This is a genomic window from Paludisphaera sp. (assembly GCF_037189885.1).
Taxonomy (GTDB): Bacteria; Planctomycetota; Planctomycetia; order Isosphaerales; family Isosphaeraceae; genus Paludisphaera.
On record NZ_JBBCIR010000058.1, the window covers coordinates 1 to 100,199 of the forward strand.

The window sequence follows — 100,199 nt, forward strand, 5'->3', positions numbered from 1 at the left end:
CGGTGCATCCTCTGGCTGAAGGAGAACCGCCGGCTCGCCACCCGGTTCGAGAAGCTCGCCGTGAACTTCCTGGCCATGGTCAAGCTCGCCATGATCCGCCGTTGCTTCCGACTCATCGAGCCGCCAGACAGAACCTAGTCGCCGAAGAGCATCGGGCCGGCGTGATATCAACGCCGTCCGCGCGGATGGTCCCCGGAGGGGAGCATGTCCCCCGGACCCCAGGCAGGTGGACGGCACGTCAAGCCTGCTTGGGGCCGTCCCTCATAGCCGGACCGAGCTGGGGCCTGCCCACGTCGATTCCACGGGCCGGTCCGGTCGATTCTGTCGAGCCTGCGGGATTTCTGGCCGACCATAGAGTCGTGGGAACCGGTATTTTTCGTCGGCAGAGACATGGGCATGCCCGGCTGGCGATGGCTCGTGGTGGGTCATCTGGCGCTCCTGGCCCTGCCGGGCGCGCCGGCCTTCGCCCAGGAAGCGGCGGGAGCCCCGCGTTCGTTGTCCGCGTCGGCGCCCGCCGGGGGACCGAGATCCGCGCCGAGCCCGGGGCCCGGCGGGCTGGATGAACCGACGGCGGCGACGGTCGCCCCCACCGCCGGGCAGGCGGCCCAGGCCGAGGGAGCCGACACCAAGGCCCTGGCGAAGCTCCTGGGCCTGGACGAGGCCCCGGTCACCGTCTACGGATGGCTCCAGAACAGCTACACCGGCACCCCAGGCATCGACCCGAGGAACCGGAGTACGGTCACCGTCTTCCCCAACCGCCTGGCCAACGAGTGGCAGGGGAACCAGTATTACCTCGTGGTCGAGGACCCGGTGGAGACGGGGGACCGGGCCAACCTGGGCTTCCGGGTCGACACCCTCCTCGGCAACGACTGGCTCTTCACGAAGTCGTTCGGGCTCTTCGACGGCGCCTTCACGCCCCGGGGCTTCGCCGGGGTGGACTTCCCCCAGCTCTACGGCGAGGCCCGCCTGCCCCTCGGCGAGAATGTGGCCCTCGGCGTCAAGGGGGGCCGCTTCTACTCGCCCGCGGGGTTCGAGTCGGTCATGGCGGTGAAGCGGCCCCTCCTGTCGGTGCCGTATATCCTCAACTTCACGCCGTTCACCTTCTTCGGGGCCCTCACCAGCCTGCAACTGGGCGAACGGCTCACGCTCGTCAACGGCGCCGTGAACGGGGCCGACCGCTGGATTAACAGCAATTACCGCTACAGTTATCTGGGCGGGGTCAACTGGAACTCGGCGGACGGGCGCACGACGCTCTCGTCGATGACGCTGGTGGGCCCCAACCAACTGCCGTTCTTCCCCTCGACGGACCCCCAGCAGGTGCCGACGTTGCCGGTGGGGGCCTACACGAGCCCGGAGCTGGCGGGCCGGAGGAACCCCTTCTACGGCCGGAGCACGCTCGTCTACCACTCGACGGTGGCGACCCGGAAGTGGGGGGAGAAGAAACGGTGGACGCAGGCGATGGAGGCGGCCTTCGTCACGCAGGGGAACGTGGTGGGCTTCGGTCCCGGGGGGAAGCCCGGGCGAATCAGCTACTACGGCGGGGCCCACTGGCTGCTCTTCGAGGCCACGCCGAAGGTCACCGCGGTCTCGCGGATCGAGGTCTTCCGCGACGACAACGGCTTCGTCCTGCCGGCGGCCGACACGTACTACGAGATGACCCACGGGCTGATATGCAAGCCGAGGCCGGCCCTCTGGATTCGCCCGGAGATCCGCTACGACTGGGCCCAATTCACGACGCCGTACGACGACGGCACCCGAGGCGGCCAGCTCACGCTCGCCTTCGACGTCATCGTGCAGTTCTAGGACGCGGGCCGACCCGAATCCAGGCGAACCGTCCTCCTCTTGATTCGTCGGCGCGCGTCGAAACATCATTGGACACATTGATAAACCGCTTGAATGGGAGATCTCGCGCCGCCATCCATGCCGACCATTTCGGGATTGTGACATCACGACCCTCTCGTGATAGGATGCATGGCAACCAAGCCGAGCGCTCTTGAAACATCGATCGGTATAGTGGCTTGGGCAGTCCTCTCCGAGTACCTTCCGATGCCGCGTCCACGCCAAGATCGGTTAGTCCAGGCCACCCGACCCCGCCGCGCGCGCCCGACCTTTGAATCCCTGGAAGATCGACGCCTCCTGGCGATCGCCTTCTCCGGGCCGACGCGGATTCCGACCGATGGGAGGGCGCAGGGGATTGCCCTGGCCGACTTCGACAACGACGGGATTCTCGACCTTGCGGTGGCGGAGATCGACTCCAACCGGCTCGGCATTTCGCTCGGCCGCGGCGACGGGACCTTCGTCGCGCTCGGGACGGTGGCCGCGGGTTCGGGCCCCGTGGATCTGGCCGCCGCGGACCTCGACGGCGACGGGCGGACCGACCTGATCGTCACGAACTACAAGTCCAATAACGTCAGCGTGATGCTGGGGCGGGGCGACGGGACGTTCGGCCCCCGGACCCATTACGCCGTCGGCGGCGGGCCGCGCTCGGTGGCGGTCGCCGACCTCGATGGGGACGGTGCCCTCGACCTCGTCGTCGGCAACCAGGGCAATGACGTCAGCCTGCTCTACGGCCGCGGCGACGGCGCGTTCGCCTCGGCCGTCGGCCTCGGCCTCAACGATCAGGCCAACGGCGTCGCCATCGCCGACATGAACGGCGACGGCAGGCCCGACATCCTCGTGTCCGGCTATTTCCAGGTATACATCTATCTCAACCAGGGCCCGGCCGGGTTCCCGTCTCGCTCATCCCACACCGCCTCGGGAGGGGGGGGCGCCTTCGTGGCCGCGGGGGACGTGAACGGCGACGGCCGCCCGGACGTGGTCCATTCGAACACGGCCAACAACTTCGTCAGCGTCTTCCTGAACGACGGCCGGGACGGCCTCGAAGGCCCGTTCATTTACACCGTCGGCCCCGACCCGCATCATCCGCCGACGGCCGACTACCCCTTCGAGACGGCGCTCGTCGACCTCGACCTCGACGGCCACCTCGACCTGCTGATGGCGACCTCCCGGGGGCTGGTGGCGCGTCCGGGGGCCGGGGACGGGACCTTCAACAACGTCCTCGATTTCAGCCCGCGGGACGACGCCAGCCACCTCGCCGTCGGCGACATCGATGGGGACGGGAAGCCCGACGTCGTCGCGACGGACTACGCCGCCGGCCGGGTCCTGGTCTTCCGCGCCCTCCCGGACGCGCCGCCGTCGGTGACCCTCGCCATCGAGGACGCGAGCGTCCACGAGGGTGATCTCGGCGCGACCGGGGCCGTGATCACCGTGCGCATCTCGCGGCCGACGACCGTCCCCGTGTCCGTGAGCTACGCCACCGCGGGCGGCACGGCGACCCCGGGCGTCGATTACACGGCGGTCTCCGGCGTGCTGACCATCCCGCCCGGGTCCACGACGGCGACGTTCGTCGTGCCGGTCGCGGGCAACTTCCGCGTGGACGGGACTCGGACCGTCGGCCTCTCCCTGTCGGCGCCGGCCGGCCCGGCGACCCTCGGCGACCCCGCGTCCGTGCTGACGATCCTCGACGACGAGTCGCCCTCGACGTTCCGGTTCCGAGACGCCCAGGTGGTGGTCGACCCGGCGTCGGGCCTGGCGACCGTCACGGTGGAGCGAGACGAGGCCCGATCCGACGGCGTGACGGTGGAATACGCGACCATCGGCGGCGACGCCGTCCCGGGGGTCGACTACGCGCCAGTTCGCGGGGTCCTCCGCTTCGCCCTCGGCCAGACGACCGCTTCATTCACGGTGCCGATCCTGGGCGACGCCGCCGGCCGATCCGGCCGCCTGATCGGGGTCGTGTTGACGGATCCCGTCGGCGCGCTCGGCGCGCCCTCGGCCGCCACGATCGTGCTCGCCGCGGCCACCAGCCCGCCCGCCCCGCCGCCGCCGCCCCCGCCGCCCGAGCCGTACACGACTGTACAATCGGTCGCCGTCGACCTGAGGCAAGGCGGGGCGTTGGCGGCGATCCGCGTCGCCTGGAGCGCCAACCTCGACCCCGACACGGCGCGGTCGCTCGCCAATTATCGGCTCGTCCGGGCCGGCCGCGACGGTCGGTTCGGGACCCGCGACGATCGCGCGGTGCCGATTCGGTCGGCGAGCTACGACGCGGCCGGCCGCGCGGTCGTCCTCGTCCCGCGGCACGCCCGGCTCGGGGCGGAGCCCCTGCGACTGACGGTCACCGCGTCCGTCACCGACGCGCGCGGGTACGCCGTCGACGGCGACGGAGATGGCCTGCCCGGCGGCGATTCGAACACGATCCTCCGCCGAGCCGGGATCCCCCGGGACACGCCAGGCGCGCCCGCCGTCCCCGGCTCCGGCCGGCCATGGAAGCCAGGTCGGATGCGCCGCCCTTGATCGGAGGCCGAAGGCTGATCGCCCCGAAGCCCGGAACCGTCACCGGGTTTCGTCCGCCCGAAGCGCGCCGTGGGCGCGATCCCGCGGCCTCCCGACTCGATCGCTCGCGATTCCATCACTCTCGACGACCCATCGGTCAGCCGACGACGAGCGTCGTCGGCTCGACCGCGTCTAGGATGACCTGAAGTACCCGAGCATGGCGAGTTCGGTACTGGGGATAATGTTCTTGGGCATGAACAGGATTTTATTGTTCCGACGGGCCGCGGCCCTCGGCTTACCCGGCCGGCGAGGCGCGGCGACGGCCGAGGGGACCGTCTCGGGGTGCCCCTGATGTCCGAGTCCGCACGGTCAAAGTCGGCCTAGGCCGCTGCCCGAGAAGCCCCGAGCCACGCCGCGACCGAGACGAGGAAAATTAGTCCAAACCAGGCCGCGACCGCGACCGACAACCAGGCCTTCGCGGGCTCCAGGACGGCATTCTCCGGGCGATCAGGATGGAAATAGACGGTCACGACCGAACCGACGGGATACCGGGCGACGGTCGACTCGGCTCGCCCCCGCGAGCCGGCCCAGACATGGAATGCGAACTGACGACTTTCCCACGCCTTGCCGGCCGCGTCATACACGAAGCGAATCCTGGGCGTGAAGGACCCCCTGAGCCCCGACTCGCCCCGCCTCTCTTCGACGGTCGACTCGACGACTTTGCCGGTGGTGCGCGGCCAACGCCTCGCCCAGAGGTGGTCGAGGGCCTCCTCCAGCAGGTAGGCGAAGAGGAAGAAGGACAGAGCGACCGCGAGGAGCCAGGCGTTGAGATAAGGGCTGAGCATGGACCCTCCGAATCTGGGACGCGAATCAAGTCATCCTACCCCGTTCGCCGACAGGCGGCATCGACATGTCCGGGGCGTTGCCCTTCGCCCGGCGAGGGGTTTAGCCCTATTTCAGCGACCTCGCCTTCGTGCGGGATAACCCCCCCTTAACATGTACGATTATCGGTCGGTCGAACTGGATACCAAACCACCAAGACAGGTTCACCAGACGATTCGCCAGTCCGATCCGGTTTCTGCCCAGGACAGGGCCGCGGACACTGAGAATCTCGGGTCCAGCCTAGCGTCCGATAATGGGCGTTATGTTCGAGGACGTGGGTTCGTAGCGATTGTATCGCGTGAGCCGGGGGCGCGGGGCCGATCCGTCACCCGCCGGGCGTGCGTGCCCGGGCCCAGCCGTCGGTTGGTCGTCCGCCCTTCAAATCGGACAGCAGCTTCCGCACGCGGTCGCCCGGCGCGATCATCCCGCCGTGCGCGCCGGTCCGGGCGATCGTCACCCCGACGGCTCGCCCCTCAAGGTCCACGACGGGGCCTCCGCACTCGTACGAATAGAACGGTATGGCGCATTCGATCACGGTGGGGAATCCATCGGCTCGGTGGTTGTTCTGGTCGCCGTACGAATCCGGCCCCAGTGGGAGGGCAAGGTCCATCGTCCTCCCGGCCCTCTCGAGGCGGACCGGCACGACGTCCCCGCTCCGCAGGCCGTCGACCGCATTCAGCATGTCCTCCACCGCCGCGATCGATCGGCCGTTGAGGCCGACGAGGAGATCGTCCGGCCGGACGCCGGCCGAATAGGCCAGCCCTTCGACGTTCGCCACGTGAAAACGGCCCTCCCGCGACAGGCCGATCGCGGCGCGAAGCGACCAACCGCCCGTCGTCCTCCAGGCCCCGCCGATGTACGGAGGGCCGGCCGGGAGCCGCAACGGCGGCGGCTCGGCGGGACGAGCGGACACTTCCAGGTGGCGGCGCGGCACGCTGACCACGCCGACCGCCAGGGGCCCTTCGGCACCGACCGCCGCCAGGATCGTCCCCGCCTGGGGGTCGAGGTCGTCGGCCCACCGCACCGGCCTCAAGCCCGTCGCCGGCACGGCGAGCAAGGCCAGGTCGAAGGCCGGATCGACGCCGACCACCCTTGCGGTCGCGACCCGGCCCCCCGGCAGACGGCAGGTCGGCCGGGGGGGCAGGACGCTGGCCTTGGCGACGACCCACCCCTCGGCACCGACGATCGTACCCAGGCCGACCGCGACCCCCTCGTTCAGCATCGCGACGACGCTCTCGCGAGCCGGCTCGACGGCCGATCGATACCGGGCCAACGATGCCGGCCCCTGGGTGAAGTCCGCGGGCCGCAGGCGTGGGCTCGCGGCGAATACGCGCTCGAACCGCTCGCTCCGCCGGCCGTCGTCCGGCGCGACCTCGCCGCCGAGCATCGCGTCGAGCAGGGAGTCGATCCTCCGGACGCCCGTCACCCGACACAGGGCAAACTGCCCCGCGCGCTGGAAGGCGTCCATGTCGTCGCGATACCTTCGCGCCGGGTATCCGTTGGTGCCGCACAATATCCCGAGCAATCTCCCATCGAGGTCGAAGTACGGGCCGCCGGAATCGCCGCCGACGACCATGCTCTCGGCGCCGAAGAGTTCCGCCGTCCCCCAGGTCACGCGGCCGAGCCGCACGGGCGCGGGCCGGCCCTTCTGGTATCCGAGCGGATGGCCGATCTTGAGCACCCAATCACCCGCCGCGACCGGGACCTCGGGCCGGATGGGTACGTGCGGATGCGGGCCGGGGTCGAGCAACCGAAGCAGCGAGACGTCGTGAGACCGGTCGGCGCCCAGCAACTCGGCGGGACGCTCGCGGCCGTCGTGGAGGATGATCGTCGTCCGGTCGCCCGGAGTTCTCGACGTCTCGACGCCTTGGGATTCATTCTTGTGGCTGACGTGCCACTGCGACAGCACGAGCCCGTCGGCGGTGACGATTACCCCCGACGCGTAATCCTTCGCCGATGGTCCGTCCGACGAGCTCGCGACCGCCACCACCGCCGGCAGCACCGCCCGGGCCGTCTCGCGAACTCGCTCCTCAAGCCGATGCGGATCGATCGGCTCCGGCCGGACGAACGCCACGGCCGGATCGGTAGCCTGGCCCCCCGGCGCGTAGAAGGGACGCTCGGGCGACGGAGGCAGGTACGTCTCCCACAGGCGGACGACCATGCCAGCCAGCAGGATGCCGCAGAGCGCCAGGCCCGAGATCCGTCTCCGCCAGACGCGAGCGGGGCCGGTTGCGCGATCCGGTGGCATCGGACCTCCCTCGAGGCGACAGTCGGCCGGCCAAGGTCGCCGAAGAATACGACCCGCCAACGACGCTCGATCGTACCTACCTATGACAAGTGTCGCAATAGGCCGCTTTCATGCCGGCCGGAGGGTCGTGAAGGATCCAGGCTGGCTTTGACTTCATGCCTCGCGGCTTCATGTACTGCCCCCCCCATTATCGGACGCTGTGCCGAGGGTGCGATCGAGTGCCCTTGTTCGAGGCTGATTGACCAGCATCGCGAAGGTCCAATCTTGGGGGTCATGTTCGCGGGTCCGTGGCGTTCGCGGTCGGGGGGAGTTTGACGGCCGAGTGACCTCGGCCGATGGGCGTAGGCGCTCCCGAGGCGCGGGAGGGATTCTAGGGCGGCGGTTCGCTCTCGGCGGGATCGGCGGAACCATCGGAATTTTCGGGGATTTCGGCGACGCCGGGAGGGTTGGAGAGGGAGGAGGCGGGAAATCTTCCGCAGAACCCTCTACAGTTCCGTCGGAACGGATCGTATACTCGGGTCGCACCACGTGACCGCCGACGGTCGGCCCGGGCGTCCGGGCCGGGGCCAGTCCGCGCGAGCCCGACGTTTGAAGGTAACTTGTCGACCTGCTTCCCCGAGGGCCGTCGCCCCCGGCGAGCCGACGGCGCGGACGCGCCTCGGCGTCGCGAGGGCGGCGCCGATCCATCCGGCCCGCGCCGCGCACGCCACGCGACGGCCGCGCCCGGGATCGGCCGTCTCCTCGACCCCCCCGCGCCCCGGGCCACCGCCGGGGGGGCGGGCATGCGCCGCCGCGCGGCCGGTTCGGTTGCGACGCGAGGGCCGATGGGATAGCCTGTCGGGTCCGATTCGATTTCCCTAGCCACATACAGGACAGACGAGCGATGCCCCAGGTCTTCCACCCGAGTGCCAACACGCTCTCGCGCGTGGTCTTGTTCGGCCTCGCGGCCGGGCCGGCGGCGCTGCTGGGCACCATGATGCTGCTGGTCCGCTCCCCCTACCAGACTCAGGTGGGGGTGGTCCGGGAGCAGCCCGTGCAGTTTTCCCACGAGCACCACGTCAAGGGCCTGGGGATCGACTGCCGCTTCTGCCACACGTCGGTCGAGACCTCGGCGTCGGCCGGCCTGCCGCCGACGCACACCTGCATGACCTGCCACTCCCAGATCTGGGCGGGCAGCCCCATGCTGGAGCCGGTCCGGGCCAGCTACACCGAGCGGAAGCCCCTGGCGTGGAACCGTGTCCACGACCTGCCCGATTTCGTCTACTTCCACCACGGCGTCCACGTCCAGAAGGGCGTCGGGTGCGCCGAGTGCCACGGCCGGGTCGACAACATGCCCCTGGCCTGGCGCGAGGAGCCGCTGACGATGGAGTGGTGCCTCGAATGCCACCGCGACCCGGAGCCCCGGCTCCGCCCCAAGGACCAGGTGTTCGTGATGGATTGGACGCCCCCCAAGGGGAGCGAGCTGGAGGCGGCTCGCGAGGCGGAACCGAAGTCCCACGTGGAGGTCGGCCAGTTGACGAACTGCTCGATTTGTCACCGATGATGAAACCACAGACCGACGACCTCGCCCGCCCCCTCACCCTCGACGAGCTGGTCCAGGGGGCCGCCCAGCCCGAGCCCCCCCGCGTCTGGCGGAGCCTGGAGGAGCTGGCCGACCCCGACGCCGCCGCCGGCCGGGCCGCCAACGCCGCCGCCCGCGCCCAGGCCGCCATTTACGGCCTCGGGGAGGTCGGCCGCCGCGACTTCATGACCGTCATGGGCGCCTCGCTGGCCCTCGCCGGCGTGACCGGCTGCGGCGTCCAGCCCGCCGAGAAGATCGTCCCCTACGTCGACCAGCCCGAGCAGATCGTGCCGGGCAAGCCCCTGTTCTTCGCCACCGCCTCCCCCTCGGGCGGCGACGGCCTGGGCCTGCTGGTCGAGAGCCAGATGGGCCGGCCGATCAAGGTGGAGGGGAACCCTAGCCACCCCGCCAGCCGGGGCGCGACCGATCCGTTCGCCCAGGCCGAGGCGCTGGCCCTCTACGACCCCGACCGCTCGCAGGTCGTCGTCAATCGGGGCCGCGTCGGGACGTGGGAGAACTTCCTGCGGTTCGCCGTCGACCTCCGCGCCCGCGAGATCGCCGCCAAGGGCGCCGGCCTGCGGATCCTCACCCGCTCCGTCTCCTCCCCGACCGTCCTGGACCAGCTCCGGCGGCTCAAGGAGGCGATGCCCGAGCTGGTCTGGCACAGCTACGAGCCCGTCACCCGCGACGGGGCCCGCAAGGGCGCCGAACTGGCCTTCGGCCGGGCCTTCGAGCCCTCCTACAGGCTGGAAGGGGTCGATGTCGTCGTGGCGCTCGACGCCGACTTCCTCCGCTGGGGCCCCTCCTCGGTCCGGCTCGCCCGCGAGTACGCCGACCGCCGCGACCCCGACGCGGGGACCATGCTGCGGCTCCACGCCTTCGAGCCCACCCCCACCGTCACCGGCGCGGCGGCCGACCACCGCACTCCCGTCGCCTCGGCCGACGTGCTCGCCGTGGCCGCGGCCCTGGCCAGGGGCCTCGGGATCGCCGGCGCCCCCGACGTCCCGCTCGGCCGCGCCCAGGCGCACGAGGCCAGGATTTCGGCCCTCGCCGAGGAGCTGAAGGCCGCCAACGGCAAGGCCGTGGTGGTCGTCGGCGACACCCAGCCGGCCGAGGTCCACGCCCTGGGCTACGCCATCAACGCGGCGCTGGGGGCGATCGGCTCGTCCGTCGTCCTCCACGCCCCCGCCGAGGGCGCGCCGGCCGACCAGAACGCCTCGCTCGTCCAGCTCGCGCGGGACATCGAGGCCGGCCAGGTCGACACGCTGCTGATCCTCGACGCCAACCCGGCGTACGAGGCCCCGGCCGACCTCCGGTTCGAGGAGGTCCTGCGGAACGAGAAGCTCACGACCCTGGTCCACCTGGGCCTGTACAACGACGAGACCGGCGCGCTGGCCCACTGGCACGTGCCCGAGGCCCACTTCCTGGAGTCGTGGGGCGACGTCCGCTCCTCCGACGGCTCGGTGGCCCTCGTCCAGCCGCTCATCGACCCGCTCTACCAGGGCCGGACCGTCGTCGAGGTCCTGGCCGTCCTGCTCGGCGAGGTCGGCGTCCCCGGCCGCGAGCTGGTCCGCAACTACTGGAAGACCAGGCTGCCGGCCGAGACCTTCGAGAAAAGCTGGCGCGCCGCCCTCCGCGACGGCGTCGTCACGCTCCCCGGCGAGGCCCCCGGGCCCGAGGCCCCCGGCGCGCCGGACCTGGGCAAGGTCGACTGGACTGCCCCGGAGATCGGCGGCTCGCTGGAGCTGATCTTCCGCCCCGACCCGACCATCTGGGACGGCCGATACGCCAACAACGCCTGGCTCCAGGAGCTCCCCAAGCCGATCACCACGCTGACCTGGGAGAACGCCGCCCTGTTCAGCCCGGCGCTGGCCGAGCGACTGAAGCTGAAGGACGGGCAGGTCGTCCTCCTGAAGTACCAGGGCGCCCAGGTCGAGGCCCCCGTCCTGATCACGCCGGGGCAGGCGGCCGACACCGTCACCGTCCACCTCGGCTACGGCCGGGCGGAGCGGGCCGGGCGCGTCGGCGGCAAGATCGGCTTCAACGCCAACCTGCTGAGGCGCTCCGACGCCCCCTGGGCCGCCACCGGCCTGGCGATCGAGATGACCAATCGGTCGGTCCGGCTGGCGGTGACGCAGCATCACCACGACATGGCGCGGCGGGACGTCCTCAAGGTCCTGACCGTCGACGAGTATCGCCATCCGTACGACGAGCACCACGCCCATCCCGACGGCAGCCTCTACCCCGAATGGCCCGGGACCCAGAGCGAGGACTACGCCTGGGGGATGGCCATCGACCTGAATCGCTGCATCGGCTGCGCCGCGTGCACGATCGCCTGCCAGGCGGAGAACAACATCCCCGTCGTCGGCAAGGACCAGGTGCTCAACTCGCGCGAGATGCACTGGATGCGGGTCGACCGCTATTACGCGGGCGACGACCTGGAGAACCCCCAGACCCACTTCCAGCCGCTGACCTGCATGCACTGCGAGAAGGCCCCCTGCGAGCTGGTCTGCCCCGTCGAGGCGACCACGCACAGCGACGAGGGGCTCAACGAGATGACCTACAACCGCTGCGTCGGCACGCGGTATTGCGGCAACAACTGCCCGTACAAGGTCCGGCGGTTCAACTACCTGCAATACGCCGACAACAGCACCCCCAGCCTCCAGCTCCTGAACAACCCGGACGTCACCGTCCGGATGCGCGGGGTGATGGAGAAGTGCACGTACTGCGTGCAGCGGATCAACGAGGCCCGGATCAACGCCAAGATGGCCGGGGGCAAGATCGGCGGCGACGAGGTCGTCACCGCCTGCCAGGGCGCCTGCCCCACGCGGGCGATCGTCTTCGGCAACCTGAAGGATCCGGAGAGCGCCGTGTCGAAGGCGCGGGAGTCGTCCCGGCACTACGCCCTGCTGGGCGAGCTGGGGACGCTGCCGCGGACGACGTACCTCTCCAAGCTGACCAACCCCGCCGGCGGGGCCGAGGCCCGCGGGACCGAGGCGCACGAGGAGCCGAAGAATGGCTGAGACCCACCATCATGCCGGCGGCGGCGACCCCCTGCCGCCGGTCATCGCCCCGGGGCACACCTACGGCACGGTGACCTCGACGATCGCCGACGTCGTCCTGAGGCGACCGCCCGACTGGCGGTGGTTCCTCGGGATGGGGGCCGCGTCGTCGCTGCTGCTGCTGTTCGGCATGACCGTCGGCCTGCTGCTGTTCAAGGGCGTCGGGATCTGGGGCGTGAACGTCCCGGTCATGTGGGGCTGGGCGATCATCAACTTCGTCTGGTGGGTCGGCATCGGCCACGCCGGGACGCTGATCTCGGCCATCCTGCTGCTGCTGAAGCAGCAGTGGCGGACCTCGATCAACCGGTTCGCCGAGGCGATGACGCTCTTCGCCGTGGCCTGCGCCGGGCTCTTCCCGCTGCTGCACATGGGCCGGCCCTGGAAGTTCTTCTGGATGATGCCCTACCCCAGCACCATGGGCCTGCTGCCGCAGTGGCGCAGCCCGCTGGTGTGGGACGTCTTCGCGGTGTCGACGTACGCGTCGGTCTCGCTGATGTTCTGGTACGTGGGCCTGATCCCCGACCTGGCGACCCTACGCGACCGGGCCAAGAACCGGGCCCTGGCGATGTTCTACGGGGCGCTGTCGCTGGGCTGGCGGGGCTCGGGGCGGCACTGGGCGCGCTACAAGACGGCGTACATGCTGCTGGCGGCGATGTCGACCCCGCTGGTCGTCTCGGTGCACACGGTGGTGTCGCTGGACTTCGCGGCCAGCGTGATCCCCGGCTGGCACGCGACCATCTTCCCCCCCTACTTCGTGGCCGGCGCCATCTTCTCGGGCTTCGCCATGGTGGTGACGCTGTGCGTGCCGCTGCGGGCGTGGTACGGGCTGAAGGACTTCATCACCGACCGCCACCTGGACAACATGGCGAAGATCATGCTGGCGACCGGCATGATCGTGGGCTACGGCTACGCGATGGAGTTCTTCGTCGCCTGGTACAGCGGCAACCCGTTCGAGGAATACCTGCTGCTGCGGGCCCGGCCGTTCGGGACGTACAGCAACGCCTACCGGACGATGATCCTCTGCAACGTGATCATCCCGCAGCTGCTCTGGATCCCGGCGATCCGCCGGCACGCGATCGCGCTCTGGGTGATCTCGATCTTCGTGAACATCGGGATGTGGCTGGAGCGCTACGTCATCGTGATCACGAGCCTCAGCGAGGACTTCCTGCCGTCGTCGTGGGCGCCCTACAGCCCGACGATCTGGGACATCACGACGTACCTGGGGACGATCGGCCTGTTCACGTTCCTGATCTTCGTGTTCGTCCGCTCGCTGCCGGCGATCGCCATCTTCGAGATGCGCGAGCTGCTCCACGAGACCCACCACGGCCACGACCACGCCAACGACCACGGCGCCCAGGCGCCCGGGAGGGAGTCATGACCGCCGCCGCCCACGCCGGGGAGAACCCGGCGATCTACGGCCTGATGGCCGAGTTCGACGACCCCGACCGGCTCGTCGAGGCGGCGCGGGCCGCCAAGGCCGCGGGGTACGTCTCGTTCGACACCTACGCGCCGTTCCCCGTCGAGGGGATGGACGAGGAGCTGCCGGGCCTGCGCAACTACGTCGCCCCGACGGTCTTCGTCGGGGGCCTGCTCGGGGGCCTCGGCGGCTTCCTGCTGCAATGCTGGTCCTCGATGTACTACTACCCCCACAACATCGCGGGCAAGCCGCTGTACTCCTGGCCGGCGTTCATCCCGATCACGTTCGAGACGACCGTGCTCGGGGGGGCCGTCGCCGCGGTGTTCGGGATGCTGGCCTACAACGGCTTCCCCAGGCTGTACCACCCGGTCTTCAACGCGCCGGGGTTCGACATGGCGTCCGACGACCGGTTCTTCCTCTGCGTGCAGTCGGACGACCCGAGCTTCGACCCGGCCGCGACCCTGGCGTTCCTGGAGGGACTCGGGCCCCGCTCGGTCTCCGTCGTCCCGTACTGACCCCGACCCGGCCCGACCCCACATCCAACGGACCCGACCCGCCACGATGAACCCGAACACCCCACGAGCCCAGGCCCGCCCCCGCGGCGCGACGGCCCCGCGGCCCCGGCCGCTGGCCGCCGCCGTCGCCGCCGCGCTGATGGCCGCCGCGACGGGCTGCACGGACATGTACGATCAGCCGCGGTACGAGGCCTACGAGGCCAGCCCCCTCTTCGCCGACGGGGCGTCGGCCCGGCCCCTGGTCGCCGGGACCGTCCCCCGCGAGGACGCCCGCAACCTGCCGGCCGTCGAGGACCGCGAGGTCCTGCTCACCGGCATGAAGGACGGCCGGCTCGCCACCCAGAGCCCGCTGGCCGTCGACGCGGCGCTGCTCGCCCGCGGCCGCCAGCGCTACGACATCTACTGCACGCCGTGCCACGGCCAGCTCGGCGACGGCCGGGGGGTGATCGTCCAGCGCGGGTTCTCCCCGCCCCCCTCCTACACCGAGCGGCGCCTCGTGGAGGCCCCGCTGGGGCACTTCTTCGACGTCATCACCAACGGCCACGGCACGATGTACTCCTTCGCCGCGCGCGTCGCCCCCCAGGACCGCTGGGCGATCGCCGCCTACATCCGGGCCCTCCAGCTCAGCCAGGGCGCCAAGCCCGCCGACCTGCCGCCCGAAGACCAGCGCACGCTGGAGGGAGCCGGGAAATGAGCCACTTCCCCAACGACGCCCTGGCCGACGCCGGGCTGTCCGCCCGGTTCGACGCCCTCCGCGCCAAGGCCCTGCTGGCCGGCGCCGCGGGCCTGGCCGCGGGCGTGGTCGGCGCCATCGTCGCCCCCGAGGCCTTCTTCCCCGGCTACCTCGCCGCCTTCCTGTTCTGGACCAGCGTCAGCCTCGCCTCCCTGGGCTTCTGCCTGCTGTTCCAGCTCGCCGGCGGGTCGTGGATGGTCCCGCTGCGTCGCCCCTTCGAGGCGGCCGGCTGGCAGATCCTCCTCATGGCCGTCTTCTTCCTGCCGGTCTACTTCGGCCTGAACTGGACCTACGCCTGGACCCAGGGCGAGATCGTCAAGGGCAACGAGCTGATCCACCACAAGGTGGACGTCATCAAGTACCTGACCCCCTCCGGGTTCGCCACCCGGGCGGCGATCTACTTCGCGATCTGGGCCGCCGTGGCCTACATGGTCAACGCCTGGTCGCGCCAGCAGGACGGGGAGGCGACCGACGCCCCCACCCGCCGCCTGATCGCCGCCGCCGGCCCGGCCACCCTGGTCATGTTCCTCACGACGTCGTTCGCGGCGTTCGACTGGGGCATGTCCCGCGACCCCGAGTGGTACTCCACCATCTACGGCGCCATGTTCGCCGTCGGCTCGCTGCTGACGGGCCTGGCCCTCGCGACCGCCTTCGCCGCGCGGCACCTGGACGGCGAGCCCATCCGCACGGCCCTGACCGTCGGCCGCCTGAACGACGCCGGCAACCTGCTGCTGGCCTTCACGATGCTCTGGGCCTACTTCTCGTTCTCCCAGTTCCTGATCATCTGGCTCGGCAACCTGCCCGAGGAGGTGATCTGGTACCAGCGGCGGATCGGGGGGATCTGGGGCGTCGTGGCCCTGGGGCTGATCTTCTTCGGGTTCTTCGCCCCGTTCCTGGCGCTCCTCCAGCGCAAGCACAAGCGGGACGTGGCGTGGGTCCTGCCGATCGCCACCTGGATCGTCGTCATGCGGGCCGTCGACGTCGCCTGGCTGGTCATCCCCGGCCACCCGCTGACCGCGGGGAGCACGGGCGTCGAGGCCGCGTTCCCCTGGGGCGCCGTCGCGTTCTACGCGACGTCGCTGGTGGGGATCGGCGGCGTCTGGACCGCGCTGTTCCTCCGGCGGCTGGCCTCGGCCCCGCTGGTCCCGCCGCGAGACCCCACGGTGGTCGCGGCCCAGGAATACGGCCTCGCCCACGGCGACGGCCCCGCCCACGAGCCCACGGGAGGAGCGACCCGATGAGCGAGATCGACCCCAGCAAGCTCCAGGGGGACATGATCCCCCAGGGCGAATACCGGCCCGCCGACCAGCTCGAGGAGCTGCACGAGAACACCGACCTGGACGTCCGGGGCGTGATGTTCTGGATGGGCCTCCTCGTGGTCCTGTTCGTCGCCACGTTCTACGTCGTCGCCGGCGGCATGCGGCTCTTCAAGGCCGAGGAGGCCGAGAAGGAGCGCGTCGCGCTGACGAACCGCTTCGCCGCCGACCCGCCCCCCCCCGGCCCGACCCTCCAGGACGATCCCGCCAGGGAGACCCGCGAGATCATCGGCGCCGCGAAGGCCCGCCTGAACTCCTACGGATGGAACGACGCCGAGAAGACCTCGGCGCACATCCCGATCGAGCGCGCCATGGCCATCCTGGCCGAGCGCGGGCTGCCGGACGTCGGCACGGTCGACCAGTACCATCCCCGGCCCGGCTCGTCCGGGCTCCCCATGATCGGCGTCCCCGGCCAGCCGGCCCCCGCCCCCGAGGCGGATGCCGAGCCGGAGGCCAAGCCCGAGACCAAGGCGGAGGCCGAGGACCAGGGCGAGGCCGAGGCGAAGGCCGACGCGCCGCAACCGGAGGTGAAGCCGTGAAGGCCGCCCGCCTGGGGCTGCTCTCGTTCCTGTTGACGATCCCGCCGGCCGCCGCGGCCGACGGCGACGCCGCGGGCCCCGCGCCGACCAGCCCCTCGCGGGCCCGGTTCGAGGCCATCGACCCGACCGCGCCGCGGCCGACCCTCTCGAACCCCGAGGCCCACGGCTCGACCGCGGCGAGGGTGAAGTTCGAGCAGAAGCTCGGCTCGCAGATCCCGACGGGCGCGACGTTCCGCGACGAGGAGGGCCGGGAGGTCCAGCTCTCCTCGCGGCTCGGCCGCCGCCCGATCGTCCTGGCCCTGGTCTTCCACCGCTGCCCGCTGCTCTGCAACAAGGTCCTCGACGGCCTGGTCCGGGCCCTCAAGCCGCTGCCGCTGGACGCCGGGATCGACTTCGACGTCCTGGCCGTCAGCATCGACCCCAAGGACACCCCCGAGTCGGCCCTCGCCAAGAAGGCCGGCTACCTGGAGCGGTACGACCGCCCCGGGACCGAGGGGGGCTGGTCCTTCCTGACCGGCGAGAAGGACGCGATCGACGCCCTGTGCGACTCGGTCGGCTTCGAGTACGTCCCGAACCCGGCGACCGGCCAGTACGCCCACGCCGCCGGGATCGTCGTGCTGACCCCCGGGGGGAAGGCGTCGCAGTACCTCTTCGGCCTGGAATACTCCCCGAAGGAGCTCGACGCCGCCATCCGCGCCGCCGGCGAGGGCCGCGCCGGGTCGAGGATCGCGGCCATGCTCCTGCTCTGCTACGACTACGACTCGGCGACCGGAACCTACACCCTCTCGGTCGTCCGCGTGCTCCGCGCGTTCGCGACCCTCACGGCGCTCTCGCTGGGGCTGTACCTCCTCCTGATGTTTCGGCGCGAGGCCCGGACGCGCGCGGGGGGCGGCCCCCCCGACGTCGACCCGACCGCGACCGACGGCGCCCCTCGCACCTGAAACGAAGGTAGACCACCCCCATGTTCGGCTTCCCCCTGCTCCCGGAACAGGCGTCGGCCATCGCCTCCAAGGTCGACGCGCTGATGCTCTTCGAAGTGGGCGTCTCGGCGTTCTTCCTGACGATGATCCCCCTGGCCATCCTGGGGTTCTGCATCCGCTACCGTCGCGGCAACCGCGTCGACCGCTCGAACCCGCCGACGCACAGCCAGTCGATGGAGATCATCTGGATCGTCGGCCCGATGGCCCTGTCGCTGGTGATGTACGTCTGGGCGACCCGGCTGTTCTTCGAGCAGTACGAGAGGGTCCCCGGCGCGTCGCGGATCGACGTGGTGGGCAAGCAGTGGATGTGGTACGTCCAGCACCCCGAGGGCCGCTCGGAGACCAACGAGCTGCACGTGCCGGTCGGCCGCCCCGTCCGCCTGAACATGACCTCGCAGGACGTCATCCACAGCTTCTACCTGCCGGAGTTCCGCATCAAGCAGGACGTCCTGCCGGGCCGCTACACCGAGCTGCCGTTCACCCCCAACAAGGTCGGCGAGTTCAACCTGTTCTGCGCCGAGTACTGCGGCACGAACCACTCCATCATGATCGGCAAGATCGTCGTCATGGAGCCGGAGGACTACGAGGCCTGGCTGGCCGAGAAGGGCGCCGGGCCGTCGCAGGCCGACGAGGGGGAGAAGCTGTTCGTCCAGCACCACTGCGCCGGCTGCCACCGCGGCAGCCAGACCGTCCACGCCCCCCGGCTGGAAGGGGTCTACAACAAGCCGGTGCCGATCCAGGCGGGCGACGAGATCCGCTTCGAGGTCGCCGACGAGGCCTACATCCGAGACTCCATCCTGCTGCCCAAGGAGAAGGTCGTCGCCGGGTATGAGCCCATCATGCCGTCGTACAAGGACCAGATCAGCGAGCAGGACCTGCTGAAGATCATCGCCTACATCAAGTCCCTGGCCAATCGGGAGATCAGCCAATGAACGCCTCGGCATCCGCCCGCCTCGACGGGCCGCCGGAGGACTACCTGACGGCGGGGTCCACGGTCAAGTCGTGGCTCCTGACGTCCGACCACAAGCGAATCGGCGTCCTCTACCTGATCTCGGTCACGGCCTTCTTCATCGTCGGCGGGATCCTCGCCGGCCTGATGCGGCTGGAGCTGATGACCCCCAAGGGGGACCTGTTCGCCTCGGCCGACACCTACAACCGCATGTTCACGATGCACGGCGTCGTGATGATCTTCTTCTTCCTCGTGCCGGCGATCCCGGCGGCGCTCGGGAACTTCCTGCTGCCGCTGATGATCGGGGCGCGCGACCTGGCGTTCCCGAAGATCAACCTGCTGAGCTGGTACATCTACATCATCGGCGCCGCCATGGGGCTGTACCTGCTCGCCCAGGGGGGCGTCGACACCGGCTGGACGTTCTACACGCCGTTCAGCTCGATGTACTCCAACACGCGGGTCGTCACCGCCGCGCTGGCGGTCTTCATCACCGGCTTCTCGTCGATCCTCACCGGGCTGAACTTCCTGGTGACCGTCCACACCATGCGGGCGCCGGGGATGACCTGGTTCCGCATGCCGCTGTTCGTCTGGTCGAACTACGCCACGGCGCTGGTCATGGTCCTGGGGACGCCGGTCCTGGCGATCTCGGTCGTGCTGGTGGGCCTGGAGCGGTTCTTCGGCTTCGGGATCTTCGACCCCAAGCTCGGCGGCGACCCGATCCTGTTCCAGCACCTGTTCTGGTTCTACTCGCACCCCGCCGTCTACATCATGGTCCTGCCGGGCTTCGCGGTGATCTCGGAGATCATCCCCTGCTTCGCGCGGCGGCCGATCTTCGGCTATAGCTTCATCGCCTTCTCGTCGGTGGCCATCGCCGTCTTCGGCTTCCTGGTGTGGGGCCACCACATGTTCGTCTCCGGCCAGTCGATGTACGCCGGGGCCGTCTTCTCGATCCTCAGCTTCCTGGTCGCCATCCCGTCGGCCATCAAGGTCTTCAACTGGACCGCCACCCTGTACAAGGGCTCGATCCGGTTCGACACCCCGATGCTCTACGCCCTGGGCTTCATCGGCCTGTTCCTGGTCGGCGGGCTCACCGGGCTGATGGTCGCCTCGCTGGCGCTGGACGTCCACGTCCACGACACGTACTTCATCGTCGCCCACTTCCACTACATCATGGTCGGCGGCACGGTGACGGCCTACATGGGCGGCCTCCACTTCTGGTGGCCCAAGATCTCCGGCCGGATGTACCCGGAGCTGTGGGGCAAGCTCTCCGCGCTGCTGGTCTTCGTCGGCTTCAACCTGACGTTCTTCCCGCAGTTCATCCTCGGCTACCTGGGGATGCCCCGGCGCTACTTCGAGTACCGCCCGGAGTACCAGGTGCTGAACGTCATGTCCACGGCCGGCGCCACCATCCTGGCCGTCGGCATGCTGATGCCGATGGTCTACTTCCTGCTGTCGCTCCGCGGCCCCAAGAACGCCGGCCCCAACCCCTGGGGCGCGACCGGCCTGGAGTGGCAGATCGAATCTCCCCCGACCACCCACAACTTCCACGCGCCGGTCGTCGTCACGTGCGACCCCTACTTGTACTCGCCCGAGGAGGCGGAACGGGAATATGTCCATGCCCAGCACGATCACGCCTCCTGACTCCGGCCGCCAGGACCTGCTGCACCACTTCGACGACCTGGAGCAGCAGCACCTCTCCTCCAGCCTGGGGATGTGGTTCTTCCTGGCCAGCGAGGTCATGTTCTTCAGCGGCCTGATCGCCTCGTACATGCTGTACCGCTTCTGGTCGCCCGAGGCGTTCCACCTGGCCAGCGCGCACATGGACAAGTGGGTCGGCCTGGCCAACACCGGCGTCCTGCTGACCAGCTCGCTGACGATGGCCCTGGCGGTCCGCTGCACCCAGGTCGGCGACCGCAAGGGGATCGTCCGCAACCTGCTCCTCACGGCGCTCTTCGCCGTCGCGTTCCTCGGCGTCAAGGCGTACGAGTATCGCGTCGAGATCAACCACAACCTGTTCCCGGGCCCGAACTTCATCGTCCCGGGATCGCCCCGGGATCCCCACGCCTCGCCCGGCCACGCCGAGGCCGGCGCGTCGGACCACGGCGAGGGGGGGCACGGCGGCGGGGCCAGCGACTACGAGCGCCTCCGCCAGGCCAGCATGGTCGACGGACAGGTCGACGAGCAGGAGTTCAGCCGCAACCAGGGCCACTTCCAGCTCATGTTCGTCTTCTACTTCTTCATCACGGGCATCCACGCGTTCCACATGATCATCGGCGTGGTGCTCATCCTGCTCTTCGCCGTGCTCGCCCAGATGCGATGGTTCTCGGGCTACGGCCAGACGCAGATCGAGATGCTCGGCCTTTACTGGCACTTCGTCGACCTCGTGTGGGTCTTCGTCTACCCGCTGCTCTACCTCGTCGAGTGACGCGGCCCGGACCCAGGACCCCAACCCACCCGACCGAACGCCCGATGGATCCCGAAACATGAGCGAACTGCGCCAATCGCCCGAGGCCCACGAGCAGATTCACCACGTCATCTCGCTGAAGACGTACATGGCGATCTACGCGGCGCTCCTGGTCCTGCTGGTGGCCACGGTGCTCGCCTCCGAGCTGCCGATCAGCCGGAGCGCCCACTTGTTCGTCGCCATGACCATCGCCGTGATCAAGGCGGTGTTGATCATGCTGTTCTTCATGCACGTGTACTACAGCGCCCCCCTGATCTGGATCACGGCGGTCGGCTCGATCGTCTGGGTCGCGCTCCTGATCGGCTTCCTGCTGGCCGACAACTGGAGCCGGGACTGGCTCAACATCCTCGGCAAGTAACCCCTCCGGGGGGCGACTCGACGACGACGAGACGACGAAACGCCGACGGCCCCGCCCATCTTCGGATGAGGCGGGGCCGTCGGCGTTCTTGCTTCGTCCTCGGCCCGACGTTCTTGCGGCCCGCGGTCAGGGCTTGCTGGAAGCCAGCTCGGCGTGGGAGCCCGAGAGGCTGGGCATCTCCAGATCCGGGGCCACCTGGTCGCGCAGGTCGCCGAAGGCCGAGCGGGCCGCGTCCCCGATGTCCTCCATCGAGAGCCCGACGGCCTCGCCGCCGTACTTCAGCGCCAGGTATTCCTCGGCCATCCCCAGCACGGCCCCGTTGATGCCCAGGCCCCGATTCAGGGCGATCCGGGCGATGGGCGCGACGCCCGCCACGCCGGCCGCGACCACCGCCCCCATGATCGGGACCGAGGGGTCGTCCACGCCGTCGCGCTTCATGCTCTCGCGGGCGGCGTAGGCCCCCGCGAGGGCGTGCGGGATCATCAACGCCGGCCTGTAGCTCCGGCGGAAGAGGCCGAGCTTGTCCAGCGCCATCTCGCCGATCGCCCCGAGCAGCCAGCCGCTCGCGCGGGGCGACCTCCGCGAGGCCTCCAGCAGAGCGGGGCCCATGGTCGCCCGGAGGCCGCTCACGGCCGCGAGCGTCAACGCCTTCTCCATCGATCGCTTCGATTCCGCCATCTCGCCTACTCCTCGACTTGGGTCCGGGATGCGGGCGGCCCCGAGGTCACGGGGCCCGCGCCTTGGAGCGGCCATGGAGCAACGGCCGTGCCGCGGCCGGGATCGTCAGGACGCGCCGGCGTGCGCATGAGCCCCGGCCTTCGTCTCCTGGCGGGCGCAGGCGTCGCAACAGTAGATGTCGCCCCCCTCGCCGACGCCGTGGCCGATCACCCGGCAGCCGCAGTGCGCGCACGACGGGGCCAGCGCGTGGATGGCGCATTCGAAGCAGTCGAAGACATGCTTGCCGCCGTCGGCCGTGGTGACGGTGAACGCCCTGTCGTATTCGTTGTTGCAGACTTCGCAGGTCGCCATGTCGGCCTCCTCGTCCGTCGGTTCAGGTGATGCTGCCGGTGTAGCTGGGGGGGTCGCTGGCGGGGAACGAGTCCTCGGACGCCACGTCGGCCGCCTCCTGCGTGGTGATCGGCCGGTCGTCCTCGACGAGCGGGCAGGGCCGGTCGGATCGCCAGAATACCCGGCAGAGGAACCCCTTGAACGCGTCGAGCCACGACGCCGAGCCGTTTACGCTCATGGACTTGGACATATCGGGTGTCTCCGGATGTGATGGGGCGTGGCCTCATTGCGGGTCATTTTATGCAAACCCCGCGCCGTCGGCGGGGGCGAGCGGCAGCCAGGCGGTGAACTCGCTCCCCCGGCCCTCGGGCCCGGGGCGTAGCGAGACCTTGCCGCCGTGCAGCTCGACGAGCCGACGGACCAGCCAGAGGCCGACCCCCAGGCCGCTGGCCACCTCCTCGTCGCCGTCGCGCTTGACCTGCGTGAAGATGTCGAAGATCGCCTCGCGCATCCCCTCCGGGACCCCCGGGCCGTCGTCGACGATCCGGAACGCCACCCCGTCCCCGTCGAGCCCGACGTGCAGCCCGATCCGGCCGCCGGGCTCGGTGTACTTGGCGGCGTTGTGCAGCAGGTTGTAGAGCACCTGCTCCATCCGCTGCTCGTCGCAGCGGAAGGTCGGGGGATCCTCCGGGAGCGTCGCCTCGAATTCGTGCCGCCGCTTGGCCATGTACGGCCGGATGTTCTCCACGGCCGTCGCCGCCAGGCGGTCGACCGCCACCGGCCCCGGCTTGAGCTGGATCAGCCCCCGGGAGATCCGCGCCACCACCATCAGGTCGTCGAGCAGCCGGACGATGTGCGCCACCTGGCGCTCGATCATCGCGCGGCAGTCCTCCAGCACCGCGGGATCGGCCGGCGGGCGCGCGGCGGCCAGCCGCATGACCGCCACGGCGTTGCGGATCGGGTTCAGGGGGTTGCGCAGCTCGTGCGCCAGCGTGGAGAGGTACTCGTTCTTGCGGCGGTCGGCCTCGCGGAGCGCGGCGTTGGCGCGGGCCAGCTCGGCGGTGCGCTGCTGCACCCGCCGCTCCAGGTCCTCGGCGTGGCGTCGCTCCTGGAGGCTGTAGCGGATCGAGCGCTCCAGGAGCGTCGGGTTGAGCCGCCACTTCTCCAGGAAGTCGGCCGCGCCGGCGCTCATGGCGTCGAGGTCGATGGTCCGCTCGTCGCGGCCGGTCAGGAGGATCATCGGCCCCCCCGCGCCGCGGGAGACGGCCTCGCGGATGATCGACAGCCCGTCGCGCCGGCCCAGGCTGTAGTCGACCAGATAGAGGTCGTGCCGGCCCTCAACGATCGCGTCGACGGCGCGATCGACGTCGGGGAGCCATTCGAGGTCGAAGCGGACGTCGGCGATCTCGTCCAGCAGGTCGCGCGTCAGGACGTAATCCTCTTCGTCGTCGTCGATCAGCAGCAGCCGGATGGCCTCGGAGAGCATCGCCCCCCCTTTCAACGGGTCGAGGTCGGGTCGTCGGGGATGGAGACGCGGAACACGGCGCCCGCGCCGGGCGCTCCCTCGGCCGTGATGGAGCCGCCGTGCCGCTCCGCGATCCGGCGGCAGATCGCCAGGCCCATCCCGGAGCCCTCGCGCTCGCCGCGGCCGTGGAGCCGGCGGAAGGGTTCGAAGATCCGCTCGGCGTCCCCCGGCTCGAAGCCGAGGCCGTCGTCGGCGACCTCGATCGCGCACGCCCCCCCCGGGTCGACGCGCCCGGAGACGCGCACCCGTGGGGGCTCGCCGGGGCGGGCGAACTTCAGGGAGTTGGCGATCAGGTTCTGGAGGAGCTGCCGCATCTGGGCGGGGTCGGCGCGGGCCGTGGGGAGGGGGCCCACCTCGACCACGCCGCCGCTCCGCTCGATCGCCTCGGCCAGGTCGTCCACCACCTCCGCGGCGACGGCCGACAGGTCGACCCGCGGCGTCGGGCGACAGGGGGCCTCGGCCCGGGAGTACGCCAGCACGTCCCGGATCAGCCCGCGAAGGCGGGCGACCGCCGCGAACATCCGGGCCAGGTAGTCGCGCCCGCGCTCGTCCAGCAGCGGCCCGCACCGCGCGGCCAGCCGCTCGCCGAACGCCTGGACCTTGCGCAGCGGCTCCTGGAGGTCGTGGGCCGCGATGCTCGCGAACTGCTCCAGGTCGGCGCAGGCCCGCCGCAGGTCGTCTCGCGCCCGGACCAGGTCGTCGACGTCGGAGCAGGCCGCCACCCACGAGGAGACCTCGCCGGCGGCGTCGCGGCGCGGGGCGACCCGGATCCGGAACCAGCGGTGCCGGCCGTCGCCGCCGCGGAGCCGGCAATCGGCCTCGAAGGGGGCCCCGTCGGCCAGGGACCGGAGCCAGGCGGGGGCGTCCTCGGGGTGGAGCCGCTCGGCCAGGCCCTCCGGCGGCCCCCCGGGGCCTAGCCCGGCGAAGTCCCGCCAACGGTCGTTGCAGGCCGTCGCCCGCCCCCCGGCCGTCGCCTCGATCAGCGCGACCGGGGCGGCCTCGGCCCACCCCAAGGCCGGCTCTCCGTCCCCCCGGTCGTCGCTCCTTGCCACGGTCGTCATGCGCCGTCTCTTCGATTCATGGCCACACTCATCCGCGAGGTAGACGGGGCAGCAAACCCCGTTCCACGCCCCCTCCCCGCCGAAGCGACTCGCCGCGCGAGAATTTGGTAGTATAGGATCTCGCCGCGCGCCCCGCGCCGGCGGCCCCATCGGACACCCCCGGAGCGGAGCCAACCGCGTGACTTCAGCCGACGACGACCAGCCGAAGGACGCCCCCCGAGACGACGCCCACGCGCCCGTCGAGCCCGTCCGCCGCGTCCTCCTCGTGGAGGACGACGAGGACACGCGAAATTCATTCCGGCAGCTCCTGGGCATGGCGCTGGACATCGAGGTCGACCTCGCCCCCGACGGCGCCGCCGCGCTCAAGCTGCTCGACGAGCGCCCCTACAGCATCGTCGTCACCGACCTGCGCATGCCGAAGATCGACGGCATGAAGCTGATGGCCGAGATCCAGGCCCGCCGGCTCCCCGTCACCGTCATCGTCACCACCGGCCACGGCAGCATCGACGACGCCGTCCACGCCATGCGCATGGGCGCGTACGACTTCCTCACCAAGCCCCCGGACCCCCAGCACCTCTGCCTCCTCATCGAGCGCGCCCTCCGCGAGCGCATCCTCCAGGACGAGCTGGCCGCGCTGCGCTCCCAGATCGGCGAGCGCCACCGCTTCTGGAACGTCCTCTCCAAGTGCCCGAGGATGTACGACATCTTCGCGCTGATCGGCGACATCGCCGACACCACCACCACCGTCCTCATCGAGGGGGAGACCGGCACCGGCAAGGAGCAGATCGCCCGCGCCATCCACCAGGCCTCGGCCGAGCACCGCAAGGGCCCCTTCGTCCCCATCAACTGCGCGGCCCTGTCGGAGACCCTGCTGGAGTCCGAGCTGTTCGGCCACGAGAAGGGCTCGTTCACCGGGGCCGCCGGCCAGCGCAAGGGGCGGTTCGAGAACGCCCACGGCGGGACCCTGTTCCTGGACGAGGTGGCCGACATCCCGGCCTCGATGCAGGTCAAGCTCCTGCGCGTCCTCCAGGAGCGCCGGTTCGAGCGCGTCGGCGGCAACCAGCCGGTCGACGTCGACGTCCGGGTCATCGGGGCGACGAACCGCAGCCTGGAGAAGGCGGTCAAGGAGAACAAGTTCCGCGAGGACCTGTACTACCGCCTCAACGTCGTGCGGATCGAGCTCCCCCCCCTGCGGCAGCGGCCCGAGGACATCCCCATCCTCGCCGCCTACTTCGCCCAGAAGTACGCCCGCCCCGGGCAGAACGCCGCGACCATCTCCCAGGCGGCGATGGAGCGGCTGCTGGCCTTCTCCTGGCCGGGGAACATCCGCCAGCTGGAGAACGCCATGGAGCGGGCCTGCGTCACCGCCCGCGACGGCGAGATCAGGCCCGAGAACCTCCCCGGCGAGGTCCTCGCCGGCAAGGGCCGCCGCGGCTCGCTCCGCGTCGACATCTCCCGCCCCCTGGCCGAGCAGCTCGGCGAGCTGACCTCGGCGTTCGAGGAGCGCTACCTCCGCCGGGCCCTGCGCCGGTGCCGCGGCCACGTCGGCCGCTGCGCCAAGCTCAGCGGGCTCTCCCGCCGCAGCATCTCGGCCAAGATCGCCCAGTACAAGATCGACACCGCCGCCTACAAGCCGAAGTAGGCTCGCGGCCGTCGCGGCGCCGGTATTGCTTATGCCCGGGATCCGAGGGCGAGGGGTACTCGTCCCGGCCCCCGGGATCCGCGCCATGAATATCGACCTCGCCACCGCTCGCCTGCTCCGCGTGCTCCTGATCGGCGGGACGGTCATCCTCGCGATGTCCGTCGCCGCCGAGGTCCTCAAGCCGCTGGCCCTGGCGATCCTCCTGGCCTTCCTCCTGTCGCCGATCGTCGGCCGCCTGGAGCGCCGGGGGCTCCCGCGCGTCCTGGCCGTCGTCTCCGTGCTCCTGGTCGCGACGGGGATCGCCGCCGCCACCGGCTACGTCGTCGGCCGCCAGGTCACCAGCCTCGCCCGCGACGCCCCCACCTACGCCCGGGCGATCCGCGAGAAGATGGCCAACCTCCAGCCCTCCGACGACTCCACCGTCGACAGGGTGCTCGACGCCGCGCAGACCCTCGGCGCCCCCACGGAGCCCGAGGAGCCCGCGCGCGAGATCCCGATGCCCGTGCGGATCGTCCGCGAGAACAACCTCTGGGAGCGGGTCGACGCCTTCTTCGGCCCGTTCGAGTCGGTCATGGCCCTCTCGGGCGTCGTGCTGCTCCTCCTGGTGTTCATCCTCCTGGAGCGCGACGCCATCCTCGACAAGCTCATCCAGCTGGTCGGCCGCGGCCAGGTCGGCGTGACCACCAAGACGCTCTCGCAGATCGGCTCCAGCCTGGGGAATTACCTGCTGGCGCTGGCCATGGTGAACACCGGCTTCGGCGCCGTGATCGGCCTGGGATGCTGGGCCATCGGCCTCCCTTCCCCCGCCCTGTGGGGGGTGCTGGCCGCCCTGCTCCGCTTCATCCCGTACCTGGGGACCGTCCTGTCGTTCTCGCTGCCGATGATGATCTCGATCGCCGCCTTCCCCGGCTGGACCCAGCCCGCGCTGGTGCTGGCCCTCTTCGCCGGGGCCGAGGTGGTGGTCAACGCGGTCGAGCCGCTGATCTACGGCAAGTCGACCGGGATCTCGCCGGCCGGCCTGCTCGTCTCCGCCCTGTTCTGGGCCTGGCTCTGGGGTCCGCTGGGGTTGCTCCTGGCCAACGTGATGACGGTCTGCCTGGCGGTCGCCGGCCGCCACATCCCCGGCCTGCGCTCCCTGGGGACGCTCCTGAGCCATGACGTCGCCGTGGCCGACGAACTCCGCTGGTACCAGCGCGTCATCAGCCACGACCTCGACGGCGCGCTCGCGCTGCTGGACGAGGCCCTGGCCGAGCGCTCCTTCGAGGAGGTCTGCGACCAGATCATCATCCCGACCCTCTCCCGCGCCGAGTACGATCGCGCCCGACGCAACGTCGACGGCCGCGACGTCGCCTTCATCTGGCGCGCCATCCGCGACTGGCTCGACGACATCGCCGAGCGCGACGACGTCGTGATGACCCCGCCGGCCCCCGCCCCCGACCGCCTGGCGCCAGCCCCCTCCGACGGCGAGGGCCGCTCCCTGGTCGGCGTCGCGACCGGCGGCGGCGCCGACGCGCTGATCCTCCGCATGCTCAACATGCTGCTGCAACCCTCGGGGGTCCGGATCACCGTCGTCTCCGCCAGCGGGTCGTCGCTGCGGATCGCCGATAAGATCGACTCGATGGATCCCTCGATGATCCTGATCTCGCACCTCCCCCCCGTCGGCCTGACCCGCTCCCGCTACCTCGCCAAGCGGCTGGGCGCCCGGTTCCCCCGCGCCGTGCTGACCTTCGCCTACTGGGACCACGACGCCGAGATCCCCCAGGTCGTCGATCGCATCAAGCCCGTGGCCGCGAACCACGTCGTCGTCTCCCTCGCCACCGCCCGCGCCGCCATCCTCAACAAGGGGGAATCCGCCGCCCCCGCGGCCACCGCCTCCGAGCCCGCCCGGGCCTGACCCCGCCTCGCCACGCCCCCCGCCGATTGACCCATACCCCCCGGGGGTATACAATGCGATCGGAAGGGGGGCCGATGGCGGACGAGGACGGCAAGAAGAAGATGCTGGCGAGGGCGAGCCGGATCGCCGGCCAGGTCGCCGGCGTGCGGCGGATGCTGGAGGAGGACCGCTACTGCGTGGAGGTCCTCAACCAGATCGCCGCGGCGCGCTCGGCGCTGGACGCCCTGGGCGTGGAACTGCTGACGCGCCACCTGGAGTCGTGCGTCATGGGCCACGGCTCGGGCGGCGAGCACGAGCACGCGAAGCCCATGACCCAGGACGATTTGCTGGCCGAGGTCCGGTCGGTCCTGTCACGGTTCCTGAAGTGATCGAGGAGGACGCCATGTCTCGCGCCGAGACCACGTTGAAGATCCAGAACGTCGAGTGCGAGGGCTGCGCCGGCTCGGTCCGCGCCGCCCTGTCGAAGCTCCCCGGCTTCGGCGAGGCCCGCTTCGACATCCCCGGCAAGACCGTGACCATCGCCCACGACCCCGCCCTCGACCGCGCCGAGGTCGCCCGCGCCCTGACCGCCGCCGGATTCCCGGCGGAGTGAGTGAGGGATGGAAACCTCCCCCCTACCCGACGCCACCGAGCGGAGATCCTAACGGCCTTCCCCCCTGGAGGGGGAAGGTGGCCCGGAGGGCCGGATGAGGGGGGGACGAGCGACGCAACCGTCGCGATTCGAAGGGGTCTTCCGGGACCGTCAGCCTGGGCCGTGTCCCGAAGTCCGGCACCCCGTGGGCGAGCCCCCCCTCATCTGACCGCTTCGCGGTCTGTCTTCCCCCACCAGGGGGGAAGAGCGTCTCCGACCATGCTCTCCAACGTCGATCAGGAGGTCCCTCCGTGTCCCAGACGACGCTCGACATGCCGGTGGTCGGCATGCACTGCGCCGCGTGCGCCGGCCGGATCGAGCGGGCGCTCGGGGCGGCGCCCGGCGTGGCGAACGCCGGGGTGAACTTCGCTTCCGCGCGGGCCACGGTGACGTTCGACCCCGCCGTCGTCACGCCGAAGGATCTCAAGGCCGTGGTCCAGGACCAGGGCTTCGACGCCCTGCTGCCGGACTCGGGCGAGGACGCCGCGAGCGAGGCGCGCGAGGCCGAATACCGCGCGTTGCGGGTCCGCTTCATCGTCGCGGCGGCCCTCACGGCGCCGCTGGTGTTCGTCGCGATGGCCGGGCACCTGATCCCGGGGCTGGAGCACGCCTTCGACTTCCCCGGCCGGGCCTGGGCGGAACTCGCCCTGGCGACCCCCGTCGTCTTCTGGTGCGGGCGCGACTTCCTCGTCGCCGCCTACCAAGCGGCGAGATGGCGCGCGGCCGACATGAACACGCTCGTGGCCATCGGCTCGCTGTCGGCCTACCTGTACAGCCTCGCCGCCACGCTCTCCCCCGGCTGGTTCGCCTCCGTCGGGGGCGGGGCGCACGACGGGGTCTATTACGAGGTCGCCGCGTCGATCGTCACGCTGATCCTGCTGGGGAACCTCCTCCAGGCCCGAGCCACGGCGCGGACCCACGGCGCCGTCGAGGCGCTGATGGGGCTGAGCCCGAAGACCGCCCGCGTCGTCCGCGAGGGCCGCGAGACGGAGACGCCGATCGACGACGTGCGCGTCGGCGACCTGGTCGTCGTGCGCCCCGGCGAGAAGATCCCCGTCGACGGCGAGGTCGAGGACGGCTCGTCCAACGTGGACGAGAGCATGCTCACCGGCGAGCCGATGCCGCGCGAGAAGGCCCCCGGAGACCCGGTCGTGGGGGGCACGCTCAACACCACCGGCTCGTTCCGCCTCCGCGCCACGAAGGTGGGCGCCGACACCGTCCTGCGCCAGATCGTCCGCATGGTGGAGCAGGCGCAGGGATCGAAGGCGCCCATCCAGCGCCTGGTGGACTCCGTCGCCGGGGTGTTCGTCCCGGTCGTGCTCGTGCTGGCGGTCCTCACGTTCGTCGCCTGGTTCAACCTCGCCCCGGCCGAGACCAGGCTGGCGCGGGCGACGCTCGCGTCGGTGGCGGTGCTCATCATCGCCTGCCCCTGCGCCCTGGGGCTCGCCACGCCCACGGCCATCATGGTCGGCACCGGCCGGGGGGCCCAGGCCGGCATCCTCATCAAGGGGGGCGAGGCCCTGGAGCGGGCGCGCCGCGTCGAGGTCGTGGTCCTGGACAAGACCGGCACCGTCACCGAGGGCAAGCCCACCGTCGCCGCCGTCGCCCCTTCCGCGGGGTTCTCGGAGGACGAAGTGTTGCGGCTGGCCGCGTCGGCCGAGCGCGGGTCGGAGCACCCGCTCGGCGCCGCGATGGTCCGCGAGGCGACGGCGCGCGGGCTGACGCTCGCCGACGCGACCGACTTCCGCGCGATCGCCGGCCACGGGATCGAGGCCGTCGTCGAGGGCCGCCGCGTCCTGGTCGGCAACGCCAGGCTCCTCCGCGGCTGCGGCGTCGAGCCGGACGAATCGACGCTCCCCGAGGTCGTCGCCACCGTCGCCCACGTCGCCGTCGACGGGGCCCACGCCGGCGCGATCGCCGTGGGCGACCGGGTCAAGCCGACGGCGCGCGACGCGATCCGACGGCTCCACGACCTGGGCATGGAAGTCGTCATGCTCACCGGCGACTCCGGGCGCGTGGCCCGCGCCGTGGCCGACGAGGTGGGCATCGACCGCGTCATCGCCGAGGTCCTCCCGGCCGACAAGGCCGACGCCGTCCGCTCGATCCAGGAGGGGGGCCGCGTGGTGGCGATGGTGGGCGACGGCATCAACGACGCCCCCGCGCTGGCCCGGGCCGACGTGGGCATTGCGATGGGCGCCGGGACCGACGTGGCCATCGAGGCGGCCGACGTGACCCTCGTCCGCGGCGACCTGCACGGCGTCCCCGACGCCATCGAGCTGTCCCGCGCCACGATGCGGACGGTCCGGCAGAACCTCTTCTTCGCGTTCGCCTACAACGTGATCGGCATCCCGATCGCCGCCGGGGCGCTCTACCCCTTCGCGGGCCGGATGCTCAGCCCGATCCTCGCCTCGGCGGCCATGGCCCTCTCCAGCGTCAGCGTCGTCGGCAACGCCCTGCGCCTGCGGGGCTCGACCATCCATCAAACTCGGGAGTGATCGCCCATGGATACGGCGCGGGTCCTGGTGACGGCTGGCGGGATCGCGCTCGCGGCCTTCATCGCCTGGTTCTTCTTCGGGCCGGCGAAGGAACGGCGTTTGCGTTAACCCTCCCGCGAGAGCGACGACCCCGGGGGCGTCCCCGAGGCCCGGTCGCCCGCGATCCACGAGGATGAATCACGATGAAGACCCGAACCGCTAAGCTCGCCGCCCTGGGCATGCTGCTGGCCCCGCTGGTCGCCCTGAACGTCGGCTGCGAGCGCGAGGGCCCGGCCGAGCGCGCCGGCGAGCGGATCGACCGCGCCGCGGACAACGCCGTGAACGCCCTCGACCCCCGCGGCCCCGCCGAGAAGGCCGGCGCCGCCGTCGACAACGCCGCCGATCGCGCCTCCGACGCCGTGAACCCGTGATCGATCCGCTTTGTGATGGCATTCGGGCCTACCGCTTGCCATCGCCGAGCGTACCTTCTCCCCTCGTGGGAGGTGGCCGAAGGCCGGATGAGGGGAACCCCGCCGGCCTTCGGTCGCGCGCCGACCCCCTCATCCACCCCTCCGGGGCACCTTCTCCCACGAGAGGAGGGCCGGGGCGCCAGATGCCATGTCGGCCGATCCGAGGCGACGGAACAGGAGTCACCGTTGTCATGACCGCGGACACGAAGCCGCTCGCCGAGATCACGGCGCGGGCCATCGAGATCCTCTCCCGCGAGTTGGGCCCGGCCGACACGCTCCGGTTCATCAACCAGTTCACGACCGGTTCCGGGAACTACACCGCCGAGCGTGACGCCTTGCCCGGGACGATGACGCTCGATGACATCATCGTCGAGATCAAGGAGTCGACCCCCCGGGACTTCGCCTAACACCGCGAGCGAGCGCCCTCCTACCCCGGCCCCAGCGCGCGGTCCAGGTTCACGGCGGCCCCGATGAGCGCGATGTGGGTGAAGGCCTGGGGGAAGTTCCCGAGGCCCTCGCCGCGCGAGCCGGTCTCCTCGGCGTAGAGGCCCAGGTGGCTGGCGTTGGCGAGCATGTGTTCGAACTTCACCCGGGCCTGGCGCAGGAGCTTCGGGTCGGACTTGCCGGCCAGGGCGAGCGCCTCCACCATCCAGAACGAGCACATGTTGAACGCGCCTTCCTCCCCCTCCAGGCCGTCGGGGCTCCGCGAGGGGTCGTAGCGGAAGATCAGGCTGTCGTAGGACAGCCCCCCCTCCTCCACCGGGCGTAGCATCGCCTTGATCGTGGCCAGCATCCGGGGGTCGTTCGGCGAGACGAAGCCGACCAGCGGCATGATCAGCGCCGAGGCGTCGAGCGCGTCGTCGCCATACGACTGCGCGAACGCCTCGCGCCCCGCGTCCCAGCCGTTGGCCATCAGGTCCTCATAGATGTCGTCGCGGGCCTTGATCCAGCGCGCGCGGTCGGCCGGCAGCGACCGCTTGTCGGCGATGCGCAGGGCGCGGTCGATGGCGACCCAGCACATGAGCTTCGAGGAGACGAAGTGCCTACGGCCGCTGCGCACCTCCCAGATCCCCTCGTCCTTCCGGTGCCAGTTGTCGCAGACGTACTCGGTGATGCGGGCCAGGTCGATCCACAGGTCGTAGGAGATGGGGACGCCGTGCTTGTCGTAGATGTAGACGGCGTCCATCAGCTCGCCGTACAGGTCGAGCTGGAGCTGCCCGGCGGCGCCGTTGCCGATCCGCACCGGCCGCGAGCCCCGGTAGCCGTCCAGGTGGCCCAGCTCGATTTCCGTCAGGTCGTGGCGGCCGTCGATGCCGTAGACCACCTGGAGCGGCGTCTCGCCGTGGGTCTCGTGGCAGCGTTGTTCGATCCAGTTGACGAACCGGCCCGCCTCGTCGGTGAAGCCGATCCGCATCAGGGCGTAGACGGTGAACGCGGCGTCGCGGATCCAGGTGTAGCGATAGTCCCAGTTCCGCCCGCCGCCGAGCTGCTCCGGCAGGCCGCACGTCGGCGCCGCGACGATCGCGCCGGTCGGCTCGTAGGTCAGCAGCTTCAGCGCCAGGGCCGACCGCCGGACGATCTCGCGCCAGCGGCCGGAGTAGGCGCAGGCGGACACCCAGCGCCGCCAGTATTCGAGCGTGGCCTCGAACATCCTGGTCGCCTCGGCCGTCCCGAACGCGTCGCCCCTGGGCTCGCGCAGGATGAAGACGGCCGTCTCGCCCGGCTTGAGCGTGAAGTCGGCCGCGACGCCGTCGTCGTGGGCCGTCAGCAGCGCCGACCCGGCCAGCTCGATCGAGAACTCGGGCCCCTCGAAGACCGCCGACGCCCCCTCGACCCGCGTCTCGTGGCGGGCGCGGGCGTAGTCGAAGGCCGGCATGCATTCGAGCCGGAACGGCATCTCCCCCCGGATCGCGTGGACCATGCGCACCAGCGAGGGGGTGCCGGGATCATGCCCGTTGCCGTCGTCGCCGTGGCCCTCGCCGTGGCCGACCGGCATGAAGTCCGTGACCTCGGCGACCGCGTCGTCGGACATGAACCGCGTCAGCAGGATGTTCGTGTCGGGCCAGTAGAGCTGCTTGCGCGCCGCGTGCGGGCAGCTGGGCGCGACGCGGAACGAGCCCCCCTTCGCGTCGTCCAGGATCGAGCCGAAGACGCTCGGCGAGTCGAACCGCGGATAGCATAGCCAGTCGATCGACCCGTCCATCCCCACGAGGGCCGCCGTGCGCATGTCCCCGATGAGCCCGTAATCTTCGATCGGTCGATACCCCATCGCGTCCCTCCTCGGTGCGTGGGTGACGCTCAGCAAACCACGCGCCGGCCCGCCCGACGGGGAATGTCGAAGATAAGCATCCATTGGATGAATGACCGTTGGTCGGGCGGCGCGACCCGGACACGCGGGCGACTTCGCCGGTTAAACCGCTTATTCTCGAATTGCCCCTTGCATTCCCCTCGTGGCATCACGAAACTCACAAACCGCGCCGCAACCGACACGTTTATGATGCTCTTAACCGACTTTGTTCAGCATGCGATTTCTTGTCGGGCAGGATCGGCTCTCGACCGCGCGGCCCTACCTCGGACGGGAAATCTCCGGCGCTGACAGTCGGCGGCGATGCTCGGCGGCGGCCGCGGGTCGGGCCATGGTCGCGGGGGCACCCCGTCGATCGCCCCGCGTTCGCGTCGGCCCAGGTCGGATCTGACCCGGAGGGGGCTCGGCCGGATCGGCGAGTGTACCGGCCCGGAGGAGTCCATCGAGCGGAGGAGCGAACGATGCGACGATCCTGGCGGATTCTGTCGGGGCTGGCCCTGCTCGCGATGGCGGTCGCCGGCCCGGGCGAGGCCAAGGCCGAGATCTTGATCTTCGAGGGCACGGAGATCCTGGGGGCGAATTCGACCATCGGGGGCGTCGCGCTGGGGGCCGAGGCGCTCGTCACCTATCGGGCCCGATTCGACTCGACGGCGGACCTGGATCCCGACGAGGGCTCCGGGGGCTATCTCGCGGACGTCTCCTTCGAGATCGAGGGGCACGGCGCCTACCAGAGCGCCCCCGGGGCGTCGCTCTACGTCGTCCTGGGCGTCCAGGGGGGGTCTACCAGGCCGGGCTGTCCGCGACGCCCTTCAACTCGGACGGCGGGTTCTCCAAATTCTTCGTCTCGACGAGCGCCCCGTTCTCTCCCGACGCCCCCACGCCGGCGACCTTGAGCGGCGTGGTCTCATGGGGGGGCGGGACGCCCTTCATCATCCCCCTGGCCGGGGGGGCGGGCGAACTCTCCTACAGCTTCGCCGACGGCGTCGAGGAGGGGCCGGCGACGTTCCAGGCGGCACCGGTCCCCGAGCCGTCGACGCTCACGCTGGCCCTCCTCGGCGCGGCGATGGGGCTGGGGTCCCGGACGTGGCGCGGGGCGGTCGGGCGGGGCAAGGCCCCCGCTCCCCGGTCTTCCGTCCGCGCGTCCGACGGCTGACGCCGCCTCCACGGCCGATGCTCGCTCGCCCGCCGTTCGCCTGGACTCCCGGCCGGGCGGCGGGGACAATGGGCCCATGCGGCCCATGCCGCGGGATCCCCAAGCGAGGAGCAATGATGCCGAAGATCGTCCTTTTGCGCCACGGCGAGAGCATCTGGAACAAGGAGAACCTGTTCACCGGCTGGTACGACGTCGACCTGTCGGAGCAGGGCAGGGTCGAGGCCAAGCGGGCCGGCGAGGCGCTCAAGGCCGAGGGCTTCACCTTCGACGTCGCCTTCACCTCGGTCCTCAAGCGGGCCATCCGCACCCTCTGGATGACGCTCGACGAGCTGGACCTCATGTGGATCCCGGTCGTCAAGTCGTGGAAGCTCAACGAGCGCCACTACGGGGCGCTCCAGGGGCTGAACAAGGCCCAGACCGCCGCCAAGTACGGCGACGAGCAGGTCCTCGTCTGGCGCCGCAGCTACGACACCCCGCCCCCGGCCCTGGAGGAGACCGACGACCGCTACCCCGGCGCCGACCCCCGCTACAAGGGCCTGACCGCCGCCGAGCTGCCGAAGACGGAGTGCCTCAAGGACACCGTCGAGCGCGTCGTCCCCTACTGGAACGACACCATCGCCCCGGCGATCAAGTCCGGCAAGAACGTCATCATCGCCGCCCACGGCAACAGCCTGCGCGCCCTGGTGAAGTACCTGGACAACATCTCCGACGAGGAGATCGTCGGCCTGAACATCCCCACCGGCGTCCCCCTCGTCTACGAGCTGGACGACGACCTCAGGCCGATCAAGCACTACTACCTCGGCGACCAGGACGAGATCGCCAAAAAGGCCGCCGCCGTCGCCGCCCAGGGCAAGGCGAAGTAAGGGGCCGTCGACGCAAATCACAACGCCCTTCCCCCCTGGTGGGGGAAGGTGGCCCGAAGGGCCGGATGAGGGGGGGACGAGCGAGACGACTTGCGAATTCGGAAGGGCCCTCCGCCGGCCGACAGCCCGGGCCTTGTCCCGAACACCGGCGCTCCCCGGGCAAGCTCCCCCTCATCTGACTCCTTCGGAGTCTGTCTTCCCCCACCAGGGGGGAAGACCGTCGCCGTCCCGAGTCCCTCGGGATGGGCGCGGCGCTCACTCTCCCCACCGGGCCACCCGCTCCCAGGGGGGCCTGATCCACGGATGCCTCCAGGACCTCCGGCCGCCGTCCCGGGGGGAATTGCCCCCCACCTCGTACACCCGCGTCTTGCCGAACGTCGCCACCTGGCGCGCGTCCTCGGGGCGCTCGGCGACGTAGCGCTCCAGAGGCGATGGCGCCGCGTTCAGGTATGGGTCGGCGTCGATCAATATGTAACCGACGCCATGCCGGCGGATCGTCGCGGCCACGTCGTCGGGGTCGGCGTCGAGGTCGCCGGGGCGCTCCGCGGTCGCGACCTCGAGCGCCTTGCGGCCGGACCGCAGGAAGACCTCGCCGGGATGACGGGTGAGGACGGGTCCACGCCGCGGCGCCGAGCGCAGCCAGGCGCACGCGGCGTCCAGGTCGGGCTGGCGCTCGGCGCGGGCGCGACGCCCCGACGTGGCGATCGACGTGGCCGCGTAGGGGACCGTCGCGACGAGGACCAGGAGCGTCGCCATCCGTCGCGCCCCCCGCCGGCGCAATCCGAGCCGACGCCCGATCGCCGCCATCCCCTCGACCGCGCCGACGATCAGCGCGGGGAGCAGCGGGACCAGGAACCGGCCGGCCTCGGTATACGGCCAGGAGAGCAGCATCCCCAGCGTCGACAGGGCGACCAGCCCCGCGAGCCGTCGCCTACGGTCGCGCAGCGTCGACACCAGGCCGAGCAGCACGACCGTCGAGACGACCGCCGCCCACGCCGTCGCCCCCCACCGCAGCGCCGGCGACCGCGCGAAGACCGTCGCCACCTCCACCACCGGGGCCGTCAACTGATCCGGGATCCGCTCCATGTAGAAGAGCGACTGACGCGGCAAGGTCGCGGGGAGGTCGTCGACCGCCCGCCACAACAGGCCCGCCTGGGTGCGCGAGGGCTCCTCCCGGGCCACCTGGGCCGACCAGGCGAGCCAGGGCGCGAGCGTCGTCGCGAACGCCACGGCCGCCCCCGCCAGCGCCCGGCGATTCCCCCGCGAGCCCAGCTCGACCGCCATCGCCGCCGCCAGCGCCAGCCCCGCCTGCCGCGTCAGGCACGCCGCCCCCAGCGTGAGCCCCACGAGGGCGCCACGTCGCCAGGCCCCGCGCGGCCGTCGCGAGGCCGCCGCCAGCACGGCCAGCCATCCCAGCAGGTGGAACAGCGGCTCCGACCGGATGCCCACCCCCGCCCTGTCCCACGACCAGTTGACCGCCAGGGCCAGCCCGAGCATCAGCGACGACCGCCGCGAGTACATCGCGCGGAACCACAACCACGCGGCGACCGTCGCGCCGACGTTGCAGACGATCGACGCCACGCGGGCCGAGCGCGGGGAGACCCCCGTCGCGCCCCAGACCGCCGCCAGCAGCGCCGGATATCCGGGGGGGAAGTGCGCGTGCCGGGGCTCGTCGGGGTGGTCGATCGCCCGATACCCCTCCCCCTCCAGCAGCGATCGGGCCAGGACCGCGTACCCCGCGCCGTCCCCCCTCGGCGGCGCGTCCATGTCGGCCTGCGAGAGCATCGCCGCCGCCGCGACCAGCGCCACGATCGCCCCGTCGAACCGCCGCCACGACCTCATCGTCGAGCCTCCGCGCCTCATCGCGGCGAAGCCCCCTTCGTTGTGGCGCGGGCGGGACGCCCGCGCCACAATAGGGCCTCGATATTCGCCCTCCCGATTGGACCCACACCCGCCGGCCGGGGCAAGGGGTCGGACGGCTGGCATGGAATCTGCATCAATTCGGGGGCATCGACCGGCGCCCGACCGTCGCCGGGGTCTTCCCGAGGAGCCCGTGATCCATGAGTACCGGCCCGATCGACCCGACCACGCCCGTCGAGACGCCCGAGGCCCTGACGGCCGCCGACGTCATGATGCCCGCCTCGCGCACCTGTTCGCCGTTCAGCACGGTGACCGAGGCCGTCATGTTCTTCAAGGACCAGGACACCGACGTCATCCCGGTCGTCGACGAGGGGAAGCCGATCGGCGTCGTGGTCGACCGCGACGTCGCCCTCGCCGTGGGCGACGCGGACGCCGGCGCCCTGCCGGAACGCCCCGTCACCGAGATCATGGTGACCGACTTCCCGACCGTCTCCATCGACGCGCCCGTCGACCAGGTCCTCCAGGCGATGTCGGCCGCCGGCTCGCGACTGGCGCTGGTGGTCGACGGCGAGGAGCTGCTCTCCGGCCTCATCTTCTGGGCCGAGCTGGCCCGCCGCCTCTGCCTCGACGAGACGAGCCTACCCGGGACGATCGCCCCGGCCCCCGCCGACGGAGCGAGCCAACCGTGAACAAGATCGACGTCGACGAGATCCGCCGCCAGATGGCCCTGATCCGCCGCGAGATGCACGCCGACGTCTCCAACGTCGTCGAGGACGTCGGCGAGGCCCTAGACTGGCGCGCGCCCATCCGCAACCACCCGTACATCGCCATCGGCGTCGGCCTCGTGGCGGGATTCTTCCTCGTCCCGCGCAAGAAGAAGTCGAAGGCCCGTCGCTTGCAAGAGACCCTGGAGGAGCTGCCGCCGGAGGCGCTCGCCAGGACCGCGCCGCGGCTGGCGGCGGCCTTCTCCCGGCCGGAGCCCGTCCGGGTCGTGAAGGCGGATCCCCCCAAGCCGCTGGGGCGTCGGCTCCTGGGCTGGGGGATCGGGATGGCCTGGCCCCTGGTCAGCCAGGCGGCCCAGTCCTACGCGGCCATGTGGCTGGAAGACCAGCTCAAGCAGCAGATGAACCCGAACCGCAAGCCCCCCGCCGACCTCTTCCCGCCCGCGACGGCGGGACGCCCCGGCGGGGCCTACGACGCCGCGACCGCGCGGGCCTCCCGCCGGGGGGCCTGACCGTCGGCCGTCGGCGACACCTCAAGAGCAAAGGAGCATCGCCATGGGTTCCCAGATGTTCGGCGGATGGACCGGCAGCGCCCGGGGATCGATGCACGACGCCCGCGAGGCCGTCGGCGAGATGGGCGAGAACGTCGCCCACCGCGCCCGCGAGGCCTACGGCGACGTGGCCGGGCGCGCCCGCGACGCCTACGAGAACGCCAGCGATTACATCGACCCCTATCGCCAGACGTTCGAGGACGCCATCGTCTCACACCCGGTGAAGGCCGTCGCCGCGTCGCTAGCCGTGGGGGTCCTCCTCGGATGGCTCATCAAGCGTTCCTGAACCCGGGCTTCCGCGCCGCGAACGCGGGCCGCCACTTCGCCCGCCCGGGCGACGGGCTGATCGACAACATCAGCTCCGTCGGCGGCGACATCGCGGCGCTGGCCTCCCTGCAATCCCAGCTCGCCGCGGCCGACGCCCGCCAGAGCCTGACCAAGGCCATCCCCGCCGTCGCGGGCCTGGTCGTGGCCGTGCTCCTGGCCGTCGCCGGCACCGTCGCGATCATCGGCGGCCTGGCCCTCTGGATCGCCGAGAAGTTCCACCTGGAAACCTCGGTCGCGCTGATGCTCACCGGCCTCGGCGCCCTGGTCCTCGTCGCGCTGCTGGGCGTGATCTCCGTCCGGCTCCTCCTATCCAGCGCCACCACCTTCCGGCGCTCCATCGAGGAACTCCAGCGCAACATCGCCTGGATCAAGACGACCCTCGCCCACAGCGGACGCTGAGACGAGCCGCGTCGATCCGACGGTTATCCCCGAGACGCCGCGGCCCGCGAGGGTCGGCGGCGTCTCGGCGTTTGGACAAGGCGCGCCCGCTCGCGAGCCGCCGCGAGAATCCAGCTTGAATCCCCCTTCTCCCCTCGTGGGCGAAGGTGCCCCGGAGGGGCGGATGAGGGGGGCGCGACCGAGAGGCGTCCGCTGAGAGTCCCTCGCGGGCCGGGGGACGCGAGGCCGGTCGCCCCCGCATCCGGCCTACGGCCACCTTCTCCCACGAGGGGAGAAGGGAGGATGGACGGCTCCTCGGCGTTACTTTCGACGGACCACCACGAGCGGAGAAGGTGGCACATCAACTTCGTGTCGTCCATCCGGCATCCATCTGGCGGACGAACGCCACGATCCCCCTCGTCACCGCGTCGACATCGATCATCACGTCTTCATTCGTGTAACGCAACACGGTCAGCCCTCGGCGCTCCAGTTCGCGCTGTCGGGCCATGTCGGATTCGGCGACGTGCTCGTGATAGTCCCCGTCGATCTCCAGGACGAGTTTGTGCGAGGCGTCGAAGAAGTCCAGGACGAACGGCCCCATCGGGACCTGGCGGCGGAACTTCAGGCCGTCGCATCGCCTGGACCGCAGCGCCGCCCAGAGGAGGCGCTCCGCGGGCGTCATGTCGCGGCGTAGCCGACGTGCCCGGTCTACGATCCGAAGGGGCCTTTCCTCGGGAGTCGGCGGCTGGCTGTTGGTCACGGTCGATGGCCCCCGGTCGCGCGCCCCCTCATCCGGCCTTTCAGGCCACCTTCTCCCACGAGGGGAGAAGGGAGACGCTTGAAGGAAGAATACGCGCGGAGCCTTACGCCCCCCGTCACCCCCGGATCGCCCGCAGGTAGCGGTCGGCCGAGCGCCGGACGACCTCCTTGCCGCCGGTGGGGATGACGCCCTTGCCGCGGACGACGAACGCGCCGTAGACGCGGTCGTACTCCAGCGGCTCCAGGCATGCCATGACGTGCTTGATCGTCGACGCGTTGAGCGGGATGAAGTTGGGATAGCTCCACATGAAGCTGACCTGCTTCGGGTCCATGCAGATCTGCGGCTGGTCGCCGGCCATGAGCGCGCCCTTGCCTTCCGCTCCGGCGGGCCAGAGGAGGACCTGGTAGCCCTCGAAGTGGCCCCCGGTGCGGATCAGGGGCAGCCCGCCGAGGATCTCCTGGCGCTCGCCGCTCCAGAACTTGACGCAGGGATCCGGCCGCATCACCCAGGGGCGCTCGGCCTCGTGGATGTGGATGGGGACGCCGCCGAAGGCCCGGCTCCACTCGACCATCGTCGTGTAGTAGTGCGGGTGCGAGATCGCGATCTCGGCGATCCCCCCCAGCTCCTTGACCCGCGCGACCGTCGCGTCGTCGATCAGCCCGACGCAGTCCCACAGCACGTTGCCCGCCGGCGTGCGGATCAGGAACGCGCGCTGGCCGATGCCCAGCCTGGGCTCGGTGTTGATCGAGTGGAGGTTCTCCTCCTCTTGCTTGATGACGTTCTTGTGCGTCCGGTGGAGCTGGACGAGCGTCGTCCACTCCTGCCCGTCCGGCCCGACGTACTGCCGCTCATCCTCGCAGATCGGGCAATGCTCCGGCGGCTTCTCGGACTCCGGGTACTGCGTGCCGCAGGTGACGCACAGATAAGCGACCATTCCCCCATCCTCCCCCTTCGCGTCCACCGCCGACAGGCCCGCCAGCGCCGCCGCCGCGATCGACCCGTCGCGCATGAACTCCCGCCGGGATCGTGCCCCTCGCATGTCGCCCCCTCCCTCGGCCAGTAATCGTCAGCCCCGGAAGGCGATCGTACACCGACGGCGGGCGCCGGTCACGCGGCGAGCGCGAGACGCGCGTCCCCTCTCCCCCCGGGAGAGGGTGGCCCGGAGGGCCGGGTGAGGGCCGTTGGATTGTCGAGATAGCGGCGATTCAAAGTTCGCGCGGCCGGCGCTATCTCCGCAGCGCGTCGACCCTCACCGCGCCGCTGGCGCGGCCGCCCTCTCCCGGGGGGGGAGGGGACAGACTCGGGCCAGTCGCCCTCTTCTTTGTGGGGCGGGCTTCCCACGCCTGCTCCGCGGCTTATACACCGCGACGCGGCCCGAGCCTCCTCATTTTCCGTCCCAATCCGTTCATCTTTCGTTGAATTTTCGTCGCAAACCCGGATTCGTAGACATCGGTCCTCGTGAAGGGCATCACGAACGCATCTCAGGGGAGAGGCAGGCACCGCATGACGACCGAGGCCAGGGCGCGGACGAACCGGGAGAACGCGCGGAAGTCGACCGGACCGAAGACGGAGGCCGGCAAGGCGCGCTGCCGGCTCAACGCGCTGAAGCACGGCCGGCGGTCGAAGGCGGTCGCCGCGCCGGTGCTGCCGCAGGAGGACGCCGCCGAGTTGGGCCGGCGGATCCAGGACTGGATCGAGTCGTACCAGGCCGTCGGCGCGGTGGAGATCGACCTCGTCACCCGCGCGGCCAAGGCGTCGTGGGCGCTCGACCGGGCCGAACGCCACGAGACGGCGCTGCTCGCCCGCCGCGTCCGTCGCGCCGTGGTCAGCGCCCGCGCGCGGCGCGCGGCGAAGGTCTGCGACCTGGGCCGCAAGCTCCTGTACATGGCCGGCAGGCGGATCGTCCCCGGATCCGGCCCCGACTGGGCCGACGACCCGGCGGCGTTCGTCGCCGAGCTGAAGACCATCCCCGAGGGCGCCGGCTGGCTCCGCGACCGCTGGGGCGAGATCCGCTGCCTCATCCTGGCCGACGAACCCTGGACATATCTCGACCAGTTCAAGTTCATCCGCCTGATGGGCAAGCAGCCCTTCGACGGGATCGACGACCCGGCGCTCAACGCGGTCTTCCTCGCCTGGGAAGCCATCGAAGAAGGCTGGGGCGTCCGCTTCTGGAAGATGATGCAGGAGCACACCCCCTACGACGACCCGGCCTTCAGCGCCTGGCGGCTCTGGCGGGCCATCGCCCCCAGGCCGGCCGACAAGGAATCGGGCGTCGCCCACCTGCTGGCCGTCGTGGCCGCCGAGATCGAGCGCCTCGACGCCCGGATCGCCGAGTTGGAGGCCGCCGACGGTGACGACGCCGTCGAGACCGCCGAACGCGCCTCGTTCTCCCCCGGCGACGACGCCGAACGCCTCCGCCGCTTCCAGGCCTGCCGCTCGCGCGAACTCATGCGCACCCTCGACACCCTCAACCGCCTCCGCAAGGAGGCCGCCGCCCGCGAGAAGGATAAGGAGAAGGACAGGGACAAGAAGCCCGCCAAGCCCCCCGCCGGCAAGCCCGGCCCCGCGTCCCCCCCCTGCCCCCCTCCCTCGGCCATCGACCCGGACGACCGGCCCGAGGCGTCGACGACCCACGAGCCCGAGCCCCGGCCGGCCCCCACGCCGGCCCCCGAGCCAGTGCCCGTCGAGACCCCGGAGACGCCGGCGCCCGGCGCGGCCGAACACGTCGCGGCCGAGCCCGCCCCCGCGCCGGCCGTCAGGCGCAAGCCCGCCGCGCGGAAGTCGACGGCCCCGGCGACCAGGCCGGCCCCCGTGGCCGTCGCGATCGACCCGGACGAGGCGCTGCCGGCGTTCCGGGTCGACCCGGCGTTCGGCGACTCCCTCGCCCCCTACGGGCCCGACTCGGCCGCCATCCGCCTCCTGAGCGGATCCCGCCGCGCGGTTTCGCGGGCGAATCGCGCGAACGAAGCCAAGGCGACCGCCGCGAAAGTCGTTTCCAGGGAGGAACTTGCGTGGTCCCGATGCAATCCCTTCCCGCGCGAACGGACCCAGCCGGCCGACCCCGGCCTGAGGCGCAAGGTGGAGGCGGCGTGCTCCGGCCTGGGAAAGAAAAAGGCCGACGGCCCGAGAGGGTTGCTCTCGTGCCGCCGGCCGGGCGATGGCTCGTGCTCCGGGGAGTCGGTCAGCTCGGCTTCCGCCGCATCCGAGCGAACGGCGACCCGTCAAGCGAGTCGATCGCGGTGCTGATCGGGTCGGCCGCCGAGGGCGGGGCGACCGGGGCCGGCGCCGAGGCGACGATCGCCCGGGCCAGGGCCGGCGCCGGCGCCGAGGCGCGGGCCGCCTGGGCCACGGGCCGGGCGAACCGGCCGAGGGCCGGCGTCCGGAGCCGCGGCGCGGGCTTGATCTCGAACCGGGTCGAGGCGATCGGCGTCGTCGACCCGTCGGCCCCCTCCGAGGAGGCGACCAGCGTGTACTTGCCGAGCCGGAACCCGGCCGGGAGCTGGAAGGTGTACGAGCCGGCGGCGTCCGCCGTCGCCACGCCCACCCGCCTCGCGCCCCTCGGCCCCGCGGCGTTCACCGCCAGGGCCACCGTCGTCCCCGGCGTGGCCGTCCCGACGAACACCGGCCGGCGGGCGCCGGACGGGCCCGACTCCGCCACCCCCAGCGTCGGCAAGAAGGAGGCCGCCCCATGGGAGGCGCCGCCCACGTCGCCGGTCGAGGGGGCCGCGGTCGCGGCCGCGGCCAGGGCCGCCGGGTCGATCGCCAGGGCGGCGATCTCGGTCGTCGTGAAGCCCGAGCCGGAGCCCCGCATCGGCAGCGGCGAGACGCCGCCCCGCAGCTCGGCGGCCGAGAGCGTCCGGTACGCCAGCGGCGCTCCCACCGGGACGACCGCCCCGGTGACGGCGCCCGGGAACCGGGCGATGATCGCGTCCACGCCGTTGGACTGGCGCTGGTCGTTCTTCACCAGGAAGTTGCCGACGCTCGGCCGGTACACGACCGGCAGGTCCCAGCCCACGCCGGCGTAGTCGCCCGAGGCGGGGATGTCGCCGGGGCGGAAGACGGCCGTCCGCGGGTAGGGCGAGTTCGGCAGGCGCTCGATCGTGAAGACGCCCGTCGCCGGGTTGAAGACGGCCGGGGTCATCCGGTACTTCTGCCCCAGCCAGCGGTACGCCAGGTTCTCGAAGTAGCCCGGCACCGGGATCTGGTTGGGCGCCATCGTGGCGATCACGTCGGAGGTGCCCGTGTCGCGGTCGTACACCAGGAACTGCCCGGTGCCCGGCCGGTAGACGGCCGCCTGGTCGTAGCCCTTGCCGAGGAAGTCGCCCGTCAGCGGGTAGTCGCCGGTTTGCCCGAAGCTGAACGTCCGGAACCCGCCCCCCGCGCTGGTCATCCGCCACTCGCCGACGCCGTCGCGGACCTCGAAGATGCCGTACTGCGTCGCGCCCGCCCCGTCGAAGTTCCCGACCAGCGGGAGCGAGTTGGGGCCGGCGCCGAAGGCGAACGACAGGTTGCCGCCGCCGGACATGGCGACCGACCACGTCTGCGACGAGCGGTTGAACGACGCCAGGTCCTCGCGGCCGTCGGCGTCGAAGTCGCCGACCATCGGGACCTCCGCGGCGCCGCCGACCGAGGCGCCGTTCTGGTACCAGGTGGAGACGTAGGTCGGCGGGGTGAGCCAGCCGTACCACAGGCCCCGGTCGGCCGTGGTGTTGCGGACCAGCAGCGTCCCCTGCGCCAGCGACATCGACGAGGAGCCGCCGTGGTCGCGGGCGTTGCCGCTGAAGTCCAGCGCGGTCGTGACGATCGTGACCGTCAGCGGGGCGGCAGCGCCGGGGGCGAGGTTCCCCGCGGGGTCGACGGCCGTGGCCGTCAGGGTGATGACGCCGTTGTCCAGCGACAGCGGGAGCTGGACCGAGAAGTTGCCCTGCGCGTCGGCCCTCGCCTGGGCGATGATCGGCCCGCTGGGGTTCGTCCCGTCGGCGCGATAGATCCGGACCGTCGAGCCGCCGTTGGCCGCCCCCACCGAGCCGGTGAAGACCGGCTTGCGGATGTTGGTGATGCCGTCGCCGACGATCCCCGAGTCGTAGCCCGGGTTGAGGGCGAGGGTCGGCGCGGCCGTCGGCGCCTGGGTCTTGATCCGCACCACGGTGATCGGGCTGAACGGGGAGTTGCCGTGCGAGTTGGTCGCCGCGGCGGCCACCCGGTACGTCCCGTCGGGCAGCCGGTTGCCGTTGATGTCGGCCAGCGGCAGCGAGAACGCGCCGTTGGCGTCGCTGGTCGTCGCCGGGCTGGGGTGCCAGGTGGCGCCGCCGTCGCCCGAGTAGAACAGCCGGACCGCCACGTTGCGGGACGTGATCCCGAGCATGTCGGGGATCGCGTGGCTGGTGTAGTTCTCCGACGGGACCAGGCCGGTGTTGTCCGCGGGGTCGAGCCGCAGCGTCGGCGTGATCGGGACGGTCGGCGGCTGGAGGTTCGCGTCCAGCGTGAGGGTGATCGTCACCTCGTTGCCGACCGAGCCGGTGTCGTCGGTGGCCTGGATCCTCAGCACCTTCGTCCCGTTGGTCGTGAAGGCGTCGTCGGGGATCTGGATGTTGAAGTCGCCGTTGATGTCCGTCCAGTTGGCCCGGACGTTCGTCCCGGCGACGTTGGCCGGGTTGAAGCCGGCGACGACCCGGCCGTCGGTCACGCTGTAGATCGTGATCCGGGTGGCGTTGTTGAACCCGCTCGCCATGCTCAGGCCGGAGATCCCGAAGGACGCCGTTCTGACGATGGGCGTGCCGTCCGGGGCGATGCCGGAGACGTTCGCCGGGTTGACCCGCGCCGTGCCGGGGAGGATCAGCGGCGCCATGCGGATGGCGTAGGCGCCGCGGCCCCAGGTGGTGGCGTACAGGACGTTCGGGTCGTTGGGCAGCAGGTGCGGGTTGGGGGCGTAGGGGTCCAGCTTGCCCATCAGGTCCGGGACGCCGGTGGCCGGGTTGATGTCGCCCAGCGACAGGTCGAGGTCGGTGATCGTGGCCCGCGGGAGCAGGCCCCCTCGGACCTGGGCGCCGTCGACGTCCTGGTTCGGGAAGGGCGCCCAGGTCAGGCCGTTGTCGAGCGAGCGGAAGACCCCCGCGTTGCCGGCGACGTACAGGACCGGGTGCCGGCCGGCGCCGGTCGGGTCGCCCTGCGCGTTGGGGATCGAGTACCGCCAGTCGACCGCCATGGCCGAGAGGGCCAGGGTCTGCCGGAGCGGGTCGGCGTCGCTCAGCGAGTAGGTCTCGCCGAAGATCGAGAACGACAGCCCGCGGAGGTTGCCCGTGATCGGGACCCACGTCGCGTCCGCCGCGGCGGAGTCGGCGATGCGGTAGACCCCCTCCGCCGTGACGGCGTAGGCCGAGCGGTCGCCGCGGGTCGGGCTGGGGACGATCCGCTGGATCGCCGAGCCGTCGAGCCCGGCGGAGACCTCGCGCCACTCGTTGCCCAGGCCGCCGCCGCCGGTCTGGGTCATGAAGATCCGGCCGCCGACCGTCCCGACGTACATGAAGTTGCCGAGGTCGCCCACCGTGGCGCCGGGCTGGGGCGCCCCGTAGGCCAGCGCCTCGCTGTAGTTGCCGGGGCTGCCGAAGGTCCCCGGGGCGCCGATCTCGAACCAGTTCGCCCCCCGGTCGGTGCTGGAGTAGATCCGGCCGGTCGCCGAGCTGATGACGATCTGGTCGCCGCTCACCGGGTTGACGGCGAAGGTCGCCCCCGACGTGGCGTTCCACTGGGCCAGGTCGCCGGCGCCGAGGAACAGGCCGAAGGTGCTGCCGACGTGGTTGACGCGGAAGAACGTCGTCTCCAGGTTGGTCGGCATCGTGCCCGACTGGAACGCCTGGTAGAGCGTCCCCGAGCCCTGGGGGTCGACCGCCACGCCGCCGGCGTTGACGCCCTCCATCGTCGGCGGGAAGACCGGGAACCGGGTGGGCGCCCAGCTCAGGTCGCCGTTGTCGAGGATGCCGCCGCCGGAGAACTGCGACTGGTCGTTGCTGCTGGCGTAGAACAGCGCCCGGTCGTAGTTCAGGTGGGAGGCCAGCGCCCGGGCGCTGGGCTGGACGGCCCCGTAGTAGAACTGGCCGATCGCCAGGTTGCCGTTGCGGTTCGCCCCCGGCGCGGGGGCCGTGCCGACGTTCTCGCCGGCGAGCATCCGGCCGTCGTCGTCCAGGACGCTCCAGACGCCGCGGTTGGTGCCGTAGATCAGCCGGGTCATCCCCGTCATCGGGTCGATCATGGCGACCAGCCGCTGATACGTCGGCGACTGGCCCTGGCCGATCGGCGGGTCGAACGGGGTCCAGCGGACGCCGGCGCCGTTGTTGGTGAGCTGGTTGAGGTTGTTGACGAAGCGGGTGCCCGGGGCGGCGAACGGGTCGTTCGGGTCGCGGATGTAGTTCAGGAACCCCGGCGGGTCGTTCGCCACCGGGAGGACCGTGCTGGGCCGGGAGTCGACGCGGTTGCCCGGCGTGACGGGGCCCGTGGACTGCCAGTCGCTCAGGCCGTCGCCCGAGATGGCCGAGTAGAGCGTCAGGTTGTACGCGTCCCAGATCCGGGTGGCGTCCAGCCGCATGATCGCCGAGGTGGACTGGTCGTGCGCCCCGCCGAGGTAGACGACGTTGGGGTCGGCCGGGTCGACCTCCAGGCTGAGGGCCTGGCCCGCGGTCGTCAGGTCGTAGTCGAAGACGTAGAGGCCGACGTTGTTGTCCGGGTTGGCGAACGCCGTCCCGTCGGCCCTCGGCGCGTTCGGGAAGCGGACCTGCACCCAGTTCTGGCCGAAGTCCTTCGTCATGTACAGGCCGCGGAGCCCGCCGCCGCCGTCGCCGACGGCCGCGTAGAGCCAGCCGGCGTAGAGCAGGTCCTGGTTCGCGTTGCCGGTCAGGGCCGGCTTGCCCAGGATGACCCTACCGCCGGCGCCCATCGGCCCGGGGCCGATCGTCGCCACGCCGACGGGCCTGTCGTCGAACACGTCGATCAGCAGCGGGTTGCCGACGTTGCCGCTCAGCGGGTTCCAGTTCTGGCCCCGGTTCGGGCTGAGGTAGACCCCCTCGTTGGCGAAGCCCGCGTAGAGCCTCAGCAGGTTGGGGTCGGTGCCGCCGCCGGTGTTGCTGGTCGGGTCGAGGACCACGTCGGTGGCCTGCCCCGCCCGCATCAGCGTCCAGTGGTCGCCCGTGTCGGTGCTCCGCCACAGGCCGCCGTTGGGCCCGGTCAGCGCCGCGTAGATGATGACCTGGCCCTGGAGGGTCAGCCTGGGGTCGACCACCACCTTGTAGACGCTCGCGCCGACGAAGGCGCGGTCGCGGGACGCGGAGTTCAGCGGCAGCGGCATGCCGGAGGCGTCGACGTTGGTCGTGCTGTCCAGCAGCTTCCAGGTGGCGCCGCCGTCCATCGACATCAGGAACCCGACCCCGTTGCCCCCCAGCGCCACGTTGCCGGTCGCGGCGATCACGATCGACTGCCGCGGGTCGTTGTTGCGCGGGAAGACGGTGATCGCGCCGATGTTCAGGCCGGCGGCCGGGCCGAAGTCGGTCAGCGGGATGTAGGTCGGGCCGCCGGGGTCGTCGGTCAGGAAGTTGGTCGTCTTCCAGACGCCGCCGCTGGCCCCGCCGATGTAGAAGGTGTTGCCCGTCGGGTCGGACGGGTCCTGCGCGATCGCCGTCACCTGGCCGGCCGAGCCGGTCGTGGCGCCGGGCAGGACCGAGGCCGCGCCGACGGAGGTCCAGGTGTTGTGCGACAGGGCGTTCGCCACGTCGGTCTGGAAGACGCGGAAGCTCAGGCTCGTCTGGTCGGCGACCGCCTCGCCCAGCCCGGAGGTCGGCAGCGGCTTCTGGAACAGGAGCGTCCAGCTCGACAGCAAGGCCGAGGCGCCGGGCTCGGTCCCCTCGATCGTCAGCTCCCAGTCGCCCCCCGAGGTCGCGCCCTCGAACCCGCCGCTGAGTAGCGGCAGCAGCGGGTTGAACGAGGCGCCGGTGTACGGCGGCGACGCCTGGCTGATCGGCGTGGCGGCCCGGTCGTCGAAGATGACGTTCGTGAACCCGCCGGAGTTCGTCCCCTGCACCAGGCTCGCGAACAGGACGACCGACACGCCGTTGTGCGTCAGCGTCGCCCGCAGCTTGCTCACGTCCGGCGAGGAGAGGCTCAGCAGCAGCCGGAGGCCCGAGACCCCCGCCGTGGTCGTCGTCCCCTGCACGATGAAGTTGTCGGGGACCTGGACCGTCGACGTCAGCGCCCCGCCGGCCAGCGGCTGGTTGACGACGCCCGAGCCGTAGCTCACCGCCGCGACCGGCACCCGGTCCGCGTCGCCGCGACGGACGTCGAGCCCGGCGTTGAGGCTCCGGTCGAGCCGCTGGCCGTTGACGTCGGTGATGTCCGATCCGAGCTGGACCGTGTACGTCCCGCTCAGCACCTGCGTCGGGAAGTGGATCCGGAACGTCGAGGCGACCTGCTGGCCACCGGCCGTCGTCGGCGAGACGGGCTCGACGCGGATCGTCGGCGTGGCGCCCAGCGACCAGCCGGTCAGCGTGCCGACCGTGCGCGCCGCCGTGTTGATCACCCGCAGCGTCCACGTCCCCTGGATCGAGGCGCCGGCGAGCGCCGACAGCGAGCCCGTCGCCGGCCGGAACGATCCGGTGTAGGGGGCCGTCCCGTTGGTGATCGACCGCGCGGCCGCGTCGTCGAACACCGTGTTCGTCAGGTCCGCCCCCCGCAGCCCGCCGGCCGCGACCAGCGGCACCGTGGCGCCGGTCGGGGAGACCAGCTCCAGGCTCAGCCCGGCCAGGGTCGGGAACGTCGCGCTGACGGTCACCGTCAGGTCGGAGGCGACGAACGTCGACCCGAAGTACGACGGCACCGTGAGCGTCGACTCCAGGATCCCGGGCACGGTCGCCGACGCCGGCGCGGGGATCGCCCGGCCGCCCCGGTCCGCCTGGAAGTACTGCCTCCCGGTCAGCGACCCGGTCGGCCCCATGAGCCGGAGCACGTCGGCCGGCGTGAAGGTGGCCGCGCGGATCGGCCGGTCGAAGGTGACCGACAGGTAGCTGGTCGACTTGTTGAGGACCAGGTTCTCGGGCGACCCCCCGTCGTTCTCGGCCCCGGAGGCGATCGCGTGCGCGCCCGGCAGGATGATGGGGAGGCTCGTCGCCGCGATCCTGGAGCCGAGGATCTGCGCCACCAGCGAGCCCGGCGTCGCGGGGCCGCCGGCCGCGTTGGACCAGGTCTGGAAGACGCGGGCCAGCTCGGGCGTCGAGAAGTAGTCGCCCGGCGTGTAGCCCTGCATCAGGTCGCCCGACGGCCTCGTCAGCGGGTCCTGCCCCGCCACGCCGTCGGCGTCCTGGTCCATCAGGTTGCCGGACCTCGTCCCGCCGACGAGGCCGCCGGGCACGGTGCGCACCCGGTCGCCGACCTCGGGCCGGATCACGTAGCTATAGGTGCCGACCGCCGTCCCGGTCGGGAACGTCACCAGGAACCGCGTGTAGCCGAACCCGGGGACCAGGCTGGCGGCCACCGGCGTCACCGACGTCGCCGCGATCTCGATGTACGGGTCGGAGTTGGAGGTCCCGCGGTAGTAGACCTTCACGTCCTCCGCCGTGAATGTCGGGGCGAACCCCGGCGCGTCGATCGGCCGGTCGAACTCCACGATGAACGAGTTCACCGACACGCCGGCGCTGGTGTCGACCGGCCCCTTCGTGCCGTCGATCGCCCGCGGGCCGGCGGCGATCGTCATCCGCGCGACGTACGTCCGCAGCGGGTCGCCCCAGATGGCGTTGGCGCTGTTGAGGTGCGACCGGTTCAGGTTGCCCGCCCAGGCCATGTAGACCTGGCCGCCCCCGACCGCCAGGCCCATCTGCGTCCCGTACCCGAAGGCCGCGGGGCTGGGCTCCTGGAGTCGCAGGTTGTCCCCCGCCGGGTTGAGGTTCACCGTCTGGCGGGTGATGGGGTCGAAGGAGGACTGCGACGGGTTGGCGTGCGACTGCTCGCTGAACGTGGCGCCGCCGTCGATGCTCGCCGCGACGTACACCGCCGTCCGCGCCCGCGCCGGGTCGTGCCGGGCGTCGCGCCACGACATCACCACCGAGCCGGTCGTCTGGTCGACGGCCACCTGGGGGAGGAACTGGGGACGGCCGGTGACCGGGCCCCGCTGGGGGTCGGCGTTGGCGCCGCTGAAGCCGTCGGTCGCGCCGTCGTCGTCGTTGACGATCCCGCGGGGGGTCCAGGTCCGGCCGCCGTCGTCCGACGTGACGAGGTAGATGTCGGTGTTGTCGCCCGGGTTCCGCACCCCGGCGACCTCGATCGCCCGGAAGCCGGTGTAGGTGACGTAGATCCGCCCCTGGTGCTGGCTGAACGAGCCCAGCGTGTTGTCCTGCGCCGCGTCGATCCCGGGGCCGATCCCCTGGATCCCGGCCGCGAACGCGATGCGGGAGTACATCCCGTTCTGGCTGCCGCGCACCTGGGTCGTGGCGACCGTCTCCGCCGAGCCGTCGGCGACCACGCCGTCGGTGAACGTCAGCGAGAGGTTCCGGAGCTGGGACAGCAGCGCCGTGTCCGACGTCCCGATGTTGCCGTAGGCCGTGAACCGCAGCGTCCAGGTCCCGGTCAGCTGGGCGGCCGTCGACCCGTTGAACTTCGCCAGGCCGTTGGCGTTGCCGTTGCGCTGGGCCTCGGTGCGATAGTGGCCCGTGTAGCCCGTCCCGGCGCCGGCGCGGTCGTTGATGCTCCGCGGGGCCGCGTCGTCGAACGTCGACCCGACGATCCCGTAGGCCGTCTCGTTCCGGTTGAAGGCGCCGACGATCCCGAGGTTCTTCCCCGTCACGCCGAACGTGTAGTCGTTCGGCGGGGCCTGGCCGTTGACCCCCTGGGCGTTGGAGAACAGCAGGACCGACCGGCCGTCGGGAGCGATCAGCTCGGCGCGGAGCCAGGCCATGTTCTCCTGCTGGAGGGTCATGTTGACCGTCAGCTTGGCCAGCGCCCCGAACGCCCCCCCGAACGAGACCGGGATGGCGAAGTCGGTCGTCTGCTCGCCGAACGGCGCCGCGGACCCGGTGGCGTTGGCGATCGCCCCGGTCGCCCCCGGCATCGTGTACGTGTGCGCCCCGGAGACCGCGTTGGACTGGATCAGGTCCGGGATGACGTCGGTGTTGCCGGCGTTGGCGCCGTCGCGCCCGAAGTTGTCCCAGATCACCGTGGCGCCGCCGCCGGCGTTGGCCGCCGCCTGCGCCGCGGGGCCCGCCTTCCCCTGCCCCACCACGATCTTGGGCGTGGCGAGCGCGAAGACGCCCCCCTGCCCGGTCCAGCGCGACTGGTTGTTCGCCTGGGTCGCGCCGCTGAAGGTCAGGCCGCCGTCGGACGACGTGACCACCTGGATCGAGTTGGGGTTCCAGATCGACCCTTCCTGGTTGAAGACGCCCGTCGGCCGCGCCTCGCTCGTGCTCCAGCCGACCCAGACGTTCCCGGCGTAGGGGTTGGTCTGGACGTGCCCGGTCTCCGGATCCTGGAAGAACGGCAGGTTGTCGTCGACCGTCAGCGTCGGGTTGAACACCTGGTCGACGACGTACTGGCGGACCACCCGGTCGCCCCCGTCCTGGACCGGCGCCCCCACCCCCTCGCCGCTCCCCTGGAAGCTGAACTTCCTCAGCACCAGCGCGCCGGAGGTGTTCAGGTCGTTGTTGGCCTGCCGCACCAGCACGTAGATGTTGTGCTGGTTGTCGAAGGCGACCTGCGGGTCGAGCGTCTGCCTGTAGTCCGTGTTGATGCCGGGGCCCGGCTTGATGGTCGGGTCGGTCCGCACGCTGGGGGCGATCGAGGTCCCCAGGGAGTTCCAGGTCTTGCCGCCGTCGTTGGAGTACGCCCCCTCGACGCGGGTCGTGTTGCCCGGCGCCAGGTCCGGGTCGTTCCGGGTCCAGACCGAGACCAGGTGCCACGGGTTGTAGCGGTCCACCGCCACCGTCGGGCTGCTCACGTTCCCGCCCGCCCGGTTGATCGCGTTCTCGACGAACTGGCCGGCCTGGGGCGCGGGCAGGACCGCCAGCAGCGTCCTCGCCTCCAGCCACTCCAGGGCGCAACGGCGGAGATGCTTCCGGCGGACCTTCTTCAGCCGGGCGTCGAGGCGAAGGCCTTTGCGAAGGCCACGAGAGGCGACGTCCGTTGCACCCGTGCGCATGACCAAGTCTCCAGATCTCAGTTGTTCATCCCGACCCCCCGGTGGTTCCCCGGCGGGGAGGATTCGCCTTCGCTTCGGCGACGCTATGTGACGGTTTTTGGGCCTGCCCGGCTCTTCCCAGTCGACTCAAGGGGCGAATCTGAGATGAATCGGGAAAACATGCCGGCTCGACTGACCAGAGTCAAACTTCCTAAAGATCCCTACCCCCCGCCCCGCCCGCCCAACTCAACACGTCTCGCCCGACCGCTACCATCCCACCCAATAATCAACGCACCCGCCATCATCGATATCATGCATCATTGCCGTCAAGTGTTCGGCCATGTTTTTCAACCCTCCCCTGCCCCGCCCCTCCTCGGGCCCGCCTCCTTCGGTCGCCCCCTCAAGCCCCCGTCTCGCGTCGCCAGCCCGTCGATTCGCCGGGCAACCCCCCGGCATGTTGGGACCTTGCGGCCCGCGCAACCTTGAGAGCAATTCACCACGGCATCAAGGCGGCGCCATCAGCATGACGCGTTGGTGCATCAACAGGCAAGGACGCACAGCCTCCTGGATACCTATTTGCCCTGAAACCAACTCGCCGAGGCACCTTGGCAACTTGATGCCTTGGAGCCAAGCCACCGACATCTCCATTTCACCAGGCGGCAATAAATCCATTGGCCCAGGCAGCTTGGCGGCATGGCCACCTTGATCGCCGGGTTTCATGGACCATTGTTGCCTGGGTCGCCGTGTGTCCTGGGAGCTTGACGCCTTGACGACTTGCCACCTTGACGCCATTTCACTAAGGGAGTAGGCGTCGTCGGGCGGGCCACATGGCCCCGATTCCAGGCGGGCCATCCATCAAGGCCCGCGAGCGGCCCGGCCGCGTCGGCATCTTGGGACCAAGGTTCCAAGCCACCCTGTAACCAAGGCAACAAGTCGCCGCTATCGCCTTGACGACTCCATGGGCTTGTCCTCAAGTCTCAAGCACTGCATGCCATGCCAGGCGACTTGCCACCAAGGTTTATTGGCGACTTGTCGACCGAGTTGACTTGCGTTCAAGTCACATCGTCGACCATGCTCCCCAGGTCGCGACGTGATCTTGACGGCTTGGCGGCAAGTCTTACGATGCCGCCACGGCCCGCGAGCAACCGGGGAGCTAGGTTCCCTCAGGACAATGGTCCCTTGGCCGCGATTCCGCCGAGGCCCCTTGAAAGCTGGGAGCATCAATCACCAGGAAACCAAGTTGCCAAGGCGTCCTGGCAGCCGCGGCGCATTGGCGATCGATGTTCCTTGGCCCCAACATGCCATGGCCAACTGGCGCCTTGGCCGTTAATAAGCCATGGAACATTGGCAACTCGGCGTCTTGCCGGCTTGGTTTCCTTGATTCCGAGGTCTTGAAGGCCACGATGTTCCAAGGCTCCTTGTTGACTTGGTTTCCAGGCGACTTATTCGCCATGGCGTCAAGCGACCTGTCGTCCCAGTTCCCGGTGGCTCAAGCCACCTTGTTGGAAGATGCCTCAAGGCATCAATAGCCCTTGTTGATCGAGGCAGCCAGGTTCCAACCTGCCAATATTCCAAGGCACCGGATCGAGCTTGGCACCTGTTGCCCTGGGCACATGGACAACATGGCAACTTGGCGAGTGGGCACCAAGGCATCGAGTTTCCGAGGAATCGAGGAGACGAGGCACCTGTTGACCGATAGAACAAGATGTCGATGGATCGAGGAACCAAGTTCCCCATGGAACGATTCTCCTGGGCGGCTTGAAACGTCGATGCCATGCGATCGACCGGCCGACATGCCAAGGTCATGACGCAAGTAGTGTCCTCCGTCCGCTTTCCGGACGAGGCGCGGACAGCCCGCGAGGCAAGGCAGGGGGGGGATGATGAGGAGCGTGGCCGTCACCAACGCGAAGGGGGGGGTCGGCAAGAGCACGACGGCCATCAACCTGGCCGCGGCGCTTGTCGAGCTGGACCGCCGCGTGCTGCTGGTGGACGCGGACCCATCGGGCAACGCGGCCCTCGGGTACTTCCCCAGGGGCGCGCCGGGCGTCGGCCTGGCGGACGCCCTCCTGGAAGGATCGGGGCTCGCCGACGTCGCGGTCGCCACCGAGTATCCCGGCCTCGACGTGGTCGCCCCGGGCGACCGGCTGGGGAACTGCTCGGATCAGATGGGAGGCGTCCAGGGCCTGGGCCAGGGGCGCGAGTTCCGCGTCCGTCGGCTGATGAAGGGGCTGACCGGCTACGACGTCGTCATCTTCGACACCAGCCCGGTCCTCACCCCTCTGAACGTGGCCATCCTCTACGCCGTCAACGAGATCCTCATCCCCATCGATCCCTGCGTCGCGGCGCTGGCGGGCGTGAGGGCGCTAGAGGATCTGGTGCGGACCGTGAGCGAGTTCCGCATGGAGTTCACCGACGCCGGGGCGTTGGCGATCTCCGGGGTGCTGATCACGCGCGTCGACCGGACGTTGGTCTCGAAGCAGATCGAGGTCGAGGTGCGCAACTACTTCGGGCCGGTCGTCCACGACCTGGTCGTGCCGACCTCGGTGAAGTTCCGCGAGGCCTACGCGCGGGGCGTCCCCCTGATCCACTACGACCGCCTCGGGACGGCGGCCACCGCCTACCGCGCCGCGGCGCGGGCGTTCCTGGAACGTCGCGAGGGATCCGCCGACGAGCCCGCCCCGATCGAGCCGACAGACCCGACGCCCGACGTCGCCGAGACGCCCGACCCCGAATGGCGCGAGGCGTCCTGACGCCCGACCCACTACCGATACTTGGACCATAGTCGCCCGCGCCCCGGCCGCGGTCGCGAGACCCCCAGAAGACCCCGGCGCCCGACGGACGCGGCGGCGGAGGGAGGTGACGAGTGAGCAGCCCGACCCGCCGCGGAGGCATCCCCGGCCCCGAGAGCCGTACCGGCCTGACCCGACCCACCATGACCGAGGCCGAGTTCGAACGCCGGATCTCCGGGCAGGCCGCCCCGGCCGAGGCCCAGGTGCCCGCGCCGACCGTCGCCGAGCCGGCGGACCCCGAGCCGACGCCCGAGCCCGAGCCGACGCCGCGCGCGTCCTCGTCCTCCTCCTCGTCGCGCTCGCGCGCCAGCCGGGCCAAGCCCGCCAAGCCGAAGCGGGTTCAGAGGATGTTCGCGATCGAGGAGGACGTCGACAAGAAGCTGTGGCTCTACGCGATCCACATGGGCAAGGATCGCTCCGAGGTCGTCAACGACCTCCTGCGCCCGCTGGTCGCCTCGATGGTCCTCTACGACTCCCGCGACCGCCGCTCCAGCCGCAACGCCGACGCCGCCGACCGCGACCAGGAAGACGACGCCGCCTGACCAGGGCGGGGCGGGGCGGGGGGGATCGGCCCCGCGAGACGGATCCCAAGCCGGCCGGCGCATCCCGCGTCGCGAGACCATCCGTCGCGACCCACGCCAGGCGACCCGTCACCGCCCCCTCTCCAAAACGCGGCGCCGCCCCGGGCCGGAGCATGGTCGCGAAAATTATGACCGGCGCCACTTCCCAGCCCGTCGGGGGAGGGATGCCGCCCGCGGCGGGGCGGTGGCCGACGCCCGGCGGCGACTCAAGGGCCGGGGAGCATCCGGCCCAGCGAGATCGGGAACGTCTTGAGCCGCGCCGGTCGGCCCGGCTCCTCGACCATGAGGCTGATCGACATCTCCGACAACCCGCGCGAATCGCCGGCCTCGATCGCCCGCTTCAAGGCCGATTCGGCCTGTTCGACATCCGCCACGTCCTCGGCCGGCAGGATCTCCGCGCGCGGCCCTTCCACGCCCGGGACGCGCGCGGAGATCCGCGTGACCCGCGTCATCGTCGCGATATTCGCCGCCACCGCGGGCACCGCGACCCGCTTGATCGTTATCCCCTCGGCATCGTCCTGCACCGTCAGACCCAGGCGATCCCAGAGCCGCTGGTCTGGCCGGTGGGCCGCCCGGGGCGGCGGCGCGGGCTCGGGCCGCGTCTCCCTGGCGGGCGGAGTCGGGTCGTCCTGTCCCGGGTGACGGCAGTTGAAGTTGATGTTCTGGATAGAAAGCCCGCCGAGCAAGCTCGCGGCGATCAGGGATTGGAACCCGACCTTGAAGTTCCATTGCATGATCCCCGAGCCGGTCATGTCGACGGCCCGTCTGAATATCCACATGGGCGAAGGCTCCTCGGGATTCGTCTCGTCCGACGTGTTCGATCGCGGCTGTCAGCCAGCTCGGGCGGTCGGGGCCGGGCCGGGTTGGATGACCGGAGCCACGGGGGGGGCCGCCCCGACGCCGTTCCGGACGCGGATCGCCTGGTCGTAGGGGACCCCGTTGCGGCTGATGCCCTCCACGCGGATCCGGTCGCCCGCCCGGGTCATGGCCCGGTCGAAGTCCTCGTTGGTCAGGATGGGGGCGCCGTCCACGCGCTGGATCAGCGTCCCCGGGCGGTAGTTGTTCGCCCACGCGAAGGTCCCGGGGACCGTCGCCACGACCAGGAGCCCGCCCCGGGCGTCCGGGACCAGCGACGCCCCGAAGAAGACCTTGGGGCGCCCGTGGCCGCGCTCGACGAACCGCTCCCGGGCGCGGCCCCCATTCGGCAGGTCGAGGACGACCTCGAACGCGGCGCCGCCCGCGAGCTGACGGCCCCCGATCGCGGCCCGGCCCGGCGGCGCCTGGTCGGCGGCGACGGCGAAGTCGGCCGGCGTCTGGATCGGCCGTCCCGCCATCCGGGAGATCGTGTCGCCCGGCGCGAACGGGACCGCCAGCCTGGCCGCCGGGCCCCCCGGATGGACCCTCGTGACCACGACTTCCGCCGCGTTAACCGTCTCCTCGACGGTGAGGCCGACCCGGTCGGAGTACGAGGTCCAGGCGGGCGCGCGGGCGAGGAGCCGGGATCGTTGCGTCCTCTGGACGCGCGCCATCGGCCCGAAGCCCCCCCCGACCTGGAACCCATTGGGCCATTCCTGGGCGAACCGCGCGCCCACGTCCCCGGCCACTTCCTCGGCGATGGACTCCCAGGATCGATGCCTCTCGCCGGCGTTCCGGTTCAGGACGTCGAGGAAGCACTGGGTGAAGAGCGAGCCCCGGTGGCCGGCGTCCTGGATGCCCTGCTGGACGAACTTGGGGAGGCACAACGCCAATTGCCCGGGCTCGGCCGCGTGCATCTCCAGATATCCGCGAGCCTCCAGGAAGAGGGTCCGGAAGAGATACATGTCCTCGGGCGGCACCCCCACGCGGGCCGCCGGCCCGGGAAAGGGGACCGGACGGACCTGCTGGCAAGACTCGTACAGAAGCACCCCTAGACGGTTGCCCCGCGCCCGGATCGCCGCCGACAACTCCGAGGCGAACAGCGCCGCGCGGCCGTCCATGTGCAGGTAGGCCCCCGACCTCGGGTCGAAGGCGCCGTGGGCCATGACCATCACCATGAGGGCGTCATCCGGCCCGATCGGCTCGCGGGCCACCGCGCCCAGCACCCCGTCCCGCGTGAACTCCGCCCGTCCCAGGGCGCGGATCTCGAAGCTCTCCGGCCTCATGTTGGTCCGGAACGTGGCGACCGTCGACTCGATGTTCACCTCGACGTCCTTGCCGACCCCCGCGTCCCAGCGGTCCCCGACGATGAGTATGCGCAGCCGCGGCCCCGGGGCGGGCTGGGCGAGCTGGGCCGCCTCCACGCGCCCCCCCGCCAGGCCCGCCGCGACGGCCAGCACTCCGACGACCCGTCGACGCGAAATCGAACCGAACGCCATGCCTCGCCCTCCCGGTGGGGATCGCCTGAGATGATGATTCCGAGGGATGCCGCGGCGGCTCACCTGGCGATGGGGATCGCCCGGGCGATCTCCTCGCCGTCGCCGCCGATGGTGTAATAGATCCGCCAGCTCTCGACCGGTCGGCGGTACCAGTCCACCTGGACCGGGAACGTCCGCTGGGCGACCTGGTCCCCGTCGACGACCCCCACCCCGAACGCCCCGCCGGCCGCGGGGGCGTCCCCGGGCAGTCGCTGAGCGAAGATGTGCACGGTGATCCAGCCCACGGCCGAGCGATCCCCGGCCCGCGCGGCGACCCACTGGGAGGCGTTGGTGGAGAGCAGGAACTTCCTGGCCTGTTTCGGACCCTCCTGGAAGCCGTTGAGGACCCAGGACGCCCCGTCCTCCGCCTCCGCCGCGACGAGGCGGTAGCCATACTCCTTCTCGGCGCGTTCCATCCGCGTGCCCGGTCCGGTGAGGACGAACTTGCAGGAGTTCTCCGGGGCCCGCCTGACGAACTGCCACACCTCGCCCGTGCCGGCCTGCCTCTCCATCACCGCGTTGTAGCCGTCGACCGACAACACCACGCCGAACAGCCGATCGGCGTCCCTGGGGTGTACCAGGCCGATCCCGGGCGCCCCCAGGTTCCGGACGCGGAACGAGCACGAGGCGGCCATGTCCTCGTTGACGTGGGCGCGAGGGTCCAGATCGGCGACGAACACGTTCTCGACCATGTCGTTGCATTGAGGGTGACGAGTCAGCTTCACGGGCTGGCCGTTGACCAGGAACTCGACCTCGAACCGGCCGCTCAGCCGGCCGGCGTCCCAGGGCGCGGCCACCACCTCCTGGTCGGCGCTCACCTCCGCGACCGGGACGGACTCGCCGTCATCCCGCGTCACCCCCCGGAAGACCAGGCGGAAGGGGGGCGCGTTCCCCTCGCGAAGGGCGTCGATGTCCGGCAGCTCCATCCGGCCGATCAACGCGGCGTCGGCCCCGATCCGGACGAGGAGCCTTCGCACCTCGGCCTCGTCGGCGAGCTTGACCTCGCGAGGGTCGATTCCCTGGTCCCTCAGCGTGCCGCCGAGGGTGCCCGGACCCCAGACGACCAGCCGTTCCTTCACCGCGCTCCTGACGGCCACGACGACCTCCCCCTCCAGGTAGGCCGAGGTCTCCGCGAAGAACAGGGGGATTCGCCCGTCGGCGTCGGCCGGCGGAAGGACCGCGAGGATCGGCCGACGCCCTCCCACGGCCCCCAGTCCGTCCAGCCAGCCCCGGAGGCTCGCGGCGACCGACTCGCCGACGGCCTTGCGGTCGGTCGAGGGCGCCTGGCCCCGGGCCGGCGCCAGGGCCAGGGCGAAGGTCATGGCCACCATGGAACCCGCCGCGACGATGCTTCTCATACCGTTCGCCCCCCGCGATTCCTCATGTTTCAACGAGTTATTCCAATGCGGAATTGATTTCGTCGATAGTACCCCCATATTCAAAGAGACCAAGCAAATCTTTTACGAACTCGACGCGTCGGCGCGAAAACTCGCCGGGACGCGGCGGCCATGCCGTCGCGACCGACGTGGCGGATTTCTCGCGACGGCCGCACTCCTCCGCGGGCGCGAAGGTGGCCAACGGCGTCGCATGACCGGGAAGCCGGGCAGAACGAGGGGCGGCCTCCCGAAGTCCGGGAACGCCCGCTCTCGGGGTCATGCTCGTCCGACCGTCGCGCGAACCGCCTTCCCCCGCGGAGGGGGGAAGCACGTCCGCGCCGAAAGGCCCGCTCAGGCGGCGGGGTCGGACTCGGGGAAGAGGAAATGCTGGGCGGGGGCGGGGCCGGGGGCGCCGTCGCGGAGGCGGGCCTCCAGGGCGGCGAGGCAGAGGGGTTCGAGCATCTTCTTCCAGCGCGAGAGGCCGGGGTTCTCGGCCTTCACGGCGGCGAGGATGGCGTCGCGCTGGTCGGCGGGCAGGGCGTCCCAGGCGGCTTTCAGGCGGGCCTCGCGGTCGGCCTCGGCGCGGGCTGCGGCGTCGGCGTCGGCCTTCGCGTCGGCGGCCTTGCGGTCGGCCTGCTCGCGCTTCGCGACGGCGGCGGTCGCCGAGCGGAAGTCGGGCGGGTCCTGGTAGTCGGACCGGATCGAGGCGACGAGGTAGCCGGCCGGGTTCTTGCCCACCCGCTTGTCGCCGTTGCCGACCATCCAGTCGAAGACCTCGATCTTGGCCCGGACGCGGTCCGCCGGCCAGGCACCGACCAGGTCGGTCGCGGCCTTGGCCGTCACGCCGCGGGCGCGGAGGGCCTCCACCAGCTCGGACGGGGCGTCGTCCGGGGCCTCGGCGGCGCCGAGGCCGTCGTCGGGGTCGGGGTCGTCGCCGGGCGCGCCGTCGCGACGGCCGCGCACGAGGATGATCCGCCACGTCCCCCGGCTGACGGGGGCGTAGCGCTCCTCGGGCGGGAGCGGCTCCAGGAACCCGACCTGCTCCAGCTCGACCAGGGCCGGCTTGAGCCGACGCTTCAGCTCCGTGGGGGCGTAGGTCCGGCTCAGGCCGATGTGCTCGCAGGCGAGCGTCCGGAGGTCGAATTCCAGCCGGCTCCGGCGGTAGAACCGCTTGTCCAGGAAGCGGTACATCCGCTTGGTGGTCGGCAGCCGCAGCTTGAGGTACAGCTCCAGGTCGAGCTGCTTCAGGTTGCCGCTCTGGAACGACTGGAACATCACGTCGTTCCACTTGAAGCTGGAGAGGGGCAGGGGGGGCTTGTCGGCCTTGCCGCCGGCCTTCGCCTTCGCCCGCGCCGAGGTCTTCCGCCAGCGCTCGCGGTCGTAGAGCGTGACGTTGTCCAGGACGTGGAACTGCTCGTCGACCCAGCTCTTGGCCGTGTTGTCCCACCAGGCGTTCTCGTACATCAGGACGACGCCCACCCAGCGGTGAAGCGCCTCCTCGATGCGGCGATAGCTCTGGCCGCTCTGGGGCCATCCCAGCAGCTCGATCAGCTCATACCGCGAGAACGGCACGCGGGCGTCGGTGAAGTTGCTCCGACGCTTGGTGAGCTGGATCAGCCCGACCAAAACCTCGTCGTCCAGCGAGGTCGGCAGGCCGTGCTTGTGCGTCCCCATGATCGTCAGCCGGCGGACGATCGGCGGGCTGTCCCGCGGCTCCAGCCGGTCCTCGAAGACCAGGGTCGTCTGGCCGTCCGGGATCCGGTCCGACAGCGCGGCGATCGGGAACTCGGCGAGGTTCAGCTCGTCCTTCCAGCCGGCGTCGCACGACGCCCCCCCCTCGGACTCGCGCCCGGCCATCGGCTCGACGGCCTCGTCGTCGTCCTCGAACGTGAACCCCAGCTCCGCCATCCCGATGCTCCCGGCGTTCGCCTTCAGAGGCTGTCGCATCGAGATCCGTCCCGGACCCGGCCTTCCTGTCTTCCATCCGAACCAGGAAGAGAACAACACCAGGGGCGGCCCGCCGCCGTGTTGTTGTCTTTCTGTCTAGAACAAGAGTCTAGAAACAAATTCTCAGCATCGCAAGGCCATGTCAATCAAGAACTTACAGAGGCTAAGTATGTCCCGTTAATCGCTAGTGGTATGTCCGGTTGATCGTGAGTGCAGGCCCGAAGTATGTCCGGTTGATCGTGGGAAGTATGCCCGGTTAATCGGGGAAACGACCCCGAACCATGCTCGGTCGATCGGCATGGTCGCCGGTCCACTAGGGTTCGAACATCGGTAGTGATCGGATGGGCGGGCCGGGCGTCCACCCCGGAAGTATGCGCCATGAATCGGCGTGATCGAATGGTCAGTCGTAAGTCGCCCCGACGCGGCGTCGGGCGCGCGAGGAGGGGGAGGACGCGCCGACGGGGGGGGCGAATGCCGGTCGGAGCCAGCCTGGAGCCGCGCGGGAGTATGTCCGGTTAATCGTGGTGGACTTCCGCGCCCGGGGGCGGCCGCGGGGCGGAAGTATGTCCGGTTGATCGGTAGCCGGGCGGGCCGGGGGGGCGAAGCATGTCCGGTTAATCGTGGGTGCACGGCCGGCGCGTGGGATCGGGGAAACATGGCGCGTTTTTCGGGCGCGCGGATGTAAGATCGCTGGGACGGATCGTCTCTTTTCGAAACGAGCTTCGTATCGGTCCTAGGGTTGAGGACGGGCATGGCGGGTGTCGTTGTCGCGCCCCGCCGCGGCCGGTTACACTGATCATGTGCCCGCCGTCGCGCCACCGGACGTCCTCGGATCCCGCCGGCCGTCGCCCCCCGCGTTCCGCACCAGATGAAGAGGTTGCTCACATGGGACCGAAGACTTGGAGGCGCCTGGCCGTCGCGGCCGTGGTCCTCGCGCTGGGCGTCGTCGCCATCTTCGCGCTGCAGAGATACCAGGTCTCGCGCATGGGCAAGAGCAACCTGGTCATGGCCGAGGAGGCCGAGAAGGCGGGGGATCTGGCGAAGGCGGAGGAGCTGTACCTCCAGCACGTCCGGGTCTTCCCCGAAGACTTCGACGCGCAGGTCAACTTCGCCAGGGTGCTGCTGGAGCGGTCCCGCACGCCGGCCCGCGTGACCCAGGCCATGCAGATCTACCAGGACGTCCTGGGCCGGCAGCCCGGCCGCGACGACGTGCGCCGCAGCCTGGTCGAGCTGCAGGTCGACCGGATGGGGGAGCAGGGGGGGGGGAACCTCGCCGCCGACGTGAAGGCGAACCTGACGACGCTGCAGCGAAAGTCGCCCAACGACGGCGACCTGGCGTACCTGATCGGGCGTTCGCGACAGGCCTCGGGCCAGCCGCGAGAGGCGCTCCAGGCCTATGAGGACGCCGTGGCGAAGAAGTCGAAGGACCGGTTCGACGCCCGCCGGCGCATGGCGGACCTCTACCGGGGCGAGGCGCTGAACAGCCCGGCCGACGCCGACCGCGTGATCGACGAGATGGTGAATGAGGAGCCGGGAGACTTCCGGTCCCACCTGACCCGGGGCCGCTATCGGGCCCGCCTCCTGAAGCGCGGCGAGGACACCTCGGCCGCCGAGGCCGACTTCCAGGAGGCGATCCGCCTGGCCCCGACCGAGGCCGACGCGTATCTGGATCTGGCGGAGCTGAAGATGCGCCGGACCCCTCCCGACCTCGCGGGCGCGGAGGAGCTCCTGGCGAAGGGGCTGGATGCCGCCCCCAAGGCGCCCAGGCTCCACCTGGCGTCGGGGATGCTGAGGATCAACTCGGGCGACCTGGACGGCGGCATGAAGGCGCTGCGGGCCGGCGTCGAGGCAGTCCCCGACGACATCCTCCTGCGCATCACCCTGGCCGACGCGCTCGCGGCGCGGGGCGCGACGACCGAGCTGCGCGACGAGGCCAAGGAGCTGAGCCGGATCGGCCTGGGGCACTACGGCGACTACTACCTGGCGCAGGCGCTGATCAACGCCCGGGAGTGGTCCGAGGCCAAGAAGATCCTGCTGGAGAAGCTGGCCTCGCGCGACCTCTCGGGGGACGCGAAGCTGCAGGCCGGCGTGAGCCGCCTGCTGGCGGAATGCTACGGCAACCTGGGCGACACCGAGCGCCAGCGGGCGTACCAGGCCAGCGCCGTCCGCGACGCGCCCGGCGACCTAACGTCCCGCCTGGCCTGGATCAACAGCCTGGTGGCGCAGGGCGATTCCGATCGGGCGATCACCGAATACCGGGCGCTGGCCGACTCGACCCCGGCCGCCCGCCCCCCGCTGGCCGCGCTCCTGATCGCGCGGAACGGGCGGCTGGACCAGTCGCGTCGCGACTGGAAGGAGGTCGAGGACCTGATCGCCCGGATCGCCCGCGACGACCCCTCGTCCTCGCTCCCCGTGGTGCTGACGGCCCAGGTGAAGACGGCCCAGGGCCTGCGCGACGAGGCCGTCAAGCTGCTCGACGCGGCGCGGGCGAAGGCCCCGAAGGACCGCCTCGCGGTCCAGGTCTGGGTCGCCTCGGCCGACCTGCGGGCCGCCCGCCGCGACTTCCAGGGCGCGACGAAGCTCCTCGACGAGGCGCGGGAGTCGCTGGGCGACTCGCTCGAGCTCCGGATGGCCCGGCTGAAGCACGCGATGCTCCGCGGCGGCCCCGACCAGGTCGCCGCGATGGTCGCGATCTCCGAAAACCTCGACGCCCTGCCGACGGATCGGCGCGTCAGCGTGCTGGACGCCGTCGGGCTGGGCCTGGCCGGCGTGGGCGCCAAGGCCGAGGCCAAGGCGGCCTGGGCCCGCGCCGCCGAGCTGGCGCCCAACGACGTCCGGCCCCGCCTCCAGGCCCTCGGCCTGGCGCTGGGGGATGACGACAAGCTCGCCGCCGCCGACGTCGAGCGGCTCCGGGCCGAGGCCGAGGCGCTGATCGCCGACGTCCGCCGCATCGAGGGGGCCGACGGCTACATGGCCCGCCTGGCGGAGGTCGAGCTGCTCACCTGGCGGATCAGCCACTCGACCGACGCCGCCGAGAAGGCCAGGCTCCGCGGCGAGGCCCGCGCCGCCCTGGCCGAGCTGCGGTCGCGACGCCCCGACTGGTCCGTCATCCCGCTGTCGACCGCCCGGCTGGACGAGCTGGAGCTGGACGAGGCCACGGACGAGGAAGACCGCCGACGCCGCCTGAGCCGCATGGCCGACCTCTACCGCCAGGCCATCGAGATGGGCCAGCACTCGTTGCAGGTCGTCCGCCGCGCCACCGAGCTGCTCCTGGAATCGGGCCGGACCTCCGAGGTGAGCCAGCTCTGGAGCCGGGTCCCGGCCTTCGGCGGCGAGTCGGGCGATTCCTCCGGCCTCGAGAAGTCGATCCTCCAGCGCGTCGTCGGCGAGAAGAACTTCGAGGACGCCGAGGCCATCATCCGCCAGCGGGTCGCGGCCCGGCCCGAGGCCTTCTCCGAGCGCGCGATGCTCGCCCAGGTCCTGATCTGGCAGAAGCGGTTCGACGAGGCCGAGACCGAGCTGCGCCAGGCCATCGCCGCCGCGCCGGCCGACCCCGAGCGTCGCGTCATGCTGGTCGAGTTCCTGGTGGCCACGAACAAGATCGAGCAGGCCGAGCAGGCCGTCGCCCAGATCGAGCGCGCCGTCGGGCCCGAGAAGGCCCCGCGGACGATGGCCGCCTGCGCCGACCTGATCGCCCAGGGATGCAAGGCCACCGGCCGCGACGCCCTGAGGAACAAGTGGGTCGCCACCTCCAAGGACTGGCACCGCAGGGCCCAGGCCGCCGCGCCCGGCGACTTCTCGCGCCGGAAGACCTACGTCGAGTTCCTGCTCCGCATGGACCTGGTGGACGACGTCGAGACCGAGCTGAGCTCGATCCTCAAGGCCACCGACGCCTCCCGGGCCGTCGACCCGGCCGACCTGGCCTGGGCCCGGCGCACCCTGGCGCTGACCCACATCGCCCGCGCCGAGCTCTCCGGCGACTACCAGCAGGCGCTCAAGGCCCTCTACCTCTACGCCCCGCCCGACAAGCCCGAGGACAAGCTCCCCGAGGAAGTCGAGGATCTCCGCGTCCTGGCCCGCGTCTACGCGGCCCAGCGGATCGTCTCGTACCGGAACAAGGCGGCGGCCATCCTCCAGAAGCTCGTCGACGAGCAGCGGGCCAGCGAGGACGACCGCTACCTCCTGGCGCGGATCTACAAGGCCGACGGCGACTGGGACAAGGCCCGCGCCGAGCTCCGCGAGCTGGTCCGCGAGGATCGTCGCCCGGGGTCGGCCCGCGACCTGACCCAGCAGGTCGGCCGCCTGACCTACTTCGCCTCCGAGCTGATCGACCGCATGCGGCCCCCCGCGAACGAGGCCGACGCGGCCGAGGCCCAGGCGCTGATCGACCGGCTGAAGGCCTTCCAGCCCGACGCCTTCAACGTCCTCTCGCTGCAGGTCCGGCTCGACAAGGCCCGGGGCAAGGACGCCGAGGCCCTGGCGGCGATCAAGGCCATCGCCGACAGGCCCCAGGTCGCCCCCGAGCTGGCCCGCGCCCTCGGCGGCCTGGCCGAGAAGGTCGGGCTGCTCGACGAGGCCGAGGCCATCCTGAAGCGCAACGCCACCGCGTCGCCCCGCCTGGACGATCAGCTCGAATACGCCATGTTCCTCGGCCGCCGCGGCCGGATCAAGGACGCCCTGGACGTCTGCGAGCCGATCTGGAACGCCTCGCCCAACCCCGAGCCGGCGACCCCCGCCGTGGTCTCCATCCTGCTGTCGGAGCAGACGTTCCACGACCCCGAGCAGATCGCCCGCGTCAGCGGCTGGATCGAGCGCGCCCTGCAGCGCAACCCGGACGCCATGATGCTGACCGTCGCCCTGGGGACGATCCGCGACCGACAGGAACGCTACTCCGAGGCCATGGACCTCTACCGCAAGGCCCTGGCCAAGGACGCCAGCGAGGTCATCCCGCTGAACAACCTGGCCTGGCTGATGACCCTCCAGGGGGACAAGGGGGCCGACCCCCTGAAGCTCATCAACCGCGCCATCCAGCTCCGCGGGCCCCTCCCCGAACTCCTCGACACGCGGGCCGTCGTCTACATCACCAACGGCGACTTCCCCCGCGCCATCAAGGATCTGGAGGACGTCATCGCCATCGACTCCAGCCCGTCGCGGTACTTCCACCTGGCGCGGGCCTACCTCGCCGCCGGGGACCAGGAGGCCGCCCGCCGCAACCTCGCCAAGGCCCGCGACGGCGGCCTGAAGGAGTCCGACATTCACCCCCTGGAGCGGCCCACGCTCGCCCAGGTGGAGAAGGCCCTCAAATGACGCCACGCGCCGGCGGCGGCCCCTCGACGGGTCGCCGCCGGCCGACGCGCCCTCAGCCGGCGACGGGATTCGGCTCGTCTCGGATCAGGTCCAGCAGGTAGCGGCCGTAGTCGTTGCGCAGCGCGGACGCCAGCCGCTCCACCTGCTCGGCCGTGATGAACCCCTGGCGGTACGCCACCTCCTCCACGCAGGCGATCTTGAACCCCTGCCGCGCCTCGATCGTCTCGACGTAGTTCGCCGCCTGGATCAGCGACTCGATCGTCCCCGTGTCCAGCCAGGCGAACCCCCGCGTGAACAGCTCCACCCGCAGCTCGCCGCGCTCCAGGTAGATCCGGTTGACGTCCGTGATCTCCAGCTCCCCGCGCGGCGAGGGCTTCAGCTCGGCCGCGATGTCCAGCACGCGGTTGTCGTAGAAGTACAGCCCCGTGACCGCGAAGTGCGACTTGGGCTTCGCCGGCTTCTCCTCGATCGAAAGCGCCCGGCCCTCCCGGTCGAACTCGACGACGCCGTAGCGCTCGGGATCCTTCACCGGGTAGGCGAAGACCGTGGCCCCGGACTCGCACGCCCCCGCGCGGCGGAGCATGGGCTGGAAGCCCTGGCCGTGGAAGATGTTGTCGCCCAGGATCAGCGCCGCGTCGCCGTCGCCCACGAAGTCGCGGCCGATGAGGAACGCCTGGGCGAGCCCGCCGGGGTGCGGCTGCACCGCGTACTCGATCGCCAGCCCCAGCTGCGACCCGTCGCCCAGCAGCCGCCGGAAGCCGCCGATGTCGTCGGGCGTGGAGATGAGGAGGATCTCGCGTATGCCCGCCATCATTAGCGTCGATAGCGGGTAGTAGATCATGGGCTTGTCGTAGATCGGCAGCAATTGCTTGCTGACGGCCCGGGTGATCGGGTAGAGCCGCGTCCCGGAGCCCCCGGCGAGGATGATTCCCTTGCGCTTCATGTTCGGTCGATGTCCTTTCCCGCGAGACCCCGCGCGACGCTTCCCGACGTCGGCCCGCCGGTAGACTAACGCGTCGGCCCCCGGAACTCAAACGCGGCCCGACGGGCCCGGCCTCTCGCGACGGCCCGGCGCGGCCCGCGAGCCCTTCGCGGCCCGGCCTCGGGGTCAAGCCGGCCTCCCGCGGGCCGCCGTCGGATCCCGCCGAATCGGGGCGTTTTTCGGGCGCGCTCGGCCCTCGGACGGATCGGACGGAGTTCATCCACGAATTTGTTCGGATCGGGGTTTTACCCGGTTTTCAGGCCGCGCGACGGGGCCCGGGGCGGGCGTCGGATGGTCCTTGACGGGGGGTGGACGGCCTGATACCACTGAGGTCACGCGGCCTCGCCCGGGGGTCATCCGCCGGGGGAGGCCGCCACGCTCCCGCCCCTCTCCACCATGCCGTTTTATCTCGTCTTGTGTCCGTCGGAGACCTACGGCGACACCTCCAGCGACGGCTACAACACCTACGCCTCTGGTGCGAGGGGAGCGTCTGGCGGACGTGGTTCAACACGATCCAGACCCCGAACAAGATCCGCGCCAGCATGGACGACGTCTCGTGGGGGTTCATCATCAAGATCGCCTCCTCCCACAACCCGGGCGTGGTCAACGCCGCGATGGCCGACGGCAGCGTCCGCGCCATCAAGGATTCGATCAATCGCGACGTTTCGATGGGGCTCGGCACGCGCCTCGGCGGCGAGGTCGTCTCGGCCGACAGCTTCTGACGACCGCCCCCGGGCCTCGCCTCGGCGGGGCCCGGAATCCGACCCATCACCGGAGGGATTCCCTTGGTTTCGAAGAAGATCGCCAGCGCCAGCCTCGGCCTCGCGTTGATCATCGGGTTCGCCGTCTCCTCGCCCGGTTGCGGCGAGGCCCCGCCGCCGCCGGTCTCCGACGCGGACTTCGAGGCCGCCAAGAAGCAGCAGGAAGACATCATGGCGCGCGAACGCGCCGGCGCCCCGAAGGGCAAGAAGTCCTCCTGAATCCCCGAGCCGCCCTCGCCCCGCGCGACGGCGCGACCCCTCGACGCGATCCGCCGGGCCGTCTCGGCCCCGGCCGCCGAATCGCGAGGGGAGGGGCCCGACCCGGACCCCTCGGCCCTCGCCATGACGACTCGCGGGCCGGTTCCGAAAAGGAGACCGGCCGGCGCCGACGACGATCGGTCGCGCTTTCTTACGTTTGTAGGAAAAAGGCGGAGCCGTTACAATTGCATGAACGAGATCAGGTTGATCGCTCCCTGGGTCGAGCCACCGTCGGCCGCGGCTCGCGACGCGGCAGGACCCCCGCAAAACCATGAAATCGTTCCTGGAATCCTGTCGCCTGCCGGGGCCGCTCCAACTCGTCGTCGAGGCCGGGGGCGAGTCCGATGTCGGCGTCCGGGTCCTGCACCAGCCGTTCGCCCTGATCGGGCGCGACCCTCGCGCCGACGTGCCCCTGGAACACCGCCTGGTCAGCCGTCGCCACGCCTACCTCCAGGTCGTCGAGGGCCACGCCTTCTGGATCGACCTTGAGAGCCGCCTGGGGACATTGGGGGGCGACCGGCCCCGCAAGCACGGCTGGCTCACCCCCGAGGAGCCGATGCGCATCGGCCCCTATGAGCTGCGGCTGGGGGCGTCCCCGCGAGCGGGGGGCGAGGGGGGCCGGCCGCCGGAATCGACGCCGCTGGTCTCCCGCTCCTATGGCGCGTCGGCATGGCCGGAGGTCGGCCTGGAATTCCTCAACGGGCCGTCGCGGTCCGCGGTCTGGCCGATGAACCGCGTGGTCTCGCTCATCGGCTCGGCCGCCGGCTGCAAGTTCCGCCTGGCCGACCCGAGCGTCTCGCCGTTCCATTGCAGCCTGGTCCGGACCGCCGCCGGCCTCTGGGTCGTCGACCTGCTGGGGGGCGTCGAGGTCAACAACGCGGCCGTCCGCTTCGCCCTCCTCGCGGAGGGAGACGTCCTGGAAGTCGGCCGCTACAAGGTCCGCATCCGGAGCCGAGACTCCGCGACGGCGTCCGCGGCCGTCCCGGCCGATCTCCGGCCGTCGGCCCCCGCGGCCGAGGGCCGCTCGCTCGCCCTGGCCCTCGCGCCCGAGCCCGGGCACGGCGACATCCTCCCCCTGGTCCGCGAGGACGATCCCGGCCGCGGCCGGGGCCTGGCCGTCCCGACGGTCTCCGTCCTACCCGCCGAAATCTCCGGGGCGGCCTCCGACCCCGTCGCCGTGCTGGTCCCGCTGATGAATCAGTTCGGGCTGATGCAGCAGCAGATGATGGACCAGTTCCAGAGCGCCATGGGGATGCTCGTCGAGATGTTCGGCTCGCTCCAGCGCGAGCAGATGGATCTGATCCGTCAGGAGCTGGACCAGCTGCGCGAGGTCACCAGGGAGGTGCAGGATCTGAAGGCCGAGCTGGCCTCCTACGCCAAGGAGCGCGAGGAGGCGCGGGCGTCCGGGGCCGCGACCGCGGCGCCGACACCAGCGGTCGCCCCTCCCGTCTCCCCCGTCACGCCGCCGCCCTCGCCGGATCCCCGGCCCAGGCCGTCGCCCATGCCGCCGCCCCCGTCGAGGTCGCCGGACCCCGAGGCGAACAACGCGGGCGCGCGGGCCGATGCCGCGAAGGAGGTCCCCGCCCCGAGCGTCGCGCCGGCGGCCGACGCCGAGACGCGCGGCCCGGCCCGCCCCGGCGCCAGGCCGCGACCGCGCGTGGAACGACCCTCGCCGGCGGCGAACGAGGCCGACGTGATGCTCTGGCTCAATCAGCGCATCGGCGCCTTGCAGGAGGAGCGGGAATCGCGCTGGCGGAAGATCCTCAAGCTCCTCCCCGGCTCGTCCTGAACCCGTCGGGCGAAGAAGCGGCCTCGATTCGATTCGAAATGAAATCGGCCCCGAGGCCGAGGGGGGCCGGGGGCCGATTCGATGTCGAGGACATCCTGGCGGGCCGTCGCGGTGGCGACGGCCGCGATTCGATTTCAGCAGGCGCCGCGGCCCTTGAGCACGACCACGATCGTCCGCAGGATGATGGCGATGTCGCCCAGGATGGTCCAGTTGTTCGCGTACTCGACGTCCATCTCGACCATGCGGTCGCTGCCGACGTCGCTACGCCCGCCCGCCTGCCACGGGCCGGTGAGGCCGGGCATGACCTGGAGGCGGTGGCGGTAGCCCTCGGGATCCTCGGCCAGCAGCAGGTCGCTGTCGCGGAGCTGGAGCGGCCGGGGGCCGACGATGCTCATCTCGCCGCGCAGGATGTTGATCAACTGCGGCAGCTCGTCCAGGCTCGACTTCCTCAGGAAGCGGCCCAGGGGGGTGACGCGCGGGTCGTTCTTGATCTTGAAGAGGACGTTGCCGCCGGCTTCGTTCTTGTCCTCGAGGTCCTTGAGCTGGGCCTCGGCGCCGACCCGCATCGTCCGGAACTTGACGACCCAGAACAGCCTTCCCCGATACCCGCGACGGAGCTGGCGGAAGAAGATGGGGCCCGGCGAGTCGAAACGGATCAGCACGGCGACCGCCAGCATCACCGGCATCAGGACCAGCAGCCCGACCAGGGCGCCGCTGAAGTCCATGGCCCGCTTGAGGCTCGACTTCACGACCTCGGCGTGGGCCGAGGCGCCGGCCCGCAGGGCCAGCAGGGGGAATTCATCCGTCTTGGGCGTCATTTCGATCTCGTGAAACTCCCCAGGAAGAGACGTCGGCGACGAATGCGGCTCGGCGTTCATCGTTGCGGACTCTCCGGTGAAGCGGCCTCGCCGATTCAATCCTAGATTCCAGCGTTGCCGGGGTGTGGGAGGTCTAAGTAATTGTGTAAAAGTTGACGACACAAAACAGGCTGCCAACCGCTTCGTTCACCTCGCGGCGAACGTGTCGACGTAGTCTAACGAGCGCATCCCGCCACGTCAATCAGCGCGCGGCGTGCAAATGTTGCCAAATCGCTAAGCCAGCCGTCGTGGTGTTGCCTCAAGTCAACGTGAGCATGCTTTCAAGGGCGGCGGTCTCGGGCGGCGCGGGGCGGGTCGTTCCTTGAATCGGGAGGGTCGGCGTCGCGAGGCGGCCCGAGGAACTTACGGATTCCGGGCCCGATCTTCCGTTCACGTCGCCATCATGGGCTCGGCCCGTCCCCTAGTAAAGGGTCGTTGCGATAAATGGACGCGCGTCCTCGAGATCGGTCGCGCGTCGGCTCGCGGCGCGGCGGGCGGATCAGCCCGCCCGGCGTTCGAGGATCGAGGTCGTGCTCCGGCCGGGGACGAGGGGGATCGCCACGACCCGGCCCCCCCTGGCCATGACGAGGTCGGCGCCGACGATGTCCTCGATCGCGTAGTCGCCCCCCTTGGCGAGCACGTCGGGCTCGAAGGCCTCGATCAGGGCGATGGGCGTGGGGTCGTCGAAGACGACGACGACGTCGACGCAGGCGAGCCCGGCGAGGAGCCCGGCGCGGTCGTCCTGGCGGATGACGGGGCGGGACGGCCCCTTCAGCTCCCGGACCGAGGCGTCGGAGTTGAGGCCGACGACCAGGATGTCGCCGAGTCGCTTGGCCCCCTCCAGGCAAGACAGGTGGCCGGCGTGGAGGATGTCGAAGCAGCCGTTGGTGAAGACGACCCGGCGGCCGCGGCGGCGGGCCTCGGCCAGCAGCCGCGCGGCGGCGTCGGCGTCGAGGATCTTGGGAGACAGCCCCCCCCAGGCGGCGCGAAGCTCGCCGGCCTGGACGACGTAGGCCCCCGGCCTCCCCACGGCGATGCCGGCGGCGGTGTTGGCCAGCCGGCAGGCGTCGAGGACCGGCCAGCCGTCGCCGAGGCAGGCGGCCATCACGGCGACCACGGTATCCCCCGCGCCGGTGACGTCGGCCACGTCGCGGGTCCGCGACGGGACGTGGTGGACGGCCCCGGGCAGCGCCAGGGTCATCCCCTGGGGGCCCCTCGTAATGAGCATGGCGTCGGTCCCCAGCGCCGAGAGGAGTTCCTCGGCGGCGCGGCCGGCCTCGTCGTCGTCGGGCAGGGGGCGGCCGGCGGTGCGCTCGGCCTCCAGCTGGTTCGGGGTGACGACCGTGGCGCCGGCGTAGGGGGAGAAGTCGACCTTCTTGGGGTCGACCACGCAGGGGACGCCCAGGCGCCGGCATTCGGCGATGACCGCGCGGGCGACCTTCGGGGTGATGACCCCCTTCTCGTAGTCGGCCAGGACGACGGCCGAGGCGTCGCCGACCATCGGCAGGGCGTGGGCGAGGAGGTCGTCCTCGAACGCGGCGTAGGCGGCGCGGTCGCCGTCGCGGTCGAGTCGCAGGAGCTGCTGGTGGGCCTCGGAGAGGATGCGGGTCTTGCTGACGGTGGCGAGGCCGGGACGCTCGACGAGCCCGGGGCCGGCGACCCCCTTGGCCGCCAACGCCTCGCGAAGCGCCTCGCCCTCGACGTCGGGCCCGATCAGGCCGGCGAGGGCGACGTCGCAACCCAGGGCGGCGAGCCCGGCCGCGACGTTGCCGGCGCCGCCGGGGGTGCTCACCTCGCCGAGCAGGCCGACGACCGGCACGGGGGCCTCCGGGGAGATCCGCCGGACATGGCCGTGGACGTGGCGGTCGAGCATCACGTCGCCGACCACCAGGACGCGGTTCTCGAACATCGCCGGCCTCCTTGCCTCGCCTCGCCTAGCGTCGCCCCCCGGCCATCCCTGCCGCGGGCGCGGAGCATTCTAATCGAAGCCGCCGCCGAGGCCAGGCCAAAACCGGCGCGGCCGCGCCTCGGGAAAAAAATCGGTATTCCTGAAATCCCGCCGATCCCCCCGCGGATCATCCGGGAGATCGTGGCGGTCGTTCCTTGACATCCCGGAAGCAGTTGAAGGGCGAAGGTGTCAAGGGGCATCCGAGCGCGCGGCGAGAGAGAAGGGCCGCTGGCCCGATGCCCTCGCCACCACCCCCCCTTATTTGGGTGAGCATGGATGGACAGGCCTTGCCGCCTCGGACTCTGGAGGGCATAGCCCAGACATCCTAATTAGTCCCCTCTCCCCCCGGGAGAGGGCGGCCGCGCCAGCGGCGGGTGAGGGTCGCCGGAGCGCGGAGGAAGCGTCGGCGAGGCTTGCCGTAAACCGTCGCTGTTTCTACCAATCCAGCGACCCTCACCCGGCCCTCCGGGCCACCCTTCCCGGCGGGAGAGGGGGCGTGCGTTTCACGCTCGCCGGGCGAGAAGACCACTTCGAAAACGACGAACGAAGCCAGGCCCGATCGGGCGCAACCCGCCTGGCCGTCAAGGACTTGAACGCGTCGCCGAGGAATCGGCGGCGCGCGAACGAAGCCAACCGTGGCCGATTCGTCAGGCGGGGGCCGCCTCGGCCGGGACGTTCGCGAGGCGATCGAGGGACCAGGGGAGGGGCAGGTTCAGGACGCTCCCCTTGGCCGAGATGGTCGTGTTGAGGTAGTTGATCGTGAACTCGCAGCAATCCTCGCGGTGGTCCATCTGGCCGGTGGCGAGGGCCCCGGTCCTGACGGACAAGGTGTAGGAGTTCGCGGCCAGGATGTCGGGGGGGATCACCGCCTCGAACACGTAGCGGCCGGGGACGAGGTCGTCGACGAGGTGGTGGTTGACCTCGCGGACGTCGGAGAGGATCACCCGCAGCCCTTCCGTGTTGTGGACCAGGAACTGGGGGTGGCAGCCCAGGACCTCGCGCTGGACGAGGTACTCCATCCGGACGCGGATCGGCTCGTCGCCGGCGAAGTCGCTGGCCCGCGAGCCGTCCTCGTGGAGCAGCTCCACCTTGAGGAACTGGTGGGCCTTCGCCGGGTCGATCTCGAACTGGGCGGCCGACGCGGCTCCCTCGGAATCATTCTTCATGTAGGCCCGCAGGACCTGGTCGATGGGCCCGCGCACCGCCACCTGTCCCCTGTCGAGCCAAACGCCCTCGTCGCAGAGCTGGCCGAGGGCCCCCATGTTGTGGCTGACGAACAGGACGGTCCGCCCGTCGCCCGAGGCGACGTCGCGCATCTTGCCGAGGCACTTCTTCTGGAAGGAATAGTCGCCGACCGCCAGCACCTCGTCGACGATCAGGATGTCGGGCTCAAGGTGGGCGGCGACGGAGAACGCCAGCCGGACGAACATGCCGGAGGAGTACCGCTTCACCGGGGTGTCGAGGAAGGGGCCGACCTCGGCGAAGGCGACGATCTCGTCGAACTTGCGGCGGATCTCGGCCCGCTTCATGCCCAGGATGGCGCCGTTGAGGAAGATGTTCTCGCGGCCCGACAGCTCCACATGGAACCCGGTCCCGACCTCCAGCAGCGAGGCGACGCGGCCCCGGAGCCTCACCGACCCGGAGGTCGGCTCGACGATCCGGCTCATCACCTTGAGCATCGTCGACTTGCCGGCGCCGTTGCGGCCGATCAGCCCGACGACCTTGCCGCGCTCCACCTCCATGTCGACGTCGCGCAGGGCCCAGAACTCGGTCGGCCGGCTCGACGGGCCGCCGCCGGCCAGCCGGCCGCGCAGCGCGGCCAGGCGGTCGGCGATTGCGCTGCTGAGCGTGAAGCTCTTGATGCCCTGCTTCTCGCCCGCCAGGACGTAACGCTTGCTGAGCTTCTCGACGCTGATGATCGGTCGGGTCATGGTGGTCGGTGCCGTCGGGGGTTCGCGGGTCGTCGAGGCGGGTCACGCGGTGGGGATCAGACGTGGTCCGCGAAGAGCCGCTCGGAGCGCCGGAAGTAGAAGAGGGCGGCCGTGAAGATGGCCAGCGCGGACGCCGTGGAGATCAGGAGCGAGACCCAGGGCATCGGCAGCCCGAGGGCCGTCGCCCGGAAGCCGTCGGTGATGCCGAACATCGGGTTCAGCGCCAGGACCGGCCGCCAGCGGGCCGGGATGGTCGGCTCGATGGTGTAGAAGACCGGCGTGACGTACATCATGATCTGGACCAGGAACGGCACGATGTGCTTGAAGTCGCGGTAGAAGGCCGTCAGGGCCGCCAGGGCCACGCCGATCCCCAGGGCCGCGATCAGGGTCAGCAGGTAGAAGACCGGCAGGAACACGATCGTCCAGCTCGGCGCCACCCCATAGTACGCCAGCAGCAGGCCGAAGACCGGCAGCGTCAGGATGCCGTCGACGAGGAACACCGCCGCCGCGGCGAAGGGGAGGAACAGCCGCGGGAAGTAGACCTTGGTCACCATGTTGATCGAGGCCACCAGGCTCCCGGCCGCCGCCGGCATCCCCTGCGCGAACATCGTCCAGGGGATCAGCGCCGCGAAGATCACCACCGGGGCCGGCAGGCCGTCCGGCATCGGGATGCTGAGGAAGCGCGAGACGAAGGTGAAGATCACGACCATGATCATCGGCTGGAGCAGCGCCCAGGCGGGCCCCAGCACCGACTGCTTGTACCGGGCCGCGACGTCGCGCCACACCAGGTAGCCGAGCAGCTCGCGGAACTCGTACATCTCCGCCCAGTTCACCGCGCGCCAGCCCGGGGTGGGCCGGATGACCACCTCGAGAGCGGGGTCGGCTGGGGCGTGGGGGGCGTCCCGCCGGTGGGCCGGCGCGGCCAGCGTCGCTTCGGGCTCGATCATGGGCGAGGGATGTCCATGGCTGTCAATCAATGTCGAGGGCGTGGCGCCCTCGGTCGGCGGGGGCCCTCGGCGGGCGGCGGAGGTCGGCCTTCCAATGCCGCCTCAAGATACCGGGGCGAGGGCGCGGAAGTAAAGCCGACCTGCGCGGCGGGGGCGGCGCGCGTCGAAAAAAATCGACGTATCGGCAAGTGAAAGGACGCTGGGGCGTCCACGTCGAGTTGATGGCCCGCGGGCGGGTCGCTAGAGTCGAAGCGGCCGGGGTCGGGAGCCGGCGGGGGTGCCCCGCGGTCCCGGGCGCCGGCGGAACCCCGGGGCTGACGTCCGATGCATGAAGTGGGGCTCGTCGCGATCGGTCGGAACGAGGGCGAGCGGCTGCGCCGCTGCCTGGAGTCGGCGCGGGGCCTGGGCCTCGCGGTCGTGTACGTCGACTCCGGATCGAGCGACGGCAGCGTCGAGGCGGCCCGCGGGCTGGGGGCCGAGGTGGTCGAGCTGGACCTCTCCTCCCCCTTCACGGCGGCGAGGGCCCGCAACGCCGGCCTGGCCCGGCTGCTGGAGGCCGCCCCGGAGGCGCGGCACGTCCAGTTCATCGACGGCGACTGCGAGCTGGCCCCCGGCTGGATCGAACGCGGCCGCGCCGAGCTGGACGCGCGGCCCGACGTGGCCGTCGTCGCCGGCCGCCTGCGCGAGCGCCGCCCGGATCGCTCCGTCTACAACCGGATGGCGGACCTGGAGTGGGACGTCCCGCCGGGCGACGTGGAGGCCTGCGGCGGGATCGCGATGATGCGCGTCGCCCCGCTCGTCAAGGCCGGCGGATACGACCCCTCCCTCATGGCCGGCGAGGAGCCCGAGCTCTGCCTGCGGCTCCGACGGGACGGCTGGAAGGTCGTCCGTCTCGCCGACGACATGGCGAGCCACGACATGGAGATGACCCGGTTCCGACAGTGGTGGCGTCGCGCCGTGCGTTGCGGCTACGCCTACGCCGAGGGCGCCTCCCTGCACGGCGGGGGGCCGGAGCGGCACTACGTGCGCGAGACCCGCAGCATCCTGGCCTGGGGCCTGGCCCTCCCCGCCGTCGCCCTGGCCCTCGCCTGGCCGACGCGCGGCCTGAGCCTGCTCCTGCTGGGCGCCTACGCGATCCTGGCGGCGCGGGTCTACCGTTACAACCGCCGCCGGCGGCCGGCGGGCGACGCGGCGATCGCGGCCCTGTTCATCGTGCCCGCCAAGCTCGCGGGGATCCAGGGCATGGCCCGCTACTGGGCGGGCCGGCTCTCGGGCCGCCGCGGCCGGCTCATCGAGTATCGCGGCCCGGCCGCCTCGCCCCCGTCCCCCTGATGAGGCCCGCTCACGCGCCGGGCTCCGGCGACCGGGGGGCGGCCACGGGCTCCGGCGTCCGGGCGGCGGCCATGGCCGGATTCTCGACCTCGCGGACGGCGAAGCCGGCGCGGAAGACGCTGTGGCGGAACGAATCCTCCAGGAAGCGGTCCGGGTCGGGGTCCTCGGTCCCTTGCAGCCGCCGGCGGATTCGCCAGCTCGCGTAGCCGGCGAGGTACGCCGCGTCCACGAGCGCCGTGTACGCCGCGCCGTAATTCTTCAGGAAGAACCGCCGCCTGGCCTGGAACCAGTAGGCCGGCCGCCGCTTGCGGATCGTCGGCGTGGAGTGGGGGATGCCGGTCGAGCGCCCCTCCAGGTGGATCACCTTGCTGGCTGGGACGTACCACACCTCCCAGCCGGCCCGACGGGCCCGCAGGCCGATGTCGATGTCGTCGAAGTAGGTGTACAGGCCCTCGTCCAGGAGCCCGATCTCGTCCAGCATCGCCGAGCGGAGGATCATGCTCGCGCCGGAGACCCAGTCGTAGCGGCCGGGCTTCGATTGGTCGACGTCCGTCCGGCCGCCCAGCAGGCCCGAGAGCATCCCCAGCCTCAGCCCCCGGTCCAGCTCCGTGCCGATCCCGAAGGTCCGGAACGGGGATCCCTGGATCTCCCCCTCGGGCGAGAGGAGCTGGCTGCCGGCGATGCCGGCCCTCGGGTGGGCGTCCATGAAGTCGACCAGCGCCTTCATGGAGTCCTCGCGGACGATCGTGTCGGCGTTCAGGAGCACGATGTACTCCGGGCGGTCCCCCGACGCCAGGGCGTGGCGCATCACCAGGTTGTTGCCGCCGCAGAACCCCTGGTTGATCTCCACGACGGTGAGGTCGGTCCACGAGCCCCAGCCGTTCTCGTCGATCGCCCGGCGGAGCTTCTCGGCGGCCTCGGGCCCGGTGCCGTTCTCGCAGACGGCGACCCGCGCGCCGGGGATCCGCGCGATCTCCGGCTCCAGCGATCGCAGGCAGTCGATCGTGAGGTCGGGGACCTTGTAGCACAGGACGACGACGAGCAGTTTCATCGCGGGGGGGCTCGGGAGGGGAATTGTCGGATCGGCCGTCGGTCTAGTAAGGTATTACACGACCGTGCCGGGGGTGTCGTCGCGCGCGGCCCCCGGCGCCGCGAGGCGAGCCGGTCGGGGGCCGACGGCCGGGAAGGCCGGGCGGCGTATTCATTGAAGCCTCGGAGGGCCCCCAAGGCAAGGGCGGCCCGCGAGGGGGGCGGCCCGACGCCGGGCGTCATCGCGGGGGAAATCGGTGGAAGATCGACTTTCGGACGTGCCCGTCTTCGTGCTCTGCGGCGGCCTGGGGACCAGGCTCCGCGAGGAGACCGAGCTGCGTCCCAAGCCCATGGTCCCGGTCGGCAACCGCCCCATCGTCTGGCACATCATGCGGACCTACGCCCACCACGGGTTCCGGCGGTTCGTCCTCTGCCTGGGGTACAAGGCCGAGGTCGTGAAGTCGTATTTCCTCAACTACGCGTCGATGAACAGCGACTTCACCGTGGAGCTGAAGAGCAACAACGTCGTGGTCCATTCGGTCGACCACGACCAGGACTGGGAGGTGACGCTGGCGTTCACCGGCGAGCTGGCCATGACCGGGGCCCGCGTCGCCCGCGCCGCGTCCCGCTACCTCGGCGACGCCCGCCGCTTCGCCGTCACCTACGGCGACGGCGTCACGGACGTCGACCTCGCCGCCGAGTACCGCTTCCACCGCGAGGCCGGCACGCTCGGCACCGTCCTGGGGGTCAACCCCCCCTCCCGCTTCGGCGAGCTGAAGCTCGACGGCCACCGCGTCGAGGAGTTCGCCGAGAAGCCCGAGTTCGTCGACAACTGGATCAACGGCGGCTACTTCTTCTTCGAGCGCGACTTCCTCCCCTACCTCAGCCCCGACGAGGGCTGCGTCCTGGAGCGCGAGCCGCTCATCAGGCTCGCCCAGGACGGCCAGCTCTCCATGTACCGGCACCGCGGCTACTGGGCCTGCATGGACACCCAGCGCGACCTGGAGCAGCTCAACAAGCTGTGGGCCTCCGGCGAGGCCCCCTGGGCCGTCCCCTGACACGCGCGTCGACCCGGCCCGTACCAGATCCGACGCGACGCGACCGGAGTCGTCGCCCCGCCGGACTCCCCGCCCCCTCACCCTCGAATCGAAAGAACCCCCGAATCACCATGAAAGTCTTCGTCACGGGCCACAGGGGCTACATCGGATCCCACCTCGTCGACGTCCTGAAGCGGGACGGGCACTCGGTCGTCGGCTGCGACGTCCGCCTCTTCGAGGGCTGCGAGTGGGAGCCGATCGTCCCCGCCGACGTCGACCTGGTCAAGGACGTCCGCGCGGTCGAGCACTCCGACCTCGCCGGCTGCGACGCCGTCATGCACCTGGCGGCCATCTCCAACGACCCGATGGGGGACCTGGACGCCAAGCTCACCTACGACGTCAACCGCGACGCCTCCATCCGCCTGGCCCGGATCGCCAAGGAGGCCGGCGTCCCCCGCTTCCTCTTCGCCGGCTCCTGCTCGGTCTACGGCCAGGGCGACAAGCTCGACCTGGAGGAGACCGACCCGCTCAACCCCCTGACCGCCTACGCCAAGTCGAAGATCGAGACCGAGACCGAGGTCTCCAAGCTCGCCGACGACAATTTCTCGCCGGTCTACCTCCGCAACGCCACCGCCTACGGCCACTCGCCCGTCCTCCGCGTCGACCTGGTCGTCAATAACCTGCTCGGCTCGGCGCTCTCCTACGGCGAGATCCGGATCATGTCGGACGGCTCCCCCTGGCGGCCGCTGATCCACTGCCGCGACATCGCCAACGCCTTCGTCGCCCTGGCCCTCGCCCCCAAGGACGTCGTCCACGGCAGGGCCATCAACGTCGGCGGCAACAGCGAGAACTACCAGGTCAAGGACGTCGGCGACCGCGTCCAGAAGCTCGTCCCCGACGCCAAGATCACCTACACCGGCGAGGTCGGCCACGACCCCCGCGACTACCGCGTCAAGTTCGACCTCCTCTACTCCCTCCTCCCGGACTTCAAGCTGGAATACAACCTGACGTCCGGCATGGAGGAGCTGCACCGCAAGATGGTCGAGCACGGGTTCTCGAAGAAGGATTTCGAAGGCGACCAGTTCGTCCGGCTCCGCACCCTGAAGCACCGGATGGACCGGCTGGCCTGACCCGACCCGAATCCCCGACGCGCGACCCGAGGAAGCACCGATGATCTTCACCGAGACGCCCATCAAGGGCGCGTTCCTGATCGACCTGGAGAAGCGCGGCGACGAGCGCGGCTTCTTCGCGCGGGCCTTCTGCGAGAAGGAGTTCGCCCAGGCCGGCCTGGTCGACCGCTTCGTCCAGGTCAACAACTCGCTGAGCGCCCAGAAGGGGACGCTCCGCGGGATGCACTACCAGCTCGCCCCGGCGGCCGAGACCAAGGTGGTCCGCTGCATCCGGGGCTCGCTGTACGACGTGATCCTGGACCTGCGGCAAGACTCGCCGACGTTCGGCGAGAGCTTCGGCGCCGAGCTGTCGGCCGAGAACCGCCGGATGATGTACGTCCCCAAGGGCTTCGCCCACGGCTTCATCACCCTGACCGACGACGCCGAGGCGTTCTACTTCGTCGACGAGGTCTACTCCCCCTCGCACGAGCGCGGGGTGCGCTGGAACGACCCGAAGTTCGGCATCGAGTGGCCGATCCCGCCGGTCGTCCTGTCCGAGAAGGACGCCAACCAGCGCGACTTCGACCCGGCGTGGCACCTGGCCGTCTCCTGACCCGAACCGTCGAGCCCACGAATCCCCATGAAGATCCTCCTGACGGGCGCCAGCTCGTTCTCGGGCTACTGGTTCGCCCGCGAGCTGGCCGCCGCCGGACATGACGTGACGGCCGTCCTCCGCAAGCGGCCCGAGGAATATCCCGACGAGACCCGCCGCCGGCGGGTCGCGGGGGTGGTCGAGGTCGCCACGCCGGCCCTCGGCGCGTCGTTCGGGGACGAGGCGTTCCTCGGCCTCCTGCGCGACGGGGGCTTCGATGTCCTCTGCCACCACGCGGCCGACGTCACCAACTACAAGAGCCCGGACTTCGACGCCGTCGGCGCCGCGGCCAACAACGCCCACAACCTGCCGGCGGTCCTCGCGGAGTTCCAGCGGGCGGGCGGACGTCGGGTCGTCCTGACCGGCTCCGTCTTCGAGGGGGGGGAAGGCGCCGGCTCGGACGGCCTGCCCGACTTCTCCCCCTACGGCCTCTCCAAGCGGCTGACGGCCGAGACCTTCCGCTACTACTGCGGTCGCGACGGCCTCTCCCTGGGGAAGTTCGTGATCCCGAACCCGTTCGGCGCGTATGAGGAGCCGCGGTTCACGGCGTACCTCATGAAGAAGTGGCTGGCCGGCGAGAAGGCGGCCTGCTCCAGCCCGGCCTACGTCCGCGACAACATCCCGGTCACGCTGCTGGCGAAGGCCTACGCCGCGTTCGTCGGCAGCCTCCCCGAGACGCCCGGCTTCCGCAAGCTCGGCCCCGTCGGCTACGCCGAGAGCCAGGGGACGTTCACCCTCCGCCTCGCCCAGGAGATGCGGAAGCGCCTGGACCTCCCCTGCGAGGTCGACCTCCTCAAGCAGACCGACTTCCCCGAGCCCCGCGTCCGCATCAACGTCGATGTCCCCGACGCCGACGCCCTCGGCTGGGACGAGTCGGCCGCCTGGGACGGCATGGCCGAGTACTACCTGCGCAATCACGGCCGCTGATCACCGGGCCGGGGGCGATTCTTGAACATCGCCCCCGGCGTCGCCCGTCAGCTTCCGCGGATGGCGAGGATGGCGGCGTCGAGCGGCTCGTCGCGGTCGAGTTCAGGGCTCGCGTCCTCGTAGTGCTCGAGACGGATCGCCTCCAGGACGGGGAGCGCGGCGATGGCCGACGGCCCGATGGATCGCAGCGCGCGGAGCATTGCGGAGGGGAGCGGCATCCCATCGTCAGCCGACCGCTCCCGCCACGATTCGAGATAGGTGGCCAGCCTCGGGACGGCGGGGGCGGCGGCCGGACCGAACTCGGCGAGCGTCTCGCAAACTCGCGCGTGGTCGCCGCCATACGACTCGTCCGGGTCGTACTCCTCGAACGAGTCTATCGCGTCGACGAGGATCGGCATGACCCGATCGGCGTACGATCGGAAGTGCCGCAACGCGGCGATCGCCACGCCGCGATGTCGCATGGCCTCGTCGAAACGATCGTCGTGGGTCGGGTGGCGAACGACGACCCAACGCGGCTCCTGGGGAGACGCCAGGTCGAGCACGCGGGCGAGCGCTCCTTCGCGGTCTCGGCCGAGCGCCGCCAGGGCCTCGATTGCGCCTACATCCACGGACGGCGGGCGGGTCGCCTCCAGCAAAAGGTCCACGGCCTCGTCGACCCGGCCCGCCAGCGGCGTCCCGGCCCATGCCAGGCAGGCGGCGGCGGCTCCTCGGATCTCCGCGGAAGGCGAGGCCAGCCGCATCAGCAGCGCGTCCACCGTAGCCGGGTCGTCGCGACCGATCGAGCCCAGGGCGCGCGCCGCGTCGAACCAGCGGTCGATGGTCTGGTCGTCGAGCCGCGGCATGAGTTCGGGAGCGAAATCCGCGGCGGGCGGCCCGATCCGCTCCAGGGCCTGCAAGGCGGCCCAGCGAAGGCCCGAAGCCTCGTCCAGCATCAGCCGCAACCCGGGCCTGTCGGATAGCAGGGCGACGTCGAGGGCGTCGAAGACCAGGCCCGCGGCGAAGCCCGCCGGGCTCATCGCCTCGGCGCCCTCGTAGATCGCCTGATCGGCCTTCACGCCCCGACTGACGGACGCGCAAAACCAGCGACAGAGCCGCCTGGCGGCCTCCGCCCGCTCGGCGTCGTCGCCGGCCGCTTCCAATCGGCGGCCGATCCGCTTGATGTACTCGCCGGACTCGGACGCGGCACGGTACTGGGTTTCATCGACCCGTCGCACCCAGTCGGCGTGGATCATCATCCTGTAGAGGATCAGCCGACGGACGAACTCCGGCCGGGGGAAGCCCGGGGCGTCCACGGCCTCGCGCGCGGCGGCCGCGAATCGCTCGGCCTGGCCCGGGTTCCGGCCGTGTTCGTCCCAGTCCAGGTCGTCCAGCTCGGTGTGGCCATAGGGGACGCCGAATTGCATCCCCTGGAGGACCTCGCCGGCCTTGAGGCGAGCCGGCGCGTCCTCGGAGACGAGGTCGAGCAGCCAGGCCGACAGGGGTCGGCCTTCGCGGTCGAACGAGAAGTCGGGGCGGACCGTGGGCATGATCGGGGCTCCGGGGGAGCGACGTCGGCGCGGACGCCGACGGTCGGTCACGCCCCGGCGGGTTGAGGTTCGCGCCCCAGGCTCTCGTGGATCATGGCGAGGAGCTTGTCGGCCTCGGCGACCGCGTCGTGGCGATCGGCCACGCGGGCGGCGCCGCGCCGGCCCATCGCCTCCAGCGTCTCCGTCGGCGCGGCGAGCACCTCGCGGAGCGCGTCGGTCAGGCCGTCGACGGACGACGCGGGGACGAGCCAGCCGTTCTCGCCCGGCCGGACCAGCTCCGGGATGCCGGCGATCCACGTCGCGACGACGGGGCGGCCGAGGGCCATCGCCTCCATCAGGACGATCGGCAGGCATTCGGCGAAGCTGGAGAGGACCAGGGCCCGCGATTCGAGGATCAGGTCGCGGATCTCGGCGTTGGTCTTCCAGCCCAGCAGGCGGACCGAGTCGCCGAGGCCGTTGCGGGCGATCAGCTCGCGGATCTTGTCCTCCAGCTCGCCGCCGCCGACCAGCGACAGCTCGAACGGGATCCCTTCCGCCTTGAGCCTCGCGGCGGCCTCGATCAGAACCGGCAGGCCCTTCTGCTCCACCAGGCGGCCCACGCAGATCAGCTTCGGCGCGTCCGGGACGGGGACGCGTTCGGCCTTGAGGAACATCGGGTCGAGCCCGCAGTGGACGACGCGGACCTTGGGCCAGTGCTCGAACTCCACCCAACGGCTGAGCTGGCTGCGGCCGAACTCGCACACCGCCACCGCGAACGCCGAGTTGCGCACCTTCTCGTCCAGCGCCAGCGCCGCGGGACGGTCGTACTCCTCCGAGCCGTGGACGGTCACGCTGTACGGCGGGCCGCCGAGCGTCCGGCAGAGCAGGGCGACGGTCGCCGAGTTGGTCCCGAAGTGGGTGTGCAGGTGGTCGATCTTCCCCCGATGGAGCCAGTCCCGCAGGACGCACGCCTCCGCCAGGTAGACGACGTGCTTGAGCCGACCCTGACCCGACGACGCCCCCCGACGGCCGAGCTTCCACGCCAGCCGCAGGCTCTTGAGGAACCGGCCCGGGCTCCCGGCCGCCGCCTTGAGCAACGCCAGGCCGAGGCCCGCCGCGCCGGAGTCCAGGATGACGCGGGTCTTCCCCTCCTCCTCGACGTCGACCGGGTCGACCACCTTCGAATGCCACCGGCGCACGGTGATACGCTCCACCGGGCCGACCCGCGACTCGACCTGGAGCAATTCTCGCCGGATGAAGGTGCCGCTGGGGGCGGGATACATGTTGATGAGGTAGGCGATCCGGGGCGGGGCGTCGTTCACGGCGTCTCCATGTCAGCTTCGGCGAGGATCAGCGCGGAGGCGGCGGCCAGGTCCGCGACGGCGAAGGCCCGGCCGTCGGCCGGGGCGGGCAGGTCGTCCAGGGTCGCGTTCGAGCCGACGAGGACGCTCCGGCAGCCGGCGGCCAGCCCGGCCAGCACGTCCGAGATCCGGTCGCCGACCATCCACGATCGGGGCAGGTCCAGGCCGAGATCTCCGGCCGCGCGGAGCAGCATCCCGGGGGCCGGCTTGCGGTCGGGATGCCCGGCCTCGGAATCGCCCGGCGCGTGTGGACAATGATAGATCGCGTCCAGGGCCGCGCCCTCCGCGGCGAGGAGCCGCTCCAGCTCGTCATGGATCACGCGCAGGCCCGCCTCGGTCAGCAGGCCGCGCCCCACGGCCGACTGGTTCGTCGCCAGCACCAGCGCGAAGCCGGCGCGGCGGAGGTCGACCAGGGCGCGCGCCGCGCCGGGGAGGACGCGGAGCCCGGCGGGGTCCGTCAGGTAAGGGACGTCGACGACCAACGTGTCGTCCCGGTCCAGGAAGACGGCGGGGCGAGGACGAGGGCGGGGGGGGGCGTCGTCGGATGCTTCAGCGTCCACGGCCCGCCTCGCGCGGGGGGACCGGGGCGTGGGCGGCGTGCAGCCCTCGGAGCAGGCGGCGGAGCTTCATCCGGCCCAGGAACGCGGCGTTGGCCGCGTACCGCGACGTCAGCCGGCGCGGCTCCTGGAGCATCCGGAACACCCACTCCACGCCCCCCCGCTGCATCCAGCGCGGGGCGCGGGCGAAGCGGCCGGCGGCGAACTCCAGCGAGGCGCCCACCTGGACCGCCGCCGGGACGCCGGCCCGGGCCAGGTTCTCGGCGATCCAGCGCTCCCCCTTCGGCTGGCCGAACGCCACGAAGAGGAGGTCGGGCCTCGCGTCGCGGATCTCCGCCAGGAGGGCCTCGTGTTCGTCCTCGGAGAGGGCCCGGAACGGCGGGCAGGCGACGCCGGCGATCGTCAGGCCGGGATATCGCGCCGTCAGCGCGGCGGCGGCCTCCTCGGCGACGCCCGGCGGCGCGCCCAGCAGGAAGACCCGATGGCCCCGCCGTGCCGCCCGCTCGCACAGGAGGAAGATCAGGTCCGAGCCCGCCACCCGCTCCGGCAGCGGCGTCGCCAGCGCCCGGGCGGCCTTCACGATCGGCGCGCCGTCGGCCAGGATGAACGCGGCTCCGTCGTTGATCGCGACGAGGTCCGGGTTCTCGTGCGTCAACATCACGTAGTGCAGGTTGGCCGTGATGAAGTACGAGGGCTCGCCCCGCGCGATCAGCGCGTCGACCGCGTCGACCGTCTGGGCGAGCGTCAGCGGGGCGAACGGGACGCCCCAGACCCGGACCGGGGGCGGGAGGGGCGCGAGGGCCGACGTGGGGGAGGGGGCGGGGTCGGTCACGTGGTCCTCGAGGCCGACACGGGGCCGATGGGGCGGGCGGCGGCCTGCGCCTCCTGGTCGTCGAACAGCCACGAGAGCAGCCACAATTCCGCCCCGACCAGGATCAGGGCCAGCGGCATCATGAGGTAGCCGGACCAGTCGTGGGCCCGCTCGTGGGCCGTCTCCCCCTCCAGAAGGTAGTAGAGCCAGCCCGTCGCGACGATGCGGCTGATGTTGCTGACCAGGGCGATCGGCACCGCGCTGGCGAGCACGGTGATCCGCTTCCATGTCGGCATCGGGACGAGGGCCACCGCCGCGGTGACGGTCGCGGCCAGCGTCATCAGCATGGAGAGCCCGTTGCAGGCCAGGGCCACCTCCAACTGCTGCGGCCCCTGGGGCGTGTTCAGGGTGATGACGTTGCCCGAGGGCACGACCCAGAGCCCTGTGAGCTGGAGGACGAAGCAGCTCCCCACGGTGGCGATCCGTTGCAGCGGCAGCGCGACCATCGTGTTGACGGCCGCCGGCAGCGGCAGCATGAAGACCAGGAACAGGATCGCCGGCCACGCCCGGGAGACCAGCTCCCGCCCCCCCAGGATGTAGGTGACCAGCCCCACGGCCGGGATCAGGGTGGCGTTCTCCGTCCACCCCATGTTCCGCTCGTAGAAGAACGCGCGGGAGGCCAGGACGACGGCCAGGCCGACCCAGGCGACCCAGGAGGTCCGCGGCGGCGTCCACTCGTAGGGGCGGTCGACGAGCCGCCGCCAGACGATGACGGCCGCGATGGGCGCCACGAGGAAGCCGTGCGAGTAGTTCGGCTCGTTCTCCCAGATCGTGGCCAGGTCGCGGACGTTCGGCGCGTACGAGAAGATCAGCAGCGCGATCCCCCCCACGGCCGAGGGGAGCCACGGCATGCCGAGCGACCCGCGCCCGGCGGCGGGGGGAGAGATGGCGGGAGTCGTTGACAAGAGTAAGCCCCCTGGTGCGCGAATCCATGTTGGCCCGACGACGCCCGGTCGTCATCGTCGGGGCGCTCGCGGCCCCGACGGAATCCTAGGGCGCGTCGGTCAGGACGTCGGCGTCGCGTCGGCCCCCGGGTCGCCCGGCCCGGCCTGCTGCCGGCTGTAGCTGTAGCGGCCGTAATACGAGTCCGAGGTCCGCATCCCGTTGATGACCGTCCCCAGGACGGGGATCCCGGCCAGGTCGAGCTGGCGGCGGGCCCGCTCCACCTGCGGCGCCCGGCTCACGTCGAACCGCGACGTCAGCACGACGCCGTCGGTCCAGCGGCCCATGATCAGCGCGTCGGGGACCGGCAGGATCGGCGGCGAGTCGATGATGATCAGGTCGTAGAGCTGCCGCAGCCGGGCGATCAGCATCCCGAACGTCCGGCCCTGGAAGACCCGGCTGGTGTCCGACGTCGGCGTGCCGGCGCTCAGGAGATGAAACGTCCCCCCCTGCACGGGGATCGTCAGGTCCTCCACGTTCAGGACCTCGTTCGTCAGCACGTCGCTCAGGCCCGGCCCGTCGGCCACGTCCAGCAGCGGGCAGAGCGCCCCGCGCCGCAGGTCGGCGTCGATCAGCAGCGTCGAGTGCCCGGCGTGGCCGCAGCGGGCGGCGAGCTGCGCGGCCAGGGTCGTCTTCCCCTCGCCCCCGACGGCGCTGCTGATCAAAACGCAGCGTCCCAGGCCGGCATCGGGCTGGTCGCCGCAGACCGCGAACCTCAGGTGGTCCAATCGTTGGATGAAGCGGTCGATCTGGTCGTCTTCCCCCGGCGCGCCCAGCCGACGCGGCGACCGCGCCATGGGGATCGGCGGCAGCGAGTAGACCTGCGACTGGACCCGCGTCGACAGCGCGTCGGGATCGCCCACCCGCTCGGCCCTCACCTCCAGCAGCGCGAAGAGGCCCACGATCAGCGCCAGGACCCCCAGCGGCGCCGCCGCCATCAGCTTCACCCGCTTGTCGTCCGACGTCCCCCTGTCCGGCACGGCGGGGTCGACCAGCTCGACGCGCACCAGCTCCCGGTTCGTCCGGAACATCAGGTCCTGGAGCTTCCGCGAGACCACCTTCTCGTCGGCGGCCATGCTCGAGATCTCGTTCTGCAGGAACTGGGCCCGATAGGTCGCCGAGTTCGACTGCTTGCTCTCGACGTCCACCTCGGCCAGCAGCGTCAGGAACGACTCCTCGATCCGCTCCAGATCCTTCACCTCCTCGCGCAGCTCCTCCACCGTCTTCCGCCGCGGCTCGTCCCCGGCCACGCCCGGCGGCTCGTCCCCCGCGGCGAGGACCTCGCGGCGGAGCGCGTGGTAGCGGGCCCGCCAGTTCGAGTCGATCTCGTCCTTCACCTCCTGGAGGTGCCCCTCGTGGGCCACCCTCGCGGGGTCGTTCAGCCGCCTCGACCCCTTCTGGATCTGGGCCAGGCGACGCTCGAGATCGCCCTTCTGGGCGTAGAGGGCGTCGATCGCCGGGTCGGACCGGAACGCGGCCTCGACCCGGGCCATCACGACGTCGTCCGGCAGCGTCGCCCCGGCGTCGGTCGGCTCGACCGGCGACCCTTCCTCGTAGTCCCGCGTCCGGCTCTCCAGGCGGGAACGGGCCGTGATCAGCTGGACCTGCACGTCGAGCAGCTGGCCCTTGATGCTCCGGAGATGCTCCTGCGAGATGTCCCGCCCCGGCGCCGCGGCGGCCGCGGCCTCCTCGCCGGCCCCCTCGCCCGCGGCCTTGGCCGTCACCAGGCTCTGGCTGTCGACCCCGCTGTCGATCAGCCGGGCCAGCTCGTCCTCCTTCTGCTTCCGCTTCGCCTGCATCTCGTCCAGATGCTTGCGGAAGTTGCGCATGAGGACCTCGTCGGCGCCCGTCTTGTAGACGTTGTCCGCGTCGAGGTAGGCGGCCACGACGGCGTTGACGATCGCCGCGGCCTCCTCCGGGCTGGGCGACTCCAGCGAGACCGTCACCTGGTTGGTGTTCCGATCGTTGACGACCTTCAGCTGCTTCCGCAGGTCGACGCGCGGCGACTTCGAATCCCGGACGAACGGGAGGTTCGAGACTCTGGCGTCCGCCAGGGCCGTGTCCAGCACCCGGTCGGTCCGCATCTGTTCGATTTCGGTCTGGATCGCCACGGTCCGGTCGTCGCGGCCGACGCCGAGGCCCCCGAACAGGTCGTACTGCGTGGGCTGGATGCGCAGCCGGCTGTAGGCGGTGTACTTCGGCTTCACCTGGGTGTAGATCAGGTAGAGCAGGGGGGCCGACGCGATCAGCCAGAGGCCCAGGATCTTCCACCAGTTCCGCAACAGGCCGCGGAAGATGCCCACCGGGTCGACGTGCATCGTCGAGGCGCCGGCCGGGGCCAGCTCCCGCGACCCGCCGCCGAACGACCCCGCGAGCCGCGGCGCGGGCGTCTGGGGCGAGTTCACCCGGGCCGGCAGAAACGGATCGAGCCTGTCGGAGGTGTCCATCGGTCGATTCTCGAGGGTGCTGGGATCGCGAGGGGGCCCGGCCCGATCGCCCTCAACCGTCGCGGGCGGGGCGCCGCGCCCCCGGCCCGCCGGGGGGGACGCCCCGGCTTGAGACTGTAAACCAGGGCCGACGAGACCGTCAAATCGAAATCACCGCCGACGCCCCGTCCCCCCCTTACGGGATGGATCGGGGCGCGTGTCGCGCCGAAGCCGGGGCGCGTCAGCCGGCCCCGGGGCCGACGCCCGAGGCCCCGAGCCTGTCCTCGATCTCGGCCACCAGGGCGGCGAGCAGGGCGGCCGTCGCCTCCCCGCCGGACTCGCCCCCGCGCTCGACTCGCTCCACCTGGATCTTGAACATCCCCGGGTTGTACCGGAACTGCTTCCAGCGGCTCGCCATCTCGGGGTGCCAGACGCCCCCGTTGCGGAACGAGTGGAACACCTCGTTCACCCGCGAGGTCCCCCCCTCGAACAGGCCGTAGCGGGCCCGGCGGAAGACCGCGTCGCGGCCCCCTCCCGTCGCCGGGATCGTCACGTCCTCGGGATCCGCCATGGCCCGGAACCCGGTCGACGGGTAGCAGACCTCCGGCGTGTGCCCGAAGACCAGCAGGGCCGGCCCGTAGAGCGCCAGCACCGTCACCTTCTCACCCGTCTCCTCGTTCTCGTAGGAGCGGACGATGTGGTCGGTCGACCCGGCGAGCCGCGCGATCCGCGGGTCGAGCGTCGTCTCCGCCCCCTCGACCATCCGCCACGGCCCCAGGGCGGGGGAGATGTCCTTCAGCGCGAACGGGGCGTCGCGGGTCCGGCTCTCCAGCGCCGAGAACTGGTGGTCCCGCCAGTATCGATAGGCGCCGGAGGCCCCCAGCAGCAGGCCGACCAGGATCAGGTTGCGGACGTCGGCCTTGCGGCGCGACGGCCCCCGCGCGGGGGCGGGGGGGGCCCCCCGCGCCGCGTCCTGGTCGATCGGTGCGGCCGGCTGGTCGATCAGGGCGTTGTCCATGATGTTGGCTATCCTGGGCGGCCGAGTGGCGGGGGTTCATCCCGACGGCGCCTTCGTCGCGCCACCGATTGATTATGCCGTCGTCCATTTTCAATCTTCAAGGCCGCCTGCGCGCGACGTCGAAAATGTCCTTAAAAATCATCTAGGTCGCGGACCCATCCTCGTCCAGCCCGCCGCGACGGATCGTATGGCCTCGGGCGGCCCCTCGTGTTAAGTTGAGGCTCGCGGCGACGGCGGCGGGGGACGGGCGGGAGGCCCGGACGGGCCGGCTCGCGGCCCCACACGGACGAGGACGAGCATGACCGCGATCCTGGGCGTCTCCGCCTTCTACCACGACAGCGCGGCCGCCCTGGTGGTCGACGGCCGGATCGCCGCCGCCGCCCAGGAGGAGCGCTTCACCCGCGTCAAGCACGACGCCGCCTTCCCATCCCGCGCCGTCGAGTATTGCCTCGCCGAGGCCGGCCTCCGCCCCGAGGACCTCGACTACGTCGCCTTCTACGACAAGCCCCTGTCGAAATTCGAACGCCTGCTGGAGACCTACCTCGCCTTCGCCCCGGCCGGCTTCCGCAGCTTCCGCCTGGCCGTCCCGCTGTGGCTGAAGGACAAGCTCCACATGCGGCGGACGATCCGCAAGGCCCTCGGCGACTCCTGCCGCGCCCGGCTCGTCTTCACCGACCACCACGAGAGCCACGCCGCCAGCGCGTTCTTCCCCAGCCCCTTCGACCGCGCCGCCATCCTCACGCTCGACGGCGTCGGCGAATGGAGCACCACCACCGTCGGCGTCGGCGAGGGCTCGCGGATCGAGCTGCTGGAGCACGTCGCCTTCCCGCACTCGCTGGGGCTGCTCTACTCCGCGTTCACCTACTACTGCGGCTTCAAGGTTAACAGCGGCGAATACAAGCTGATGGGCCTGGCCCCCTACGGCCGCCCCGTCTACAAGGACGCGATCCTCGACCGCCTGATGGACCTGAAGGCCGACGGCAGCTTCCGGCTGGACATGGACTACTTCCGGTACTGCCAGGGGCTGACCATGACCAACGACCGATTCCACGTCCTCTTCGGCGGCCCCCCGCGCCCCCCGGAGTCGGACCTGGAACAGCGTCACATGGACCTGGCCGCCAGCATCCAGTGGGTGACGGAGGAGGTCGTCCTGCGGATCGGCCGCCACGCCGCGAAGCTGACCGGCGCCGACAAGCTGGTGATGGCCGGCGGCGTCGCCCTCAACTGCGTCGCCAACGGCCGCCTGCTCCGCGAGGGCCCGTTCGACGACATCTGGATCCAGCCCGCGGCCGGCGACGCCGGAGGGGCGCTGGGGGCGGCCCTCTTCGTCTGGCATCAACTCCTGGAGAAGCCCCGCGAGCCCGAGGGCCGCGACTCCCAGCGCGGCAGCTTCCTGGGGCCCCGCTACTCGAACGAGGAGATCGCCCGCTTCCTCGCCACGCAGGGCGTCGACGCCTCCCCCTGCGAGTCCGAGGCCGACCTCGACGAGCAGGTCGCCTCCCACCTGGCCGACGGCAAGATCGTCGGCTGGTTCCAGGGCCGCATGGAGTTCGGCCCGCGCTCGCTGGGGGGCCGCAGCATCATCGGCGACCCCCGATCGCCGGCCATGCAGGCGACGATGAACCTCAAGATCAAGTTCCGCGAGAGCTTCCGCCCCTTCGCCCCGGCCGTCCTCCGCGAACGCGCCTCCGAGTGGTTCGAGATCGACCCGCGACACGAGAGCCCCTACATGCTCCTCGTCGCCCCCGTCCGCGAGGAAAAGCGGACGCCGATCGACCCCGAGACGCGCCGGATGATGGAGGAGGATCCCGACCTCCGCCGCCGCGTCAACGTCGTCCGCTCCGAGGTCCCCGCGGTCACCCACGTCGACGACTCCGCCCGGCTCCAGACCGTCGACGAGGAGCGCAACCCGCGCTTCCACAACCTTCTGACCGCGTTCGAGCGCCAGACCGGCTGCCCGATCCTGGTGAACACCAGCTTCAACGTCCGGGGCGAGCCCATCGTATGCACGCCCGAGGACGCCTATCGATGCTTCCTCGCGACCGAGATGGACGTCCTCGTGCTGGAAGATTACGTCCTCGTGAAGGACGAGAAGGCGCGCGAGGCCGGCGCCCGCGTCCGCCAGAGCCACCTGTCCCAGTTCCAACTCGATTGAATCAAGGACGGCCGCGATGCAGTGGTCCGACATCCCGTTCGACCCGCCCCGGAAGATGCTCCGGGAGTTCGGCCTGCTCTGCCTGGCGTTCTTCGGCGCGTTCGCGCTCTACCAGGGGCTCTACCGCGGCCACGCCACGGCCGGGATGATCCTGGGGGGGATCGCGGTCGCCGGCGGCCTGCTGGGGCTGCTCGCGCCGGGGCTCCTGCGGCCGATCTACGTCGCGTGGATGGTCGCCGCGTTCCCGATCGGCTGGACGATCTCGATGGTGGTGATGGGCCTGATGTTCTACGGCCTGTTCACGCCGATCGGCCTGTTCTTCCGCCTGATCGGCCGCGACGCCATGCAGCGCCAGCTGAAGCCGGCGGCCGAGACCTACTGGGAGCCCAAGGAGACGCCCGCCGACCCCCGGCGTTACTTCAAGCAATTCTGATCCGATCCCCGCGCGTCATCTAAAGGTCAGCCATGAGCGAACCCGCCCCCCGCAACGAGTTCGAAAAGGCCGCCGCCGAGGACCACGCCGACGGCCTCGTCGCCGAGTTCTGGGCCTTCCTCAAGCAGAACAAGAAGTGGTGGCTCCTGCCCATCGTGGTCGTGATGCTCCTCCTGGGCGTCCTGATCTTCCTCTCGGGCACCGCCGCCACGCCGTTCATCTACACGCTATTCTGATCATCCCGGAGCGTCGCCCCGTGCCCACCGAACGCGAGAAGATGCTGGCCGGGGCGATGTACGAGCCCATGGATCCCGAGCTGGTCGCCCTCCGCGCCCGGGCCCGGGATCTGTGCTGGGATCTCAACGCGACCCGCGACTCCCGGGCCGACGAGCGCCGACGGCTCCTCCGCGAGCTGTTCGGGACCGGCGGCGACACCGCCTGGATGCAGCCGCCGTTCTACTGCGACTACGGCGCGAACATCCACCTGGGGGAGCGGGTCTTCTTCAACTTCAACTGCGTGGTGCTCGACGTCGCCGAGGTGCGCATCGGCGACTTCACCCTGTTCGGCCCCTCGGTCCAGATCTACACCGCGACCCATCCCATGGACGCCATGGAGCGGCGGCATCGCGAGTTCGCCAGGCCGATCACCATCGGCCGAGACGTCTGGGTCGGCGGCGCGGCGATCATCTGCCCCGGCGCGACGATCGGCGACCGCTCCGTCATCGGGGCCGGCGCCGTCGTCACCCGCGACGTCCCCGAGGGCGTCTTCGCCGCCGGCAACCCCTGCCGCGTCATCCGCCCGGTGGACGGCTGACGGCGACCGCCCGGCGGTCGTTCGTCTCCCCGAAATCCAACCGGAGGCGCGGATGGATTTGCCCGAGCTAGGACTCGACTTCGGTGGCACATGGTGCGACCGGTTTCAAATCGGGCCGCGACGAGAGTTGAAGCTCACCATTTGGGAGTTCGACGGGCGGCCCCATTCGAACGTGCGGTTCGGCGGGATTCACAACTTCGATGAGGTCAAAGCGGTCTTCGCGCCGCTCACGCATGAAATTCTCCACCACCTGCGATACAGCCGGAGTGAGCCGTCGAAGCCGGATAGGCTCGTATTCGATATCGAGTTCGACCGATGGGACGAGCCGGTCGTGATCCGCTGCTCGAAGCTCCAGATCGCGGCGGGGACCTTGCGATAACGGACGGACGAAAACCAACGCCCGATGACGAGCGTTGGTTCAGGCATGCGCGAGCCGCGGGGAACGGCACGATCGCGAGACTCTCACGCGACCTGTTACGGTTCTCGACGGCGGGTAGGGACCGGATCAGGAGTCGGGCTCCCGCTCATTCACCGCGGCGCGCCGGGGCGGCTCCCGTATGCCAAGGCGCAGGCGATCGCCACGCCGCCGAGGCTGAATAGAGCCATGGCCGAGGGCTCGGGGATGGCCGCTGGGCTCACCAGGCTCACGTTGTCCACGCCGAACTGGAACAGGTTGACGTTGTCCGTCTGGGCGAACCGCAGTCGGAGCGTCTGGCCCGCATGGGCGAGGAACAGGGAGCTGACGTCGATCGCATAGGTCGTATAGCCCGAGACGAGCGGGTCGCCCGCCTCGGTGCGGAAGACGTTGAGGAGCACGTCGGCGGGGTCGACGCTGAACGGGTCGGCCGTCGAGGCGAGGATGTCGACGCGGGCCTGCTGGTTCAAAATCGGGGTCGCGAAGTCCAGCGTGTCCGGGGCGAAGAAGTCGATCGCCTGGTTGTTGATGAACAGATCGAAGGTCAGCGTGTAGGGCGTGGAGCCGGTCGGCACGACGAAGTCCTGGTAGAGCACTCGCGCGCCGGGTCCCTCGGCGTCGGTCATCGCCGCGAAGGCGCCGCCTGGCGGGGGAGGCACGGGCGTGCCGGTGACGGGGCTGGTGGTGCCGGACTGCGGGAAGAAGGTCCCTTCGCCGCCGATCTGTTCCAGCCGGGTCCAGCCAGCGAACCCCGACTCGAACCCGCCGTTGCTGATGAGATCGCCCCGCGCCTCCCGCTCCACGGTCGGGACCGGGGCGAGGGTCGCGACGATCGCGATCGCCGTGAGAGTTGAAAATCGAAGCATGCTCATGATGCGTGTCCCCCGATCGGCGGGTTTGTCTCAGGGCCTGCGGCTGATCCTGTAAATGGCGTTGTCGGTGATCGAGACGACGTAGAGGTTCCCGTCCGGCCCCTGCACGATGTCGGGCGTGGAGCCGAAGCCGCGTCCGATGACGAGCGACTCGGACTCGGTCGGATCGAACTTGGTGGGCCGGAAGAGGTTGTCGGCGACCCGGTCGGCCAGGCGCGGGTCGGCGCTCAGGTCCAGATGCATCCGGTCGGGGGTAAGCCGGAAGCGGTAGAGGCTGCCGCCGAGCCCGCCGACGTGCTCGAAGCCGCGGGACGAGCCGGTCCAGAGCGTGCCCTCATGCGCGGCCCCCAGCGCGGGCCCCCGGACGAACTCGGCGCCGGCCGGGCCGATCTCATAACGCCAGCTGAGTTCCGGGTCGACGTAGACGGCGCCGGGCAGCATGAACATCCGGGACAGGGCCAGGCTTGCCGTGTAGGCCAGCCGCGTCGGCGGGAAACGCGCCTGCTGCAAGGACCTGGTGAACTCCGTCGTCTCGGTGAGCTTGAACTGGGCGTACCGGGACAGAGGCCCCATGACCTGGATCCAGCCGCCGTTCATGCCCGGGACGGCCCGGTTGATCTCGCTGAACGCGTCGTCGGCGTTCTCGGTCTCCCAGAGGCCGCCGCCGTGGGGGTCGAAAGCCATGCCGAAGCCATTGCGGTGGCCGTAGGAGTAGACCTTCTGGATGTTCGCCCCCACCTCGCCGCCGATCGCCGCCCCGGCTTCGAAGAAGGGATTGTCCGCCGGCGCGCCGCCGTCATCGTTGAGGCGCAGGATCACCCCGGAGAGGTGCGCGCTGTCGGGCGCCGGCCCGCCGAACGTGTCGTCGAGGAAGGGGGGCGTGAGGAACGGGCCGTTGGGCAGGTTCTGCATCCAGCCGCGGCGGCCCATGTCTCCCGCGAACAGGTAGAGCTTCCCGTCCGGCCCGAACTCCATCGCGCCGCCGTTGTGGCTGCCGTTCTCGTTGTTGTTATTGGTGCCGGGGTGGCCGGGCACGGGGACGTTGTCCGTCTGTCGCGCCCGCAGGCGGATCAGGGTTTGGTCGAGGGCGAGCGTGCCGGTGGCGGCGTTCCAGACGAAGCGATCGAGCCGGTTCCCCAGGAGCGGCACGTTGGCCATCACGGTGGTGTCCGCCCCCGTGTTGCTCTCCGTCCAGAAGATGAAGACCCAGGGCGTCGCGGGGAAGTTCGGGTGCAGAGCGAGGCTCAGGAGCCCTCGTTCCGACGCCGAGTTCACCGCGAGGTCGATGGCGGGCACGGCCTGGACCACGCCGTTGATCACCCGCCTGACCTGGCCCGAGGCCTTCTCCAGGACGAAACAGTCATCGACGCTCCCAAGGAACACGAGACCGATCGGTTGGTTCAGGCCGTCGAGGGCCGTTGTCACCTGGAGGTTCGGGTCCAGGATCTCCGGCGGGATCGAATCGGCCCTCGCGGCCGACCCGGCCCCGAGGATGCACGCGGCCAGCGCGGCGTTCAGGAGAATTGGGCGGGCTCGCCAGGCGAACCCGACTGCCTTGATCGACCGATGGAGCTGATCCATGGTGACTCCCTTCGACACGAATTCGGGATGATCCGAGACGAGGATCCTCGGCGACCCTGCGTAGTCTAAGGGCGGGCATCCATCGGCCGTAACTAAACTCTTTGAATTTTCTCCGCGATTATCACGCGGAACCGACGCGCCGGGTTGCTCGCCATGCCGCCGGGGGGCGATCCGAGGCCGGCAAGATGAACGATCCGAGGCGCCGATGACGACTGACGGGGCTGAGGGACGAGACGGCCGCCCATGGCCGGGACTCCCGGGGCCGGTTACGTTGGGCTGCTCAAGAGACGCCCATCATCGACGGACGACGCCCCGGGAGGCCACGCCGTGGACGAGACCTTTCGCTATCGCCGGCTGGACAAGGACGACGCCGCTGTCCTGCTGGTCGACCACCAGTCCGGCCTCTGCAACCTCGTCGGCGACTTCTCGCCCGACGAGTTCAAGAACAACGTGCTCGCGCTCGCCGACGCCGCGAAGTACTTCAAGCTGCCGACGATCCTCACCACGAGCTTCGAGCAGGGGCCCAACGGCCCGCTCGTGCCCGAGCTGAAGGAGCGGTTCCCAGACGCCCCCTACATCGCCCGCCCCGGCCAGATCAACGCCTGGGACAACGAGGACTTCGTCGCCGCGGTGAAGGCGACCGGCAAGCGGCAGCTCATCATCGCGGGCGTCGTCACCGAGGTCTGCGTCGCCTTCCCGGCCCTGTCGGCGCGCGAGGAGGGCTACGAGGTCTTCGTGGTCACCGACGCCTCGGGCACCTTCAACAAGACCACCCGCGACGCGGCGTGGCTGCGAATGCAGGCCGCGGGCGTCCAGCCCATGACCTGGTTCGGCATGGCCTGCGAGCTGCACCGCGACTGGCGCAACGACGTCGAGGGCCTCGCCGCGCTGCTCTCGAACCACCTGCCCGCGTACCGCAACCTCATCACCAGCCACAACGCCCGGGGATGACCCTGCGGACCAGAAGTCGCCCGGGACACAGCGGAACGCTCGGGAGGTAGGCCGGCCCCAGGACGTAGCGGCGGCGGGTGCCCTAGGTTCTGTCTGACGGCTCGTAAAGCGTTACGATGGCGGCTTCACCAGGGAGGCCGCGATGACGCGACGCTATGAGCTGAAGGACGAGGAATTCGCGCTGATCGCCGACCTGCTCCCGCCGACGGGGCGGCCGGGCGG

The 100,199-nt window shown here is 70.9% G+C and carries 77 protein-coding genes; 46 read left to right on the forward strand and 31 right to left on the reverse strand.

Features of this window, described 5'->3' with window-relative positions:
- Window positions 1–396 precede the first annotated feature (396 nt).
- Together WG209_RS16665 and WG209_RS16670 are read left to right on the forward strand one after the other, a co-directional pair.
- Window positions 397–1,803, forward strand: a complete 1,407-nt coding sequence (locus WG209_RS16665; RefSeq protein WP_337176203.1) for an outer membrane beta-barrel protein — start codon at window positions 397–399, stop codon at window positions 1,801–1,803.
- A gap of 243 nt (window positions 1,804–2,046) precedes the next feature.
- A complete protein-coding gene (locus tag WG209_RS16670) occupies window positions 2,047–4,353 on the forward strand; it encodes an FG-GAP-like repeat-containing protein (protein ID WP_337176204.1) in 2,307 nt (768 codons plus the stop codon).
- A gap of 359 nt (window positions 4,354–4,712) precedes the next feature.
- Here WG209_RS16670 and WG209_RS16675 read toward each other — a convergent pair whose 3' ends face one another.
- Together WG209_RS16675 and WG209_RS16680 are read right to left on the reverse strand one after the other, a co-directional pair.
- Window positions 4,713–5,177 (reverse strand): DUF3592 domain-containing protein, encoded by a 465-nt coding sequence (locus WG209_RS16675; RefSeq protein WP_337176205.1) that lies wholly within the window; start codon window positions 5,175–5,177, stop codon window positions 4,713–4,715.
- A gap of 362 nt (window positions 5,178–5,539) precedes the next feature.
- A complete protein-coding gene (locus tag WG209_RS16680) occupies window positions 5,540–7,462 on the reverse strand; it encodes a trypsin-like peptidase domain-containing protein (protein ID WP_337176206.1) in 1,923 nt (640 codons plus the stop codon).
- 883 nt (window positions 7,463–8,345) lie between these two features.
- On the opposite strand from WG209_RS16680, the gene WG209_RS16685 reads away from it, so the two are divergent.
- Genes WG209_RS16685 through WG209_RS16740 form a run of 12 tightly spaced genes read left to right on the forward strand, consistent with a single transcriptional unit; the run spans window position 8,346 to window position 21,356 of the window.
- Window positions 8,346–9,005, forward strand: a complete 660-nt coding sequence (locus WG209_RS16685) for a cytochrome c3 family protein (RefSeq protein ID WP_337176207.1) — start codon at window positions 8,346–8,348, stop codon at window positions 9,003–9,005.
- Entirely contained in the window at window positions 9,002–12,046 is a 3,045-nt protein-coding gene (locus tag WG209_RS16690) for a 4Fe-4S dicluster domain-containing protein (protein WP_337176208.1), read from the forward strand. Before WG209_RS16685 ends, WG209_RS16690 begins: the two co-directional genes overlap by 4 nt.
- The gene (gene nrfD / locus WG209_RS16695) at window positions 12,039–13,463 is read left to right on the forward strand and encodes an NrfD/PsrC family molybdoenzyme membrane anchor subunit (RefSeq protein ID WP_337176209.1); all 1,425 of its coding nucleotides are present in this window, start codon (window positions 12,039–12,041) and stop codon (window positions 13,461–13,463) included. The genes WG209_RS16690 and nrfD overlap by 8 nt, the downstream gene beginning before the upstream one ends.
- On the forward strand, window positions 13,460–14,017 hold the full coding sequence (locus tag WG209_RS16700) for a DUF3341 domain-containing protein (protein ID WP_337176210.1): 558 nt from the start codon (window positions 13,460–13,462) through the stop codon (window positions 14,015–14,017). Before nrfD ends, WG209_RS16700 begins: the two co-directional genes overlap by 4 nt.
- Window positions 14,018–14,063: 46 nt before the next feature.
- Window positions 14,064–14,711, forward strand: coding sequence for a cytochrome c (locus WG209_RS16705; RefSeq protein ID WP_337176211.1), 648 nt, complete (start codon window positions 14,064–14,066; stop codon window positions 14,709–14,711).
- A complete protein-coding gene (locus tag WG209_RS16710) occupies window positions 14,708–15,991 on the forward strand; it encodes a hypothetical protein (protein ID WP_337176212.1) in 1,284 nt (427 codons plus the stop codon). The genes WG209_RS16705 and WG209_RS16710 overlap by 4 nt, the downstream gene beginning before the upstream one ends.
- Window positions 15,988–16,605, forward strand: a complete 618-nt coding sequence (locus tag WG209_RS16715; protein WP_337176213.1) for a hypothetical protein — start codon at window positions 15,988–15,990, stop codon at window positions 16,603–16,605. Before WG209_RS16710 ends, WG209_RS16715 begins: the two co-directional genes overlap by 4 nt.
- The gene (locus WG209_RS16720; RefSeq protein ID WP_337176214.1) at window positions 16,602–17,546 is read left to right on the forward strand and encodes an SCO family protein; all 945 of its coding nucleotides are present in this window, start codon (window positions 16,602–16,604) and stop codon (window positions 17,544–17,546) included. The genes WG209_RS16715 and WG209_RS16720 overlap by 4 nt, the downstream gene beginning before the upstream one ends.
- Window positions 17,547–17,566: 20 nt before the next feature.
- Window positions 17,567–18,517, forward strand: a complete 951-nt coding sequence (gene coxB / locus WG209_RS16725; protein WP_337176215.1) for a cytochrome c oxidase subunit II — start codon at window positions 17,567–17,569, stop codon at window positions 18,515–18,517.
- Window positions 18,514–20,175 carry a cytochrome c oxidase subunit I gene (gene ctaD, locus WG209_RS16730; RefSeq protein ID WP_337176216.1) on the forward strand — a complete coding sequence of 554 codons (1,662 nt, stop codon included), beginning with the start codon at window positions 18,514–18,516 and terminating at the stop codon, window positions 20,173–20,175. The genes coxB and ctaD overlap by 4 nt, the downstream gene beginning before the upstream one ends.
- A complete protein-coding gene (locus tag WG209_RS16735; protein WP_337176217.1) occupies window positions 20,150–20,959 on the forward strand; it encodes a cytochrome c oxidase subunit 3 in 810 nt (269 codons plus the stop codon). Before ctaD ends, WG209_RS16735 begins: the two co-directional genes overlap by 26 nt.
- A 58-nt stretch (window positions 20,960–21,017) precedes the next feature.
- Window positions 21,018–21,356, forward strand: a complete 339-nt coding sequence (locus WG209_RS16740) for a cytochrome C oxidase subunit IV family protein (protein ID WP_337176218.1) — start codon at window positions 21,018–21,020, stop codon at window positions 21,354–21,356.
- Between the two features lie 126 nt (window positions 21,357–21,482).
- Here WG209_RS16740 and WG209_RS16745 read toward each other — a convergent pair whose 3' ends face one another.
- The 5 genes from WG209_RS16745 to WG209_RS16765 all read right to left on the reverse strand — a co-directional run bounded on the left by WG209_RS16745 (window position 21,483) and on the right by WG209_RS16765 (window position 24,950).
- Entirely contained in the window at window positions 21,483–22,034 is a 552-nt protein-coding gene (locus WG209_RS16745) for a hypothetical protein (RefSeq protein WP_337176219.1), read from the reverse strand.
- A 105-nt stretch (window positions 22,035–22,139) separates the two neighbouring features.
- Window positions 22,140–22,385 (reverse strand): hypothetical protein, encoded by a 246-nt coding sequence (locus tag WG209_RS16750; protein ID WP_337176220.1) that lies wholly within the window; start codon window positions 22,383–22,385, stop codon window positions 22,140–22,142.
- A 22-nt stretch (window positions 22,386–22,407) separates the two neighbouring features.
- Complete coding sequence (locus WG209_RS16755; protein ID WP_337176221.1) at window positions 22,408–22,614, reverse strand: hypothetical protein; 207 nt, start codon at window positions 22,612–22,614, stop codon at window positions 22,408–22,410.
- A gap of 48 nt (window positions 22,615–22,662) precedes the next feature.
- On the reverse strand, window positions 22,663–23,850 hold the full coding sequence (locus WG209_RS16760) for a hybrid sensor histidine kinase/response regulator (RefSeq protein WP_337176222.1): 1,188 nt from the start codon (window positions 23,848–23,850) through the stop codon (window positions 22,663–22,665).
- 11 nt (window positions 23,851–23,861) lie between these two features.
- Window positions 23,862–24,950: an ATP-binding protein gene (locus WG209_RS16765; protein ID WP_337176223.1), complete on the reverse strand. Its 1,089-nt coding sequence runs from the start codon at window positions 24,948–24,950 to the stop codon at window positions 23,862–23,864.
- 178 nt (window positions 24,951–25,128) lie between these two features.
- Here WG209_RS16765 and WG209_RS16770 point away from each other — a divergent pair, with 178 nt between their 5' ends.
- The 7 genes from WG209_RS16770 (at window position 25,129) to WG209_RS16800 (ending at window position 32,468) form a co-directional block, all read left to right on the forward strand.
- Complete coding sequence (locus tag WG209_RS16770) at window positions 25,129–26,592, forward strand: sigma-54 dependent transcriptional regulator (RefSeq protein WP_337176224.1); 1,464 nt, start codon at window positions 25,129–25,131, stop codon at window positions 26,590–26,592.
- An 85-nt stretch (window positions 26,593–26,677) separates the two neighbouring features.
- Window positions 26,678–28,486: an AI-2E family transporter gene (locus tag WG209_RS16775; protein ID WP_337176225.1), complete on the forward strand. Its 1,809-nt coding sequence runs from the start codon at window positions 26,678–26,680 to the stop codon at window positions 28,484–28,486.
- A 74-nt stretch (window positions 28,487–28,560) separates the two neighbouring features.
- Entirely contained in the window at window positions 28,561–28,854 is a 294-nt protein-coding gene (locus WG209_RS16780; protein WP_337176226.1) for a metal-sensitive transcriptional regulator, read from the forward strand.
- A gap of 14 nt (window positions 28,855–28,868) precedes the next feature.
- Window positions 28,869–29,078 (forward strand): heavy metal-associated domain-containing protein, encoded by a 210-nt coding sequence (locus WG209_RS16785; RefSeq protein ID WP_337176227.1) that lies wholly within the window; start codon window positions 28,869–28,871, stop codon window positions 29,076–29,078.
- A gap of 290 nt (window positions 29,079–29,368) precedes the next feature.
- Entirely contained in the window at window positions 29,369–31,612 is a 2,244-nt protein-coding gene (locus WG209_RS16790) for a heavy metal translocating P-type ATPase (RefSeq protein WP_337176228.1), read from the forward strand.
- A gap of 182 nt (window positions 31,613–31,794) precedes the next feature.
- Window positions 31,795–32,022 carry a hypothetical protein gene (locus WG209_RS16795; RefSeq protein ID WP_337176229.1) on the forward strand — a complete coding sequence of 76 codons (228 nt, stop codon included), beginning with the start codon at window positions 31,795–31,797 and terminating at the stop codon, window positions 32,020–32,022.
- A gap of 230 nt (window positions 32,023–32,252) precedes the next feature.
- Window positions 32,253–32,468: a hypothetical protein gene (locus WG209_RS16800; RefSeq protein ID WP_337176230.1), complete on the forward strand. Its 216-nt coding sequence runs from the start codon at window positions 32,253–32,255 to the stop codon at window positions 32,466–32,468.
- Window positions 32,469–32,488: 20 nt separating this feature from the next.
- On the opposite strand, the gene WG209_RS16805 is transcribed toward WG209_RS16800, so the two are convergent.
- Window positions 32,489–34,330, reverse strand: coding sequence for a glycoside hydrolase family 15 protein (locus WG209_RS16805; RefSeq protein WP_337176231.1), 1,842 nt, complete (start codon window positions 34,328–34,330; stop codon window positions 32,489–32,491).
- A 497-nt stretch (window positions 34,331–34,827) separates the two neighbouring features.
- Here WG209_RS16805 and WG209_RS16810 point away from each other — a divergent pair, with 497 nt between their 5' ends.
- The 3 genes from WG209_RS16810 (at window position 34,828) to gpmA (ending at window position 36,382) form a co-directional block, all read left to right on the forward strand.
- On the forward strand, window positions 34,828–35,259 hold the full coding sequence (locus tag WG209_RS16810) for a hypothetical protein (protein ID WP_337176232.1): 432 nt from the start codon (window positions 34,828–34,830) through the stop codon (window positions 35,257–35,259).
- 5 nt (window positions 35,260–35,264) lie between these two features.
- Entirely contained in the window at window positions 35,265–35,519 is a 255-nt protein-coding gene (locus WG209_RS16815) for a PEP-CTERM sorting domain-containing protein (RefSeq protein WP_337176233.1), read from the forward strand.
- 116 nt (window positions 35,520–35,635) lie between these two features.
- Window positions 35,636–36,382, forward strand: coding sequence for a 2,3-diphosphoglycerate-dependent phosphoglycerate mutase (gene gpmA / locus WG209_RS16820; RefSeq protein WP_337176234.1), 747 nt, complete (start codon window positions 35,636–35,638; stop codon window positions 36,380–36,382).
- A 255-nt stretch (window positions 36,383–36,637) separates the two neighbouring features.
- On the opposite strand, the gene WG209_RS16825 is transcribed toward gpmA, so the two are convergent.
- The gene (locus WG209_RS16825) at window positions 36,638–38,224 is read right to left on the reverse strand and encodes a hypothetical protein (protein ID WP_337176235.1); all 1,587 of its coding nucleotides are present in this window, start codon (window positions 38,222–38,224) and stop codon (window positions 36,638–36,640) included.
- Window positions 38,225–38,442: 218 nt separating this feature from the next.
- On the opposite strand from WG209_RS16825, the gene WG209_RS16830 reads away from it, so the two are divergent.
- Genes WG209_RS16830 through WG209_RS16845 form a run of 4 tightly spaced genes read left to right on the forward strand, consistent with a single transcriptional unit; the run spans window position 38,443 to window position 40,241 of the window.
- A complete protein-coding gene (locus tag WG209_RS16830) occupies window positions 38,443–38,931 on the forward strand; it encodes a CBS domain-containing protein (protein ID WP_337176236.1) in 489 nt (162 codons plus the stop codon).
- Window positions 38,928–39,476 carry a hypothetical protein gene (locus tag WG209_RS16835; protein WP_337176237.1) on the forward strand — a complete coding sequence of 183 codons (549 nt, stop codon included), beginning with the start codon at window positions 38,928–38,930 and terminating at the stop codon, window positions 39,474–39,476. The genes WG209_RS16830 and WG209_RS16835 overlap by 4 nt, the downstream gene beginning before the upstream one ends.
- A 43-nt stretch (window positions 39,477–39,519) precedes the next feature.
- Window positions 39,520–39,801, forward strand: coding sequence for a hypothetical protein (locus WG209_RS16840; protein ID WP_337176238.1), 282 nt, complete (start codon window positions 39,520–39,522; stop codon window positions 39,799–39,801).
- Window positions 39,780–40,241 carry a phage holin family protein gene (locus tag WG209_RS16845; protein ID WP_337176239.1) on the forward strand — a complete coding sequence of 154 codons (462 nt, stop codon included), beginning with the start codon at window positions 39,780–39,782 and terminating at the stop codon, window positions 40,239–40,241. Before WG209_RS16840 ends, WG209_RS16845 begins: the two co-directional genes overlap by 22 nt.
- 340 nt (window positions 40,242–40,581) lie before the next feature.
- On the opposite strand, the gene WG209_RS16850 is transcribed toward WG209_RS16845, so the two are convergent.
- Together WG209_RS16850 and WG209_RS16855 are read right to left on the reverse strand one after the other, a co-directional pair.
- A complete protein-coding gene (locus WG209_RS16850; RefSeq protein WP_337176240.1) occupies window positions 40,582–40,980 on the reverse strand; it encodes a DUF559 domain-containing protein in 399 nt (132 codons plus the stop codon).
- A gap of 115 nt (window positions 40,981–41,095) precedes the next feature.
- Window positions 41,096–42,019, reverse strand: coding sequence for an MBL fold metallo-hydrolase (locus tag WG209_RS16855; RefSeq protein ID WP_337176241.1), 924 nt, complete (start codon window positions 42,017–42,019; stop codon window positions 41,096–41,098).
- A gap of 464 nt (window positions 42,020–42,483) precedes the next feature.
- Here WG209_RS16855 and WG209_RS16860 point away from each other — a divergent pair, with 464 nt between their 5' ends.
- Window positions 42,484–44,226, forward strand: coding sequence for a hypothetical protein (locus WG209_RS16860; protein WP_337176242.1), 1,743 nt, complete (start codon window positions 42,484–42,486; stop codon window positions 44,224–44,226).
- Here the strand turns inward: WG209_RS16860 and WG209_RS16865 are convergent.
- Window positions 44,162–54,145: an Ig-like domain-containing protein gene (locus WG209_RS16865; protein ID WP_337176243.1), complete on the reverse strand. Its 9,984-nt coding sequence runs from the start codon at window positions 54,143–54,145 to the stop codon at window positions 44,162–44,164. The genes WG209_RS16860 and WG209_RS16865 overlap by 65 nt on opposite strands.
- Window positions 54,146–56,001: 1,856 nt before the next feature.
- On the opposite strand from WG209_RS16865, the gene WG209_RS16870 reads away from it, so the two are divergent.
- On the forward strand, window positions 56,002–56,874 hold the full coding sequence (locus WG209_RS16870) for a ParA family protein (protein ID WP_337176244.1): 873 nt from the start codon (window positions 56,002–56,004) through the stop codon (window positions 56,872–56,874).
- Window positions 56,875–56,987: 113 nt separating this feature from the next.
- Window positions 56,988–57,455 carry a hypothetical protein gene (locus WG209_RS16875; RefSeq protein ID WP_337176245.1) on the forward strand — a complete coding sequence of 156 codons (468 nt, stop codon included), beginning with the start codon at window positions 56,988–56,990 and terminating at the stop codon, window positions 57,453–57,455.
- Between the two features lie 245 nt (window positions 57,456–57,700).
- On the opposite strand, the gene WG209_RS16880 is transcribed toward WG209_RS16875, so the two are convergent.
- The 4 genes from WG209_RS16880 to WG209_RS16895 all read right to left on the reverse strand — a co-directional run bounded on the left by WG209_RS16880 (window position 57,701) and on the right by WG209_RS16895 (window position 63,210).
- A complete protein-coding gene (locus WG209_RS16880; RefSeq protein WP_337176246.1) occupies window positions 57,701–58,273 on the reverse strand; it encodes a hypothetical protein in 573 nt (190 codons plus the stop codon).
- 51 nt (window positions 58,274–58,324) lie between these two features.
- The gene (locus tag WG209_RS16885) at window positions 58,325–59,848 is read right to left on the reverse strand and encodes a hypothetical protein (protein ID WP_337176247.1); all 1,524 of its coding nucleotides are present in this window, start codon (window positions 59,846–59,848) and stop codon (window positions 58,325–58,327) included.
- A 59-nt stretch (window positions 59,849–59,907) separates the two neighbouring features.
- The gene (locus WG209_RS16890) at window positions 59,908–61,245 is read right to left on the reverse strand and encodes a hypothetical protein (protein ID WP_337176248.1); all 1,338 of its coding nucleotides are present in this window, start codon (window positions 61,243–61,245) and stop codon (window positions 59,908–59,910) included.
- Between the two features lie 369 nt (window positions 61,246–61,614).
- Window positions 61,615–63,210, reverse strand: coding sequence for a replication initiator protein A (locus WG209_RS16895; protein WP_337176249.1), 1,596 nt, complete (start codon window positions 63,208–63,210; stop codon window positions 61,615–61,617).
- An 885-nt stretch (window positions 63,211–64,095) separates the two neighbouring features.
- Between WG209_RS16895 and WG209_RS16900 the strand changes: the two genes are divergently transcribed.
- Window positions 64,096–68,517 carry a tetratricopeptide repeat protein gene (locus tag WG209_RS16900; RefSeq protein ID WP_337176250.1) on the forward strand — a complete coding sequence of 1,474 codons (4,422 nt, stop codon included), beginning with the start codon at window positions 64,096–64,098 and terminating at the stop codon, window positions 68,515–68,517.
- Window positions 68,518–68,569: 52 nt separating this feature from the next.
- Here the strand turns inward: WG209_RS16900 and rfbA are convergent, their stop codons facing one another.
- On the reverse strand, window positions 68,570–69,460 hold the full coding sequence (gene rfbA / locus WG209_RS16905) for a glucose-1-phosphate thymidylyltransferase RfbA (protein ID WP_337176251.1): 891 nt from the start codon (window positions 69,458–69,460) through the stop codon (window positions 68,570–68,572).
- A 455-nt stretch (window positions 69,461–69,915) separates the two neighbouring features.
- Here rfbA and WG209_RS16910 point away from each other — a divergent pair, with 455 nt between their 5' ends.
- The 3 genes from WG209_RS16910 (at window position 69,916) to WG209_RS16920 (ending at window position 72,307) form a co-directional block, all read left to right on the forward strand.
- Window positions 69,916–70,221 (forward strand): H-X9-DG-CTERM domain-containing protein, encoded by a 306-nt coding sequence (locus WG209_RS16910; RefSeq protein ID WP_337176252.1) that lies wholly within the window; start codon window positions 69,916–69,918, stop codon window positions 70,219–70,221.
- Between the two features lie 63 nt (window positions 70,222–70,284).
- A complete protein-coding gene (locus tag WG209_RS16915) occupies window positions 70,285–70,479 on the forward strand; it encodes a hypothetical protein (RefSeq protein ID WP_337176253.1) in 195 nt (64 codons plus the stop codon).
- A gap of 310 nt (window positions 70,480–70,789) precedes the next feature.
- Complete coding sequence (locus tag WG209_RS16920; RefSeq protein WP_337176254.1) at window positions 70,790–72,307, forward strand: FHA domain-containing protein; 1,518 nt, start codon at window positions 70,790–70,792, stop codon at window positions 72,305–72,307.
- Between the two features lie 134 nt (window positions 72,308–72,441).
- On the opposite strand, the gene WG209_RS16925 is transcribed toward WG209_RS16920, so the two are convergent.
- From WG209_RS16925 to WG209_RS16940, 4 genes are all read right to left on the reverse strand, one after another.
- Window positions 72,442–73,125, reverse strand: coding sequence for a sugar transferase (locus tag WG209_RS16925; RefSeq protein WP_337176255.1), 684 nt, complete (start codon window positions 73,123–73,125; stop codon window positions 72,442–72,444).
- Between the two features lie 538 nt (window positions 73,126–73,663).
- Window positions 73,664–75,073 carry a D-glycero-beta-D-manno-heptose 1-phosphate adenylyltransferase gene (rfaE2, locus tag WG209_RS16930; protein ID WP_337176256.1) on the reverse strand — a complete coding sequence of 470 codons (1,410 nt, stop codon included), beginning with the start codon at window positions 75,071–75,073 and terminating at the stop codon, window positions 73,664–73,666.
- A 686-nt stretch (window positions 75,074–75,759) separates the two neighbouring features.
- Entirely contained in the window at window positions 75,760–77,043 is a 1,284-nt protein-coding gene (locus tag WG209_RS16935; RefSeq protein ID WP_337176257.1) for an ABC transporter ATP-binding protein, read from the reverse strand.
- Between the two features lie 56 nt (window positions 77,044–77,099).
- Window positions 77,100–77,990, reverse strand: coding sequence for an ABC transporter permease (locus tag WG209_RS16940; protein WP_337176258.1), 891 nt, complete (start codon window positions 77,988–77,990; stop codon window positions 77,100–77,102).
- 324 nt (window positions 77,991–78,314) lie between these two features.
- Here WG209_RS16940 and WG209_RS16945 point away from each other — a divergent pair, with 324 nt between their 5' ends.
- A complete protein-coding gene (locus WG209_RS16945; RefSeq protein ID WP_337176259.1) occupies window positions 78,315–79,322 on the forward strand; it encodes a glycosyltransferase in 1,008 nt (335 codons plus the stop codon).
- Window positions 79,323–79,332: 10 nt separating this feature from the next.
- On the opposite strand, the gene WG209_RS16950 is transcribed toward WG209_RS16945, so the two are convergent.
- Window positions 79,333–80,373 carry a glycosyltransferase family 2 protein gene (locus WG209_RS16950; protein WP_337176260.1) on the reverse strand — a complete coding sequence of 347 codons (1,041 nt, stop codon included), beginning with the start codon at window positions 80,371–80,373 and terminating at the stop codon, window positions 79,333–79,335.
- 235 nt (window positions 80,374–80,608) lie between these two features.
- On the opposite strand from WG209_RS16950, the gene rfbF reads away from it, so the two are divergent.
- The 4 genes from rfbF to WG209_RS16970 all read left to right on the forward strand — a co-directional run bounded on the left by rfbF (window position 80,609) and on the right by WG209_RS16970 (window position 84,076).
- Window positions 80,609–81,409, forward strand: coding sequence for a glucose-1-phosphate cytidylyltransferase (rfbF, locus tag WG209_RS16955; RefSeq protein ID WP_337176261.1), 801 nt, complete (start codon window positions 80,609–80,611; stop codon window positions 81,407–81,409).
- A gap of 110 nt (window positions 81,410–81,519) precedes the next feature.
- Window positions 81,520–82,518, forward strand: a complete 999-nt coding sequence (locus tag WG209_RS16960; RefSeq protein ID WP_337176262.1) for an SDR family oxidoreductase — start codon at window positions 81,520–81,522, stop codon at window positions 82,516–82,518.
- A 40-nt stretch (window positions 82,519–82,558) separates the two neighbouring features.
- A complete protein-coding gene (gene rfbC / locus WG209_RS16965) occupies window positions 82,559–83,110 on the forward strand; it encodes a dTDP-4-dehydrorhamnose 3,5-epimerase (RefSeq protein WP_337176263.1) in 552 nt (183 codons plus the stop codon).
- A gap of 27 nt (window positions 83,111–83,137) precedes the next feature.
- A complete protein-coding gene (locus WG209_RS16970; protein WP_337176264.1) occupies window positions 83,138–84,076 on the forward strand; it encodes an NAD(P)-dependent oxidoreductase in 939 nt (312 codons plus the stop codon).
- A gap of 47 nt (window positions 84,077–84,123) precedes the next feature.
- Here WG209_RS16970 and WG209_RS16975 read toward each other — a convergent pair whose 3' ends face one another.
- The 7 genes from WG209_RS16975 to WG209_RS17005 form a co-directional block, all read right to left on the reverse strand.
- A complete protein-coding gene (locus WG209_RS16975) occupies window positions 84,124–85,602 on the reverse strand; it encodes a hypothetical protein (RefSeq protein WP_337176265.1) in 1,479 nt (492 codons plus the stop codon).
- Window positions 85,603–85,649: 47 nt separating this feature from the next.
- Complete coding sequence (locus tag WG209_RS16980; RefSeq protein WP_337176266.1) at window positions 85,650–86,903, reverse strand: glycosyltransferase family 4 protein; 1,254 nt, start codon at window positions 86,901–86,903, stop codon at window positions 85,650–85,652.
- Window positions 86,900–87,502 (reverse strand): HAD family hydrolase, encoded by a 603-nt coding sequence (locus WG209_RS16985; RefSeq protein WP_337176267.1) that lies wholly within the window; start codon window positions 87,500–87,502, stop codon window positions 86,900–86,902. The genes WG209_RS16980 and WG209_RS16985 overlap by 4 nt, the downstream gene beginning before the upstream one ends.
- Window positions 87,492–88,331, reverse strand: a complete 840-nt coding sequence (locus WG209_RS16990; protein ID WP_337176268.1) for a WecB/TagA/CpsF family glycosyltransferase — start codon at window positions 88,329–88,331, stop codon at window positions 87,492–87,494. The genes WG209_RS16985 and WG209_RS16990 overlap by 11 nt, the downstream gene beginning before the upstream one ends.
- Window positions 88,328–89,275: an exosortase/archaeosortase family protein gene (locus tag WG209_RS16995; RefSeq protein ID WP_337176269.1), complete on the reverse strand. Its 948-nt coding sequence runs from the start codon at window positions 89,273–89,275 to the stop codon at window positions 88,328–88,330. Before WG209_RS16995 ends, WG209_RS16990 begins: the two co-directional genes overlap by 4 nt.
- Before the next feature lie 99 nt (window positions 89,276–89,374).
- Entirely contained in the window at window positions 89,375–91,759 is a 2,385-nt protein-coding gene (locus WG209_RS17000) for a P-loop NTPase (RefSeq protein WP_337176270.1), read from the reverse strand.
- Between the two features lie 220 nt (window positions 91,760–91,979).
- The gene (locus tag WG209_RS17005; protein ID WP_337176271.1) at window positions 91,980–92,756 is read right to left on the reverse strand and encodes an exosortase-associated EpsI family protein; all 777 of its coding nucleotides are present in this window, start codon (window positions 92,754–92,756) and stop codon (window positions 91,980–91,982) included.
- A gap of 298 nt (window positions 92,757–93,054) precedes the next feature.
- Between WG209_RS17005 and WG209_RS17010 the strand changes: the two genes are divergently transcribed.
- The 5 genes from WG209_RS17010 to WG209_RS17030 are packed head-to-tail and all read left to right on the forward strand — an operon-like array spanning window position 93,055 to window position 96,537.
- Window positions 93,055–94,911 (forward strand): carbamoyltransferase, encoded by a 1,857-nt coding sequence (locus tag WG209_RS17010; protein WP_337176272.1) that lies wholly within the window; start codon window positions 93,055–93,057, stop codon window positions 94,909–94,911.
- 16 nt (window positions 94,912–94,927) lie between these two features.
- Window positions 94,928–95,344, forward strand: coding sequence for an SxtJ family membrane protein (locus WG209_RS17015; RefSeq protein WP_337176273.1), 417 nt, complete (start codon window positions 94,928–94,930; stop codon window positions 95,342–95,344).
- A gap of 32 nt (window positions 95,345–95,376) precedes the next feature.
- Complete coding sequence (locus WG209_RS17020; protein WP_337176274.1) at window positions 95,377–95,580, forward strand: DUF5989 family protein; 204 nt, start codon at window positions 95,377–95,379, stop codon at window positions 95,578–95,580.
- Between the two features lie 20 nt (window positions 95,581–95,600).
- A complete protein-coding gene (locus tag WG209_RS17025) occupies window positions 95,601–96,158 on the forward strand; it encodes a sugar O-acetyltransferase (RefSeq protein ID WP_337176275.1) in 558 nt (185 codons plus the stop codon).
- Between the two features lie 52 nt (window positions 96,159–96,210).
- On the forward strand, window positions 96,211–96,537 hold the full coding sequence (locus WG209_RS17030) for a hypothetical protein (protein WP_337176276.1): 327 nt from the start codon (window positions 96,211–96,213) through the stop codon (window positions 96,535–96,537).
- A 149-nt stretch (window positions 96,538–96,686) separates the two neighbouring features.
- On the opposite strand, the gene WG209_RS17035 is transcribed toward WG209_RS17030, so the two are convergent.
- On the reverse strand, window positions 96,687–97,445 hold the full coding sequence (locus WG209_RS17035; RefSeq protein WP_337176277.1) for a hypothetical protein: 759 nt from the start codon (window positions 97,443–97,445) through the stop codon (window positions 96,687–96,689).
- Window positions 97,446–97,475: 30 nt separating this feature from the next.
- A complete protein-coding gene (locus WG209_RS17040; protein WP_337176278.1) occupies window positions 97,476–99,026 on the reverse strand; it encodes a PQQ-dependent sugar dehydrogenase in 1,551 nt (516 codons plus the stop codon).
- Window positions 99,027–99,353: 327 nt separating this feature from the next.
- Here WG209_RS17040 and ycaC point away from each other — a divergent pair, with 327 nt between their 5' ends.
- Window positions 99,354–99,977, forward strand: a complete 624-nt coding sequence (ycaC, locus tag WG209_RS17045) for an isochorismate family cysteine hydrolase YcaC (RefSeq protein WP_337176279.1) — start codon at window positions 99,354–99,356, stop codon at window positions 99,975–99,977.
- The last annotated feature ends 222 nt before the right edge of the window (window positions 99,978–100,199 follow it).

Coding starts and splice junctions, on each gene's coding strand:
- WG209_RS16840 (WP_337176238.1), top strand. CDS start 39,520: ATGGGTTCCCAGATGTTCGGCGGATGGACCGGCAGCGCCCGGGGATCG.
- WG209_RS16870 (WP_337176244.1), top strand. CDS start 56,002: ATGATGAGGAGCGTGGCCGTCACCAACGCGAAGGGGGGGGTCGGCAAG.
- WG209_RS16845 (WP_337176239.1), top strand. CDS start 39,780: ATGGCTCATCAAGCGTTCCTGAACCCGGGCTTCCGCGCCGCGAACGCG.
- WG209_RS16760 (WP_337176222.1), bottom strand. CDS start 23,850: ATGCTCTCCGAGGCCATCCGGCTGCTGCTGATCGACGACGACGAAGAG.
- WG209_RS16705 (WP_337176211.1), top strand. CDS start 14,064: ATGAACCCGAACACCCCACGAGCCCAGGCCCGCCCCCGCGGCGCGACG.
- WG209_RS16800 (WP_337176230.1), top strand. CDS start 32,253: ATGACCGCGGACACGAAGCCGCTCGCCGAGATCACGGCGCGGGCCATC.
- WG209_RS16860 (WP_337176242.1), top strand. CDS start 42,484: ATGACGACCGAGGCCAGGGCGCGGACGAACCGGGAGAACGCGCGGAAG.
- WG209_RS16940 (WP_337176258.1), bottom strand. CDS start 77,990: ATGATCGAGCCCGAAGCGACGCTGGCCGCGCCGGCCCACCGGCGGGAC.
- WG209_RS17030 (WP_337176276.1), top strand. CDS start 96,211: ATGGATTTGCCCGAGCTAGGACTCGACTTCGGTGGCACATGGTGCGAC.
- rfbC (WP_337176263.1), top strand. CDS start 82,559: ATGATCTTCACCGAGACGCCCATCAAGGGCGCGTTCCTGATCGACCTG.
- rfaE2 (WP_337176256.1), bottom strand. CDS start 75,073: ATGTTCGAGAACCGCGTCCTGGTGGTCGGCGACGTGATGCTCGACCGC.
- WG209_RS16975 (WP_337176265.1), bottom strand. CDS start 85,602: ATGCCCACGGTCCGCCCCGACTTCTCGTTCGACCGCGAAGGCCGACCC.
- WG209_RS16780 (WP_337176226.1), top strand. CDS start 28,561: ATGGCGGACGAGGACGGCAAGAAGAAGATGCTGGCGAGGGCGAGCCGG.
- WG209_RS16825 (WP_337176235.1), bottom strand. CDS start 38,224: ATGAGGTCGTGGCGGCGGTTCGACGGGGCGATCGTGGCGCTGGTCGCG.
- WG209_RS16735 (WP_337176217.1), top strand. CDS start 20,150: ATGCCCAGCACGATCACGCCTCCTGACTCCGGCCGCCAGGACCTGCTG.
- WG209_RS16935 (WP_337176257.1), bottom strand. CDS start 77,043: ATGACCCGACCGATCATCAGCGTCGAGAAGCTCAGCAAGCGTTACGTC.
- WG209_RS17035 (WP_337176277.1), bottom strand. CDS start 97,445: ATGAGCATGCTTCGATTTTCAACTCTCACGGCGATCGCGATCGTCGCG.
- WG209_RS17000 (WP_337176270.1), bottom strand. CDS start 91,759: ATGGACACCTCCGACAGGCTCGATCCGTTTCTGCCGGCCCGGGTGAAC.
- WG209_RS16890 (WP_337176248.1), bottom strand. CDS start 61,245: ATGAGAAGCATCGTCGCGGCGGGTTCCATGGTGGCCATGACCTTCGCC.
- WG209_RS16765 (WP_337176223.1), bottom strand. CDS start 24,950: ATGACGACCGTGGCAAGGAGCGACGACCGGGGGGACGGAGAGCCGGCC.
- WG209_RS16675 (WP_337176205.1), bottom strand. CDS start 5,177: ATGCTCAGCCCTTATCTCAACGCCTGGCTCCTCGCGGTCGCTCTGTCC.
- WG209_RS16950 (WP_337176260.1), bottom strand. CDS start 80,373: ATGAAACTGCTCGTCGTCGTCCTGTGCTACAAGGTCCCCGACCTCACG.
- WG209_RS16885 (WP_337176247.1), bottom strand. CDS start 59,848: ATGGCGTTCGGTTCGATTTCGCGTCGACGGGTCGTCGGAGTGCTGGCC.
- WG209_RS16795 (WP_337176229.1), top strand. CDS start 31,795: ATGAAGACCCGAACCGCTAAGCTCGCCGCCCTGGGCATGCTGCTGGCC.
- WG209_RS16925 (WP_337176255.1), bottom strand. CDS start 73,125: ATGACGCCCAAGACGGATGAATTCCCCCTGCTGGCCCTGCGGGCCGGC.
- gpmA (WP_337176234.1), top strand. CDS start 35,636: ATGCCGAAGATCGTCCTTTTGCGCCACGGCGAGAGCATCTGGAACAAG.
- WG209_RS16715 (WP_337176213.1), top strand. CDS start 15,988: ATGAGCGAGATCGACCCCAGCAAGCTCCAGGGGGACATGATCCCCCAG.
- WG209_RS16895 (WP_337176249.1), bottom strand. CDS start 63,210: ATGCGACAGCCTCTGAAGGCGAACGCCGGGAGCATCGGGATGGCGGAG.
- WG209_RS16685 (WP_337176207.1), top strand. CDS start 8,346: ATGCCCCAGGTCTTCCACCCGAGTGCCAACACGCTCTCGCGCGTGGTC.
- WG209_RS16755 (WP_337176221.1), bottom strand. CDS start 22,614: ATGTCCAAGTCCATGAGCGTAAACGGCTCGGCGTCGTGGCTCGACGCG.
- WG209_RS16810 (WP_337176232.1), top strand. CDS start 34,828: ATGCGACGATCCTGGCGGATTCTGTCGGGGCTGGCCCTGCTCGCGATG.
- WG209_RS16945 (WP_337176259.1), top strand. CDS start 78,315: ATGCATGAAGTGGGGCTCGTCGCGATCGGTCGGAACGAGGGCGAGCGG.
- WG209_RS16775 (WP_337176225.1), top strand. CDS start 26,678: ATGAATATCGACCTCGCCACCGCTCGCCTGCTCCGCGTGCTCCTGATC.
- WG209_RS16900 (WP_337176250.1), top strand. CDS start 64,096: ATGGGACCGAAGACTTGGAGGCGCCTGGCCGTCGCGGCCGTGGTCCTC.
- WG209_RS16880 (WP_337176246.1), bottom strand. CDS start 58,273: ATGTGGATATTCAGACGGGCCGTCGACATGACCGGCTCGGGGATCATG.
- WG209_RS16740 (WP_337176218.1), top strand. CDS start 21,018: ATGAGCGAACTGCGCCAATCGCCCGAGGCCCACGAGCAGATTCACCAC.
- WG209_RS16745 (WP_337176219.1), bottom strand. CDS start 22,034: ATGGCGGAATCGAAGCGATCGATGGAGAAGGCGTTGACGCTCGCGGCC.
- nrfD (WP_337176209.1), top strand. CDS start 12,039: ATGGCTGAGACCCACCATCATGCCGGCGGCGGCGACCCCCTGCCGCCG.
- ctaD (WP_337176216.1), top strand. CDS start 18,514: ATGAACGCCTCGGCATCCGCCCGCCTCGACGGGCCGCCGGAGGACTAC.
- WG209_RS16710 (WP_337176212.1), top strand. CDS start 14,708: ATGAGCCACTTCCCCAACGACGCCCTGGCCGACGCCGGGCTGTCCGCC.
- WG209_RS16970 (WP_337176264.1), top strand. CDS start 83,138: ATGAAGATCCTCCTGACGGGCGCCAGCTCGTTCTCGGGCTACTGGTTC.
- WG209_RS17040 (WP_337176278.1), bottom strand. CDS start 99,026: ATGGATCAGCTCCATCGGTCGATCAAGGCAGTCGGGTTCGCCTGGCGA.
- WG209_RS17010 (WP_337176272.1), top strand. CDS start 93,055: ATGACCGCGATCCTGGGCGTCTCCGCCTTCTACCACGACAGCGCGGCC.
- WG209_RS16805 (WP_337176231.1), bottom strand. CDS start 34,330: ATGGGGTATCGACCGATCGAAGATTACGGGCTCATCGGGGACATGCGC.
- WG209_RS16960 (WP_337176262.1), top strand. CDS start 81,520: ATGAAAGTCTTCGTCACGGGCCACAGGGGCTACATCGGATCCCACCTC.
- WG209_RS17005 (WP_337176271.1), bottom strand. CDS start 92,756: ATGGACAACGCCCTGATCGACCAGCCGGCCGCACCGATCGACCAGGAC.
- WG209_RS16690 (WP_337176208.1), top strand. CDS start 9,002: ATGATGAAACCACAGACCGACGACCTCGCCCGCCCCCTCACCCTCGAC.
- coxB (WP_337176215.1), top strand. CDS start 17,567: ATGTTCGGCTTCCCCCTGCTCCCGGAACAGGCGTCGGCCATCGCCTCC.
- WG209_RS16670 (WP_337176204.1), top strand. CDS start 2,047: ATGCCGCGTCCACGCCAAGATCGGTTAGTCCAGGCCACCCGACCCCGC.
- WG209_RS16750 (WP_337176220.1), bottom strand. CDS start 22,385: ATGGCGACCTGCGAAGTCTGCAACAACGAATACGACAGGGCGTTCACC.
- rfbA (WP_337176251.1), bottom strand. CDS start 69,460: ATGAAGCGCAAGGGAATCATCCTCGCCGGGGGCTCCGGGACGCGGCTC.
- WG209_RS16855 (WP_337176241.1), bottom strand. CDS start 42,019: ATGCGAGGGGCACGATCCCGGCGGGAGTTCATGCGCGACGGGTCGATC.
- WG209_RS16865 (WP_337176243.1), bottom strand. CDS start 54,145: ATGCGCACGGGTGCAACGGACGTCGCCTCTCGTGGCCTTCGCAAAGGC.
- WG209_RS16700 (WP_337176210.1), top strand. CDS start 13,460: ATGACCGCCGCCGCCCACGCCGGGGAGAACCCGGCGATCTACGGCCTG.
- WG209_RS16680 (WP_337176206.1), bottom strand. CDS start 7,462: ATGCCACCGGATCGCGCAACCGGCCCCGCTCGCGTCTGGCGGAGACGG.
- WG209_RS17020 (WP_337176274.1), top strand. CDS start 95,377: ATGAGCGAACCCGCCCCCCGCAACGAGTTCGAAAAGGCCGCCGCCGAG.
- WG209_RS17015 (WP_337176273.1), top strand. CDS start 94,928: ATGCAGTGGTCCGACATCCCGTTCGACCCGCCCCGGAAGATGCTCCGG.
- WG209_RS16920 (WP_337176254.1), top strand. CDS start 70,790: ATGAAATCGTTCCTGGAATCCTGTCGCCTGCCGGGGCCGCTCCAACTC.
- WG209_RS16785 (WP_337176227.1), top strand. CDS start 28,869: ATGTCTCGCGCCGAGACCACGTTGAAGATCCAGAACGTCGAGTGCGAG.
- WG209_RS16830 (WP_337176236.1), top strand. CDS start 38,443: ATGAGTACCGGCCCGATCGACCCGACCACGCCCGTCGAGACGCCCGAG.
- WG209_RS16665 (WP_337176203.1), top strand. CDS start 397: ATGCCCGGCTGGCGATGGCTCGTGGTGGGTCATCTGGCGCTCCTGGCC.